Genomic DNA, 113,158 nt, shown 5'->3' with positions numbered 1-113,158 from the left:
GCCACCGGCTCGCCGGCGATCACCTCCAGGCGGACGCGGGCGGTGGAGTAGTCGTCGAAGCCCTCGGAGAAGCCGACGTTCTTGATGCCCACGGCGTAGCCGACACCGCGGACGACGCCCTCACCGTGGGTGGTGTTGGACAGCCCGCCGGGCAGCGCGCGGACGTCCACGGCGCCGCCGGCGCTCTCCCACTCCCGCTCGGGCGGCATCGGCATCGCCTTGACGCGGCGCAGCAGTTCGGCGACGGGCGCCGGGGAGTCGACGACCTGCCCGGTGGGCAGCGTGCCGCCCTGGGACATGGCGTTGAGCCGCCGGAACTCCACCGGGTCCATGTCGAGCGCGGCGGCGAGCTTGTCCATCTGCGCCTCGTAGGCGAAGCAGGCCTGGACCGCCCCGAAGCCGCGCATGGCGCCGCAGGGCGGGTTGTTGGTGTAGAGCGCGAGCGCCTCGATGTCGACGTCGTCGATGACGTACGGGCCGGCGCTGAGGGAGGAGGCGTTGCCGACGACCGCCGGGGAGGAGGAGGCGTAGGCGCCGCCGTCCAGCACGATGCGGCACCGCATGTGGGTGATCTTCCCGTCGCGGGTGGCGCCGTGCTCGTAGTGCAGCTTGGCGGGGTGCCGGTGGACGTGCCCGAAGAAGGACTCGAAGCGGTTGTAGACCATCTTGACGGGCCTGCCGGTGCGCAGCGCCAGCAGGCAGGCGTGGATCTGCATCGACAGGTCCTCGCGGCCGCCGAAGGCGCCGCCGACGCCGGAGAGCGTCATGCGGACCTTCTCCTCGGGCAGGCCCAGGACGGGGGCGATCTGGCGCAGGTCGGCGTGCAGCCACTGGGTGGCGATGTAGAGGTCGACGCCGCCGTCCTCGGCGGGGACGGCGAGGCCCGACTCGGGGCCGAGGAAGGCCTGGTCCTGCATGCCGACCTCGTAGTCGCCGGTGACGACCACGTCGGCCCGCCGGGCGGCCGCGTCGGCGTCGCCGCGGACGATCGGCTGGCGGTGCACGATGTTGGGGTGCGGGACGTGGCCGCTGTGGTGGTCGGTGCGGCCCTCGTGGAGCAGCGGCGCTTCCGGGGCGGTGGCGGTCGCCTCGTCGACGACGACGGGCAGTTCCCGGTACGTGACCCGGATCTTCGCGGCGGCACGGCGTGCGGTCTCCGGGTGGTCGGCGGCGACCAGCGCCACCGGTTCGCCGTGGTGGCGGACCCGGCCGTGGGCGAGGACGGGGGTGTCCTGGATCTCCAGCCCGTAGTGCCGCACGTCGGTCGGCAGGTCGTCGTAGGTGAGCACGGCGTGCACACCGGCCTGCGCCAGCGCCTGCGAGACGTCCAGGGAGACGATCTCGGCGTGGGCGTGCGGGCTGCGCAGCGTGTGGCCCCAGAGCATGTCCTCGTGCCACAGGTCGGAGGCGTAGGCGAACTCCCCGGTGGTCTTGAGGACGCCGTCGGGGCGCAGGGTGGACTCGCCGATGCCGCCGCGGGTCTCGCTGCCCTGGGTGGTGGGGGTGGGGGTGCGGGTCACGCCCATGGCGTCAGGCCTCCGTCCCCGTGCGGGCGGCCGCGAGGCGGACCGCGTCGAGGATCTTCTCGTAGCCGGTGCAGCGGCACAGGTTGCCGGAGAGCGCCTCGCGGATGTCGCCGTCGGTGGGCTGGGCGTTGCGCTCCAGCAGTTCGTCGGCGGCGACCAGCAGCCCGGGGGTGCAGAAGCCGCACTGGACGGCCCCTGCGTCGATGAAGGCCTGCTGGACCGGCGACAGCTGCGTGGCCGGGCCGGCGGGACGCGCCTGCCACTGCAGTGCGGCGCCCGGGTCGGTGCCGGGGCCCGCCCCGCCCGTGTCGCGCTCCTTGGCGAAGTCCGCCAGGCCCTCGACGGTCACGACCTCGCGGCCCTGCACCTGGCCGGCGGCGACCAGGCACGCGCACACCGGCACTCCGTCCAGCCGGACCGTGCAGGAGCCGCATTCGCCCTGCTCGCAGGCGTTCTTGGAGCCGGGCAGGCCCATGCGCTCGCGCAGGACGTACAGCAGGCTCTCGCCCTCCCACACGTCGTCGGCGTCCTGGCGCCGCCCGTTGACGGTGAAGGTCACGCGCATCGGGCGCTCCTCTCGTTGCCGCGGTACTCGTCCCAGGTCCAGCCGAGGGTGCGGCGGGCCATGACCTGCAGTGCGTGGCGACGGTAGGCGGCGCTGCCGCGTACGTCGTCGATGGGACTGGCGCAGGCCGCGACCAGCTCCGCGAACTGGCGGGCCACGGACGGCGGGACGGTCCCCGCGCTGTCCCACAGGCCCTCCTCCTCCAGCGCCGCGGTCAGGAACTGTTCGGCGGTGGTGGCGCGGACCGGCGTGGGCGCGGCCGAGCCGATGCCCGTGCGCACCGTGCGGGTGGCCGGGTGCAGGGCCAGGCCGAAGGCGCAGACCGCGATGACCATGGCGTTGCGGGTACCGACCTTGGAGAACTGCTGGGGGCCGTCGGCCTTGGCGATGTGCACGGCGCGGATCAGCTCGTCCGGGGCGAGGGCGTTGCGCTTCACCCCGGTGTAGAACTCCTCGACCGGGATGAGCCGGGTGCCGCGTACGGACACCGCCTCCACCTCGGCACCGGCGGCGAGCAGCGGAGGGTGCGCGTCCCCGGCCGGGGAGGCGGCGCCGAGGTTGCCGCCGACGCTGCCCCGGTTGCGGATCTGCGGCGAGCCCACGGTGCGGGCGGCGAGCGCGAGGCCGGGCAGTTCCCTGCCCAGGGCCTCGATGACGCGGGTGTAGGGGACCGCGGCGCCCAGCCGTACGGTCTCCTCCCCCACCTCCCACTCGTACAGGTCGCGGACGCAGGTGAGGTCCAGCAGGACATCGGGCCGGCGGTGGTCGAAGTTGATCTCGACCATCACGTCGGTGCCACCCGCGATGGGTACGGCCGTGGGGTGCTCCGCCTTGGCGGCGAGGGCCTCCTCCCAGGTCGCGGGACGCAGGAAGTCCATGAGCGCTCTCTTCTTCGTCGGGGGACGGGATGGCTTTTCATGTCCTGTTCACGCTGTGTGACCCAGTACACGTCCGGGCACCGTGCCGGGTGCAGTCACCGAACGCATGAAGCACTTCGCTGGTCGGTAAGCTGGTCTTGTAGATTCCTCCGAAAGACGCGGACCTGAAACCTGTCGGCATCGACACGGCAACACCGATGCAATCGAGTGGGCGCCACCCTGGTACCGCCTCAGAGACGGAAGCGTTCGAGACAAGGCGACGACGATGCGGCTGCGCGCACTGCTGGACACCGATGCCCTCGGCCTGCGGCTGCTCGGCGGTGAGGAGGAGCTGGACCGCACGGTCCGTGGCGTGATGACCACCGACCTGAAGGACCCCAGCCGCTACCTCTCCGGCGGCGAGCTGGTGCTGACCGGCCTGGCGTGGCGCCGCGCGCCGGACGACTCCGAGCGCTTCGTGCGGATCCTCGCCGCGGCCGGTGTCGCCGGTCTCGCGGCCGGCGAGGCCGAACTGGGCTCGGTCCCGGACGACCTGGTGCTGGCCTGCGCCCGGCACCGGCTGCCGCTGTTCGCGGTCGACGAGGACGTCGCCTTCGCCTCCATCACCGAGCACGTGGTGCGCCAGGTGTCCACCGAGCGGGCCGGGGACCTGGCCGCCGTGGTGGAACGGCACCGCCGGCTGATGACCTCCGGGCCCGAGGGCGGCGGGCCCGACGCCGTCCTGGACCTGCTCGGCAGCGACCTCGACCTGCGCGCCTGGGTGCTGTCCACGACCGGCCGCCAGATCGCCGGCTCCGACCACCCGCTGCCCGCCGGCGTACGGGCCGAACTCGCCGGCGAGCACCTGGCCGCCGCCCGGACGGACCGCCCCACGCCGCACCGCGCCTACACCGCGGGCCGCCACTACTCGCTCTTCCCCATCCGCAGCGGCGACCCGGCCGACGACATACGCGGCACCCTGCTCTCGGACTGGTTCCTGGCGGTCGACGCCGACACGGGCGACTGGCCGGCCGAACGCCTGGACCTGCTGGACGGCGTCACCCAGCTCATCGCCGTCGAGCGCGACCGGCGGGACGCCTCGCGCACCGTGCGCCGCCGCCTCGCCGCGGAGGTGATGGACCTGGTGCAGACCGGCGCGCCGCCGGGCGAGATCGCCGCGCGGCTGCGCGTGGCCGCGCCCGTACTGGTGCCGGGGCTCGGCACCGCGCCGCACTGGCAGGTCGTCGTCGCCCGCGTCGACTGGGCGGGTGGCGGGCCGGCCGCCGGTCCGGTCGCCCAGGCCCTGCTGGAGGAGGCCCTGGTCGACCCGGGCGCGGTGGGCCCCGACCCGGCCGACCGCATCGCCGTCGCCCACGCGGGCGAGGAGGCGATGGCCCTGGTCCCCCTGTCGTCGCTCGAGTCCGACGGCGCCGCCCCCGAACTGTCCGCCCAGGGGCTGCTCTCCGTTCTGCGCGGGCCCCTCACCCGGGGCCTCGACGGCGACGGACGGCTCACCATCGGCGTCAGCGCCACCGTCCACTCCGCCGACGGGCTGCGCGGCGCCCTGGAGGAGGCCCGCCACGCCCGCCGCGTCGCCGCGGCCCGCCCGGGCCGGGTCTGCGTCGCCGGCCACGAGGAGCTGGCCTCGCACGTCCTGCTGCTGCCCTTCGTCCCCGACGACGTCCGCCGTGCCTTCACCGCCCGGCTGCTCGACCCGCTGCGCGCCTACGACCGGCGGCACCGCGCGGAGCTCATCCCCACGCTCGAGGCCTTCCTCGAGTGCGACGGCTCCTGGACGCGCTGTGCGAACCGGCTGCATCTGCACGTCAACACTCTGCGCTACCGCATCGGCAGGATCGAGCAACTGACGGGGCGCGACCTGTCGCGTCTGGAGGACAAGCTCGACTTCTTCCTGGCCCTCCGGATGAGCTGACGGCGGCCTCCGGGGTGCGGTGAGGGCCGTGCGCCGCGGCGCCGGGCACCTCCCGGTCTCGCACCGGGGGTTCGGGATGGCGAGATCGAGCCAGGTGCAGCGCCCGACCTCGCCGTCCTCACCCCCGGTCGTGTCGTTGCGGTCCAGCGCCCGGCGGACCGCCACGTCGGTCGGGCACCGGGCGGCATCGGTCCTCCACTTGGCTGCGGGCGTCATGGGAGGAGTCCGCGTGCGCCGCGGTCGGTGCCACCGGCCCTCCCGGGCACAGCGCGGTGACAGCGGCACCGGCGGCGGCACGGGCATGGCTCGTCCGCACGATGCGTCCCTCCCGGACCTCATCGGACGTGCGCCCCTGCGGGGCCGGTGAACACCGTGCGCCCCACCGGATGCGGCGCGGATGCGCGGAAGTTGCGCCGCGGTTGCGGGCGAAGGGGGCGGAGCGGCGGGCAGGAAATCGATCACGCGGCGTCCGCCCTCTTGGCGTGGCACCCGGTGTCGTGCTGGACTTCGGCCCAACCGGCTCGATGACGCGCTTCGGGGAGGGCAAGTGGCGGACACCGCCATGTCGGACGCAGAGGTGGGACCGACGGGGCCGGGCGGCGGTGCGCCGCCCGACGTGTCGCGGCTGCGGGGCCGCGGGTGCTGGGCGGAGGCCGCACAGTTGCTCGCGCCCCATGCGGAGCGGTTGCCGGCGGCGGCGACACGGCGGGCGGCACTGCTGATCGAGCGCTGCATGTTCACCCTGGACGGCTGGGCGGAGGCCGAGGACGCCCTGCGCTCGGCGGAGGCCCTGGCCCGTACGGACGACGAGCGCGGCGAGGCCGCCTGCGAACGCGGCAACCTCGCGTATGTGGCGACGCTCTTCGGGATCCGCGACCGGGCCGACGAGGCGCGGGCCGCCCTGATGCGCAGCGCCGCGCTGCTGGCACCCGGTGCTGCGGGGCGGCCGCTGCTGGACTTCCGGCGCGGCCTGATCGCGGAGAACCTGGGCGACGACCCGGACGCGGCGAAGGCGGCGTACCGCCGGGCGCACGCGGGGGCGGTGGCCCACGACGACGTGCTGCTGACCTCGTACACCTGGCGGCACCTGGCCGGGCTGGCGGCCCGCGACGGCGACCTCGCCGAAGCGCGCCACGGCTTCACCGAGTCGCTGCGGATCCGTGTGGAGCTCGGCCACGCCGTCGGGGTCGCGCCGGCCCTGACCGCGCTGGCCGGGGTGGAGCCGGACCCCGAGGCGCGGCGGCTGCGCGCCGAGGCGGCGCGGCTGTTCCGGATGCTGGGCGGGGTGCCCGTGTGGCTGGCCGGGGAGCTGGACGTGGACGCCGGCTGAGCGTCACGCCCCGGAGAAGTGCGCGCGCACCAGTGACTCGACGGTGGTCAGGTCACCGGAGACCAGCGCCTCCAGCAGCGCCGCGTGCTGCGTGGCGTCGGCGATCAACCGGGCGCTGATGCCGCGCACGGGGGCGGCCCCGGGGCGGGCGTGGCCGTGGTCCTCGGTGACCGGCCACTGCGACCTGCGGTGCAGCTCGTCGGCGACGGCGACGAGCTGCCGATTGCCGGAGAGCTCCAGCAGGGCGCGGTGGAAGGCGCGGTCCGCCTCGGCGTAGGCGGCGCGGTCGCCCAGGGCCGCGGCGGCCACCGTGGCCTCGGCGAGCGGGCGCAGCTGCTCCCAGCGGGACGCGGGGAGCGTGCGGGCCAGCCGCAGCACGACGGGGACCTCCAGGAGCGCGCGCACCTCGGCGAGGTCGGCGAGGTCCCGGCTGCTGCGCTCGGCGACCCGGAAGCCCTTGTTCGGCATGGCCTCCACCGCGCCCTCGCGGGCCAGCAGCTGCATCGCCTCGCGCACCGGGGTGGCGGAGACCCCGAAGCGCTCGGCGAGCGCGGGCGCGGAGTACACGGCCCCCGGGCGCAGCTCGCCGGTGAGCAGGGCGCCGCGCAGGGCACGCAGGACCTGGTCCCGCACGGTGTGCCGCTCGGGCAGCCGGCGCGGCCGGGGGAGCCCTCCGGCGCGGTCCGGGACGGCCTCGGTGCCGGGCTCGGCGTGCGGGTGGGCACCCCGGACACGTTCGTCGTGGCCGGGCTGCAGCCCGGGGGCCGCCGCGGCGGGCGCCGCGGGGCGCCGCACGGCGCGGGGGGCGTACTCCACAGGGGCTCCTTAGGACAGTCGTGTGCGCTGGCGCACTCCCATGGGGAACGTGCGCCGCCGTCTATTGCAACACGCTCCGCGACCGGCTTCGAGCCCCCTGGGCGACGGCTCTCCCCGGCAAGATCGTCCGGGGCCTGCCACATCTCATGTGGATCTTTCGCCCATGTCATCCGATGACCCGTCAGGTCACAGGTTTCAACTCGATCAACTGAACCAAACCCGCTCCCCAGTTCGAGTATTCTGACGATCTCGTCCCACGCCACCCCTCCGTTGGCGTTCTCTTGCCCTGAAACCGCATCGCGCGCCCAAGGCGTTCGCCAGGATGGCGCGCGGACGCCGTCTCGCGCCCCGAGCGCGACGGTACTGCGACGCAAGGAATCGCTCGATGAGACTTACGGACACAACGCTGGACTGGGCGCTCCCGTGCGCCGTAGGTCTGGCGGTCCTCGCCGCCGCGGCGGTGTTCCTGCGCAACCGCAAGGCCCGCAAGGAGGAGACGGGTCAGGCCGATTCCTGGGAGCGCTCGGAGGAGCGGCGCCGCAAGAAGGAAGCCCTGTACGGCACGGCCTCCTACGTCCTGCTGTTCGGGTGCGCCTCGGTCGCAGCGGCGCTGTCCTTCCACGGCCTGGTCGGCTTCGGCCAGCAGAACCTCGGCCTCTCCGGCGGCTGGGAGTACCTGGTGCCCTTCGGGCTCGACGGCGCGGCCATGTTCTGCTCGGTGCTCGCCGTGCGGGAGGCGAGCCACGGTGACGCGGCGCTGGGCTCGCGCCTGCTGGTGTGGCTGTTCGCGGGTGCGGCGGCCTGGTTCAACTGGGTGCACGCGCCCCGCGGCGGCGGCCACGCCGGCGCCCCGGAGTTCTTCGCGGGCATGTCGCTCTCCGCGGCCGTGCTCTTCGACCGCGCCCTCAAGCAGACCCGCCGGGCCGCCCTGCGCGAGCAGGGGCTGATCCCGCGGCCGCTGCCGCAGATCCGCATGGTCCGCTGGCTGCGCGCGCCCCGCGAGACGTACGGCGCCTGGTCGCTGATGCTGCTCGAGAACGTCCGCACCCTGGACGAAGCCGTCGAGGAGGTCCGCGACGACCGCGCCCGCAAGGAGCAGGAGGCCCTGCGCCGCCGCGAGCACGAGCGTCTGGAGCGCGCCCGCATCAAGGCGATCAACCGGCAGCACCGGATCTGGAACCGCGGCGGCAGCAAGTACGAACTGCCCTCCTCGGCCGCGGCGGGTGCCCAGGCCGGCGCGGAGCCTGCCATAGAACCGGAGAAGGCCGAACTTCCCTCGCGCTCCCGGCCCGCCCTCTCGCCCGTCCGTGAGGAGGTCGCCAGTGCGACGATCGACCTCACCGCCGAGGACGACACCATGGCGCTCCCCAAGCTGGACTCGCTGGAGCGCAAGCTCGCCGACCTGGAGCGCCAGTACGGCTGATCCCACACATCTGTGACGTCTCATCAGTTCGCTGCCCCGGCCCGGACCTCCGGCCGGGGCAGCGGCGCGTCCGGGGGCATCGGCGCGGCCGGCTGCCGGTCAGCAGGCCCCGGCGTCGAGTTCGAACCAGACGATCTTCCCGGTGCCGTCCCCGTCGGGGCGCACCCCCCAGGCGTCGGCGAGCGACTGGACGAGCAGCAGTCCGCGGCCGGAGGTGCGACGGTCGGAGGGGGCGCGCAAGCGCGGGTGACGGGTCGTGAAGTCACGGACCTCGACGCGCAGGCGGTGGTCGGCCCCGGGCAGCAGCGTCACGGTGAGGACGGCGCCGCGGTCGGTGTGGCGGAGGGCGTTCGTGACGAGTTCGGTGGTGAGGAGTTCGGCGGTGTCGGCGAGGGCGGGCACGCCCCAGCTCCGTAACGCCTCACGCAGCAGCCTGCGGACGTCGGCGACGGCCGGCAGGTCGGCGTGCTGGACAGGCCGGTGCAGCCGGCGCGCCTCGACGGGCCCCCCGGCCTCCCTGCCGCCCGGCTGGACAGGCTGACGCTCCATCGGCTCCGCTCCGGCCGCTGACGCCCTTTCGGGTTCGAACATCTACGCGCAATGCATGCCCCGCCGTGACCACGTCCAGTCATGGTCCGAGGACGGAGCGCTCCTGTATCCACTGTATGCATTGCATGCAATGCATACAGTGGATACAGTGGTGGGGTGCAGCAGACGGACGCCGCGCGCACGCGGCTGCGGGAACTGATCCTGGACGGGGTGTACGCGCCCGGCCAGCGCCTGACCGAGCTCGAGGCCGCGGCGGTGCTGGCCATGAGCCGTACGCCGGTGCGGGAGGCGTTCCGGGCGCTGGTCGCCGACGGGCTGGTGCGCTCGGCGGGGCGCGGGGTGAGCGTGGTCGACATGGGGCCGGAGGCGCTGCGTCAGGCGTATCAGGTGCGGGGCGCGCTGGAAGGCCTGACGGCGGAGCTGGCCGCGGAGCGGCAGCGGCGCGGGGAGATAGCGCCCGCCGAACTGACCGCGCTGGAGCGGCTCGCGGCGGACGCGGAGGAGGCCACGGCCGCGGGCCGGCTGGTCGAGGCCGTCCGGTACAACCGGCGCTTCCACGCCCGGATCGCCGCCCTGTCGGCGAACCCGGTGGCCGCCGGGTCGCTGGAGCGGCTGTGGGACCAGATCCAGGTCTCCACACGACGGTCGCTGGCCGCACCGCAGCGCCCCGGTCAGGTCGCCGCGCAGCACCGCCGGCTGCTCGCCGCGATCGCCGCCGGCCACGCCGGGGAGGCCCACGCGGCCGCCCGTGAGCACGTCATGGACACCTGTGCCGCCTACGAGCGGGACGGGGCGGAGGAGGAGCGTTAGCCGTGCCCGACATCAGCAAGCGCCACACGTACACCACCGAGGTCGTCTGGACGGGGAACCGGGGCGCGGGCACCGGCACGTACCGCGGGTACGGCCGGGAGCACGAGATCGCCGCGCCCGGTCTGCCCGTACCGCCGATACCCGGCAGCTCCGACCCCGCCTTCCGCGGCGACCCGGCGCGCTGGAACCCCGAACAGCTGCTGCTGGCCGCGCTGTCGCAGTGCCACATGCTGTCGTACCTGCACGTGTGCACCGTCGCCGGAGTGGTGGTCACCTCCTACACCGACCGGGCGGAGGGCACGATGGAGGAGACCGCCGACGGCGGCGGCCACTTCACGCGGGCCCTGCTGCGGCCCCGGGTGGAAGTGGCCTCCGCCGCCATGGTGGACGCCGCCGTCACACTGCACGCGGACGCCCACCGGCTGTGCTTCATCGCCAACTCCGTGGCCTTCCCCGTGGACCACGAGGCGGAGGTGACGGTCACGGCGGGCGGCTGACCGCCCGCCGCCCCGTCCGGCGCCCGGGTCGGCCCAGTCAGCGCAGTCCGCGCAGGACGTTGCCCTCGGTGGTGAGGTAGTGGGAGCGGTAGTCGAAGCGGCGCGCCCGGGCGAACAGCAGGTAGTAGTACTTGGCGTTCTCGCTGAACCAGTAGGCCGGGGTCAGGTCGCCCAGCTTCATGGGGCGGGCGGTCACGTCACGTACCACGGTGTACCCGTTGGCCACCCTGCAGTACTGCCTCTGCCGCCGGAACATCTCGGCGGCCCGATGCCGGTAGAGCTCCTTGCCGGTGGCGAGCCACAGGAAGAGGCAGGAGTCCACGTACTCCGGACGCAGCGGGTAGGAGGCGTCCAGGGCGCTCATGCCGTGGTAGTCGAGGCTCTCGGGCGGCAGGCGGAAGGAGCGCAGGGTGGCGGCCCAGCTGTCGTGGTAGGCCTCGCCCTCCGCGACGCGGCCGCTCTGGGCGAGCAGTCCGGCGTAGAAGGCGGTCAGTTCGGACTGCGCGTGCCCGGTGCCGGCGCCCGTGCGCATGTCGGCCTGGCGGAACCAGAGCCGTCCCGAGCGGCGCTCGGTCAGGTGCTCGAGGACGGCAGCGGTGAGGGTGGTGTACCAGGTGCGCAGTTCCTCGTCGCGGTACAGCTCCCAGCCGTCCCAGAGGTACTCGTAGAAGGAGTCGACGGGCGGGTCGAGGGTGGCGGTGGTGCCGGTCCACGCGCCGGTCTCGACGTTCATGCCGGTGCCGAGCAGGTTCAGCCGTGAGCGGCGGTCGTAGACGGCGCGCAGGGCCTTCTTCGCGGCGTCGTAGTACTTCCGGTCGCCGGTGAGCCGGGACAGCTCGCCGAACTCGGTGATGCAGGTGCCGATCTCGGCGAGGTAGTTCTCCTTGCCGGAGACCGCACCGGTGGCCAGGTTCACATAGCGGTAGGGGGCCCCGGTGGGCGACCGGGTGAAGGCGGGCAGCAACCGGTCCGCGAGTTCCCGGGCCCGGTCGAGCAGGACCGGTTCCTTGGTGGCCAGGTGCCCCGAGAGCAGTCCGCCCACCAGGCGGATGATCGTCTCGAAGACCTGCACGGGGGCGTCCTGGCCGAGCGCGAGGTCGTCGCGCACCCACTGGACGCCGGCGTCCAGCTCCTCGTCCAGCTCCATCAGGTAGAGGGTGTCCAGCGCCTCGACGATCGTCAGGCCGAGGGTGCTGCCCGGGATGAAGAAGTCCGAGCCGGCGCCGGCGAGCGGCCGCAACTCGTCGCGTCCCCATGCGAGTCTGCGGTAGGCGTCCCAGGCGCTGCGGAACTCGGTGACGGACGCGCGGGCGAGCGCCGCGTACGGGTCGGTAGCGGCCGCCGCCGTCCCGGGCAGGGGCACGGAGGGGACGGCGGCGAGGGGGGCGAGCCGTGCGGCGGCACCGAGCAGTCTGCGCCGGGAGAGCCCGCCGGGACGCGCGATTTTTCTCATGCCCCGAAAACCCCGTCCGCCTTCCGGGCGTTACGGGACACCACCGCATTGACGGGGAATCCATCCGGTGAGCCGACCCGAGGAGCTGAGATGCACGACGACCGTCTGCTGGTCGAGGGCCGTCTGACCAGGGCCATGAACCAGTTCGTGCGGCCCGCCCGCTACGCCGACCGGGTGCCGCTGGGCATGTCGGTGTGGCATGTGGAGGACGGGACAGGAGGGCCCGTGCCGGTCGGTGAGGCGCTGAAGGCCTCGTCGGACGGGGCGTTCGAACCGTTCTCCGTGGGCACGCCCTGGGGGCCGCCGTGGTCGACCAGCTGGTTCCGGCTGGAGGGCACGGTGCCGGCGGCCTGGGCGGGCCGCCGGGTCGAGGCCGTGATCGACCCGGGGTTCGGGAACGACGGCCCGGGCTTCGTGGCAGAGGGGATGGTGTACGACGCCGAGGGGGTGCCGATCAAGGGCGTCCACCCGCTCAACCGCCATGTCCCGGTGGCCGCTCCGGCCGCCGGGGGCGAACGGGTGAGCCTGCTGCTGGAGGCCGCGGCCAACCCCGCCGTGCTCCGCGACTGGCGTCCGACCCCGCTCGGCGACGTGCTGACCGCGGGGTCCGAGCCGCTCTACCGCTTCGACACCGCCGAACTGGCCGTCCTGGACGAGGACGTCTGGCACCTCGTCCTGGACGTCGAGGTCCTCGAGGGACTGATGCACGAGCTGGACTTCCACGATCCGCGCCGCCACGAGATCCTGCGCTCGCTGGAGGACGCCCTGGACGCGCTCGACCTGCACGACGTGCACGGCACCGCCGCGGACGCCCGGCACGAACTGGCCGGGGCGCTGTCCCGGCCCGCGCACGCCAGCGCGCACCGCGTCTCGGCGACCGGCCACGCCCACATCGACTCGGCGTGGCTGTGGCCGCTGCGGGAGACCGTCCGCAAGGCCTCCCGCACCTTCGCCAACGTCACCGCGCTCGCCCGCGACTACCCCGAGCTGGTCTTCTCCTGCTCGCAGGCCCAGCAGTACGCCTGGGTGAAGGAGCACCAGCCGGTGGTGTGGCAGCGCATCCAGCAGGCCGTCGGGAACGGCAACTGGGCGCCCGTCGGCTCCATGTGGGTCGAGTCCGACGCCAACATGCCCGGCGGCGAGGCGCTGGCTCGGCAGCTCGTGCACGGCAAGCGCTTCTTCCTGGACGAACTGGGCGTGGAGACCGAGGAGATCTGGCTGCCGGACACCTTCGGCTACACCGCCGCCTTCCCGCAGCTCGCGAAGCTCGCGGGGGTCCGCTGGTTCCTCACCCAGAAGCTGTCCTGGAACCAGTCCAACAAGATGCCGCACCACACCTTCTGGTGGGAGGGCATCGACGGCACGCGCGTCTTCACCCACTTCCCGCCCGTCGACACCTACAACTCGCAGCTCGCGGGCCGCGAACTGGCCCACGCGGTGCGCAACTTCGCCGAGAAGGGGCGCGCCACCCGCTCCCTGGTGCCGTTCGGCTGGGGCGACGGCGGCGGCGGCCCCACCCGGGAGATGCTGGAGAAGGCGCGCCGGCTGCGTTCCCTGGAGGGGGCGCCCCGGGTCGAGATCGAGAAGCCCGCCGCCTTCTTCACGGCGGCCGAGGCCGAGTACGGCGACCTGGCCCCGGTGTGGTCCGGGGAGCTCTACCTGGAGCTGCACCGCGCGACGTACACCACGCAGGCCAGGACCAAGCAGGGCAACCGGCGCAGCGAGCACCTGCTGCGCGAGGCCGAGTTGTGGTGCACGGCGGCCGCGCTGGGCGCCCCGTCCTCGTACGCCTACCCGTACGAGGAGCTGGACCGGATCTGGAAGACGGTGCTGCTGCACCAGTTCCACGACATCCTGCCGGGCAGCTCCATCGCCTGGGTGCACCGCGAGGCGCGCGACACCTACGCGGCGGTGCGGCAGGAGCTGGAGGACCTGATCGCGGGGGCGGTGCGGGCGCTGGGCGGCGACGGGTCCCAGGGCTCCCCCGCCCTGCTCAACGCCTCGCCGTACGCGCGGGAGGAGGTCGTCGAGCTGGACGCCGCGGCGGTGGCCGCCCTGCCGGAGGGCAGCGGGGCGCAGCCCCTGGCGGACGGCGGGGCGGTGGTGGCCGCGAGCGTCCCGGCGCTGGGTACGGCGGCCGCCCTGGACCGCGCGGGCGCCGCTGCCGCGGACCCGGTGCGCGCGGTGCGGGAGGGCGGGCTGCTCGTGCTCGGCAACGGCCTGCTGCGGGTCGCCGTCGACGCGGACGGGCTGCTGGCCTCCGTCCGCGACCTGACCGCCGGCCGGGAGGTGCTGGCGCCGGGGGCGCGCGGCAACCTGCTGCAGCTGCACCCCGACCACCCCACCAAGTGGGACGCCTGGGACATCGACCGCCACTACCGGCGCAAGCACACCGACCTGACGTCGGCGGAGTCCGTCGAGCTCGTCGAGGAGGGCCCGCTGCGGGCCGCCGTCCGGGTCGTACGGGTCTTCGGCGGCAGCCGGGTCGTCCAGGAGCTGCGGCTGACCGCCGGCAGCCGCCGGCTGGACGTGCTCACCGAGGCCGACTGGCACGAGTCGGAGAAGGTGCTGAAGGCGTCCTTCCCGCTCGACGTGCTCGCCGAGCGCTCCACCGCCGAGATCCAGTTCGGGCACGTGCACCGCCCCACCCACGCCAACACCGGCTGGGACGCGGCCCGGTTCGAGATCTGCGCCCACCGCTGGCTGCACGTCGGCGAGCCCGGCTACGGGGTGGCGCTGCTCAACGACTCCACCTACGGCCACGACGCGGGCCGTTCCGGCACCGACACCACTGTCCGGCTCACCCTGCTGCGCGCCCCGCACAGCCCCGATCCGCACACCGACCAGGGCACGCACCGCTTCACCTACGCCCTGCTGCCCGGAGCGGCGGTGGGCGACGCGGTCGCGGCGGGGCTCGCGCTCAACCTGCCGCTGCGGCGGGCGGATTCACTGCCGCCGCTGCAGCCGCTGCTGCGGGTCGGTCACCCCGGCATCACCGTGGAGTCGGTCAAGCTCGCCGACGACCGCTCCGGCGACGTGGTGGTGCGCCTGTACGAGTCGCGGGGCGACCGCGCCTCGGGTGCGCTCACCACGGGCTTCCCGCTCGCGCGCGCCCGGGTCACCGACCTGCTGGAGCGGCCGCTGGAGGACGCCGAACGCGAGGGCGACGCGGTCGCCGTCGCGCTCCGCCCGTTCCAGATCCTGACGCTGCGGCTCACTCCGGGGCCGCGTCAGGCGTCCCAGACGGCGACCGCCGTACGGTCGTCCGTGTAGCCCTTGACCCGGGTCTGGGTGTCGCCGAGGAAGGCCGGCAGGCCGGGGGGCTCGGCGGCACCCCACCGCTGTGTCAGGCGGGCGACGAGGGCGGGCTCGCCGCGCAGCGGCCCGGCCAGTCCGCCACTGCACAGCAGCAGGGTGTCGCCGGAACGGGCCACGGAGGCGCGGAAGCGGAAGCGTACGGCCGGGCTGTCCTCGGTCTCGGCACGCTCGTCGGGCCGCCAGGGGTCGAGGTCCTGCCACTCCCCGCCGCGGATGCGGTAGAGCCCGCCGTCGCCGACGCCGAAGAAGAGGCGGATGCGGCAGTCGGGGTCGGCGGGCAGCAGCAGGCAGCGGAGGGTGGCGCTGTACTCGGCCGGGTCCAGGCCCAGGTCCTCGCCGCGGGCGCGCAGCCGTCCGTAGCAGCGGTCGGTGAGCCGGTGCAGGCCGGACTTCAGGGAGCCCCGGCGGGAGGCGCGGATGTCCTCGCCGAGCCGGGCCTGGCTGCGGCCCACCGCCGCCGCCATCCAGGTGCAGGCGTCGCGGGCCGCGCGGTGGGCGGTGTCCGAGGTACGCGGGCCGGTGGCGGCGGCGATCAGCAGCAGGGCGTCGTCGCCGCTGCCGAAGCGGGCGGTCAGGACCGCGTCGCGGCGCGGCTCGCCCCGGTAGCGCGCGGAGTCGCCGCGCACCGAGGCCGTACGGATCGTCAGCAGGCCGTAGCGGGCGCCGTCGAGCTCCGTGTCCGGGACGAGGTCGTCGAGGTCGTCCGGATCGGCCGCCGGCCAGGCGGTCGGCTCGGGGTCGTACGTGGGCGGGCCGTCGCCGACGTACGGCACCTGCGCGAGGGTGGGCTCCGGCAGGCCGGCCGGGGCGGTGGGTGCCGGGGGCGCCGCGGACCGCGCGGGATCCGGGGCGGGTTCGGCGGGGGCCCAGCCCGGGGGCAGTCCGGGCGGCTCCGGGGCCGGTTCGGGCAGCGCCTGGGGGTGGGGCGGGCCCTGGTACTGCCAGGGGCGCGGGGCGGCGGTGGCCGGGGGCGCGGCGGGGCGGCGCAGTCGCAGGGTGTCGGGCGGGCCGGCGTCGTCCGCGGCGCCGCCGCCGGTGTCTCCTGCCGCACCGCTGCCGGGGGCCGTGCCCGCATCGGTGCCCACGTACCAGGTGTCACCGGGCGCGGCCGGCGCGGCCGTGTCCTGCGGGGCGGTCCGCCACGGCGCCGTGCCGCCGCCGTCCGGTTCCTCCCCGTCCGCCTCCTCGCCGTCCGATTCCTCGCCGAGCGCGGAGAGCGCCGAGCTGTAGCGGTCGTCGAGCGTGTCGTCGGGCTCCCGGCCCGCGGGGTCGGGCTGCCCGTACAACTGCCGCCACCACTCGTCCTCTTGGCGGCGGTCCGTCTCCCCCTGCTGGCTCATGCCCCTATTGTCCACCGGCGGGCCCGCGGCGAAACAGGGTTCGGACACGCGAATGGTCCGACGGGCGGCCGGCTCCCTCCTCGGGCCGCACGTCGGACGATCCAGTAGGGACACCTTGCCAGGACAGGGGTTCGAGCAGGGATGATGGCGGGCGGCGGGATTACGCCATGGCTCATTTCCGCCATGCCCGCGTGTTGCGTTCCTCGGATCCGGAAGGGGTGCCCGTGCTCGGTGCCATAGGGCTGGACGATGCCCAGGAGGCGGCGTACCGCGCCCTCGTGGGGCTGGGAGCCGCCGAGGTCGTCGACCTCTCGCACCGGCTCGGCATGCCCGAGGACGAGGCGGCCAGGATACTGCGCCTGCTGGAGCGGCAGGGGCTGGTCGCACAATCCTCCGCCCGGCCCGGCCGCTGGGTGGCCGCCCCGCCCACGGTGGCGCTCGGCGCCCTGCTCACCCAGCAGCGGCACCATCTGGAACAGGCCGAGCTCACGGCCGCCGTGCTGGCACAGGAGTACCGGGGCGAGGCCGCGGAGCCGTCGGCGCACGACCTGGTGGAGGTGGTGACCGGGGCGAGCGCGGTGGCACACCGCTTCAACCAGCTCCAATTGGGCGCGGAGAAGGAGGTCTGCGCCCTGGTGACGGGCACCCCGATGGTGGTGTCGGGGATGGAGAACACCGCCGAGGAACGCGCCGTGGAACGCGGGGTGACCTTCCGCGTGGTCATCGAGCGCGAGGTCATCAGCGGTCCCAACGGCATCGCAGAACTGACGGCGGCGCTCGGCCGCGAGGAGCAGGTGCGGGTGGTGGACCGGGTCCCCACCAAGCTGGTGCTGGCCGACCGTTCGCTGGCGATGGTGCCCATGGCCCGGGACGCGGCCGGCCCGGCGGCGCTGGTCGTCCACGGCAGCGGGCTGCTGGACTCGCTGATGGCCCTCTTCGAGAACGTCTGGCGCGAGGCCCTGCCGATCCGCCTGGACACCGGCGGCGCCCTGCGGGAGGAGTCCCCGGACGCGCCCGACGCCGTCGACCTGCAGATCCTGTCGCTGCTGCTGGCCGGGCTCACCGACGCCAGCGTCGCCAAGCAGCTCGAACTGGGGCTGCGGACGGTGCAGCGCCGGGTGAAGCGGCTGATGGAACTCGCCGAGGTGTCGACCCGGCTGCAGCTGGGCTGGCACGCGTACGAGCGGGGCTGGGTGGAGCGCACCCCCGGCTGAGGCGCGGGGACTTGGGGCGCGCCGACGAGGCCGGAAAACCAGGGGGCGCCGGGGCCCGGCTTCGGGCACGCTGGGCCCATGGGGACCGGACAGCTGTGCCTGATCGGTGCCGTCATGCTGTCCGGACTGTGGGGCGTGCTCGTACCGGGCGCGCCGGGCCCGCTGATGTGCTGGGCCGCGGTCCTGTGGTGGGCGACCCATCTGCACACCACGGTGTCCTGGGGCGTCCTGGCGGCGGCCACCGGTGTGCTGCTGCTCAACCAGGCCGTCCAACTGCTGCTGCCCACCCGGTCGGTGCGGGACGCGGGGGTCCCCCGGCGGGCCTTCCTCGTCGCCGGGCTGTGGGCCGTCGCGGGCTTCTTCCTGCTGCCGGTGGTGGGGGCGCCGGCCGGTTTCACGCTGTCCCTCTACGGCGGCGAGCGGATGCGGCTCGGCAGCCACGGCGCAGCCTGGTCCTCCACCCGTACGGCCATGCGGGCCGCAGGAACGGCGCTGCTGGTCGAGCTCTTCGCGTGCCTGCTGGTCGCCGGGGCGTGGCTGGGGGCCGTCGTCACCTCGTAGGTCCCACGGTGCCCGCCGGTGCCCGGCCGCGCGCAAGCAGCGGGTGGGCGGCGGCCGTTCGGGCCGCTCCGTCGCCGTTCTCCGGCGGAATTGTCAGGGCTCCGTAACAGCCGGATCCCCCGGTGCCCCTCCCCCGTCCTCCCGTGTGCAGGTACGGGACACCGGACACGAGGAGCGGGGCGGACATGGGGTGGAGCGGGATGCGCGGGACGAACGGCCGGGTGCTGGCGGCGGCACTGGGCGTGGCGGGGGTGGCCGCGCTGGCGTCGGTGTGGACCGCCCAGGCCGGTACCCCCGACGGGCCGCAGGCGGCGGTACGTCCGGCGAAGCCCTCCGCCTCCGCCAAGCCCCGGCCCATACCCGGGCAGACCTCCGTGCCGGACGCCGAACTGCCCGTCCCCGTGGTGAACATGGACATCGCCCACGCCTCCGACAAGGGCGCCCGGGGTGTCAACATCACCATCGACGACGGGCCCGACCCGCAGTGGACCCCGCAGATCCTCCAGGTGCTGCAGGACAACGGCGTGAAGGCGACCTTCTGCATGGTGGGCCCGCAGGCCCGGGCCCACCCCGACCTGGTCAAGGCGGTGGTGGCCGCCGGGCACCGGCTGTGCGACCACTCCGTCACGCACGACACGACGATGAACGGCAAGCCGCGCGCGTACCAGGCGAAGGAGATCCTGGACGCCGAGCGCATGATCACCCAGGCCTCGGGGGGCGTCAGGCCGCTGTACTACCGGGCTCCGGGCGGCGCGTTCACCCCGTACAGCCGCCAGCTGGCGGCCTCCCGCGGCATGCGCCCGCTGGGCTGGAACGTCGACTCCGAGGACTTCAAGCAGCCGGGCACCGCCGCGCTGGTGTCCACCGTCAAGAACGAGATCTCCAACGGGCCGACGCTGCTGTTCCACGACGCGGGCGGGGACCGCGGCCAGACCGTCGAGGCGCTGCGGGAGATCCTGCCCTGGCTGAAGCAGCAGGGCCGCACCTTCGGCTTCCCGGTGCGCTGACCGCCGGGCGGGCGGCCGGGAACAGGCGAGAGAGCGCTCTCAGAAACGGCCCGCGAGCTGCGGGGAGAGCGCTCTCTCCGCGCTTCCTGGAGGGACTACGCTGTTCCCGTCCCGAGAGGAGCACCCCTTGTCCGACCAGATCTCCGGAGCGCGCCCGACGCTCGAAGCCGTCGCCGAACGGGCCGGGGTCTCCCGGGCCACCGCCTCCCGGGTCGTGAACGGCGGGACCGGCGTGCGCGAGGCACTGGTGGACAAGGTCCGCAAGGCCGTCGAGGAGCTGGGCTACGTGCCCAACCAGGCCGCCCGCTCGCTGGTCACCCGGCGCACCGGGGCGGTCGCCGTCATCGTCGCGGAGCCGGAGAGCCGGGTCTTCGCGGACCCCTTCTTCGCACAGCAGCTGCTCGGCATCAGCCGTGAGCTGGCGGTGCACGACTCGCAGCTCGTCCTGCTGCTGGTGGAGGGCACGGCCGACTACGACCGGGTGGGGCGCTACCTGGCCGGCGGGCACGTGGACGGCGCGCTGGTCTTCTCGCTGCACGCCGAGGACCCGCTGCCCGGCATCATCCGCCGGATCGCGCTGCCCACCGTCTTCGGCGGGCGCCCCGGCTGGCCGGGGGCGGAGGGGGACCGCAGCGTGCTCTACGTGGACTCGGACAACCGCGGCGGCGCCCGCGAGGCGGTGCGCCACCTGGTCTCGCTGGGGCGGGAACGCATCGCGACCGTCACCGGGCCGCTGGACCAGACCGCGTCGGTGGACCGGCTCGACGGCTACCACGACATCCTGATGGACGCCGACCCGCGGCTGATCGTGGAGGGTGACTTCTCCGAGGCGGGCGGGGCGCGTGCCATGGCCGTGCTGCTGGACCGGGCGCCGGACGTCGACGCCGTCTTCGTCGCCTCCGACCTGATGGCCTGCGGTGCGGTGCGGGTGCTGCGCGAGCGGGGCCGGCGGGTGCCGGAGGACGTCGCGGTGGTCGGCTTCGACGACATGGTCTCGGTGGCGGAGCTGGCCGACCCCCCGCTGACGACGGTCCGTCAGGAGATCGAGGAGATGGGCCGGTTGATGGTCAGGCTGCTCGTCCGGGGCCTGGAGCGGCGGACGGAGGAGGACAGCGGCGGCCGTCCGCTGTCCTCGCTCGTCACCCCGACCCGGCTGGTGCGGCGCGCCAGCGCCTGACCGGCCGGGCCTCAGAGTGTGCTGTGCTCCTTGACCACACGGCGGGCCTGGGCGAAGAGCATGCCCACGTTGACCGAACGGCGGCAGACGACCACGGCGACGACGTCCTCGTTCAGGTTGTTCCGCATGAACAGGTGGGTCAGGTTGTCGCTGTTGACGAGGATCTCCTGGAAGTAGTGCGCGTCACTGGTGACCCCGCGACGCTCCTTGAAGACGTCCTCGATCATCACCACCGTGCGCCCCTGGAAGAGGTCGAGGGTCGCCGCGGCGAGCAGGTCCAGGACCTCCGGCGGATGGCTGTCGACGGTGTCGACGGACAGCAGCATGCCGGTCGACATGTCGACCACACCGGCGGCGAGACAGTCGGGGACCTCCTGGCGCAGGTTCTTCACCAGGGCCATGACCTGGTCGGACAGGTTGCCGTGCGGGCGTTTTCCGGTGGTGCTCACAGCACTCCTTCTGCGGTCTTCACTGAGGCTTGGGTCGTCATCCGAGGACTCCCTCGGGGTCGTGCGCGGACGCCGGCGCGGGCACGGCGCCCGGTCCGGGACCGGGTGCCGGCAGGATCGCGCCGATGCGCTCGACGGCGGACCTGGCCTCGACGTGGAGCTGGGGGACGTTCATGCCCTCGTCGCCCACGACGACCAGGAGCGCGGTCTCGCCGACCGCGTAGACGGCGGTGTAGCCGCCGCTGCTGCAGGTCACGGTCCTGCGGAGCGGGCCGCGCAGGGCCGCCATGGCGATCCGCCGGGCGAGCCCGAGGCTGGCGGCGGCCAGCGCGGCGAGCCCGTTGGGGTCGATGGCGTCCTCGGTGTCGGCGGCGATCAGCAGGCCGTCGACGGCCGCCACGGCCGTGTCGGTGACGCCGACCACCTGGTCCCGCAAAGCGCGCATCTCGGCGACCAGGGCGTCATGATTCATGCACGTGCACCTCCTTGAATTCCCTTCGGTCGGTGTTCCGTTGGTCCCCGCGGATTTCGGTCACGGGGAATCGGTCCGGCTCCGTCCTCGCGGCCGGAGAAATCCTTTCCAGCCCGATTGCGGGCGGCTCGCGTCGAGTGCCTCGCGAATACCGCTGGCGCCCGGTTCACGGCGGGGCAGCCCCTCGGCGACGGGGGCCGCGACGGGGACGTCCCCCGGCTCCCACTCCGGTACGGGCGGGTACGGGCCCGGGTCCGCAGCGCCCTCCGGGAGGGCGACGGGAGGACTCGGCGCGGCGGGGCCCGCCGGCTCCGCCGGTGTCGTGGCGAACGGGTCGGGCAGCGGCGCCCGGGCGGGCGGCGGCAACGGGTGCGCCGGCGGGGCCGGAACGGTCTCGACGAGGCCCTCGGCGCACATCCGGGCGACCTCCACGGTGATCGTGTAGACCCCGCGGCCGATGAGGAACGCGATGTCCCGGGGGCTGCGCCGTCCGTTGGCGCAGCCGAGGATCTCGCGGCGCACCGGTGCCAGGGGCTCGTCCGCCCACGCGGGCGGCCCCACGGCGGCGACCCGGTCGCGGTCGGGCGAGACCGATCGCGGCAGGGTGGCCAGCGCGGCGAGCCGGCGACCCGCCTCCACCAGCAGTTCCTCCGGTTCCACCCCGCTGCCCAGGCCGGGCGGCGGCACGGTGCGCGGCGCTCCCGGCGGGGCGGGGTCGAAGGCGCAGTTGTCCAGACGTCCGGCCAGCACGGCGAAGACCGCGTCCTGGACGGCCATCATGTGCAGCACCTGGAACTCGGCCGTGCCCAGCCGCCCGCCGGCGGCGATCGGCGCGCCCGGCCACAGCCCCGTCCCGGCGGCGTCGTGGGCGGCGTTCCACTCGTCGGCGTCGATGCGCCCGGAGCGCACCAGCAAGGTGCCCACCCCCGGCGCCCCGGGGCTCTCCACGGCCACGACCGCGCCGTCGAGCAGATGGAAGGCCCCGCCGGGGCTGCCCTGCACGCGCAGCACCCCGGTCGCCCGTTCGTCGCGGCACCTGGACAGCGCGCGGCCGAGCAGACCGTGAGCGGCATTCCGGGCGGGCACGGAACCCGATGGTGCCGAGGTCATCGCTCCCCTTGCTGCGGTTATTCGGGCATACGGGCGGGCGGGCTCGCGGACATAGGGACGGGAGGCGCGGAAATGCCGTACTCATGCACGAACAATCACGCCGGCGGGTAATTTCTAGCAGCCCTCCGACACGCCCCTCCGGCCATCGCACGACATGGCCAAGGACGAGTATTTGAGCCCTACAGATGTCAATTCCGTGCCGTTCCACGACCGTTTCCGCGCCAACGAGCGGAGGCACCCGGAGGGGTTCGCGAAGGGTCACCACGCCGGCGATGCCGTCAGGACGTGGAGCCGCGCAGGGCCCGGGGGCGCCCCACCGGCCGTTATCCATTCGACTCTTGACGAATCACCGGGTGCGGCGGCACTCTCCTGGGCATCGCTTGAGAGCGCTCTCAAGAATCGCGAACAAGGGCCCTCTCACCCGTCCCGAAGCCATGGGAGGCTTCCATGCCCATCGCCCGAGCCGCCAGACGCGCCACCCTCCGACTCGGGGCGGTCGCGCTCGCCGGGGCGCTCCTCGCCGCCTGCGGATCCGGTTCGACCGGCACGTCCGCGGACAAGGACGGCAAGGTCACGATCACCGTCGACCTGTTCGGCACCTTCGGCTACAAGGAAGCCGGACTGTACGACGAGTACGAGAAGCTCCACCCCGGCGTCACCGTCAAGGAGAGCAGCACCGAGAACGAGGCCGACTACTGGAAGGCCCTGCAGACCCGGCTCGCGGGCGGCGGCGGCCTCGCCGACGTCCAGGGCATCGAGGTGGGCCGCATCGCGTCGGTCACCCAGCAGCAGGCCGACAAGTTCGAGGACCTGGGCGCCCTGGGTGCCAAGGACCTCAAGGACGACTTCTCCGCCGCCAAATGGGCCGCCGCCACCACCTCCGACGGCCGCACCCTGGGGCTCGGCACCGACGTCGGCCCCGAGGCGATCTGCTACCGCACCGACCTGTTCCGGCAGGCCGGCCTGCCCACCGACCGGGCCGAACTGGCGCAGAAGTGGTCCACGTGGGACGGCTACCTGGAGCTCGGCGAGCAGTACAAGGCCAAGGCCGGGGCCAAGAGCGCCTGGGTCGACAGCGTCGGCAGCCTCTACTCCGTCATCGTCGGCCAGGAGAAGGAACGTTACTACGACGCCTCCGGCAAGCTGATCTACGACGACAACACCGCCATCACCTCGGCCTGGGACCTGTCCGTGAAGGCCGCCCAGGACGGGCTGAGCGCCAAACTCGCCCAGTGGACCCCCGCCTGGAACCAGGCCTTCAGCAGCGGCTCCTTCGCCACCATCGGCTGCCCCGCCTGGATGCTGGGCTACATCAAGGGCCAGGCCGGGGACGCCGGCAAGGGCAAGTGGGACGTCGCCCCGCTCCCGGGCGGCGCCGCGGGCAACTGGGGCGGGTCGTACCTCGCCATCCCCAAGGGCTCCGCGCACGCCAAGGACGCCTTCGCGCTGGTCAAGTGGCTGACGGCCGCGGAACAGCAGGCCAAGCTCTTCAAGAAGCAGGGCAGCTTCCCCTCCAACGTCGGGGCGATCGAGTCCGTCAAGGACGTCACCGACCCGTACTTCAGCGATGCGCCCATCGGGCAGATCTTCGGCGCCGCCGCCGAGGCCTCCCCGGTGCAGGTGCTCGGCGTGCACGACGGCGACGTCAACCAGCAGATCACCAACGCGCTCGGCGAGGTCGAACGCAAGGGCACGGACTCGACGACGGCGTGGAGCCACGCCAGGAAGGGCGTCGAGAACGCCGTCGGCTGACGGCCCCGCCCCGCCGGCGCCGGGCGCGGCGGACCGATCCCCGGTCCTCCGCGCCCGGCCGCCCCGCCCCGGTACGCCCCCGACCCGAAGGTCCCGCCCCATGACCCTGACCGCCACCGCGCCGGTGCCCCCCGCCCGGCCCCCGGCAGCCCAGGCGCCCCCGCGGCGACTGCTCGCCCGGCTGTCGCCGTACGCCTACGTCGCGCCGTTCTTCGCGCTCTTCGCCGCGTTCGGGCTGTTCCCGCTGCTCTACACCGCGTACGTCTCCCTCTACCGCGTCGAGCTCCAGACCCCCGGCGCGATGGAATGGCGGGGCCTGGACAACTACACCGCGCTCCTGCGCGACGACTTCTTCTGGACCGCGCTGCGCAACACCTTCACCATCGGGGTCGTCTCCACCGTGCCGCAGCTGCTCATGGCGCTCGGCCTCGCCCACCTGCTCAACTACAAGTTGCGGGGCCGGACCTTCTTCCGGGTCACGATGCTCCTGCCGTACGCCACGTCCGTGGCCGCCGCGACCCTGGTCTTCGCCCAGCTCTTCGGCCGCGACTTCGGCCTGGTCAACTGGCTGCTCGCACGGGCCGGCATCGGGCCCGTCGACTGGCAGTCCGGGACCGTCGCCTCGCAGATCGCGGTGTCCACGATCGTCACCTGGCGGTGGACCGGGTACAACGCGCTCATCTACCTCGCCGGGATGCAGTCCATCCCCGGGGACCTGTACGAGGCCGCCGAACTCGACGGCGCCTCGCGGTGGCGGCAGTTCCTCCACGTCACCCTGCCCGGCCTGCGGCCCACGATCCTCTTCACCATCGTGGTCTCCACTATCGGCGCCACCCAGCTCTTCGGCGAGCCGCTGCTGTTCGAGGGGAGCATCTCGGGCGGCATCTCCCACCAGTACCAGACCCTCGGCCTCTACATGTACGAGCAGGGCTGGGGCTACTTCCACCTGGGCCGCGCCGCCGCCATCGCCTGGGTGATGTTCGTCCTCATCGTCCTGCTCGTGCTGCTGAACACCGCGCTGGCACGGCGCCGTTCACGGAAGGGGACCCGTCGATGAGCGCGCTCCTCACACGGCCGCGGCCCGGCCGCGACGCCGGGACCGCAGACCCCCTCCCCCGCCTGCGGTCCGCCCGGGCGGGCCGGCAGCACCACGGCGGCCGCCTCGCCTACGCCCTCCTGATCGTCGCGGCGGCGATCTCCGCCTTCCCCTTCTACTGGACGATCGTCGCCGCGACCCGGTCCAACGCGGAGCTGGCCGCGAGCCCGCCGTCGCTGCTGCCCGGCGGCAACCTCGTGCACAACTTCCGGCAGGTGCTGGAGCAGGCCGACATCGGCAAGGCCCTGCTCAACTCCCTGATCGTGTCCGGGTCGGTGACGGTCGGCACCGTCCTGTGCTCCACGCTCGCCGGGTTCGCCTTCGCGAAACTTCGCTTCCGGGGCCGCAACGCGCTGCTCACGCTCACGGTGGGGACGATGATGATCCCGCCCCAGCTGGGCGTCATCCCGCTCTTCATGCTCATCGCGGAGCTGCACTGGGTGAACCAGCTCCAGTCCGTCATCCTCCCCGGACTCGTCTCGGCGTTCGGGGTCTTCTTCATGCGGCAGTACCTCGCGCAGTCGCTGCCGGACGAGCTGATCGAGGCCGGCCGCGTCGACGGCGCCTCGACGGCGCGGATCTTCTGGAGCATCGTCGTCCCCATCGCCCGGCCGGGGATGGCGGTGCTGGGGATGCTCACGTTCATGGCGTCCTGGAACGACTTCTTCTGGCCGATCATCGCGCTCACGTCGCAGGAGCCCACGGTGCAGGTCGCCTTGCGGCAGCTGGGTGGGGGGTATGTGCACGACCAGTCGGTGATCATGGCGGGCACGCTGCTGGGGACGGTGCCGGTGCTGGTGGTTTTCGGGGTGCTGGGGCGGCAGATCGTGGGCGGGATCATGCAGGGGGCGGTGAAGGGTTAAGGGTGCCGCCCTCGTCTGCGGCGCCGTTGTGGTTGCGGTTGCGGTTTCTCCCCCGCCCGCCCGATTGCCCGGCGCGATTGGTGACCACCTCGCTGCGTACGTTGTGGGTCGGTGCCGCGCCGGGGTACGCCCCCAGCCTTCGGCCGGGGGGACCCCCACCTCGGCGCTCGCGGCGCTGCCCCACGTCATACGGCGCCGCGCGCACCGCTCGTCTCCCCCAGCCTTCGGCCGGGGGGACCCCCATGGGCGCACCCCGCCACACCCCCTCCGGTCGCGTAGGCGACTAACGGCCGTACGGGGTCAGAGAGCGGTCCGGGGTTGCCGCAAGTGCCTTACCTCACCCCCCACCGGCCGTCAGTCGCCCCAACCGAACGGGAGGGGGTGTGGCGGGGTGCGCCCGGAAGCGACGAGCGGCGGACCCGGGCGCCGAACGATGTGGACGTAAACCGCGAGCGCTGAGGACGTGCGCCGGCGCGGCCCCGACCCAGGCACACGGTGCGAGACCCGCACTGACCGCGCCGGGCAATCGGGAGGGCGGCGGGGAAACCGCCCGCCGCAGGCGCAAACAACCCGCACACAAACACCCGGGCCGCCCGGCGCAGCCGCCCGCAAGCGCAACGCACCCGCACACAGCAACCGGCCGCACAAACGACCCGCACACGAGGAGCCCCGATGACCACGACCGCAGCCCGGACCACCAACGCCCCGCACACGACACCGGCCTTCCCCGAAGGGTTCCGGTGGGGCGCCGCCACCGCGGCCTACCAGATGGAGGGCGCCGCCGCCGAGGACGGCCGCACCCCCTCGATCTGGGACACGTTCAGCCGCACGCCCGGCAAGGTGCGCAACGGCGACACCGGGGACATCGCCGCCGACCACTACCACCGCATGCGTGAGGACGTCGCGCTGATGGCGGAGCTGGGCCTCACGGACTACCGCTTCTCCGTGTCGTGGCCGCGCGTGCAGCCGACCGGCCGGGGCCCGGCCGTGCAGAAGGGGCTCGACTTCTACCGCGCCCTGGTCGACGAGCTGCTGGACCACCGCATCCGCCCCGTCCTGACGCTGTACCACTGGGACCTCCCGCAGGAGCTGGAGGACGCCGGCGGCTGGCCCGTGCGCGGCACCGCGGAGCGCTTCGCGGAGTACGCGGGGCTCGTCGCGGACGCGCTCGGCGACCGGGTGCCGTTGTGGACGACGCTGAACGAGCCGTGGTGCTCGGCGTTCCTGGGGTATGCGCAGGGCGTGCACGCGCCGGGCCGGACGGAGCCGGAGGCGGCGCTGCGGGCGGCGCACCACCTGCTGCTGGGGCACGGCCTCGCGGTCGGCGTGCTGCGTGAACGGCTCCCCGTGCCGGCCCAGGTGTCGCTGACCCTGAACCTCGCGGCGGTGCGCCCGCACACCGGGAGCGCCGCCGACCGGGACGCCGCCCGGCGGGTCGACGCGCTGGCCAACAGGATCTGGCTGGACCCGGTGTTCCGCGGCTCCTACCCGCGGGACCTGCTGCGGGACACGGCCGCGCTGGCGGACTGGTCGTTCGTGGAGGACGGCGACCTGGCGGTGATCTCCCGCCCGGTGGACGCGCTGGGCCTCAACTACTACGCCCCGACCGTGGTGGCCACGGGCGGCCATGCGGGGCCGTCGCCGTGGCCGGGGGCCGAGGGGCACGTGCGGTTCGTGCCGGCGCCGGGGCCGCGGACGGCGATGGACTGGCCGGTGGACGCCGACGGGCTGCACGAACTCCTGCTCCGTCTCCGGGACGAACTGCCGGACACGCCGCTGCTGGTCACCGAGAACGGCGCCGCGTACGACGACTACGCCGATCCCGAGGGCGAGGTCCACGACCCGGATCGGATCGCGTACCTGCGCGCGCACCTGGCCGCGGTGCACCGGGCGATCGCGGACGGTGCCGACGTCCAGGGCTACTTCCTGTGGTCGCTGCTGGACAACTTCGAATGGGCCTACGGCTACGGCAAGCGGTTCGGCGTGGTGCACGTGGACTTCGCGAGCCAGCGCCGTACCCCGAAGGACAGCGCCCGCTGGTACGCCGGGGTCGTCGCCCGGGGCGGCCTGCCGTCGACATGAGCCGCACATGCGGACAACTGGGGCTCTGTGAAGGTGAGTTGGGTCGCACCGCGTGTGAGACGGTACGGCCACGGGAAGGTCACGTTCGGACATCGAAGGTGAAGGTGCGGTAAAACGCGCCCCGAACGGGCTGGAGGAGCCATGGTCTACTCGATCGTCCTCGGCGTCGTCATCGTCACACTCGGCCTCGGCAGCATCGTCTACACCTTCTGGCACGAGGGCAGTCCGCTGACCTTGCGCCGCGGCGGCGAGCGCCACAACGGCGCCGGATGACCGCCGGCCCGGCTCCCCGACGGGGAGCCGGGCCGGGTCCGGTCAGTACACCTTGCGGTGGCCGCCGCCGCGCTTGCGCTCGTACATCTCGCGCCCCGCGGCGGAGCGCAGCTTCCACTCGCGGCGCATCTCGGAGCGCAGCCGCGCGTCGGTGCGGGAGGCGATCCACGCGTTCTCACGGAGCAGCTTGCGGTAGCTGTCCAGCCGGCGGTGGGTCAGGACGCCGTCCTCCAGTGCGGCGAGGACCGCACAGCCGGGCTCGGAGTCGTGCGAGCAGTCGGGGAAGCGGCATTCACCGGCCAGCGCCTCGATGTCGGAGAACGTCCGGGTGAGACCGGCGTCGGCGTCCCACAGCCCGACGCCGCGCAGTCCCGGGGTGTCGATGACCACCCCGCCGCCGGGCAGCGGCAGCAGGTCGCGGGTGGTCGTGGTGTGCCGGCCCTTGCCGTCACTGTCGCGGTTGGCCTGCACCTCCTGGACCTCGCGGCCCAGCAGGGCGTTGGTGAGCGTGGACTTGCCCGCGCCCGACTGCCCGAGCAGCACGGACGTGGTGCCGGCCAGCGCGTTCGCCACCTCCGGCACGCCCTGACCGGTGGCGGCGCTGACGACCAGGACCTCCACGCCGGGCGCCGCGCCGCGGGCGTCGTCCAGCAGGTGGCCGGGGTCGTCGACGAGGTCGGCCTTGGTGAGGACGACCAGCGGCTGCGCGCCGCTGGTCCACGCCAGGGACACGAAGCGTTCGAGCCGTCCGAGGTCGAGTTCGGCGGCGATCGACACGGCGATGACCGCCAGGTCGACGTTGGCCGCCAGGACCTGTCCCTCGGAGCGCTTGGAGGAGGTGGAGCGGACGAAGGTCGTGCGGCGCGGCAGCAGGGCGCGTACGGCGGGACCCGTGTCCGGGGTCTCGTCGACGGCGGCCCAGTCGCCGGTGCAGGCGATCCCCATGGGGTCGCGGGTGAAGACGTCCTCGGTGTCGGCGCGGACGGCCTTGAGGCCGCCGGAGCCGTCGGGGAGGACGACGTCGCACAGCCCGCGGTCGACGCGGACGATGCGGCCGGGTGTGAGTCCCCGCTCCGCGTGGACGGCGAAGTCGGAGTCGAGTGAGGAGTCCCAGCCGTAGGCGGTGAGCGCGATGGACGACTGCGGGACGGATCCGTTGGTCAACGGAGGAGAGCCCTTCGGGAGGGCGGTCGCGCGCGGCTGTGCCGTCGGGTGCTTCGCGACGGGCAGGGTCAGCCGGCGACCGCTGAGGTGGGGGTGATGATCTTCTGGATGCGGGCAGCGCCCAGTGCGACGGCAGTCATCGTTCCAACACCTCCCGGTTTGCTCGCGGTCCGACGGCGACACCTTAGCCGGTGCGCCGGGAGACCCCGCAACTGGTTTTCCGCGGACGGCTCACGCCGTCTCGGCGTAACGCTCCCCCGCGTACTCCCGTACCACCGGGACGACGGCCTCCGCGCCGCCGGGCAGCCGGTCGAGGCGCACCAGGGCGAAGGCCTTGTGGCCGTCGACCAGGTAGGAGGGGTTGCTGTGCGGACGGCTACCCGGCAGCGGCCACACCACCAGCCAGGGGCGGGTGTCGGTGGTGGTCGGCGGGCGGCCGACCGTGACGGCCGCGATGTCCTTCCAGGAGAAGAACGACTCCTCGCCGGTGACCTCGCGCATGCCGATCCCGGCGGGCCCGACGCGCAGCCGCAGCGGCTTGCGCCAGCGCCGGTACGAACGGCCCGTGAGGACCCAGCAGCCCATCGCGCCGAGCGGACCGAAGGCGCCGAAGGGCTCGGGGCCGGTGAAGCCGCCGTGGACGAGTTCCCAGAACGAGTAGCTGAAGACGACGGCGAGCGCCGCCCAGACCAGGGTCCAGGCGCCGGCCTGCCGGGCGTCGACGAACTGCCGCTCCCCGCCGGGTACGCGCAGTTCCGGGCCCGACACGGTCACCGGGATCGGCGGCCGCACGGCCCGTGGCGCGGTCTCGAAGGCGGCGCCGCCGTGCTCGGCGAGCGCGGCCGTCAGCTCCGGGACGCTCTGGTCGAGGTCCTCGCAGTCGACGAGCGTGTACCGCAGCCGGTCGTCCCAGGTGCGGTCGGGCTTGCGGGGGAACGTGACACCGGGTGCCGTCCAGAGCGTGAGCCGCGGCTTGGGCGGTGTGGTGGTCTCGCTGTCCTCACCGGTGTTGGGGAGGTGCCACAGGGAGACCGCCTCGATCTGCTCCCAGGCGAGTTCCGCGTCGTGCAGCGTGATGCCGAACGCGTCGACCCGCAGCCGGAACGGCTTCCGCGCCCTTCGCAGGTCCCTCGCCCCGCTCCAGGCCCCCGCGGCCGCCAGGAACCCCAGGAACAGGGGGCCCGTCGCGCTCCGCGAGGCGACCAGCCACACCAGCGCCACCGCGACCGTGGTCAGACCTCCGATCAGCCACCGCCGGCCTCGTCTCCTGAGCGTCCGCTCTACCGTGAACTCCACCGTTCCCCGCCCCCTTTGACGTCCCCACCCGGATCTCATGATGCGCTCGCCAGGGCCTGCGGCTACGGCCGTGAGCTGGGTGTTGCCCAACCGTGACGCCCGGCCGGACGGCGGCTCCGGCCGGTCGCCGCCGCGTCGCCCGCCGTTCACCGAGGGCCCCGCGAGGAGCCCCCGAGGACGACTTTGCCTGTTCTTTACAACCCGCCTCCGGGCCGCCTCGTCTCTCCGCGCGATCAGTTGCCACCACCCGCCCGTGCCCCACCGGGGGCAGGGCGGGGTGACGAAGGAGAGCGATACATGCGCAGCAGTGTTCTCACCGCCGCGGCCGTCGCGTGCGCCGCGGTGCTGGCGGGGACGGCGCCCGCGTTCGCCGACGGGCCGAGCGCCCAGCCCGCGCCGGCGCGCAGCGCCGCGCCGAGCGAGGCGCCGTCCGCGGTGCCGTCCCCGCGTCAGGTCGACCGGGTGCCGGCAGGCGCGCCCGACACCGGCGTGCAGTCCCCGGCCGGCGCGCACGGGCCGGACGGCACGGTGGTGGCTGCGGCCGGGGGCGGCCTGCTGCTCCTGGCCGGCGGCACGTTCGTGGTGACGCGGCGCAGGCGCACCACCGCCGGATGACCCCGGGCGCGAGGTGGGCCGCGGTCCTGGCGGCCCTGGTCGTGCTGCCCTGGGCGGGCGGGTGCGCGGACGACTCCGGTGACGGTGACGGTCCCGTCGCCGCGCCGCCCGTCGTCTCCGCGCCGCCCGCGGCCGCACCGACGCGCCCGTCCCCGCCGGCCCCGCTCGCCCGCTCGGTCCCGGTACGGCTGAGGATCCCGGCGATCGGGGTCGACACCCCGGTCATGGAACTGGGGCTGGCCCCGGACGGCACGGTGGAGGTCCCGCCGGTGGCGCGTCACTCGCCCGCCGGCTGGTACCGCCACTCCCCCACGCCGGGGCAGCTCGGCCCGTCCGTGCTCCTGGCCCACGTCACCGTGGGCCGGTTCGGCGACGGGGTCTTCCGTGACCTGGCACGGCTGCGCCCGGGCGACCGGGTCGTGGCGGGGCTCCGGGACGGCGCGTCGGCGGAGTTCACCGTGGACCGGGTGCGGACGGTGGCCAAGGCGCACTTCCCGGCCCAGGAGGTCTACGGCGACGTGGACCGCCCCGAGCTGCGCCTGATCACCTGCGGCGGCCCCCGCACCGCCGACGGGAGCGGATACCGCGACAACGTCGTGGTGTTCGCCTCCCTGACCTCGGGGGACCGCGGCTAGGGACTGCCCAGCGGGGCGGCCGCTGGCGCCCCCCCCCCGGCGCTGGGGTGCGTATCCCGCTAAATGGGGGGGGGTTCCCCCCCCGGCCCCGGGGGGCCCGGGGCCTGGGGCGGGCGGGGCCGGGTGGCGGTACGCCCCCCGGCCCGGCCGTCCGGTGGCACGCCTGCGGCATGATGAACGACGGAATGTGGAGAGTGTTGAAACGGTCTTCCCGGGACGAAGCGGCGTCCGAGCTGTTCGCCGCCCTCTACCCCCGCCTGGCCGGCTGGTGCCGGCGGCTGGTCGACGACGACGAGACGGCCCACGAGATCGCCTCGGAGGCCTTCGCCCGGCTGTGGGCGCGCTGGACGAGCGTGGACGAACCGCGCGGCTTCCTCTACGTCACGGCGGCCAACATCGTGCGCGACCACTGGCGGAAGCTGGAGCGCGAACGCCGGGCCATGCGGCGCGCCACCGCGGAGGTCCTCGTCGACGGGCAGGGCGAGGGGCGCGACGGGCAGACCGACCCTTCGGTGCGGATGCTCGTCCAGTCGCTGCCCGAGCGGCTGCGCGTGCCCATCCTGCTGTACTACTACGCCGACATGCCGGTCCGGGAGGTGGCGGCCGCGACGGGGCGGAAGGAAGGAACCGTGAAGGCCGACCTCCACGCGGCCAGGGAAATGCTGCGAGCCGGACTGAGGAGAAGCCTTGATCACACCCATTGAGGGCCCGGACGAGGAGCGGGACCCGGAGCTGAGCGCCCTGCTGCGGCCCGGCACGGTCCTGCTCGGGCCGCCGCCCGGCCGGTTCCGGGAGGTCCGCCGCGTGGCGGCGCGGCGCAAGCTGCTGCGGGCGGCCGCGGGAGCCGGGGTGTCCCTGGCGGTGGCGGCGGTCGTCGCCGTGCCGCTGCACCTGCTGTCCGCCCCGGGGCAGGGCCCCGCGGTCGGGCCGGCCGTGCCCGCGGTGTCCGTCCCCCCGGCGGCCGACCCCCCGCCCTCGCCGCGCCCGACCACGTCCCCCGTCCCGGAGCCGTCCGAGACCCCCGGCCCGGACCGCCGCACCGGCTCCCCCGCCGCCCCCGATCCGCGCCGCGCAGCCTCCTCCGCCCGCCAGACCGACGCCGTCTCGGCCACACCGCTCAGCCGTGCCACGGACGACCCCCCGGCCCGCCCCCGCGGCTGACCTGCTCCGCCGCGGAGGACGTGTGAGGCCGGGGCGGTGCGTGTCCGATTCGTTCAAGACGGGCCGGGCGGCGCGACCCTACGGTTGCGGCATGACTCTTCGTTTCGATGTCGTCGAGATCGTCGTGGCCGACATGGCCGCCTCGCTGGCCTTCTACCGCAGGCTGGGGCTGGAGATCCCCGCCGGGGTGGAGGCGGACCCGCACGTGGAGGTGGCGCTGCCCGGGGGGCTGCGGATGGCGTGGGACACGGTGGAGACCGTCCGGTCGTTCGACTCCTCCTGGGAGCCGCCGCAGGGTGGTCACCGGATGGCCCTGGCCTTCACCTGCGACGGGCCGAAGGAGGTGGACGCGACGTTCGCCGAGCTGACCGGGGCCGGGTACGCGGGGCACCTGAAGCCCTTCGACGCGCCCTGGGGGATGCGGTACGCCGTGGTCCTGGACCCGGACGGGAACCCGGTCGACCTCTTCGCGGCGCTGCCGCAGGGGTAGCCGGGGTCAGGAGAGCAGGTCGCCGAGCGGAACGCCGGCGAGGGCGCGGACGTCGCGGGCCAGATGGGCCTGGTCCGCGTAACCGGCGCCGGCGGCGACGTCGGCGAAGGGATGGCCGCGGCGTGCCAGTCCCAGTGCGCGCTGGAGGCGCAGGATGCGGGCGAGGGTCTTGGGCCCGTAGCCGAAGGCCTCCAGGCAGCGGCGGTGGAGCTGGCGTTCGCTCAGCCCGGTGTCCTCGGCGACGGTGCCGACGCGCGCGCCGGCCGCCAGGCTCGCGGCGATCCGCGGGCCCCACGGGGGCGCCGCGCGCCGCACGTCCCGTGCGAGCACCAGGGCCTCCAGGACGGCGCCGGGGTCGGCGGCCGCGGCGACGCGCTCGGCGGCCCGGCGTGCCTGCGCGCCGGGCCACAGCGCCTCCAGCGGAACACGGCGGTCGCGCAGTTCGTGCGCGGGCAGCCCGAACACGGCGGGCCCGACGCCGGGGGCGAAGCGCAGGCCCGCGTACCGCGTGCCGGGCGGGCTGCCGGAGAGGTGGGCGGCGGTGTCGGGGCCCGCCGCGAACAGACCGGTGTCCTCGCCCCAGATCAGGTCGATGCAGCCGTCGGGCAGCACGCGGGCCGCCCCGGCACCCGCTGTCCTCGTCCACAGCACGGCGCCGGGCACCGTCGAGGCCTGTTCCCGGTACACCGCTCCAGCATGGCACCGGCCACCGACAGCGCGCCGGTTGCGCCTCAGTCGCGCGGAGGCTTGCCGCCGCTCTTGCCCGAGGGCCGGCGCCCGCGCAGCCGGGACCGCACGTCCTCCGGCGGCAGGAAGCCGGCCCAGCGCTCGGGGAATTCGGCGGGCGGGTCCTCCGGACCGACCTCGTCGTCCGGGCCGGACTCGAACGCGGCGCGACGGGCGGCGGCCTCCGCGACGAGGTCGGCGGCGGCGCGTTCCCTGGCCCGGGCGTTCTCCTCGCGGGCGGCCGCGGTCTCGATCGACGGCCACACCCGGTCGATCGCCGCGTTGACGGCCGCTCCGACGAGCACCGCGAAGGCCGACACGAAGATCCACAGCAGGACGGCGACGGGCGCCGCCAGCGATCCGTAGATGGTCGGGCCCTCGACGGTGTGGGTGAGGTAGATGCGCAGCACGAAGCTGCCGAGGACCCACATCAGCAGGGCGACGGCCGCCCCGGGCATGTCCTCGTACCAGGGCGACCGCACCGGTACGGAGACGTGGTACAGCGTGGTGAGGAACGCGATCGACAGCACGCTGACGACCGGCCAGTACAGTATCCGGATCACGGCCTCGCTCCACGGCAGGAACGACACCACCGCGTCCGGACCGACGACCATCAGCGGCATGACGACCGCGCCGATCACCAGGGCGACGATGTAGAGCAGCAGCGCCAGCAGCCGCGTCCTGACGATGCCGCGCCTGCCCTCCAGCCCGTACATGATCGTGATCGTGTCGACGAAGACGTTGAGGGCCCGCGATCCGGACCACAGGGCGATGACGAAGCCGATGGAGATCACGTCGGGCCGTCCGCCGCCGAAGACGTCGTCGACGAGCGGCCGCATCAACTGGTCGACGCCCTTGTCCGACAGGACCGTCGCGGCGGCCGTGAGGATGTTGCCGCGGATGTTGTCGATCGTGTCGGTGCCGATGATCTCGTCGACGTAGCCGATGGCGCCGACGAGGCTCAGCAGCAGCGGCGGCAGGGAGAGCAGCACGAAGAAGGCGGCCTCGGCGGCGAGTCCGGTGACGCGGTACTCCATGCAGGAGTCGACCGTGTCCTTGAGCAGCAGCCAGCCCACCTTGCGCTTGGACACGTTCCTGTAGAGGGCCCGCGCCCGGTGGAGTCGGCCTCGCCTGGGCCGCTCGGGTGTTTCGTCTGCTGCCTGCACGCGCCTACCGTAACCGTCATGAGTCCCCCCACACACACCGTGACCAACCAGGCTCCGCCCCTGGTCGGGTATGACGTGTACGCCGCCGACACCGCCCTGGTGGAGGGGGTGGCACGGCACGTGGCGCCCGGGCTCCGGGAGGAGGTCCACCGGGAGCTCGGCGAGATCGGCCGGGGCGCCGGTTCCGCGCAGGCGCGGGGGTGGGCGGAGGCCGCCGACACCCATCCGCCGGTGCTGCGCACCCACGACCGCTACGGGCACCGGATCGACGAGGTGGAGTTCCACCCGGCCTGGCACCGGCTGCTGGGGCGGGCGGTCTCGTCGGGGCTCACCGACGCCTGGTCGCGCCCCGGCGGGCATCTGCGGCGCGCGGCGGGTTTCCTGGTGTGGTCCCAGGCGGAGGCCGGGCACGGCTGCCCGGTGTCGATGACGCACGCGGCGGTGCCGGCGCTGCGGGCCGACCCGGCGCTGGCCGCCGAGTGGGAGCCCCGGCTGGGGTCGCGGGTGTACGACCCGCGGCTGGTGGCGCCGGGAGGCAAGCCCGGGGCGCTGTTCGGCATGGGGATGACCGAGAAGCAGGGCGGCTCGGACCTGCGGGCCACCACCACGCGGGCGGAGCCGCTGGCGGAGGAGGGCACGTACCTGCTCACCGGCCACAAGTGGTTCTGCTCGGCGCCGATGTCGGACGCCTTCCTCGTGCTGGCGCAGGCGTCCCCCTCCTCGGGGAAGGGGGGCCTGACCTGCTTCCTGCTGCCCCGGGTGCTGCCGGACGGCTCCCGCAACGTCTTCCTGATCCAGCGGCTCAAGGACAAGCTGGGCAACCGCTCCAACGCCTCGGCGGAGGTGGAGTTCGACGGCACGTGGGCGCGCCGGGTCGGCGAGGAGGGGCGCGGGGTGGCGACCATCATCGAGATGGTGGCGGCCACCCGGCTGGACTGCGCGACCGGTTCCGCCGCGCTGATGCGGCAGGCGGTGGCGCAGGCGGTGCACCACGCCGCGCACCGCAGCGCGTTCGGCGGGCTTCTGGTCGACAAGCCGCTGATGCGGAACGTCCTGGCGGACCTGGCGCTGGAGTCGGAGGCGGCCACCACGACCGTGCTGCGGCTGGCGGCGGCGTACGACGCGGACGACGAGCAGGAGCGGCACTTCCGGCGGCTGGCGGTGGCGGTCTCCAAGTACTGGGTCACCAAGCGCTGCCCGCCGCTGGTGGCGGAGGCGCTGGAGTGCCTGGGCGGCAACGGCTACGTGGAGGAGTCGGGGCTGCCGCGGCTGTTCCGGGAGTCGCCGCTGAACTCGGTGTGGGAGGGCTCGGGCAATGTGCAGGCCCTGGACGTGCTGCGGGTGCTGCAGAGGGAGCCGCGCGCGCTGAACGCCTTCCTCGGCGAGATCGGCCTGGCGCGCGGCGCGGACCACCGGCTGGACGGCGCGATCACCTCGCTGCTGACCGAACTGGCCGATCTGGAGGGCGTCGAGGCCCGGGCGCGCCGGGTGGTGGAGCGCATGGCGCTGGTGCTGCAGGGCTCGTTGCTGGTGCGGTTCGCCCCGGTCGAGGTCTCGGACGCGTTCTGCGCCTCGCGGCTCGGCCGGGACTGGGGGGCGACCTTCGGCACGCTGCCGCGCGGGCTGGACCTGGCGGCGATCGTGGAGCGGGCGCGCCCCCAGGTGTGAGGGGCGGGTGCGGCGGCGGTCCGCCCGAGGTCCCGGCGGAAGGACCGGGACCTTCGGGGAAACGTTCCGCCGCCGCGCCGCACTGAGGGTGGTGCCGCGCCGACTCGGCACCACCCCCGGTCTCGCCTCACCGTCGTACGGAATCAGGGTTCCGTACGAATAGCGTGATGCGCCGTCACTGTCCGTCGAATGCGCGCATATTCGCAACCGTTGCAGACAGTTGCAAGGTATTGGCCGGATATCCCACCTGAGGGACCGGCCCGGCGGCACCATATGCACATGGTGTGGCAGCGGAGAACCGGCGCGGCCACTGCCCGAGCGCAGAAAGCGCTGCGCACACGGACGCGGGGAGCACCATGAGCCAGGTTCCGATCGACGCACGGTCGTTGTCGGTCCAGTCCGTCCAGGAACCGCGCCGTTCCGCACGGCTGCTGGGCGGCATGCGGGACGCCGCACTCGGCGGCGGATCGGGTGGCACGGTGCCCAGACCGGTCATCCAGGACTCCTGGCAGCGCGCCCTGGACCTCGGTGTCGACCCGGACAACGGCAGCCACGCCGGCATGCTGACCGCCGACGAGATCGAGGTGCGCAGGCGCCGCACCCCGCTGAACGACGTGATGTCCGCGCTGCGCGACGGCCTGGTCTCGGTCGCCGACGAGGCCCGGCACATCATGGTGGTCACCGACCCCGAGGGCCGGGTGCTGTGGCGGGACGGCAGCCTGGCCGTCCGCAGGAGCGCGGACCGGCTCGGCTTCGCCGAGGGCGCCTCGTGGTCGGAGGAGGCCGTCGGCACCAACGCGATCGGCACCGCCCTGGTCACCGGTCGGCCGGTGCAGGTGCACTCCTCGGAGCACTTCGTCCGGGTGCACCACCAGTGGACCTGTGCCGCGGCCCCGCTCATCGACCCGCGGGACGGCCGGCTGCTGGGCGCGGTGGACGTCAGCGGGCCCGCGGCCGGGATGCACCCCGCGATGCTGTCGCTGGTGACCGCGGTGACCAAGGTCGCCGAGGCCGAACTGCGCAGCCTGCACTGGGCGGCCGTGGACCGGCTGCGCTCGGTCTCCGCCCCGCTGCTCGCCCGGATGCCGGGCCGGGCGGCGGCCGTCGACCCCAACGGCTGGACGGCGGCGGTGACCGGGATGCCGCCGGTGGAGCGGATCACGCTGCCCGCCGCGCCGAGCGCCGGACGTACGTGGGTGCCCGCGCTGGGCACCTGCACCCTGGAGCCGCTGCCGGGCGGCTGGCTGGTGCGGGTCGCCACGCCGGAGGAGGAGGTGCCCGGGGCCGGGCACGTGGTGCTGGACCTCGGCCGTCCCCGCACGTGGACGGTGAACGTCTCCGGTGCGGCCGGCGGCTGGTCGCAGGAGCTCAGCCCGCGCCACGCCGAACTGCTCTTCGTGCTGGCCCTGCACCGGGACGGCCGCACCGCCGCGGAACTGGCCGGCGACCTGTTCGGCGACCCCTCCCGCACGGTGACGGTGCGCGCCGAGATGTCCCGCCTGCGCCGCACCCTGGCCGGGGTGCTCGACCACCGTCCCTACCGCTTCGCGGACGGCGTCGAGGTCGAGGTGGTCCGCCCCGCCCACCCCGCGGACCTGCTGCCGCACTCGACGGCGCCGGCGGTGCGCGGGGCGCGCTTCGGGGAGTGAGGGGGCGACCCGGACGGGCCGCGGCAGCGAGCCGGGAACCCGCCGGGCCCGCGAGGCCGCAGAATGTGGCGCATGAGCACTAGCGTCACGGTGACCACGTGGTCACTGGAGCAGACCTCCCACGCCGATCTGCGGCCCTCCCTGGAGCCGGACCCCGCGACGTCGGGCATCCGCATCGCGCGGGCCGAGGTGCCGTCCCCGGAGTTCAGCCGCTTCCTCTACACGTCGGTGGGCGCGGACTGCGCCTGGACGGACCGCCTGCCGTGGACGTACGAGCAGTGGCGGGCCTTCCTGGAGCGCCCGGGCGTGGAGACCTGGGTGGCGTACGACCGGGACACCCCGGCCGGCTACATCGAACTGGACCCGCAGGACGACGGCCAGGTCGAGATCGCGTACTTCGGGCTGCTGCCCGCCTTCCGGGGGCGGCGGATCGGCGGGCACCTGCTGTCCGTCGGCATCGCCCGCGCCTGGGACCTGGCGGAGCGCCGGCCGGACCGCACCCCGACGAAGCGGGTGTGGGTGCACACCTGCAGCCTGGACGGGCCGCACGCGCTGGCCAACTACGAGAACCGCGGCTTCCGCATCTTCCGCACCGAGACGGGGGAAGAGGAGGAGAGGCCCGTCACCGGGCCCTGGCCCGGAGCCCGGTAGGGACCGGCGGACGGGAAGGGGCGGGCATGGACGTCGTGGGGGTCGGGGCGCTCAACCTGGACCTCATCACGGGCGCGTCCGCCCTGAACGGCGGCCCCGTGCTGGCCCGGCTCGGCGCGCACATGCGGCTGCGCCCGCCGCCGGAGAGCGGCGGCGAACGCATGGTCGACGAGCCCGCCGTCCGCGCCGGCCTGGAGTGGCTGCGGGCCGAGGGGGTGCCGCTCACGCCGGAACCGGGCGGCTCGGCCTTCAACACCCTCCACGCGCTGGGCCGTCTGGGCCGCGGGCTGCGGCTCGGCTACGTGGGCGTGGCGGGCCGCGACCCGCTGGGCGCGGCCGGCCCCCTCGCCGTCCTGGACGGGCTCGGCATCGACCGGCGGCTGGTGGCCCGGGACCCGGACCGGCTGTGCGGGATCTGCCTGTCCGTGCACGACGGCGGGGAGCGCACGCTGCTGACCCACACCGGGGCGAACACGCGGATCGCCGCCCATGTGCGGGAGCGGTTCGAGGAGATCGCCGGCTACCTGGCTGCGGCGCGGGCGGTGCACGTCACCTCGTTCCTGGATCCGGACGGCGGCGCGGTGCTGCACCGGCTGCTGGTGGAGGTGCGGCGGCGTTCGCCGGGGACGCTGATCAGTTTCGACCCGGGGCACGTCTGGTCGGCGGAGCCGACCGCCGATGTGCTGGCCATGGCGGCGATGAGCGACTACCTGCTGGTCAACGGGCGGGAGTTCGAGCGGCTGGGCCGGGTGCGGACCCGGGCGGAGGGCGCGGCCGTGGTGAAGTACCCGGACCGGGTGGAGGTGCACCGGCCCGGCACCGTGGAGCGCTACGCGCACCGGCCGCTTCCCGACCGCGAGGTGGAGGACGCGACGGGGGCGGGCGACGTCTTCGCGGCGGGGCTGCTGGCGGCGCTGGTCGCGGACCGCGCCCCGCTCGGTGCGGGGGTGCGGCTCGGTTCGGCGCTGGCGGGCCACAAGCTGCGTCATGTGGGGACCCGCGGGCACGGTGGGTTCCGGGCCATCGCGGCCGATTTCCTGCGCCCGGCAAGTCCTGTCAGGTGACCGACAATCCGGGCATCTCGCCATGCGGGATGAAGGCGTCCACATGGTGGATAACGGTGGACTGGCCCGAGATCCGCGTGACACGCTTTCGACATGTCTCGCACTGGAATCGCCTTGGTAGGTCGGCTGCACGTCGACCTCGGACGCATGTCCAGCGCCATCTGTCAGGCGTGCTGAGCACTCGCCGCCGTCCCGTCCAGGACTGACCCGGCCGTCCCCGGCCTCGCGGGCGCAACGACGCGCCCACGCCCCGCACTGTTCGTAGTGCTGTGGCGTATCCGCAGGCCAAGGGGACTCTTCACGCTACGACCGACTCTGTCCAGCCTGCCAGAAGGACCGCATCGCCATGGCTTCCACCCCTGACCAGCCGAACGCCGCCGCGCCGCGCCGCAAGGTGAGCCGCCACCGCGGCGAGGGCCAGTGGGCGGCCGGCCACATGACGCCGCTCAACGCCAACGAGCAGTTCAAGCGGGACGACGACGGTCTCAACGTGCGGACACGCATTGAGACGATCTACCGGTACCGCGGCTTCGACGCGATCGACGGCGCGGACCTGCGCGGCCGCATGCGCTGGTGGGGTCTGTACACCCAGCGCAAGCCCGGGATCGACGGCGGCAAGACCGCGATCCTTGAGCCGGAGGAGCTGGACGACAAGTACTTCATGCTCCGCGTCCGCATCGACGGCGGCCGGCTCACCACCGAGCAGCTGCGCGTCATCGGCGAGGTCTCCCAGGAGTTCGCCCGCGGCACCGCCGACATCACCGACCGGCAGAACATCCAGCTGCACTGGATCCGCATCGAGGACGTCGCCGAGATCTGGCAGCGCCTGGAGGCCGTGGGCCTGTCCACCACCGAGGCGTGCGGCGACACCCCGCGCGTCATCCTCGGCTCCCCCGTCGCCGGGATCGCCGAGGACGAGATCCTCGACGGCACCTGGGCCGTGGACGAGGCCCACCGCCGCATCGTCGGCAACAAGGAGTTCTCCAACCTCCCCCGCAAGTTCAAGTCGGCGATCTCCGGCTCCCCGCTGCTGGACGTGGCCCACGAGATCAACGACGTCGCCTTCGTCGGCGTCCGCCACCCCGAGCACGGGCCGGGCTTCGACGTGTGGGTCGGCGGCGGTCTGTCCACCAACCCCAAGATCGGCGTCCGGCTGGGCGCGTGGGTCCCGCTGGAGGAGGTCCCGGACGTCTTCGAGGGCGTCATCTCGATCTTCCGCGACTACGGCTACCGGCGGCTGCGCACCCGCGCCCGGCTGAAGTTCCTGGTCGCCGACTGGGGCGCGGAGAAGTTCCGCCAGGTGCTGGAGGACGAGTACCTGGGGCGCGAGCTGGCCGACGGCCCCGCCCCCGACCAGCCGGTCCAGCAGTGGCGGGACCACGTGGGCGTGCACCGCCAGAAGGACGGCCGCTACTACGTCGGCTTCGCGCCGCGCGTCGGCCGGGTGGACGGCACCACGCTCAGCAAGATCGCCGAGCTGGCGGAGGCGCACGGCTCCGGCCGGCTGCGGACCACCGTCGAGCAGAAGATGATCGTGCTGGACGTCGAGCAGGACCGGGTCGACTCCCTCGTCTCGGGTCTGGAGGCGCTGGACCTGCAGGTGAGGCCCTCCCCGTTCCGGCGCGGCACGATGGCCTGCACCGGCATCGAGTTCTGCAAGCTGGCCATCGTCGAGACCAAGGCGCGCGGCTCCTCACTGATCGACGAACTCGAGCGCCGGCTCCCGGAGTTCGAGGAGCCGATCACGATCAACATCAACGGCTGCCCGAACGCCTGCGCCCGGATCCAGGTCGCCGACATCGGCCTCAAGGGCCAGCTCGTGCTGGACGACGAGGGCAACCAGGTGGAGGGCTACCAGGTGCACCTGGGCGGCGCGCTGGGCCTGGAGGCCGGTTTCGGCCGCAAGGTCCGCGGGCTGAAGGTCACCGCGGACGAGCTGCCCGACTACGTCGAGCGCGTCCTGAAGCGCTTCCAGGCCGAGCGTACGGACGGCGAGCGCTTCGCGCAGTGGGTGACGCGGGCGAGCGAGGAGGCCCTGTCGTGAGCGAACGCGCCGCACCGTTCTACTGCCCCTACTGCGGGGACGAGGACCTGCACCCCGCGGAGCAGGGGCACGGCGCCTGGGAGTGCCGGTCGTGCAACCGCGCGTTCCAGCTGAAGTTCCTGGGCCTGCTGGCCCGGGGGCTGCGTACCGAGACCGGTGAGGGAGGCCCTTCGTGACCACCGCGCAGCAGCACACCGCGGACGAACTGCGGGCGCTGGCCGAGCAGGCGGGCCGCGACCTGGAGGACGCCCCCGCGCTCGACATCCTGCGCTGGGCCACCGGCACCTTCGGGTCCCGGTTCTGCGTCACCTCCTCGATGGAGGACGCGGTCGTGGCGCACCTGGCCTCGCGCGTCGCCCCGGGCGTCGACGTCGTCTTCCTCGACACCGGCTACCACTTCCCGGAGACCATCGGCACCCGTGACGCGGTCGCCGCCGTCATGGACGTGGAGGTCATCACGCTGACCCCGCGTCAGAGCGTGGCCGAGCAGGACGCCGAGTACGGGCCGAGGCTGCACGACCGCGACCCCGACCTGTGCTGCGCGCTGCGCAAGGTCACGCCGCTGGAGGAGGGCCTGACCGGCTACGACGCCTGGGCGACCGGCCTGCGCCGCGACGAGTCCCCCACCCGCGCGAACACCCCGGTCGTGGGCTGGGACGCGCGGCGCGGGAAGGTCAAGGTCTCCCCCATCGCCCGCTGGACGCAGGACGACGTGGACTCCTACGTCACGGAGCACGGGGTGCTCACCAATCCGCTGCTCACGGACGGTTACGCCTCGGTCGGCTGCGCCCCCTGCACCCGCCGGGTGCTGGAGGGCGAGGACGCCCGGGCCGGCCGCTGGGCGGGACGGGCCAAGACCGAGTGCGGGCTGCACGGCTGATGACGACGGAACGGATCTCCCGGGAGGGGCGGATGGGCGTGACGGGCACAGGGGCCACGGTGTGGCTCACGGGTCTGCCGAGCGCGGGCAAGACCACGATCGCCCGGGCGCTGGCCGGGCGGCTGCGCGGCGACGGGCACCGGGTGGAGGTCCTGGACGGCGACGAGATCCGCGAGTTCCTCTCCGCGGGCCTCGGCTTCGGCCGCGAGGACCGGCACACCAATGTGCAGCGGATCGGTTTCGTCGCCGAACTCCTCGCCGCCAACGGGGTCAAGGTGCTGGTCCCGGTCATCGCGCCGTACGCCGACAGCCGGGAGGCCGTCCGCAAGCGCCACGAGGCGCGGGGCACGACGTACCTGGAGGTGCACGTCGCCACCCCGGTGGAGGTCTGCACCGTGCGTGACGTGAAGGGCCTGTACGCCAAGCAGGCCGCGGGCGAGATATCCGGGCTGACCGGCGTCGACGACCCGTACGAGGCACCCGAGACCCCCGATCTGCGGATCGAGACCCAGGACCACACCGTCGAGGACTCGGCGGCGCTGCTCACGGCGTTGCTGGTGGAGAGGGGACTGGCGTGACCACCGTAGTCGCGGTCGACGAGAGCACCGGCAATCCTTTCGCGCTGTCGCACCTGGACGTTCTGGAGTCCGAGGCGGTGCACATCTTCCGTGAGGTGGCGGGGGAGTTGGAGCGGCCGGTGATCCTCTTCTCCGGCGGCAAGGACTCCATCGTCATGCTCCACCTGGCGCTGAAGGCCTTCGCCCCCGCGGCGGTCCCCTTCTCGCTGCTGCACGTCGACACGGGTCACAACTTCCCCGAGGTGCTGGAGTACCGGGACCGCACCGTGGCGGAGCACTCCCTGCGGCTGCACGTCGCCTCGGTGCAGGACTACATCGACGACGGCCGGCTGCGCGAGCGCCCCGACGGCACCCGCAACCCGCTGCAGACCGTGCCGCTGACCGAGGCCATCCAGGAGCTGCGCTTCGACGCGGTCTTCGGCGGCGGCCGCCGTGACGAGGAGAAGGCCCGCGCCAAGGAGCGGGTGTTCTCGCTGCGCGACGAGTTCTCCCAGTGGGACCCGCGCCGCCAGCGCCCCGAGCTGTGGCAGCTCTACAACGGCCGGCACGCCCCCGGCGAGCACGTGCGCGTCTTCCCGCTGTCCAACTGGACCGAGCTGGACGTGTGGCAGTACATCGCCCGCGAGGGCATCGAGCTGCCGGAGATCTACTACGCCCACGAGCGCGAGGTGTTCCGGCGCGGCGGCATGTGGCTGACCGCGGGCGACTGGGGCGGGCCGAAGGACGGCGAGTCGGTGGAGACCCGGCTGATCCGCTACCGCACGGTGGGCGACATGTCCTGCACCGGCGCGGTGGACTCCGACGCCGCCACCATCGACGCGGTCATCGCCGAGATCGCCGCGTCCCGGCTCACCGAGCGGGGCGCCACCCGGGCCGACGACAAGCTCTCCGAGGCCGCGATGGAAGACCGCAAGCGCGAGGGGTACTTCTAGCCATGACCACCGGCACCACCGCCGAGCAGCTCTCGGCCACCTCCCTGCTGCGCTTCGCCACCGCGGGTTCCGTCGACGACGGCAAGTCCACGCTGGTCGGCCGGCTGCTGCACGACTCCAAGTCGGTGCTCGCCGACCAGCTGGAGGCCGTCGAGCTGGCCTCCGCCCGCCGCGGGCAGGAGGCGCCGGACCTGGCGCTGCTCACCGACGGCCTGCGCGCCGAACGCGAGCAGGGCATCACCATCGACGTGGCGTACCGCTACTTCGCCACGCCGCGGCGGCGGTTCATCCTGGCGGACACGCCGGGGCACGTGCAGTACACGCGGAACATGGTGACCGGCGCCTCGACCGCCGAGCTGACCGTGATCCTGGTGGACGCCCGCAACGGCGTCGTGGAGCAGACCCGCCGGCACGCGGCGCTGGCGGCGCTGCTGCGGGTGCCGCACGTGGTGCTCGCGGTCAACAAGATGGACCTGGCCGACTGGTCGGAGCCGGTCTTCGCGGCCATCGCCGAGGAGTTCACCGCCTACGCGGCCTCCATCGGCGTCCCGGAGATCACCACGATCCCCATCTCGGCCCTGGCCGGCGACAACGTCGTGTCCCCGTCGGCGAACATGGACTGGTACGGCGGCCCGACGATCCTGGAGCACCTGGAGACCGTTGCCGTCGGCAGCGACCCCGGCGGGCACCCGGCGCGCTTCCCCGTGCAGTACGTCATCCGCCCGCAGACCGCGGAGCACCCCGACTACCGCGGCTACGCGGGGCAGATCGCCTCGGGCGTGCTGCGCGTCGGCGACCCGGTGACGGTCCTGCCGTCCGGGCTGACCAGCACGATCAGCGGTATCGACGTGCTCGGCACCCCGGTCGACGTGGCGTGGGCGCCGCAGTCGGTGACGCTGCTGCTCGGCGACGACCTGGACATCTCGCGCGGCGACCTGATCGCGCCGTCCGACGCCGCCCCGGCGACCACCCAGGACGTCGAGGCGACCGTGTGCCACCTGCACGAGCGGCCGCTGAAGGTGGGCGCACGCGTGCTGCTGAAGCACAGCACGCGCACGGTCAAGGCGGTCGTGAAGCGGCTGCCGTACCGGATCGACCTGACCCGGGGGCTGGAGCACGAGGACGAGCCGGGCGAGCTGCGCGTCAACGACATCGGCACGGTGGTGCTGCGCACCTCGGAGCCGCTGCCGCTGGACGCGTACGCCGACTCCCGGCTCACCGGCTCCTTCCTGCTGATCGACCCGGCGGACGGCACCACGCTGACCGCCGGCATGGCGGGAGAGGCCTTCGCCGCCCGCACCGCCACGGCCGCGGGCGACGCGGCCGGTGACGACGAGGGGTGGGATTTCTGATGGCGTTCGACGACGCCTTCGCCGGATTCGCCAAGGAGGGCGGTCGCGTCGGCAGCGGCTGTCTGGGCAGCGGCACGGGCGGTGTCACGCGATGTGCGCGCTGACCCCGTCCGAGCACCGCACCCGCGCCGCGCACGCGGCACCGCACCACCGACCACCAGACAGCCACCACCCCGGCGCGCCGTAGAGAGCGCGAGCCGGGGCCATCGAGAGGACCGCCTCCCGTGACTGCCGATCGCACCACCGCCCCGAGAACGTCCGCCCGTCGCCGCCTCATAGCCGGCGCCGCCCTTCTGCCGCTGCTGGCCCTGGCCGCCTGCGGCTACGGCTCCGACAAGAAGGACGACACCACCAACGCGGCCGCGAGCAGCGGCACCAGCAAGAAGCTGTCCGCCTCGACGGTGAAGATCGGCTACTTCGCGAACCTCACCCACGCCACCCCGCTGGTGGGCCTGAGGGAGGGCTTCTTCGCCGACGAGCTGGGCTCGGGCACCACGATCAAGGAGTCGGTGTTCAACGCCGGGCCCGCCGAGATCGAGGCCCTCAACGCCGGTTCCATCGACATCGGCTGGATCGGCCCCTCCCCCGCGGTCAACGGCTGGACGAAGTCCGGCGGCAAGAGCCTGAAGATCATCTCCGGTTCGGCCTCCGGCGGCGTCAAGCTGGTCGTCAACCCGGACAAGATCAAGACCCTGAAGGACGTCAAGGGCAAGAAGATCGCCACCCCGCAGCTCGGCAACACCCAGGACGTGGCGTTCCTCAACTGGATCGCCGAGCAGGGCTGGAAGGTCGACGCGACCAGCGGCAAGGGCGACGTCTCCGTGGTCCGCACGGACAACAAGGTCACCCCCGACGCCTACAAGACCGGCTCCATCGACGGCGCATGGGTGCCCGAGCCCACCGCGTCCAAGCTGGTCGCCGAGGGCGCGAAGGTGCTCCTGGACGAGCGTGACCTGTGGCCGGACAAGAAGTTCGTCATCACGAACGTGATCGTCTCCCAGGCGTTCCTCAAGGACCACCCGGACGTCGTCGAGGCCGTCCTGCGCGGCTCGGTGAAGACCAACGCCTGGATCAGCGCCAACCCCGACAAGGCCAAGGCCGACGCCAACGCGCAGTTGGAGAAGCTCTCCGGCAAGCCGCTGCCCGCCGATGTCATCGACCCGGCGTGGGAGAGCATCCAGGTCATCGACGACCCGCTGGCGTCCACCCTGCAGACCGAGGCCGACCACGCCGTCACCGCCGGCCTGCTGGAGAAGCCCTCGCTCAAGGGCATCTACGACCTGACGATCCTCAACAAGATCCTCAAGGGCGAGGGCAAGGCCGGGATCGACGACGCCGGTCTCGGCGGCTGAGGCCCGGCAGCACCGATGAAGACCGCAGCCCCAGCCCTCAGGAGGTGACGCCATGGCCACCGCACTCACCAAGCAGCCCGCCGTGACGGTCGACGCGGCCCCGTACGCCGCACGGCTCGAGCACGTCTCGAAGTCCTTCGGCCGTCCCGGCGCGGAGACGCACGTGCTGGACGACATCAGCATCGATGTCGCCCCGGGCGAGTTCGTCTGCCTCCTGGGGGCCTCGGGCTGCGGCAAGTCCACACTGCTCAACCTGGTCGCGGGACTCGACCGGCCGTCCGCCGGGGGCATCGAGACCCCCGGCGGCCGCCCGGCCCTGATGTTCCAGGACCACGCCCTGTTCCCGTGGCTCACCGCGGGCAGGAACATCGAACTCGCCCTGCGCATGCGCGGCGTGCCGCGCGCCGAGCGGCGCCCGGAGGCCGAGCGGCTGCTGGAGCTCGTCCGTCTGAAGGGCGCGTACGGCAAGCGGGTGCACGAACTGTCCGGCGGCATGCGGCAGCGCGTCGCGCTGGCCCGGGCGCTGGCGCAGGACAGCCAGTTGCTGCTGATGGACGAGCCGTTCGCGGCACTCGACGCCATCACCCGTGACGTCCTGCACGAGGAGATCACCCGCATCTGGGCCGAGACCCGCCTGTCGGTGCTCTTCGTGACCCACAACGTCCGCGAGGCGGTGCGGCTCGCGCAGCGGGTCGTGCTGCTCTCCTCGCGGCCGGGACGGATCGCCCGGGAGTGGACGGTCGGCATCCCGCAGCCGCGCCGCATCGAGGACTCGGCGGTCGCCGAGCTCTCCGTGGAGATCACCGAACACCTCCGGGGGGAGATCCGGCGCCATGGCCAGCACTGAGACGAAGGCGGACGTCAGGCCGGGCGGCGACCTCGCGGGGCTGGAGGCCGGGCTCGACGCCCTGGAGACCCGGTCCGCCACCCGCGTGCCGCTGGCCCGCGTACTGCTGCAGAAGGCCGTTCCCCCGCTCGTCGCCATCGCGCTGGTGCTGGTGGTGTGGCAGCTCGCGTACCACTTCGAGCTCAAGCCGCACTACCAGCTGCCCAGTCCGGCGGAGGTCGGGCGCGCCCTGCAGGACAAGTGGCTCGACGGCACCCTGCTCGGCTACGTCTGGACGAGCCTGTCGCGCGGCGCGCTGGGCTTCGTGGCCTCCGTCGCGATCGGCACGCCGCTCGGCCTGCTCGTGGCGCGGGTCCGGGTGGTGCGGGCCGCGATCGGGCCGATCCTGTCGGGCCTGCAGTCCCTGCCGTCGGTGGCGTGGGTGCCCGCGTCGATCATCTGGTTCGGGCTCTCGGACGCCACGATCTACTGCGTGGTGCTGCTGGGCGCGGTGCCCTCGATCGCCAACGGCCTGGTCGCGGGCGTCGACCAGATCCCGCCGCTGTTCCTGCGGGCCGGCCGCACCATCGGCGCCACCGGCATCCACGCGGTGCGGCACGTGCTGCTGCCGGCCGCCCTGCCGGGTTACCTCGCCGGCCTCAAGCAGGGCTGGGCCTTCTCCTGGCGCTCCCTGATGGCCGCCGAGCTCATCGCCACCTCTCCCGACCTCGGCGTGGGCCTGGGCCAGCTGCTGGAGCAGGGGCGCGAACTGTCCGACATGCCGAGCGTGCTGGCGGCGATCCTGCTGATCCTGATCGTCGGCATCGGCATCGAACTGCTGGTGTTCGCGCCGCTGGAGCGTTCGGTGCTGCGCAGCCGCGGCCTGTTCGCACGGGGCTGACCATGACCGCGCATCCCGTCCTCCTCGTCATCGCCCACGGCAGCCGCGACCCGCGGCACGCCGCGACCGTCCACGCGCTGACCGAGCGGGTCCGGGCGGCCCGTCCCGGGCTGCGCGTGGAGACGGCCTTCCTCGACCACTGCGCGCCGAACGTGCCGCGGGTCCTGGACCGGCTGGCCGCGGAGGGCGTGCGCGAGGTGGTGGCGCTGCCGCTGCTGCTCACCCGGGCCTTCCACGCCAAGGCCGACATCCCGGCGGTGCTGCGCGAGTCCGCGGCACGGCACGCCCGGATGCGCGTGCACCGGGCCGACGTGCTCGGCCCCTCACCACTGCTTCTGGCCGCGCTGGAGCGGCGGCTGCGCGATGCCGGGCTCGGCCCCGGCGACCGCCCCTCGACCGGGATCGTCCTGGCGTCGGCGGGCTCCTCGGACCCGGAGGCGATCGCAGTGATCGCAGAAATCGCGCGGGAGTGGCGGCGTACCGGTTGGTGCGCCGTGCGGCCTGCGTTCGCCTCCGCATCCCTTCCCACCACGGACGAGGCGGTGCGCGCACTGCGCGCCGAGGGCGTACGGCACGTCGCCGTCGCGCCGTACGTCATCGCGCCGGGCTTCCTGCCCGACCGCATCGCCCGTGGCGCCCTGGCCTCCGGGGCGGACGTCCTCGCCGACGTCCTCGGCGACGCCCCGGAGGTCGCCCGGCTGCTGCTGCGCCGCTTCGACGAGGCGCTGCGACCCAGGGTCGCGCTGGCGCTGGCCTGAGGCGCGGCGCGCCGCGGGCGGCGTGTCGTCAGGACACGGCGTCCGCAAGGCGTTCGACCTGGGCGGGGTCCGACGACCAGCAGTAGAGCATCACTTCGTCGGCACCGATGCCGGCGTACCCGGCGACCGCGTCGCGGATCTGCTCCGGAGTGGCCAGGAGGCCCTCCGCCACACGGTCGGCGAAGTCGGTGAAGGCGTAGTAGGCGCGGATGTTGCCGCGGGCGGCGGTGACCACCGCGTCCGGACCGAGCGCGACGTTGGCCTGGGCGACCAGGCGGGGCCAGCCGGGCCGTGCGTGCCGTTCCCAGCTCCGTTCCGCCTCCCGGAAGAGCCGGTCCATCGCCTTGGGCGGCAGTCCGGCGCCGAGGAAGCCGTCGCCGTGGCGGCCGACCCGGTCGACCGCCGCCGGGGCGAAGCCGCCGAAGAGCACCTCGGGCCCGCCCGGGGTCGCGGGGGCGGGGCCGATCGGCCCGGCCCCGTCGCCGTACGGGTCACCCGCCCACAGGCGGCGCAGCACGGTCATCTGCTCGTCGAGCAGGCGGCCGCGCCGGCGGAAGTCGGCTCCCGCCGCGCGGAAGTCGTCCTCGCGGGCGCCCACGCCGATGCCGAGGGTGAAGCGGCCTGCCGACAGCCGGTCCAGCGTCGCGGCCTGCTTGGCCAGGACGGCGCCGTCACGGAACGGGGTGATGAGGACCTCGGTCTGCAGCCGGATCCGGCGGGTCGCCCCGGCGAGCACGGCGAGGGTGACCAGCGGTTCGGGGTTGTCGTACACGAGGCGGTCGAGCAGGCCGAGGGTGCTGAACGGACCGTCGTCGGCGCGGCGGGCCCAGGTCGTCAGCACGGCGGGGTCGTCGACGGGAAGGCCGAGACCGATCTTCATGGGGAACTCCTCCGGAAGGGCAGGGACAAGTGGTGCCGCCCCTCCGTGACCGCACGGCCGACCGTGCGGGCCGCTCCCGTTCTGCGGCGTCCTTCAGGGAGCGTGTGCGTCGAGTGCTGCCACCGTAACCCGGCGCCCCCCGCCCCGCTTCTTCATTTCTCCCGTGTCGGACCGGCCGAGGGCCTGTCGCCAAAGTCCCTCCCCCAGCCTTCGGCCGGGTGTGCCCCCACCCCGCGCCGCTCCCCCAGCGGAGCTGGGGGAGCCGCTGGGCCCGCCCTCCGGGCGGTGGGGGCACCTCCCAGCGGTAGCTGGGGGAGCTACTTTGACGACAGGCCCTAGTAGTAGTGGCGCAGCGACGGCCACAGCCGTGACCACGGTTCGTCCGGGCCGGTGCACAGGACGATCGCGGCGTGCTGCTCCTCGTTGTCGACGTGCTGCCCGTTGTCGACGCGGCCGACCTGGCGGCACCCGGTGAAGTGGCGTTCGACGCCGTCGGCGTCCTCCTGACGCACCAGCAGCACCGGGCCGGTGGCGGAGTCCGGTGGCGGGCCCCAGTCGGCGAAGCTCATGTGGGCGGAGTAGGGGGCGGGCAGGCCCCGGGCGGGGCCGTAATGGGCGAGGGCACCCGCCTCGCCGTAGTTCTGCGCCAGGACGACGGCGCGGGAGCGGTCCTCGGCGGGCACGTCCGACCAGACGCCGGCGACGGCGTCGGCGAGTTGCGGCCAGCCGATCTGCTCGCCCTGCTCCTTGTTGACGGCGTTCACGACGGCCACGCCGCGCGGCGGGAGCACCGGCAGCGAGATCAGGGCGCTGATGACCGCCGTCACCGCGACGGCCGGCCACATGGCGCGCGGCCGGGAGACGGACGTGACGCAGCCCGCGGCGAGCAGGACGAGCAGCAACGGCAGGCAGTAGTACGGCTTCCCGCCGGAAGCGACGACCAGGACGGCGAGCAGGACGTAGGCCGGGGCGAAGGCACGGGCCCACCGCAGCGCGGGATCGCGCCACAGCCGCAGCCCGCCCGCGATCCACACCGGGACGAACACCGGTGAGAGGAAGAGGATCTGCTGGGGCACGAACAGGACGCGGTTCTCGGCGCCGTCGTCCGCGCTGATGCCGCCCGCGACGGTCAGCTGGGGCCAGCCGTGCGCCGCCTGCCACCACAGGCCGGGCAGGGCCACCGCGAGCGCGACGGCGGCTCCGGCGACCGGCCACCAACCGCGCAGCACGTCCTGGGGGCCGGTGGCGAGCAGCGCCGCGAGGAGGGCGACGGCCAGCAGGGCGACCAGGTACTTGTTCTCCAGGCCGACGCCCAGGGCCGCGCCCACCGCGAGCCACAGCCGGCCGTCCCCGGTGCGCAGCAGCCTCAGCAGGATCCAGCAGACGACCACCCACGCGAGCACGTCGAAGGTGGCGGTGGAGACCAGGTGGCCGACGGCGAGGACGAAGCCGGAGACCGCCGTGCACACCGCCGCGAGCACCTGCGCCGGACGCCCGCCGCCCAGTTCCCTGGCGACGAGGGCGACGATCACGACCGTCGCGGCGCAGGCGAGCGTGGCCACCACCCGCAGCCCGGCGGGCGTCTCGCCGAAGACCGCGGTGGACAGGCGGGCGGCGAGCGGGGTCAGCGGGGGCTGGTCGACGTAACCCCAGGCGAGGTGGTCGCCGGCGACGAGGAAGTACAACTCGTCACGGTGGAAGCCGTAACGGCCGGACAGCGCGGTCAGCACGGCGGCGACCGCGGCCGCGACCGCCAGGACGGGCACCGCGGCGAAGGACGCCACCTGCGCGCGGACGTGCGTAGCGGACATCCCCCACCCCCCGGTGCTCCCGGACGACGGTACCGGGGCGGTGCCCGGGGGGCCACGGTTCCGGCCGGACGGCGGTCGTCTAGTGTGCCGTGCACGGATTCGGGAGGGGTCATGGCAGAGGCGGCAGGAAGACGACGGCGCATCGCGGCGTGGGTGCTCGGACCGGTGGGGCTGCTGCTCGCGGTCGGTGCGGTGGTGACGGCCCGGACCGGCTACACGACGGGCACCGTCTCGAGCGCGGCCATGGAGCCGACCTACTCCCCCGGTGAACGGCTCCTGTTCGAGCGGGTGGGCGGGGACGAGGTACGGCGCGGCGACGTGGTGCTGATCGACGGGCAGAACCGGTACGGCGGGCTGGTGCTGGAGCGCGTGATCGGCACGGGCGGCGACCGCGTCGCCGAGCGGAGCGGCGGGCCGGTGACGGTGAACGGCAAGGAGCTGTCCGAGCCGTACGTGAAGGGCGGGGATCCGTCGGGCGGCGCGCCCGCGTTCGACGTCACGGTGCCCGAGGGGCGGCTCTTCCTGCTCGGCGACCATCGCGCGGACTCCAGGGACTCCCGCTGGTTCCTCCGCGAGCAGTCGGGCACCCTCCCCGCCGCAGGGGTGCGGGCCCGGGTTCTGGATGACCGCGGCCGCGCGCTGCTGCCGGCCCTGGCGGCGCTGCTCGGCCTCACGCTGGCGATCACGGGCCTCGTCCTGGGGATCACCGCCCGGGTCGCCCGGCTCCGCGAACGGCGCCCGGCCGCACCGCCGGTCTGGGGCAGCGCTCCGCCGGTGTCCTAGACCTCGACGTCGAAGCGGTTCAGCCGGGAGCCCCCGGCGCGCGAGGCGCGGTCGAGCAGTGCGCTCAGGACGCGGCGGCCCGGGGTGAGCCGGGCGCGGGCCTGCGGCGGGAGGTCCCACAGCGTGCGGGAGTCCCGCAACCGCAGGCCCCACGCGGCCAGTTCACGGGGGTCGTCGCAGCTCCAGCCGACGTTGACGGCGCGCGGGCGGCGCGCCTCGGCGGAGCCGACGGTGTCCATCAGGAGGACCGATCCGGGGAACCGGTCGCGGATGACGTCCACCGCGGAACGGGCCCCGGCCTCGGTGAGGTAGATGAGCACGGCCTCGGAGACGAAGAGGTAGGGGCCGGGCGCCGCCGCGACGGCGGCCGCCCAGTCCGCTTCCGCGGCCGAACCGGCGACCATGCGGCGGCGCGCGTGCTCGGTGAAGAGCTCGCGGCGCAGCGCGATGACGTCCGGCAGGTCGACCTCGACCCAGGTGGCGGTGCCGTTGTCGACCCGCTCGTAACGGGTGTTCAGGCCGGCGCCGATCTCGACGACGGTGCCGGACGGGTGCTCGTCCAGGAACTCGCGCACCCAGCCGTCGAGGACGACGCCCCGGAAGACCGGGCCGAGCAGCCTCAGCCCGCCGCCGATGCGCGAGACGTCGTAGTCGAGGGCGCCGGCCAGTTCGACCGACCGCGGGTCGCGGGTCAGCGGCCGCCTGCGTCGCGTCTCGGCCGCCCTCGCGTGCAGCGGTATGAGCAGGGTCTCCTGCACCGGGCCGAGTTCGACGCGCCGACGTTCCATGCCCGCACCGTACAGCGGTCAGGCGCCGCGCAGGGCGTCGGCGAGGGGGCCGTCGCCGGTGACCTCGGCGGCGCCGTCGCGCAGGGACTCCGCGATGCCGCGGACGGCGCCCGCGGGCACGGCGAGCACCGCGTCGGGGCGCTTGGCGGGGCCGTCGGCGTACGAGGGGGTCTCACCGCCGAGTTCGATGTGGAAGGCGCCCTCGTCGAGGCGGACCTCGACCACTCCCGCGGGGACCCCGGGGAGCGCGGCGAGGTGCCGCATGAGGGGTACGGCCGCCCAGTGCGCGCGGACGGCGTCGGTGGGCCGGGGGTCCTGCAGTTCCGGCGCGCCCCATTCGGCGAGGGCGCCGAGCACGGGGAGCAGTTCACCTCCGCGCCGGGTGAGTTCGTAGACGTACGCGGCACCGGGCGGCGCGAGGCGGCGGCGGGTGACCAGGCCGTCGCGCTCCATCTCCTTGAGCCGGGAGGCGAGGACGTCGGTGCTGACGCCGGGCAGGTCGGCGTGGAGGTCGGTGTACCGGCGGGGACCCGCCAGCAGCTCCCGGACGATCAGGAGCGTCCAGCGCTCCCCGACGGTGTCCAGGGCGCGGGCGACGGCGCAGTACTGGTCGTAACTTCGGCGCGGCATGATCCCCAGTGTAGACAAGTGGTTGGACTTTCCAAGCGCGCACTTGGTAAAACCAAGCAGAGCAGCGTACCGAGCAGGATCGCGGGACCGGGTCGGGAGGCCGTCGCATGGAGTACAAGCAGTCGGGCAAGCTGGCGGACGTCTGCTACGAGATCCGCGGGCCGGTGATCGAGCACGCCAACGCGCTGGAGGAGGCCGGGCACAGCGTCCTGCGCCTCAACACGGGCAATCCTGCGCTGTTCGGGTTCGAGGCGCCCGAGGAGATCCTGCAGGACATCATCCGCACGCTCCCCGCGTCGCACGGCTACAGCGACTCGCGCGGCATCCTGTCGGCCCGCCGGGCGGTGGCCCAGCACTACCAGGAGCGCGGGCTCGCCGACGTCGGCGTGGACGACGTCTTCCTCGGCAACGGGGTGTCCGAGCTGGTGCAGATGGCCGTCCAGGCCCTCGTCGACGACGGCGACGAGGTGCTGATCCCGGCCCCCGACTTCCCGCTGTGGACGGCCGTGACGAACCTGGCGGGCGGCAAGGCGGTGCACTACCTCTGCGACGAGCAGGCGGACTGGTTCCCCGACCTCGACGACATCGCCTCCAAGATCACCAGCCGTACGCGGGCGCTGGTCATCATCAACCCCAACAACCCCACGGGCGCGGTCTACCCGCGCGAACTGCTCGAGGGCATGCTCGACCTGGCACGGCGGCACCACCTGGTCGTCTTCGCCGACGAGGTCTACGACAAGATCCTCTACGACGACTCCGTCCACCACTCGGCGGCGCAGCTCGCCCCCGACGTGCTGTGCCTGACCTTCAGCGGGCTGTCCAAGGCCTACCGCGTGGCGGGCTTCCGCTCCGGCTGGCTGGTCGTCACCGGGCCCCGGCAGCACGCCAGGAGCTACCTGGAGGGCCTGACGATGCTGGCCTCGATGCGGCTGTGCCCCAACGTCCCGGCCCAGCAGGCGATCCAGGCCGCGCTCGGCGGCCGGCAGAGCATCAAGGACCTGATCCTGCCCGGCGGACGGCTGCACGAGCAGCGCGACAAGGCCTGGGAGAAGCTGAACGAGATCCCCGGCGTCAGCTGCGTCAAGCCCAAGGGCGCGCTCTACGCCTTCCCACGGCTGGACCCGAAGGTGCACCGGATCCACGACGACGAGAAGTTCGTGCTCGACCTGCTGCTCCGCGAGAAGATCCAGGTCGTCCAGGGCACCGGCTTCAACTGGCCGCGCCCGGACCACTTCCGCATCCTGACCCTCCCCCGCGCCGACGACCTGGACGCCGCCATCAGCCGCATCGGCCGCTTCCTCGCGGGCTACCGGCAGTAGCCCGGGGCCGGGGGAAACGTCCCGGAAGGGAAGCGGGGGCGGGAAGTGGGTGCGCTGGGATTCCTTTTGCAGAGGAGCGGAGAGAAGGAAGCGCCCCGCGGAGCCCCCGCGCGCCGCTCACCCTAGCGAGGAGGCACCGGGCCGGCGCATCCCGTTTTCGTGCGGCCGGGCACCGCGACGGCGGTCGTTGTAGGGGGCAACACTCCCGTGGGCGGGGGTTTTCCCCACTCCCTGGGGAGGAGAAACCCTCCGCCGGTTCACCTGTCAGCCGGATGGGGCGGTGTCCCGCGGACCCATAGCGTCGAGGGCGAGGCGGTGGTGAGGTTCCACCGCCCGGCTTCGAGGGGGTTCGCAACCGTGGCAAGCGCACACGGCAGGGCACGTACCGCGGGGACGGTACGCGGGCAGGGCATCGCCGCCGCCATGGGCGGCTGGAGCGCCCGGCACCGCTGGACGGCGGTCGGGAGCTGGCTGCTCTTCGTCGTACTCGCGCTGGTCATCGGCTCGATGGCCGGGCGGGTCGACCTGACGGACCGGGAGGAGGTGCCCGGGGAGTTCGGGCAGGCGGTGGCCATCCTGGACGACGCCGGGCTGAACGACGGACCGGCCGGTGAGATGGTGCTGGTCCAGGCGGCCGGGGGCTCCCTGAAGGCCACCGACCCGGCGTTCCGGGCCGTGGTCGGGGAGGTCGTCGCCGCGGTGAAGGGCACCGGCGAGGTCGCCTCCGTCCAGTCGCCGTACGACGTCGGAGCGGTCTCCGAGGACGGCCGGTCCGCACTGGTGAGGTTCGACCTGCGCGGCGACCCGCAGACTGCGCCCGACCGGGTCGAGCCGGTCGTCGACGCCGTACAGGGCGTCCAGGACCGGCACCGCGATCTGAAGGTCGAGCAGTTCGGCGAGGCCAGCTCGGAGAAGGTCTTCAACGACGCCTTCGGCAGCGACTTCCAGCGCGCCGAGTACTCGGCGCTGCCGGTCGCGCTCGGCATCCTGCTGATCGCCTTCGGCGCGCTGGTGGCGGCACTGCTGCCGGTGGCGCTGGCGATGACGGCCTTCCTCGCGACGACCGGCCTGGTGGCCGTCGTCAGCCACGGGGTGCACATGAGCGACACCGCCAACTCCGTGATGCTGCTGGTCGGGCTGGCGGTCGGCGTCGACTACTGCCTGTTCTACCTGCGGCGTGAGCGCGAGGAGCGGGAGGCGGGACACGACGCGCAGACCGCGCTGCGGATCGCGGCGGCCACCAGCGGCCGGGCGGTGCTGGTCTCCGGCGTGACGGTGATCGTGGCGATGGCGGGCATGCTCTTCACCGGCATCGGCGACTTCAAGGCGATGGGCCTGGCCACGATGATGGTGGTGGCCGTGGCGATGTTCGGCTCGGTGACGGTGCTGCCCGCGCTGCTGTCCCTGCTGGGCGAGCGGGTCGAGAAGGGCCGGATCCCCTTCCTGCGCCGCCGGGGCAAGGGGGCGAGCGGGGAGTCCCGCATCTGGCGGGCGGTCCTCGCGGGCGTGCTGCGCCGCCCGGTGGTGGCGGCGGCGGTCGCCGGCGGGGCACTGGTCGCGCTGGCCGTCCCGGCGGTCGGCCTGAACACCGCGAACCTGACGCTGAGCCAGGAACTTGGCGACGGCCTGCCGGTCGTGCGGGCGTACGAGGACATCAACAAGGCGTTCCCGGGCGGCCCGGAGCCGGCCCAGGTGGTCGTCAAGGCCGCGGACATCACCTCGCCCGAGGTCCGTCGGGCCATCGACGCCTTCTCCCGGGAGGCCGTGGCCAAGGGCGCCTCCCCCGGGCCGGTGGAGACGGAGCTCCACGAGAAGGCGGGCGTCGCCGTCCTCAAGGTGCCGCTGACGGGCGGCACGGACGAGGAGAGGGCCGAGGCCTCACTTAAGGTCCTGCGCGACGAGGTGCGCCCGGACACCCTGGGCGAGGTGGCCGGCCTCACGGCGCCGATCGGCGGCTCGACCGCTGCCTCGATGGACTTCACCGACAAGATCGGCGACGCGGTTCCCCCGGTCTTCGCCTTCGTCGTGGCCTTCGCCTTCCTGCTGATGCTGCTCTCCTTCCGGTCGCTGACCATCGCGGTCACCTCGATCGTGCTCAACCTGCTGTCGGTGGGCGCCGCCTACGGCATCCTCACCATCGTCTTCCAGCACGGCTGGGGCGCCGGTCTGGTGGGCGCCGAGGGCGTGGGCGCGATCGTGGCATGGCTGCCGCTGTTCCTGTTCGTGATCCTCTTCGGGCTGAGCATGGACTACCACGTCTTCGTGGTCTCCCGGATCCGGGAAGCGCGGATGCGGGGGCTGACCACGCAGGGCGCGATCCGGCACGGCATCACGACGACGGCCGGTGTGGTGACCAGCGCCGCGGTCATCATGGTGGCGGTCTTCGCGATCTTCGGCACGCTGTCCATGCAGAGCATGAAGCAGATGGGCGTGGGCCTGGCCGCGGCGGTGCTCATCGACGCCACCGTCATCCGCGGTGTGCTGCTCCCTGCGGTGATGGCCCTGCTGGGCGAGCGCAACTGGTACCTGCCCAAGTGGCTCGGCTGGCTGCCGGACATGACCCACGACGAGGCCGGCGTCGAGCCCGCCCCGGTGCGGCCGGTCACCGCCCCGGCACCGGTCGAACCCTCGGGTGTGGGCCGCTGAACCGGCGGACGCCACGCGGACGCTCCGGCCCGGCCCCCGTCGCCACGGGGGCCGGGCCCCGGCGTACCGCCACCCGGCTCAGGGCCCGCCGGCGCCGAACATCCCCATGAGGGCCTCGACGATGAGCGTGCTCGCGGCAGCCGTGCCGAAGGCGGTCGCCGGCAGGTAGCCCACGGCGGCGTCCTGCGGCGACGGGGAGCTCTCCTCGGGCCGCCAGGCCGCCGACAGTTCGTCCTCGCCGCTCACGAACGCGGCCACCTGCTGCCCGTCGCGCCACAGCACACTGCTGTGGGAACTGACGGGTTCGAAACGGTAGGCCCGGCCTGGAAGCTCGGCACGGATGCCGAACGAGGAGCGGGTCAGCCGCCCCGGCCGAGGTGCAGCCCGGCCGCGTCGCCGCCGACCGTCATGGTCAGCCGGCCCGCCTCGCGGGTGCCCACCGGGGGCTGGGCGCGGTCCCGCGCCTCCCCTCCACGGACGATCGTCGCGGTCGGCAGCCCCGGGCCCTCCACCCGGGCCAGGGCCACGTCATCGCCCGGCAGGGTGATGGTCAGCGAGCCGAACACCTCGTCCCGCACCGCGCGCCGCGGCGCCGGGCCGGCGGCCGGTGCCTCGCCCAGGTTCCTCACCGTCCCGTCGCAGGCGGCGTGACCGGGCGGCCACTCCCCCACCGCAAGCCCGCGCAAGCCCGCCCGGCGGGGTCCCGGCCTAGCTCTCGGCGCCGGGGCGCGGGGTTATGGCCCCGCGCCCCGGGCCGTCCACCGCGCGCGCGGCCGGGGCCGTGGACGCGCCCGCGGAGCCAGGGGTACGGAACGGGTCGAGGGCGGGTGCCGGACCGCGCGCCGTGAGGGGCGCGGTCCGGTCGGGATCCGAGAAGAGGTCTCGCTCATCACCTGAAGTCGACATGCCCGCAGCGTATCCCGTGTTCGAATATTTGTGCGATCCCCCGGAAGAGTTAACGCTCCGGCGGCCCGAACCGCCGCACCGAGGCGGCCCTCACCGGCTCGTACGGCCGCCACGGCCCTCGCCCCTCCCCGCCGTCCCCGTCCCCACCCCCGTCCTCCGCGCCGTCCGGGCGGCCGGTGGCCACGAACGCGGCGAGCGCCCCGCCGAAGGCCCGGGCGAGGGCGCGGTCGGCGTCGTCCACCGGTCCCAGCATCGGGGCGTCCGCGTACGCGGCGAAATCGCCGAAGAGGAAGGGGAGTTCGGCGCAGTGCGTGGCGCCCAGGGTGCCGTCGTCGCCGGGCGGGCGCCGCGTGAAGCGGTAGGCGTACGCGGGCCGGCCCTTCTCGGCGCAGCGGGCCGCGATCGCGGTGACCCCGGCCCCGAAGACCCGCTCGGTCCCGGCCGCGTCGGGGAAGTCGGCGGGCGCGGCGGCACGGAAGGCGGTCATCTCGTCCTGCGTGCTGCCCAGCAGGACGTCCGTACCGTCCAGGCCGCCCGCGGCCACCGCCGCCATCGGGGCGCGGGGCAGGCCCGCCCCGCCGAGGACCGGGTACATCGGCGGGGCGACGTCGCCGGGCCGGGCGCGCTCGGCCGACAGCCGCCCGTACGCCGACACGAGCCGCTCCGCGGGCAGTTCCCGCAGTTCCGGCGGGTGCGTGACGCCCAGGACCCGCAGATAGGCGGCGGTGACCTCGGCCGCCTCGGCGGGCTCCCGAGGTGCGAGCCCCCACGGCCCGCTCTCGGCGAGCACCCGCCGGCCGAGTCCGTGCGTGCCCGGGTCGACGGCGAGGCAGAGCGCGCAGTACGCGCCGGCCGACTGCCCTCCCACCGTGACCAGCGCGGGGTCACCGCCGAAGGACGCGATGTTGTCGCGCACCCAGCGCAGCACCGCGGCCTGGTCCCGGCTGCCGAGGTTGTCCGCGCCGAGTTCCGGCAGGTACAGCCAGCCCAGCGGGCCGACACGGTAGTTGGCGGTGACGACGACGATGCCGCCGAGGGCGGCGAGCCGCGTGCCGTCGTACCAGTCCCAGCCGCCCGAGCCGGTGGTGAAGCCGCCGCCGTGGAACCACACCAGCACCGCCCGGGGACCGGCACCGGCCTCGAGCGCCCCCTCGGGCGCCCACACGTTGAGGGTGAGGCAGCCGTCCTCGTCCCCGTGCGGCTCGCGCGGACCCATGACGACCGCCAGCCGGGACGGCGCCTGCGGCACCTCGGGGCCGGCGTGGGCCGCGTCGCGCACGCCGGACCAGCCGGAGTGCGGTGCGGGCGGGGCGAACCTCAACGCGTCCACCGGCGACGCCGCGTAGGGGATCCCGCGGAAGGCCGCCACGCCCCGCTCCCCGGTCACCCCGCGCACGGAGCCCCGCTCCGTGGCCACCACAGGCCGCCGCTGTCCTTCGGTCTCACTGTCCATGGCAGCCGGTCTACCGGCAACGACCGGCCGGCGGCCACGACCTGCCCGGCCGACGCGGCGGCGAATACCCCCGATGCCGCCCGGACCGCCGGGCGCGCGCGATGCGCGCGATGCGCGGCGGTTCCCGTCAGACCCCGGGCGTCCCTGCCACCTCGCCGGCCCCGGCCCGGGCGGCCGCCGCCTCTGCCTCCGCAGCCTGCCGTTCCCGCTCCTTGCCGCGGGCGGCGGCGCGCCGGCCGTAGAGGATCGTCCACGCGATGAGGACACCGGTGACGGCGTACGCCATCACCGAGTTGACCGTCACCATGGTGGCGGTCGACAGCTTGTACGAAAGGCCGATCCTGGCGAGTGCCTCGAGGATGTAGCCGACCCCCCACGCGACGGTCATGGTGCGGATGACGTGGCGGAAGCCCTCGTACTGCCACAGGCCGTCGAACCGCTCGGCGTCCTCCTTGGTGCCGTTGGTGCCGAACTTGCGCCCGAAGTAGAACATCAGCGGCCGCGGCGCGAGCAGGCTGGCCAGGCAGACCACCCCGAACAGGCCGGTGACCGCGGAGTCCTTGACCAGCAGCAGGCGCGTGGAGTGCGGGCCCACCACGGTGACGACCACGGTGATCACCAGGAACACGAGGGTGATGACGGCGAACTCGTCCACCTTGCGGCGCCAGGCGAGCGTGATGGCGGTGTCGAGCACCGGCCACACACCGGAGACGAGCAGGGCGGAGAACTCGCTCCAGCCGGCGTCGGTGAGCCGCCCGTAGGTGAGGATGGGCAGGACGATGTTGAAGGTGATGGTGAGCGCCCAGCCGAGCGCGGACGACGTGCCGGAACGTGCGGACACGGCTTTCCCCCCGTAGTAGTTGCCGAAGCCGCAGGGGAACATACGCCCGGCGCCGCCGCCCCGGCCGGGCTCTTTGCCCAGGCTTTAGGACGGCGGCGCCGCATGTGCCACCGGGCCCCGGAGCGGGGCCCGGCACCGGTTCAGTCCTCCGGGGGCAGTTCCCCGGCGAAGGCCGCGGCGAGCCGCAGCCAGGGCGCGGCCTCGGCCTCGCGCCCCTGCCGCTGGAGGGTCCGGCCCAGCATCAGGTGCGCGTAGTGCTCGACCGGGTCGCGCTCGACGACCACGCGCAGCTGCTCCTCGGCACGGCCGAGCTGGGCGGAGTGGTAGTAGGAGCGGGCGAGCAGGAGGCGCGGGGCGACCTGCTCGGGCACCTCGTCGACGACGGCCGTGAGCAGCCGGGCCGCCTCGGTGTACTCCTTGGCCTCGAAGTAGAGCCCGGCGCGCGCCCAGCGCTCCGCCGTGGTCTCCTCGTAGGCGGCGTAGGACCCTTGGTTGGTGGTGGTGTTCACGCGAGCTCCTCTCCGGGTGCGGTGTGCGGCATGCGGCCGGCCGGCTCCCGTCCGAACCGGCCCCGCTCGAAGTCCTCGACGGCCTGCATGACCTCGGCCTTGGTGTTCATGACGAACGGGCCGAAGTGCGCGACCGGTTCGCGGATCGGGCGGCCGCCCAGGATCAGGACGTCCAGGGCGGGGGTGCGGCTGTCGGGGTGGTCGGTGGCCTCCAGGGTCAGGGTGTCGCCGCTGCCGAACACGGCCAGCTGGTGCGCGTCCAGCGGGCGCCGTTCGGCTCCGGCGGTACCGCGCCCGGACAGCACGTAGGCCAGGGCGTTGAAGTCCGGCCGCCAGGGCAGGACCAGGCGCGCGCCGGGACTGACGGTGGCGTGGGCCAGCGTGATCGGGGTGAAGGTGCTCCCCGGTCCCGCGTGGCCCGCGACCTCGCCGGCGATGACGCGGACCAGCGCGCCTCCGTCGGGCGAGGACAGCAGCGCCGCCTCCGGGCCCTCGATGCTCTGGTAGCGGGGCGCGTTCCACTTGTTCGCCCGCGGCAGGTTCACCCACAGCTGGACGCCGTGGAACAGCCCGCCGGAGACGACCAGTTCCTCCGGCGGCGCCTCGATGTGGAGGATGCCGCTGCCGGCCGTCATCCACTGCGTGGCGCCGTCGGTGATCGTGCCTCCGCCGCCGTGCGAGTCCTGGTGCTCCATGCGGCCGTCGATCATGTACGTGACGGTCTCGAAGCCGCGGTGGGGGTGCCACGACGTGCCCTTGGGCTCGCCCGGCGCGTACTCGACCTCACCCATCTGGTCCATGTGGATGAAGGGGTCGAGCTCCCGCGTCGGCACGCCCGCGAAGGCGCGGTACACCGGGAAGCCCTCACCCTCGAAGCCCTGCGGGGCGGCGGTCACCCTGCGCACCGGGCGATGCTCCGCGGTCAGCGGGTCGGGCTCGGTGACACGGGGCAGCAGCAGGGTGTTCTCCACGGTCACGGCAGGCATGACGCCCTCCTCGGCAGTCCCGGCGGGCCCGGTCCGGGCTCCGCACGGTCGGTTTAACATTCAACCAACCGAATCCATTCCGGCCCTCCGTCCGCCGCGGAGGTCCCGGGCCCCGGCCGGCCTCAGAAGCCGAAGCGCGGGCGCTCGCCCTCCGGCACCAGGTCCACGTACTCGGGGTGCTTGCCGATCCACGCGCGGATGAACGGGCAGAAGGGCAGCACCGCGAGCTCCCGCTCCCGGGCCGCGTCCAGCGCGGCCCGGGCGAGGGCGCCGCCGAGCCCGCGACCGCCGAAACGGGGGTCCACCTCGGTGTGGATGAACGCGATCTGGTCCCGGTACAGGTGGTACTCGGCGAAGCCGGCCACCTCCTCGGCACCGCCCTCCTCCGCCGCGTCGAAGACCTCGAAACGGGACTTGCCGGGGTTGTCGGCGACGCGCAGTGCCATCGTCTCTCCTACTCGGGCCGCAGGGCGGCCAGTTGCTGTGCGAACGGAACGACCGTATCGGCCGCGGTCACAGGAGCCGGGGGCCGCGTCACCAGCAGCGCCGCCAACTCGCCCGCGGCGCGGACGATACGGGTCGGCAGGGTGTCGGTGAGCGCGTCGCCGCTGCCGCCCCAGTCCTCCGACGCCGCGTACACGGCGGTCGGGACGACCACGGCCCGCAGGTAGGCGAAGAGCGGCCGCAGGGCGTGCTCCAGCGCCAGCGAGTGCCGGGCCGTACCGCCGGTGGCGGCGATCAGCACGGGCTTGCCGGCCAGCGCGTCGTTGTCGATCACGTCGAAGAACGACTTGAACAGCCCGCTGTACGAGGCGGAGAAGACCGGCGTCACCGCGATCAGGCCGTCCGCCTCCGTGACGGCGGCGACGGCGTCCGCCAGGGTGCGACCGGGGAAACCGGTGACCATGTTGTGGGCGATGTCCACGGCCAGGTCGCGCAGTTCGACCACCCGCACGTCGACCGTGCGGCCGCCGTCCGCGACGGCCCGCCGTACGGCCTCGGCGAGCCGGTCGCCGAGCAGCCGCGTGGACGACGGCGTGCTCAGGCCCGCCGAGACGACCACGAGCTTGAGGGGTGCGACGGTCACTTCGCGGCCTCCTTCTCCTTCTCCTCCACGGCCCGCGCGTCACGGCGGGCGACCAGCGACGCGTGCGTCGGGGCCTCCGGCACGTCCGCGGGACGGCCCTTGGCGAACTCCTCCCGCAGCACCGGCACGACCTCCTCGCCGAGCATGTCGAGCTGCTCCAGCACGGTCTTCAGCGGCAGTCCCGCGTGGTCCATCAGGAACAGCTGGCGCTGGTAGTCGCCCGCGTACTCGCGGAAGCCCAGCGTCCGCTCGATGACCTGCTGCGGCGAACCGACGGTCAGCGGGGTCTGCTCGGTGAAGTCCTCCAGCGACGGGCCGTGCCCGTACACCGGCGCGTTGTCGAAGTACGGCCGGAACTCGCGGACGGCGTCCTGCGAGTTCCTCCGCATGAACACCTGGCCGCCGAGGCCGACGATGGCCTGCTCGGGGGTGCCGTGGCCGTAGTGCGCGTAGCGCGCGCGGTACAGCTCGACCATCCGCTTGGTGTGGTCGGCCGGCCAGAAGATGTTGTTGTGGAAGAAGCCGTCGCCGTAGTACGCGGCCTGCTCGGCGATCTCCGGCGAGCGGATGGAACCGTGCCAGACGAAGGGGGCCACGTCGTCCAGCGGGCGGGGCGTCGAGGTGAAGCCCTGCAGGGGGCTGCGGAAGCGGCCGGCCCAGTCGACGACGTCCTCCCGCCACAGCTTGTGCAGCAGGGCGTAGTTCTCGACCGCCAGCGGGATGCCCTGCCGGATGTCCTGCCCGAACCAGGGGTAGACCGGTCCGGTGTTGCCGCGGCCCATCATCAGGTCGACGCGGCCGTCGGCCAGGTGCTGCAGCATCGCGAAGTCCTCGGCGATCTTCACCGGGTCGTTCGTGGTGATCAGCGTGGTCGAGGTGGAGAGGATCAGCCTCTCCGTGCGGGCGGCTATCCAGCCGAGCATGGTCGTCGGGGACGAGGGCACGAACGGCGGGTTGTGGTGCTCACCGGTCGCGAAGACGTCGAGCCCCACCTCCTCGGCCTTGAGCGCGATCGCCGTCATGGCCTTGATCCGCTCGTGCTCGGTCGGCGCCCTGCCGGTCGTGGGGTCCATGGTCACGTCACCCACAGTGAAGATCCCGAACTGCACCGGCTTCACCCTCCTCGGTCGTCTCGCATATGTTGTTGATTATTCAACCACCCCCATCAACGAGATGCCCCACCGGGCTATTCCTCCCACGGGGGCGCCATAGACGGCGCTGACGGAAGGCAGGGTTCACGAACCACGGGGCCGGGCCGCTTCGCCCCAGGACAGGCACCCACCGCGAGGCCCCCGCGCACACATCAGCGGCCACCGTGCAGGCGGTCCGCGGACCCGGCTCCGGCCGGCTCGCCGCGGGCGAGGGCACCGCCGACGACCCCGGCGACAGGCGCTCCGTACACGCACCACGCGTCCATGGGCCCATGGGCCCATGGCACCTGCGGGGGGCGCGGGGCGGTTGGGACACGGACGGCCGACCGTAGCGGACCGTGAAGGGGAAAGGCGAATTACGTTCACGAGTGGGTGAAAAGTGCCCATGTGACTGGATCGGAACACCTTCGGCAGAGCACTCTCAGGGGCGCCAGCCCGGCGTACGCCGCCTCGTGCGCCCTGCGACGCTCCCCCCTCCTGCCTCCGAGCCGAAGTCCGTTTCCTGACACATGAGCCACGTGATGCTGTCCCCGAAGCCCACCGCCCTTGACGCGCGTTCCACGGCGGGCCTCGTCCGGCAGTGGCGCAGAGCCGTGGAGCCGCAGGCGCTCGCCGCGGCGTACGACGCACTCGCCGCGGCAGGGCCGCTCGTGCCGACGCCGTGGGGCGCGCTCCTGGTCACGGGGTACGAGGAGTGCCGGCAGGTGCTGACCGGGCGGGAATGGCTCACCCTCGGGGCCCGGTGGCGCGACGCCCACCGCCCCGGATGGCGGCAGAGCGCGAGCACGGTCGGGCTGTGCGAGACGCCCCTGCAGCAGGATCCGCCGGAGCACACCGCGCGCCGGCGTCCGCTCAACGCGGTGCTGGCCCCGCGGGTCGTGCGGGAGGCGGCGGAGCGGCTCGTGGAGCCGCTCACCGACCGCCATGTGCGGGAGTTCGCCGCGGTCGTGCGCCGTGACGGCGCCGCCGACGTCGTCTCCCGGGTCTGCCGGCCGCTGCCCACCGCGGTCCTGGCGGAGATGGCCGGGCTGCCGGAGTGGATCGACCGCGGGTGGCTCGCCGCCGAGAGCGCCGCCATGGTGCGCGTGGAGGAGCTCGCCGCGCCGCCCAGCGTCGTACGGCGGGCGGACGCCGCCGCCCTGTCCCTGCTCGACGCGTACGACCGCGCGCTGGCCGAACGCCGCCGGCACCCCACGGGGGACCTGCTGTCCCGGTGGGCCGCCGAGGACCCGGCGGGGGCCCGCTATCTGCTGCTGACGCTGTTCTCCGCAGGGGTGCCCACCACGGCCGCCCTGCTGGCCGGCACGGCGCTGACGCTGGTCACCGACCCCGCGTCTGCCGAAAGGATCCGCCAGGAGCCGGGGTTCACGGGGCCGCTCACGGACGAGCTGCTGCGCTGGGACCCGCCGGGACGCGTGGTGACCCGCGTGGCGGACGCGGACACCGAACTGGGCGGCCGCCCGGTGCCCGCCGGACGGGTCGTCCACGCGCTGATCGGCGCGGCGCACCGCGACCCGGCGCGCTTCCCCGCCCCGCACGTCTTCGACCCGGACCGGCCGGCGCAGCGGCTGCTCGCCTTCGGCGGCGGCCTGCACTACTGCCTCGGGTCCCATCTGGCCCGCGTGCAGGCACTCGCGTTCGCCCGGGCCTTCGCCCGCGAGCTGCCCGGCGCCCGGGCCGCCGCCCCGCCGGTGCGGCACGCCGGGCCGAGCATGGCCGACATCGCCCGGCTCACCATCCACTCGCCCCTCACCTAAGGGAGACCGAAGGCAAGTGACCGAAATCCAGGACGCCACCGACGCGTTCCGCAAGGACCTGTCGTCGTCGACCTTCGTGCGGGCCATGGTGGAGACGGGCGTCCGGCCCTTCTACCGCTCCCTGCACATGACGGGCGACGGGGAGGCCGCCGTCGAGGGGCGGGACGTCGTCATGGCGGGCTGCAACGACTACCTGGGCCTGTCCACCGACCCCCGGGTGACGGCGGCCGCGGCCGAGGCGCTGACCCGCTACGGCGCCTCCTGCTCCGGTGCGCGCACCCTCAACGGCACCCTCCCCCTCCACGGCGAACTGGAGGAGCGGATCGCGGACTTCCTGGGCACCGAGGCGGCCGCCGTGGTCACCACCGGCTTCCAGGCGAACCTCGCCGTGGCCGCCCTGCTCGGCCGCGGCGACATCGCCTTCAGCGACATGTCCAACCACGCCTCGCTGGTCGACGGCATCCGGCTCGGCGCGGCCCGCCGCGTCCTGTACCCGCACGCGGACACCGTGCGGCTGGACACGCTCCTGGAGCAGGCCACGGCCGCGGAACCGGCCGCGGGCAAGGTCGTCCTCACCGACGGGATGTTCTCCATGGACGGCGACCTGTGCCGGCTCCCCGCGCTGACGGAGCTCGCCGCCCGGCACGGCGCCCGCCTCGTCGTGGACGGCGCCCACGACATCGGGCTGCTCGGCCCGGCCGGACGCGGTGTCGCGGACCACTTCGGCCTCATGGACCGGGTCGACCTGTTCACCGGGACCCTGTCCAAGTGCTTCGGCTCCACCGGGGGGTTCCTCGCCGGTCCCGCGCACGTCATCGACTACCTGCGCTACAGCGCGCGCTCCATCCTCTTCTCCGCCTCGATGCCGCCGGCCGCCCTCGCCGCCGGGATCGCCGCGCTCGGCATCGCCGCGGCCGAGCCCTGGCGGCGCCGGCGCGTGCTCGCCCTCGCGGAGGCGCTGCGGGCGGGGCTGCGCGCCCTCGGCTACGACACCGGTGACTCGGTCACCCCGGTCGTGCCCGTCCTCATCGGGGACGCGACCGTGTGCGCCCGGATGTGGCAGGCCCTGCTCGACGAGGGCGTGTTCACCAACGCGGTCGGTGCCCCCGCCGTCCCCGAGGGCCGCTGCGTGATCCGGGTGACCGTGCAGGCCACGCACTCCGACGCCCACCTGGAGCGGATCCTGGGCGCCTTCGCGGCCGCCGGCCGCCGGGTCGGCGTGCTCCCGGACCTGCCCGCCCAGGCGGTGGGCCGGTGAACGCCGTCACCGTCACCCCCGTCGAGGACCGCGCCGCCACGACGGCCTTCATCAGGCTGCCGTACGCGCTCTACCGCGACGAACCGCACTGGGTCGCGCCGCTGGAGCGCGAGGTGCGCGCCTTCCTCGACCCGCGCCGCAACCCCTTCTTCGAGACGGCCGAGGCGCGGCTCTTCCTCGCCCGCCGGGGGCGCCGCACCGTCGGCCGGATCGCGGCCGTCACCGACCCGCGCTTCCACGAGCGGCACGACTACAAGTGCGGTCACTTCGGGCTCTTCGAGTGCGCCGACGACCTGGAGGCCGCCGGGGCCCTCTTCGACGCGGCGGCCGACTGGCTGGCCGGGCGCGGGCTGACCCGGATGCTGGGCCCGCTCAGCTTCTCCGTCAACGACGAGTGCGGGCTGCTCGTGGACGGCTTCGACGGGCCGCCGAGCGTGGGCATCCCGTACAACCCGCCCTACTACGCGGACCTGCTGACCGGCTGCGGCTTCGGCAAGGCCAAGGACCTGCTGTCCTGGCTGGTGCCGATGCCCCCGGACGGCGAGCCGCCCGCCGCGATCGCCCGGGTCGCCGCGCGCACCCTGGCCGACCCGGCCGTGCGGGTGCGGCCGCTCGACCGGGACCGCTACGAGGCCGACATGGCCGTCATCAAGGACATCTACAACGACGCCTGGGCCGAGAACTACGCCTCCGTGCCGCTGACCGACGGCGAGTTCCTGCACATGGCCGCGCAGTTGAAGTCGGTCGTCCACCCGGAGCTGGTGCGGATCGCCGAGGTGGACGGCGAGCCGGCCGCCTTCACGCTGTGGGTGCCGGACGTGAACCAGGCGCTGCGCACCGCGCGGGGCAGGCTCACCACCTGGGGGCTTCCTGTCGGCATGCTGCGGATCAGCCGGGCCATGGGGCGCATCACCCGTGTCAGGGGCGGCACCTCGGGCGTGCGGAAGGAGCACCGCAGCCGCGGGCTGGTGGCGGTGCTGCTCGCCGACGCGCAGCGCGCCGCGTTCCGGCTCGGCTACACCGAGACCGACCTGTCCTGGATCCTGGAGGACAACCGCGGCTCCAACCGGCACGCGCAGGCCATGGGCGGGGTGCACTTCAGGACGCACCGGCTGTACGAGCGCGACGGCGGGGGCCTGCGGTGAGGTACCTCGTGACCGGCGCCACCGGCTTCATCGGCGGCCACCTCGTACGCCACCTCACCGCCCGCGGCCACGAGGTGACCGCGCTGGTGCGCGGCGGCCGCGACGTGCCCGGCGCCCGCAGCGTGCCCGGTGACCTGGCCACCGGGGAGGGGCTGGCCGTCGCGCTGCGGGGCGTGGACCGGGTCGTCCACCTGGCAGGGGTCACCAAGGCCGGGGACCCCCGCGCCTACGCCGCCGTCAACGCCGCCGGCACACGGCGGCTGTGCGAGGCCGCCGCGGCGGCCGCCGTGCCGCCGCGCCTGGTGTACTGCTCGTCGCTGGCCGCCTCCGGCCCCGGGCGGCGGCGTCACGAGGACGCGCCGCCGGAGCCGGTCTCCGCGTACGGGCGCAGCAAGCTCGGCGGCGAGTGGGCGGTGCGGGACGCGGCGGACCGGCTGCCGGCCGTCGTGGTCCGGCCGCCGATCGTCTACGGCCCCGGCGACCCCGAGTTCCTGCCGCGGCTGGTGGCGGCGGTGCGTACGGGCCTGCTGCCCGCGGTCGGCCGGCCCGGGCCGCGGCACTACTCGCTGATCCACGTCGACGACCTGTGCAGGGCGCTGATCACCGCCGCCGACCCCGGCACGACGGACGTGGGCACCTACCACGTCTGCGACGGCACCGAGCACCGCTGGGAGGACATCGGCGCCGCCGTGGCGGCCGCGCTCGGACGCCGGGCGCCGCGGGTGGTGCACATCCCCGGGCCGCTGGCGATGGCCGCGGCCCGGCTGTTCGGCAGCTCGTCGGCGCTCAACCCGGACAAGGTCGCCGAGGCGCTGCATCCCGCGTGGACCTGCGCCCCCGGCGGCCGCCTCCCGTACCGGCCCGCCGTCACGCTGCCCGAGGGGCTGCGCGGCGCCCTGAAGCGCTGACCGCCCCGACAGGAACCCCGCCGGTAACCCCGTCAGGAAGGGGGAGCACCCCCATGCGCCGCCGACTGTCCCCGTACGAACGCGTCATCTGGGCCGCGGGCGAGCGGCTCCCCGTCAACATCGCCGCCGTGGCCCGGGTCGAGGGCCGCACCACGCCCGGGCGCGTGCGCGCGGCCGTGGAGTCCGTGCGCCGCCGCCACCCCCTGCTCGGCGTCCGCATCGCCGACCCGGGGCCGTGGCAGGGGCGCCTCACCACGGCCGGGGTACCGGACCCGGGGGTGCGGGTGGTCCCGGACGCCGGTGCGGGCGCCTGGTCCCGCGTGGTGGAGGAGGAGCTCCAGCGGCCCTTCGACACCCGTACGGGTCCCCTCGCCCGCTTCGTGCTCCTCGACGCGGGCGAGGCCTTCGACCTCGTCACCGTCTACCACCACCTGGTGGCCGACGCCGTCTCCGCGGGCGTCGTCATGCGCGACCTGCTGACCCACCTCGGGGGGCCGGATCCGGCGGGCACTCCCCTGCCCGGCCCGGCGCGGCCGCCCGGCACACACCGGGGGGCCGCAGCGGACGCAGCGGACGCGTCGGGCGCGGGCCCGGTGCCGGGCCCGGTGCCGGTGCCGGTGCTGGCGGCACCCGCGGACGAGCTGATCCCCGGCCCCCGCGCCCACCCCGGGGACCTGCTGAGGACCGCCCGCGCCGTGGGCGGGCCCGTCCGGCCGCCGTACCCCCCGGACGGGCGGCTCGCCTACCGCGCGTGGTCACTGGAACGCGAGGAGACGGAGCTGCTGCTCAAGCGGTGCCGGGCGCAGGGCGCGACGCTGCAGGCCGCCCTGTGCGCGGCCTTCGCCCGGGCCGCCGCGCCCGGCCGCCCGGCGCGCATCGCGGTGGCGGCGGACCTGCGCCGGGTGCTCGAACCGTCGCCCGGGGAGGCCATGGGCCTGTACGCGGCGAGCTTCGTCGTCCCCGTGGACGGCGGCACCGACGACCTGTGGGCGGCCGCGCGCGACGCGCGGGCCGGGATCCACGCCCGGCTCACCCCGGAGGAGCTGCGGCCGCTCGTGCGCGTCTTCCGGCTGACCTCGTTCCTGCCGCACCGCGCCGTCGGCGCCCTCCTGCGGCGCGGCGAGACCCGCGGCCCCCGGTTCGACGTGTCGGTGAGCAACACGCGCCTCGACCTTCCCGGGACGTACGGGCCGCTGCGGCTGGCCGCCGTCCACGGGGCCGCGCACACCAGCCTGTCCGGGGCGCCGCTGGTGATCGTGGTGGGGCTGGGCGGGCGGCTGTTCCTCAGCGTGACGTCCACGGCGGGCGAGGAGGCCGCCGACCTGTGCCGGCGCGCCATGGAGCACCTCCTGTCCGCCGAGTGAGGCCCGCTGACGGATAGCGGCGGGCTCAGCGGGTATCGGAAGGACGTGGCACGCACCGTGGGAGTGGAAGAAGAGCTTCTCCTGGTGGACGCGCGGTCCGGGGAACCGCGCGCGGTGGCCGACGCGGTGCTGGACGGCGGCCCCTGGCCCCGGGAACTGGTGGCCGAGCTGCAGCAACAGCAGCTCGAACTGAACAGCTCCCCCTGCGTCACCCTGGACCAGCTGCGGGAGGAGCTGCGCGCCTGGCGCTGCCGGGCGGCCGGGCTCGCCCGCTCGGAGGGCGTCGCGGTGGCGGCGCTGGGGACCTCCCCGATGGCGGTGCCGCCCCGGCTCACCCCCAGGGGCCGCTACCGCAGGATGGCCCAGTCCTTCGGCCTCACCGCGCAGGAGACCCTGACCTGCGGCTGCCACGTCCACGTGGGGGTGGAGTCGGACGAGGAGGGCGTGGCCGTCGTCGACCGCATCCGCCCCTGGCTGCCGCCTTTGCTGGCGCTCAGCTCCAATTCGCCGCTCTGGCAGGGCGCCGACACGGGGTACGCGAGCTACCGCTACCAGGTCTTCGGCCGCTGGCCCACCGCCGGGCCGACCCGCGGCTTCGGCTCCGCCGAGGGGTACCGCGCCGCGGTGTCGCGCCTGCTGGCCACGGGGATCCTGATCGACCAGGGCATGCTCTACTTCGACGCCCGGCTGTCGGCGAAGTTCCCCACGGTGGAGGTGCGCGTCTGCGACGTGTGCCCGGAGTACCAGGACGCGGTGGTGCTGGCCGCACTGGTGCGCGGCCTGGTCGAGACCGCCGCGCGCGAGTGGGCCGACGGGTGCCCCGCGCCCGGCGACGACGTGTCCCTGCTCCGGCTCGCCTCATGGCGGGCCAGCCGCTCCGGGCTGGACGGCGCCCTGCTCGATCCGCGCACCTTCCGTCCGGCGAGCGCGCACGACGTCGTCGAGTCCCTGGTCGCCCACGTCGAGGGCGCGCTGAAGGACGCGGGCGACTTGTACACCGTCCGGGCCGGCGTGGACCGCCTGACCACCCAGGGCTCCGGCGCCCGCCGGCAGCGCCAGGTGTACGCGCGCGGCGGCCCCGCCGCGGTCCTGCGGGACGCGGTGCGCCGCACCGCGGCGTGACGGGGGCGCGGCGCGGCCCTCGCGTCGAGGCGGATCCGCGTGCACCGCGGCCTGCTGCGGCGGCGCCTCGGCCCTGCTCCCGTCCCCGGTGAGCTGCGGCACGGCGGACGGCGGCGCGAGCCCGTCCCCCACAGCCCCGTCGACGAGCCCCGACTCGCGGTACCGGGCCTCCGGGCTCCCGGGCCTGGAGGGCGACTCCTGGCGCTCCGGGCTGCGAGGGCGCCTCAGGGTTCCCACGAAGTCCGGCACGGGCGTCGGGCACCTCCAACTCGTGCTCCTGCGGAGGCCGCGTCCCCCCGTACCGCGGCATGATCGCGCCGGACGGGCCGCCGTCGCCGTCACACCGCGGAACCGCGCAGCGCGGCGTCACCCGCCCCGGCGGCAGCCGCCCGGGGAAACAGCCGTGCGCGACGAGCGGGTATCAGCCGCGCCGGCCATCCCGGGTCCGGGCGACCGGGCAGTGCCGCTCGACCGCCGGGTACCTCGTGCCGGGGACCGGCTCGGCAGGGCTGCGACCGCCGCTGCGGGTGGCCGTGGTGTTGATGCGGCCGGACCGGCCGTCACCCTTACAAGCGCCGCCATAGCCGCCCCGCGGCCGGCGGCGCCGCATCGCGGAGTGAGCGGTCGGTCACGGGTGGCGCGCTATCCTGCCGCGACGCCGGCAACGGGGATCGGGGGCGGCTGATGACGGACGCGCGCGCGGCCGTGGACCGCATGCTGAGGCGCTTCGCGCTGGCGGAGCCGCCGGGCACCGGCCGCCTCGTCGACGGCGCCGGATCGACGCCCGGAAGCCTGCTGCGGGCGGCTGCGGACCTGTTGCGGGAGTCCTGGCGGGACGAGGACGGGCGGGCCCCGGCCGCCGCCGCCCTCGCGCTGATCGTGCTGGGCCTGGACACGGCGCCCCGCGACCATCCGCTGCGCGCCCGGCTCGTCCTGCACCTGCAACTGGCCGACCGCACCCTGGCGCACCTGCACGGCGACTTCCGCACCGCGCCCGAGGTCCGCCACCACCTGGGGGCGCAGACCCAGCACCGCTCGCAGGGCGACCTCGTGGCCGTCGCCGCCCGCTACCCGTCCGGCCCCGCCCAGCAGCCGTTCCGGCCCGCGGACCCCATGGAGGGCGGGGCGGCCGCGCTGCTGGCCACGCTGCCTCCGGACGACCTGTGCCGCCCCGGGCTGCTCGCCCGGCTCGCGCACTCCGCGCTGATCCGCTACGAGTGCGGGGCCACGGACGAGTTGCCGGCGCTGTGGGCGCGTGCCCGGGAGGCCTTCGCCGCGGTCACCCCCGGGCACGTCGACGCCCCGGACGCGGGCCGGGTGGCGGTGCTCGCCGGGATCGCCTGGGTCCGGGCCCACCCGCGGGACCGGGAGGCGGTGGACGTCGCCGTGCGGGGCGGGCGGCTGGCGCTGGCCGCGGCGAGCGGGCGCACCATGGGCGGGCTCCGGGACCGGCACGAGATGCGCAGCGTCCACTTCGCGCTGGCGGCGGCGCTGATGTGCACCCTGCCCTGGGCGCCGGCCCGCGCGACGATCGACGAGGCGATGGGCCACCTGGAGGCGTACCGGGCCGAGGGCCTGCCGGACGACAACGGGACCTACGAGGTGAACCTGGCCTCGCTGCTGGCCGCCCGCGCGGTCGTCGACTGGGAGGCCGCGGACGCCGCCGAGGCCGAGCGGATGCTGCGCGCGCTCGTGGAGCGGCTGCCACCGGGCCATCCGCTGCTGCCGCACGTCGCCGAGAAGGCCGCCGCGGTGGGCGAACTCCGCGGCAGGATGCGGCTCGTACCGCGGGCCCTCGGCTCGGTGGCGACCCGGTTCCTGCCGATGATGGTGCGGTTCGCGCCCGCGCTGCCGCCGGTGCAGCTGCGGTCGGCCCTGCCGCCGGACGGCTTCCGCACCGACCCCGTCACACCCGCCCCCGCCCCGGAGCCCGGACCGGAGCCGGGCGTGGGTGGGGGCGGGTGTGACGGGGTCGGCGAGGGCGAGGGCGCAGCCGACGACCTGTACGCGCGCTTCACCTCCGCCTTCCCCGTCCCGCCCGACATGCGGCCCCTGCTGGACGCCCTGGCCAAGGGCCCCGGCACTCCCCAGGGCATGGATCCCGCCTTCGTCGCCGACTCCGAGCGGCGGTTGCGCGAGGCGCTGGAGCGGACGGAGGCCGGCAGCACCGAACGCGCGCGGACGGCGAGCCTGTTGATGGCGGTCATCGGGATGCGCTACATGGCAGACCAGGACGCCGCCGTGATCGAGGAGGCGGCCGCGCTCGGCGACCGCGTCCTGGCCGAACTCCCCCACGGCTCCGGGGAGCACGCCCGCCTGGTCCTCGCCTCGGCGCCGTGGCAGCACATGCGGGCGGTGCTCGCCATGGACACCGGCGCCCTGCGCGCCTGCTGCCGGGAGCTGCGCGCGGCGCTCGACCTGCTGCCCGGGGACGCGCCCGAACGCGCCGCCGGGGAGGTCGAGTACGCCAACGCGCTCACCAACCTCGCCGGGCTCACCCAGGACCCCGTCCTGGCCGCCGAGGCGCGCCGCAGGATCGCCGACGCCTCACGGCGCGTGGAACGGACCCCGGGCCTGACGGACCTGCTGGGCGGGATGGTGACCTCGTACGGCCACTGGGCGGACTACACCGACGCCACGGTCCGCGGGGACCAGCGGGCGGCGCGGGCGGCCGAGGTCGCGTTCGTGGCGGAGCCCGCGGGCGAGATGCCGGCTCTGCGGTTCGAGGTGGCGCGCATCGCGATGGCCGACGCCCTGGAGCACCACGACTGGGCGGCCGCGGCCGACGCGGCGGCACGGGCCCTGGAGACCCTGCCGTCGTTGGCTTCGCGGGCCCTGGCGCGGGAGGACCGCCGGGCCTTCGTCGGCGGGGCGCTGCTCGGCCGCCGCTACCCCATGGCGCACCTGGGGGTGGACGGCGCCGACCCGTCGGGGGCGGGCCGGCCCGATCCCCTGACCGGTACGAGCCTCGGCCGCACCGGCTGCGCCGCGGCGCTCGCCGCCGGGCGCCCCGCGCAGGCGCTGGCGCTGCTGGAGCAGGGCCGGGCGGTCCTGATGGGCCAGGACCTGGAGGCCCGCGCCGATCTGACCGCCCTGTCCGCGGCGCACCCCTTGCTGGCCCGGGAGTTCTCCACGCTCGGGGGACGCCTGCGGCGGGCCGAGGCGGGCGAGGACTTCATGGAGCGGCACGTCGCGGCCGCCGAGTGGGAGGCCCTGCTGATGCGCGTCCGGGGCAAGCCGGGATTCGAGCGGTTCCTGATGCCGCCCACGGAATCGGAGATGCGCGCCGTGGCGGCGCAGGGACCGGTCGTCGCGGTCAACGTGGACCGGCTCCGGTGCGACGCGCTCGTCGTCACGCAGGAGCGCGTCTTCTCCGTGCCGCTGCGCGAACTGACGGAAGGGCAGCTGGCCCTGCGGGTACAGGAGTTCCTCGGTGTGGTGAGCCTGCCGCGGACCGCGCCCGACGAGGAGCACGACCGCGCCCGCGAATTCGTCCTGGACACCCTCGCCTGGCTCTGGCGCACGGTGGCCGAGCCGGTGCTCACCGCCCTCGGCCTCACCCGGCCGCTCCCCGCGGACGCCCCCGCGTCGGCCGCGCCCCGGCTGTGGTGGTCGGCCTCGGGGCCGCTGGCGTACCTGCCGCTGCACGCAGCCGGACTGCAGCGGGCGCACCAACTGCGGGACGGACGAACCGTCCTGGACCGGGTGGCCTCCTCCTACACCCCCACCCTGCGCGCCCTGCGGCACGCCCGGCAGGTCTCCTCCGGCCGCACCGGCGGACGGCTGCTCGCCGTCGGCCGGCCCACCGGCGCGGCGGGCTCGGCGGGCGCCTCGGCCCGTGAGGTCGCCGCGATCGCGGACGCGCTGGGCGGCGTACGCGCCGTCGAGGGCGAGGCGGCCACGCCGGAACGGGTCCTGTCGGCCCTGCGCACGGCCCGCTGGGTGCACTTCGCCTGCCACGGCGTCAGCGACCCGCAGGACCCGTCCGCCAGTCACCTGCTCCTGCACGGCGGGCCGCTCAGCGCCGCGGACGTCTCCCGGCAGGAACTGCTCTACGCCGAGCTGGCGGTGCTGCTCGCCTGCCACACCGCGCACACCGGGCAGCTGCCGGACGAGGCCGTCCACCTCGCCTCCGCCTTCCAGACCGCCGGCTACCCCCAGGTCGTCGGCGCCCTCTGGGAGGCCGACGACGCGGTCTGCGCGCTCCTGGCCGCCCGCCTGTACGCCGCCCTCCGCGGCCCGGCGCCCGGCGCCGTCGCCCCCGCGGACGCGGGCCGCGCCCTCAACCACGTCATCCGCGCCCTGCGCACCCGCTACGCCCGCTCCCCGGCGGCCTGGGCGCCCTTCGTCCACATCGGCCGCTGAGCCCCCGCGACGGGACGTCAGGCGCCGCCGAGCAGTCCGGCCAGGTCCGGGTGCACGCGGGCCGGGTCGACGGTGGTGACGGTGTACGCGGCGACCCCCGAGGTCACCAGGGGGTCCTCCGCCGCGATCCGCTCGATCGTCCGGCGGTCCGTCCCCCGGGCGACGATCACGCCGCCCTCGGACGAGGGCACCGTCTGCCCGGAGAGCAGGAACGTGCCGGCGCGGTGGTGGTGTTCCAGGAACGCGACGTGGGCGGCGACGAAAGGCCCGGCGTCCGCTTCCGATCCGGTGTACGTCAGGAACAGCAGGTGCAGCATGCCCGTCCGATCTCGTGGCGGGCCGGGGCGGCCCGCCACATCATGGCAGCGGCCGCTCCCGCGGGGTCACCTGCGGCGGCGCAGCACCAGGTCGAGCTCCCGCCAGGTCGCCGGGGCTACGGGCCCCGGCGGGACGGGGATCCCCACCGCGCGGGCGACGGAGCGCAGGCGCAGGTCCACGACGGCGTCGGCGAGGTCCGCCAGGGCGAAGAGCCGTTCGCGGCCGAGCCACCAGGCGGCGGACACGAGCACGGCGCCGACGACGAGCGCGGGCCACCACGCGGTGACGCAGGCCAGCGCCGCGTACAGCAGGCCCCACCCGCACAGCCGGGTGGACGCCTCGAAGGCACCGGCCGCCGTGCGGATCTCCCCGCGGTCGGCCTCCGTGGCCGCCAGCCACAGGCGCGGCCAGACCGCCGTGAAGGGCACCGCGTAATACGCGCCGACGCGGTGCTCCAGGGCGTGCATCCGGTCGCCCATGCGGGTGGGCCGGGCCGGGGGCAGGGGCGCGATCCGGTCGCGGCGTGCCTCGGCCGCGCGGGCGGCGGCCAGTTCGGCCTCGTCGCCGTCGCGTTCGTGGTTCCGCAGGTGGGCCGCGACGTCCGCGTCGGCGCGTTCTCGGCGGGCGCGGCGCCGGCGCACGAGCCATTCACCCGTTCCTCCCGGCCAGGGCCCGAGCCAGAGCACCTGGACGGCGCGGGCCAGGAGTTGCACCGCCAGGCCCGGTACGACGGCGAGCAGCAGCACGGCCACCAGGGCCAGGAAGAGCGCGGCGCCACCGTGGGCGTCGGTCCAGTCCGCGTAGCGCTCGACCTCGCGCAGCAGGCTGCCCGCGTCGAACGGCCCTCGTCCGCCCAGCACATGGGCGGCCCAGGCGGTGCCCAGGAAGAGCGATCCGGGCAGCGCGAGCAGGGACACCCAGCGCTCGGCGAGCTTCCCGCCGATCTCGTCCAGCAGACCCGCCACCGCGCTACTACCCGCCTTCCGGGCCGCCGCGGCCCCGCGCCGTCCGGTGGGCGCATCCGCCGCGTCGCCCGCACGGACCGGCCACCCGTGCCGGACGCTTCCTCCACCGTGGGGCTGCGCGCACCGGACGTTCCTCCTTCACCCGCAGGGACCGGGACAACAGGCTAGGCCGTGTCGTCAAAGTAGCTCCCCCAGCTCCGCTGGGAGGTGCCCCCAGGTGCGGTGCATCGCAAGGCGGAGAGTCGTCCTCGTAGTGGGCTACTCGGACGATTCGACAACTTCCCCGGACCGAAGGCTGGGGAAGTGCCGTGCCTGGGGGCACCTCCCAGCGCCAGCTGGTGGAGCGGCGCGGGGTGGGGGCACCCCCGGCCGAAGGCTGGGGGAGGGCATTTGACGACACGGCCTAGTACCAGACGGGCCGCAGTTCGGCGTCGAACATCGCGCAGCGCGGGGCGGTGACGGACGCCGTCGGGTCCTCGCTTCGGGCGCAGACGCCGCGCGGGCAGCGGTGGCGCAGGAGCCCGCCGCCCCCGCCGGTCATGCCGGGCACCTGGGCGTAACCGCCCGCGACTTTGCGGGAGTCGAAGACCCGTACGCCGAGCCGGTGCCCGAGGTCGGTGACCACCTCCATGTCGCCGGCGCCCTGCCGTACGGTCTCGGCGACGGCCTCGAGCTCGGCCGCGTCGGCCGGGTCGCCACTGGCGGCGCGCCGCAGCCGCGGCAGCATCTCGCAGAAGGCCATGACGTCGTCCTCGGTCACCGGCCCAGCCTACTGATCTGCGATCATCGCCGTATGGCGTTCACCGAAGAGCTCGCCCGGGCCGTGCTCGCGGCGGACGGGCAGGACGGCGCGAAGCTGATCGCGCTCGGCGAGAACGCGGTGTTCGAACTCGCCGACGGCGTGACCGTCGCGAAGGTCGGCCGCGGTCCCGAACTGCTGGACCGGGCCGCCCGCGAGGTGCGCACGGCGTCCTGGCTGGCCGCGCACGGCGTTCCCGCGGTACGGGCGGCGGCGCCGGAGGCCCGGCTGGTCGAGGGGCACCCGGTCACGTACTGGGAGCGGCTGCCGGACACCGTACGGCCCGCGGGACCCGCCGACCTCGCCGCGCTGCTGCGGCTCGTGCACGCCCTGCCCGAGCCGGACTTCGCCCTGCCGCGCCGTGACCTGCTGGACGGGGTGGAGCGGTGGCTGCGGCTGGCCGGGCCGGCGGTCGACCCCGCGGACGCGGCGTACCTGCGCGAGCGCCGGGACGGTTTCGCCGCCGCGGCGGCCGCGCTGACCCCGCACCTGCCCCCGGGGCCGATCCACGGCGACGCGCTGCCGCGCAACGTGCACGTCGGCCCGGACGGTCCGGTCCTGGTGGACCTGGAGACCTTCTCCGCCGATCTGCGCGAGCACGACCTGGTCGTCATGGCGCTCAGCCGGGACCGCTACGGCCTCGGTACGGACTCCTACGACGCCTTCACGGCCGCCTACGGCTGGGACGTGCGCGAGTGGGACGGCTGCGCGGTGCTGCGCGGGGCGCGGGAGACGGCGAGCTGTGCCTGGGTGGCGCAGCACGCGCCGGGCAACCCGGCGGCGCTCGCCGAGTTCCGCCGGCGGGTGGCCTCGTTGCGGGACGGCGATCCGGCCGTGCGCTGGTACCCCTTCTGACCCTTCCCGCCTCACCGTCCGGCTCGGGCTGCGAGGATGGGCACCCCTCCGGCCTGGGCGGTGTCCATGTCAGATTCCTCGATCGTCCGTCGTGTCCTCGCCGACCGTCCCTTCGCGGAGGTCGGTGAACCGCGGGTCGCGGTCGCGGACGAGCGGCTGGGGCGCCTGGTCGTGGGCGGCGACATGGGGTGGATCGCCTGGCCGCAGTCGGGGCGGGCGGGGATCGACCGCTGGCCCCGGTACCGCGTCGGCGTCTACGACGCGCGGGACCTGCGCTGCCGGCACGTGCACGACTGCCCGTGGCCGGTGAACTCCGTCGCCTTCCATCCGCTCCTGCCGCTGGTGGCCGTGGGCGTGGGCCGCTACGACGGCAGCTGGGACTTCGAGGGCCAGCTGCTGCTGATGGACCTGGAATCGGGCGACGTGCGGCCGGTCCTGGACGGCGGCCGCGAGGTGACCTCCGTCCGGTGGCTGGACGGGCGGCGGCTGCGGCTGGTCGTCACCCCCGAGGACAAGGACCACGAGTACGCCTTCAGCCACGGCTTCGAGTCCGTCCTGGAACGCGAGGACTGGCGGGCGGTGCCCGCCCGCTCCGTCGGGTACCGCGAGGTGATGGGCCCTCGGGTGCCGTACGCGTACCCCGCGGGCGGCGACGCCCGCGACCTGCTGACGGAGCGCGGCACCGCCCTGGGGACGGCGTGGGAGCCGCGCCGTCAGGTGCGGGCCGTCGAGGTGCTCGCCGACGGCCGGGTGCTGGCGACGGCCGAGGGCGCGCTGCTGGAGTGCCGGCTGCCGTCGGGGGAACTCCAGTGGTCGGTGCCCGACCCGGACGGCGGGCAGCAGATCCACGTGACCGCCGACCAGCGGTCGGCCTGGGTCAACGTCCGGCACACCCTGCGCCCGTCGGGGCAGGGGTGGCAGCGGTCCGGCACGCTGGTGCAGCGGGTGTCCCTGGCGGACGGGCGGTTGCTGGAGGCCTTCGAGCCCGGTCACGCCGTGACGTTCACCGGCAGCCGTGACGGCCGGCTCGCCGTCCGGCAGGGAGGGCCGGATCAGGGGGGCGGCGAGACCCGGCTCCTCGCCCCCGACGGCACCGAGGCGGCGCGCTTCACGCTGACGGCGAGCGACTTCCGTCTGCGGCGCGGCGCCGAACTGCTCTTCGTGCGGGACCTCCACGGTGTGCCGCGGGGCCGGGCGTGGGTCGGCGCGCTCGACGGCGGGGCAGCGGACGGCGAGCCGGAGCTGCGCAGGCTCTTCCCCCTCGACTGGGAACCCCGGCGCGGCTCCCACCTCTTCCTCGGACCGGCCGTCCGGCTGGACGGCGACGCGCTGGTCCAGACCACCGTGGTCCGCGACGCAGGGGCGGCCCCGGCACGGAACGCCTTCGTGGTGCGGCGCCGGCTCCCGGACGGCGCGCCGGAGTGGGTGTTCGCCGCCGACGAGCCGGTCACGGCCCTGGACGCCGACGAGGACACCGTCTACGCCGCGCACCGGTCCGGGGAGGTCGTGGCGCTCGACGCGCGCACCGGCATCCCGCGCCGGCGGCACCGGCTGCGCGTCGACGGTCAGGTGGTCGTGCCCCTGTCCCTCGCGGCGGCCGGTGCCGGCAGGTTCCTGGTCGGCACCCTGGACGGGCGGATCCTCGACTGCGCCCCGGCCGCGCCGGGCCCCGAGGTCACCTCGGCCGGGGGATGACCGGCCAGGCCTGCTCGACGACGGCCGCCGGGTCGGCGGTGCGCCGCAGGTACGCCTGGAGGGAGGCCGACTGCTCGGCCGCCGCCCGGACCTGAAGGGCGTGCAGGTCCGCCAGCGGCATCAGGCCGACGGGCTCGTGCCGCTCCCCCATGCGGCGCACCACGCGGGCCGCGGCCACCGCGTCGGCCCGCGCGTCGTGGGCCCCCTCCAGTTGCACGCCGTAGTGGGCGCACAGCGCCTGCAGCGCCCGCCTGCCCTTGCGGTACTTGTCGACGTGCTTGTCGATGACCAGCGGGTCGATGACCGGCGAGGGCACGCTGCCCAGCCGTTCACTCACCGACGCGACGCCGTGCCGCCGGCACTCGCGGTCCAGCAAGGACAGGTCGTAGCGCGCGTTCATCACCACCAGCGGTGTGCCCGAGCGCAGCACCTCGGCCACGGTGCGGGCGATCTCCTCCACCGCCGCACCGGCCGGGGCGCCGTGCGCGCGGGCGTGGGCGGTCGAGATGCCGTGGATCGCGGAGGCCTGCTCGGGTATGGCCACACCCGGGTCGAGCAGCCAGGTCCACTCCCGCGAGACGGCCCCGTCGGCCTCCAGCCGTACGACGGCGGCGGTGACGATGTGGTCGGTCTCGACGTCGGTGCCGGTGGTCTCCAGGTCGAACGCGACCAGCGCGTCGCTGATCCAGCTCATCGCGCGCCCCCCGTGACCACGGCGCTCACCGCGCCGCGCGGGCGGTCGCCCGCGGTCCTCCCCCGTCCGGAGCCGGCCCGCCATGCCCGGCGTCGTCCCATGCCCATGTGGCGTACGTCCTTCCCGCAGTTCCCCCGTGTGCCGCTCCATCATCCCGCGCGCCACTGACACTCCTGCGGCCGGGCTGCGGGGGAGGTCCGGCCGCGGCGGTCCGCCGGGCCCTCAGGAGACCGGACGGGAGTCGGCCCAGACGCCCTCGAACTCCTCGCGGTAGATCTCGAACAGCCCGTGCTCGGCCTCGGGGGCCTCGCCGGCCCTGATCTGCACGAGTTCCCGCGGCCCGCCGCGCAGGATGAGGACCGGCGCCTCCATGCCGCGGGCCTTGCGCAGGTAGGGCTGGACGACCGCGATGCCGTCCGAGGTGTCGCCGTCCACGAGGTAGGCGGTGAAGCGCGGGGTCTCGTCGAAGACCCGGATCTCGAACGCGGCGGTGTCCCGCAGCCGGGCCCGCACCCGCCGCATGTGCATGATGTTCATCTCCACGGAGCGGCTGAGCTCGCCGCGGCCGAGGCCGAGTTCGCGCTCACGGCGGCGGACGGCGCTGCTCGCCGGGTTGAGGAACAGCAGCCGCACCCGGCAGCCGGACTCCGCCAGCCGCACCAGCCGCTTGCCCGAGTAGTTCTGCACGAGCAGGTTGAGGCCGATGCCCACGGCGTCGAGGCGTCGCGCGCCCCCGAACAGGTCCTCGGCGGGCAGCTGGCGCTGCAGCCGCACCCGGTCGGGGTAGACGCCGACGACGTCGGCGTAGCGGTCGGCGACGAGCTCTTCGACGGCGTCCACGGGCAGCCGCTCGGCGGAGGGGTAGCCGGGTCCGGAGCCGAGCATGTCCAGCAGCCGGGCGGCGGCCCGCTCGGCCTGGTCCAGCACGGTGCGGGACAGGGCACGGTTGCGGGAGACGACGTGCCGGGCCACCTCCAGCTCGTCCAGGGCGAGTTCGAGTTCCCGGCGGTCGTCCAGGTACGGCTCGAAGCACGGCCAGTGCTGGACGACGAGTTCGCGCAGCTGAGGCAGCGTCAGGAAGCTGAGGATGTTGTCGTCGGCCGGGTCGAGCAGGAACCCCTTGCGGCGGCTGACCTCGCGTACCGCGGCGGCCCGCTGCACCCACTCGTGGCCGGCCGGGCCGGCGGCCGCGACCACCCACTCGTCGCCGTGCACGGGTTCGTAGATCGGGCGCAGCACGGCGTTGACGACGGCGCGCAGGCGCTGTTCGACGAGGTTGAGCCACACGTACGCCCGTCCGGCGCGCCGGGCGCGGGTACGCACCTCGGACCACTCGTCGGCGCCCCAGTCCAGTTCCGCTCCGATCTCCAACGGCAGTGCGAGGGAGGCGGTGCCGGTGGTTCCCTCGCCGATGCCGCCGCCCGGGTCCCCCTGATCACCACCACCGGGGAGCACCAGACCTCCCGACATCACGACTGCACCCGCCTTCCCGCCCCCGTCCACGATCAAGGAAGGGTACTGCGGGGCGGGAGGCGGTGCAGCCGTAACGACGCTACTTCACCACATGCTTACCGGGTCCGGCGCGCGGCGGGACGCTCAGTGCCCCTGCCCGTTGTGGCCCGAGAGCTCGTCCGGTGTGAGCGGGCTCATGGCCGTCACGTCGCGCGGCGCGAGCTGGAACCCCTGCCAGTGGATCGGCATGGGGCTCTGGTCCTCGTCGCGCGGGATGTGGTGGAACCCGACGTTGACCCACACGACCGGGTGCTTGAGGGCCTCCCCGTCCGCCCACTTGTCCACCGAGGTCCCCCGCCCGTTGCAGGCCGGGTCGCTGTTCCCGCTGGCCAGCTGCTCGCAGGCGCGGTACTGGGTGAAGTACACGTCCTTCGAGGTGTAGGCGTGGGCGTCGTAGTGGTCGGAGTGCTGCTGGACCAGCTCCCAGGAACGCGGGTGCTGGTCGGCGTTCTTGCCGGCCGTGGAGACCACGCGCCACCAGCGGCGCAGCGCGGAGGAGGCGGCCAGCTCCTTGGTGACCGGGGTCCTGGTGGTCTTCAGGACGGCGGAGCCGGAGCCCCGGCCGGCCTTCTTGGTGTCGAACTGCTCGACCTTGGCCTGCGTGGAGCCGTCCAGGCCGAAGTTCAGCCGCCAGAAGACCGAGTGGTAGTGGCTGGTGGAGTGGTCGTGGTCGCCCCGGCCGATGGGCCAGCCGGTGCCCTCTCCGCTGTAGTCGCCGGGCGACAGGTCGCCGGTGGCGCCCATCTTGGCGGTGATGGTGCCGTCGTCGGAGAAGTTCCACTGGGTGACGTACTCGTACCAGCCGAGCTGGGAGACGGAGAAGACCACCAGGTCGCTGCCCTGCTTGGTGTACTTCTTGGAGTTGCCCTGGTCGTCGTACACGTCGCTGCGGTAGGCGTAGCCGTGCGGGGCGGTGGTGGTGCACAGCGCCTTGACGTTCCGCTGCTGCTGCGGGACGTAGGCGGAGCTGATCGTCCCGCCGGGGCACTCCTCGGGGCCGATGTCGACCGCGGTGTTGCCGAAGCCGATGTCGGACAGGTCGTTGTACTCGGTCAGCCCCGAGTCGTACGGGACGTTGACCTGTGCGAGCGTGGCCGAGGTCAGCACCTTGAGCGGCTGCGGTTCCTTCTTCGGCTTGTACGCGATCTTCTCCAGGACCAGGCCCTTGGTTCCGCTGATGCGCCAGCACATGCTCCAGCCGGTGCCGTTCGGCAGGGTCTTGGTGATGGCGGTGGCGGTGCCGCAGTCCACCGCGGCCGCGGTGCCGGCCCGGGGGGCCGCGCCGGCCTCGCCGGCCGTGGAGCCCGCGAAGAGCGCGGGCAGGAGCAGGAGCGCCGAGGCCGTACCGACGGCCCGGCGCACGTTGGTGGTGCGCATGGTTGCTGGGTCTCCGCTCTTAGTGGATTCGGCCGACGGTGCGATCGCTGAGGTCGACGACCAGATGGGTCGTATCGATCCACGGCCCGTCCTTCACCTGCGTGAACAGCCGTACGCACCGGTGTTGACCGCACTTGGCCAAACCGGCCGGGGCGGACTGCTCGGCGGTGTTGAACGAGATGCCGCGCAGCCGCAGCTGGTCGGGCGAGGTGAGCTCCCGGCCCTTGGTGGCGGCCGTGAAGTCGGCGCGGAGGCCCTTGCCGAGGGCGTCCCTGATGAGCAGTTCCGCGGCCTCCCGGGTCTCGTCGTTCGAGGGCGGCGGCTGCATGCCGGTGGCGGTGTCGGTGTGCTCGACGGTGCTGGCGGTGAGGTTGACGGTCTTCTTCACGAGCCGGTCGTGCCCGTAGTCGTAGAAGAGCACCTCGACCCGGCGGGCCTCGTCCGCGGACGCCTCCGTGGCGTCGGCCGGTTCGGCGAGGTCGGTGTCGAGGTACTCCGGTCCGCGCTCCCCGTCCACGTCCTCCGCGCTGCGCAGCGCGTCGCGCCGCAGGGCTATGGACTTCGCCCGGTCGACCTCGGCCTTGGTCAGAGGCCCGCGACCGGTCTGCTGTCCGCCCTGGGGCGCGTCGTCCTCGATCACGCCACCGCTGCCCGCGTCCTGCTGCCCCGGCGCTCCCGACGCGGCGGCGGGGCCGCCCGTCGTGGAGTGGTCGTCGCCGGCGGCGTCACGCGGCAGGGTGACGGCGATCATCACCGTGGTGGCGGCGACGGCGACGCCGCCACCCCACAGGGCGCGCCTGAGACCGCGCCCGACCCCTCCCCTTCGCGGTAAGGAGCGGCTTTCCCCCTGATCTGTCACTTAAGTCTCCCCTGTGTCGTACTGTCACTTGTTCTGACGGGACCTCGACGGCACAGGTTGCCCCGGGACGGTGGATTCTTGCGGCAGGCAGGGGAATTGGGACACCCGTAACGGGGAAGATCTTGGCGATTCCATGCCCGGAGGGACCCAATTGCGTGACGATGCCCTTTCGGCACCGAAGTGGCCGGGGTGCGGCCTACCGGCGCCCGGCGGACAAGTGGAAGAGTCGACGACATGCAGGTCTGGCCGGGTCAGGCATATCCCCTCGGCGCCACGTACGACGGCGCCGGCACCAACTTCGCGGTCTTCTCGGAGACCGCGGAACGGATCGAGCTGTGTCTGCTGCACGACGACGGCTCGGAGACCGCCGTCGAGCTGCGGGAGGCGGACGCCTTCGTCCGCCACGCGTACCTCCCGGGCATCATGCCCGGTCAGCGCTACGGCTTCCGGGTCCACGGCCCCCACGAACCGACCCGGGGCCACCGCTGCAACTCCGCGAAGCTGCTTCTGGACCCGTACGCGAAGGCGATAAGCGGGACGATCGACTGGGACGAGGCGGTGTACGGCTACCGCTTCGGGGAGCCCGAGTCCCGCAACGACCTGGACTCGGCGCCCCACACCATGACCTCGGTGGTGGTGAACCCGTACTTCGACTGGGCGGAGGACCGCAGCCCCCGCATCGACTACCACCGCACGGTCATCTACGAGGCGCACGCCAGGGGCCTGACGATGCTCCACCCGGAGCTCCCGGAGGAGATCCGCGGCACCTACGCCGCGCTCGCCCACCCCGCGGTGATCTCGCACCTGACGGAGCTGGGCGTCACGACGCTGGAGCTGATGCCGGTCCACCAGTTCGTCCACGACCACCGGCTGGTGGACGCGGGGATGCGCAACTACTGGGGCTACAACACGATCGGCTTCTTCGCCCCGCACAACGCCTACGCCTCGATGGGCGACCGCGGCCAGCAGGTGCTGGAGTTCAAGACGGCGGTGCGCGAGCTGCACCGGGCGGGCATCGAGGTGATCCTCGACGTGGTCTACAACCACACCGCCGAGGGCAGCCACCTGGGGCCGACGCTGTGCTTCCGGGGCATCGACAACGCCTCGTACTACCGGCTGGCCGACGACCCGCGTTACTACACGGACACCACCGGCACCGGGAACTCGCTGCTGATGCGCAGCCCCCACGTCCTGCAGATGATCATGGATTCGCTGCGCTACTGGGTCACCGAGATGCACGTCGACGGCTTCCGCTTCGACCTCGCGGCGACCCTGGCCCGGCAGTTCCACGAGGTGGACCGGCTGTCCTCGTTCTTCGACCTCGTGCAGCAGGACCCGGTGGTCAGCCAGGTGAAGCTGATCGCCGAGCCCTGGGACGTCGGTGAGGGCGGCTACCAGGTGGGCAACTTCCCGCCGCTGTGGACGGAGTGGAACGGCAAGTTCCGCGACACGGTGCGCGACCTGTGGCGCGGCGAACCGGCCACGCTGGCCGAGTTCGGCTCCCGGCTGACCGGTTCCTCCGACCTCTACCAGGACGACGGCCGCCGGCCGCTCGCCTCCATCAACTTCGTGACCTGCCACGACGGCTTCACCCTGCGCGACCTGGTGTCGTACAACGACAAGCACAACGAGGCCAACGGCGAGAACAACCGGGACGGCGAGAGCCACAACCGCTCGTGGAACTGCGGCGCCGAGGGCGAGACCGAGGACGAGGACGTGCTCGCCCTGCGCGAGCGCCAGATGCGCAACTTCATCGCCACCCTGCTGCTCTCCCAGGGCGTGCCGATGCTCGCCCACGGCGACGAGTTCGGCCGCACCCAGCAGGGCAACAACAACGCCTACTGCCAGGACAACGAGCTGGCCTGGGTGCCGTGGCCCAAGGAGGGCGAGTCGGACACCGAGCGGCTGCACGACTTCACCCGCCAGATGGTGTGGCTCCGCCGCGACCACCCCGTCTTCCGCCGCCGCCGCTTCTTCCACGGCCGGCCGGTCGAGGGCACGCACGACGAACTCTCGGACATCGCCTGGTTCACCCCTGAGGGTGAGGAGATGGCCCAGGACGACTGGCAGGAGGCCCAGGCCAACGCCCTGGTGGTCTTCCTCAACGGCAGCGCGATCTCCGAGCCCGGCGACCGCGGGGAGCGGATCTGCGACGACTCGTTCCTGCTGATGTTCAACGCCTGGTACGAGCCGCTGGACTTCGTGGTCCCGGTGAACCACGGCAAGGAGTGGCAGGTGGTCGTGGACACCCAGCGGCCGGAGGGCGTGGCCCCCGGCTCGGGGCGCAAGGTGACCCAGGGGGACCGGCTGCGGCTGGCCGACCGCAGCATGGTGGTCCTGCAGCGCCCGGCGTAACCGTGCCGCCCGATGTGATGGGCGTACCGGTCGGCGGGGTAGTCAGTCCTCCATGACAGAAAGCGCCGCGATCCCGCCGACCGCTGTCGTCCCCTCCGTGCCGAGCGCCACCTACCGGCTCCAGCTCCAGCCCGACTTCCCGTTCGCCGCGGCCGAGGCCGTCGTCCCCCATCTGGCGGCGCTCGGCGTCTCCCACCTGCACCTCTCGCCCGTGCTGCAGGCCGTGCCCGGCTCCACGCACGGCTACGACGTCGTCGACCACACCCGGGTGCGCGAGGAGCTCGGCGGCGAGAAGGGGCTGCGCGCGCTGGCGCGCACCGCCCGGGCGCACGGTCTCGGGCTCGTCCTGGACGTGGTGCCCAACCACATGGCCGTGCCGGCGCCCGAGCATCTGGCCCGGCCGCTGTGGGAGGTGCTGCGGGACGGTCCGCGGTCCCCGTACGCGCGCTGGTTCGACGTCGACTGGGCGGCGCAGGGCGACCGGCTGCTGCTGCCGGTGCTGGGCGGCCCGCTGGAGGAGGTGCTGCCCGACCTGCGCGTCGAGCGCGACCGCGCCGCCGGGGAGCGGGTGCTGCGCTACCACGACCACGCCTTCCCGCTGCGCCCCGGCACCGAGGAACTGCCACTGCGCGCGCTGGTCGACGCCCAGTGGTACCGGCTCGCCTGGTGGCGGCAGGCCCGCACCGAGCTGAACTACCGGCGCTTCTTCACCATCTCCGAGCTCATCGCGGTCCGCGTCGAGGACGACGAGGTCTTCGCCGCCACCCACGCCACCTTGCTGCGCCTGCTGGACGAGGGTGTCGCCGACGGCCTGCGCATCGACCACCCGGACGGCCTCGCCGACCCCGCCGGCTACCTGCGGCGGCTCGCGGACGCCTCCGGCGGCCGCTGGACGGTCGTGGAGAAGATCCTCACCGGCGACGAACGGCTGCCGGCCGGCTGGGCCTGCTCCGGCACGACCGGCTACGACGCCCTGGACCGCCTCGACGGGCTGTTCACCGACCCGGCGGGCGTCGAGGAGATCACCCGCTTCTACCGCGGGTTCACCGCCGCCCCCGCCGACGCGGGCGGCGAGTGGCAACCGACCGTGCAGGCCGCCGCCGAACGCATCGTCACGCACGACCTGGCCGCGGAGGTGGACCGGCTGACCCGCTCCGCGGTCCGCGCCACCGGGCTGGAGTCCGCCGCACTGCGCGAGGCGATCGAGGCGACGCTCGTCCGGCTGCCGCGCTACCGCCCGTACGTCGTCCCCGGCGAGCCGGCGGACGCGGAGGACACCGCCCTGCTGGAGGCCGCGGCCGGTGCCGCCGGGCACCCGGCGGCCGGGACGGTGTGCGACCTGGCCCTGGGCCGGCACCCGGGCGGCGGCGAGGCCGCCGCGGACTTCGTGGTGCGCTTCGCCCAGGTCTCCTCGGCGCTGCGCGCCAAGTCCGCCGAGGACACGGCCTTCTACCGCTACCACCCCCTGCTCAGCCTCAACGAGGTCGGCCGCGAGCCGGACCGTCCCGCCACCTCGCCCGAGGACTTCCACGCCTTCTGCGAGCGGCTGCGGCGCGACTGGCCGCTGACGGGGACGGTGCGCTCCACCCACGACACCAAACGCAGCGCCGACGTCCGCGCCCGGCTCGCCGCGCTGAGCGAGTTGCCCGGCGAGTGGGCCGGCTGGCTGGGCGAGGTCTCGGCGGACCTGCGGGAGTACCTGGAGCACCGCGGGGTCCCGCTCCCGGCGCGTCATGCGGAGTACCAGGCCTGGCAGTACGCGGCGGTCTTCTGCGACCCCGGTGCCGCGGAGCCGGTGACCGCCACCATGCTCAAGTCGGAGCGCGAGGCGGGCCTGCGCACCTCGTGGACCGACCAGCGTCCGGAGTACGAGCAGGAGCTGACCGGCTTCGTCCGTGAACTGGTCGGCGGGCCGGCCGCCTTCGCCACCGGGCGCATCGACCGCGCCCTGCGCGGGCCCGAACGCGTCAACGTCCTCGGCGCGCACCTGGCGCACCTGACGATGCCGGGCGTGCCCGACGTCTACCAGGGCGACGAGGAACGGCAGTTGCTGCTCGTCGACCCCGCCAACCGCCGCCCGTACGACCCGGGCACCGCGGAGGGCGACCCGAGCGAGAAGCGGCGGGTGACCGAGTTCGCGCTGCGCCTGCGCCGGGCCCGCCCGCAGTGGTTCACCGGCCCGGAGGCCTCGTACGAGCCGCTGTACGCGCGCGGCCCGTCCGGGGAGCACTGCGTGGCCTTCGTCCGCGGCGGGCGGGCGCTCACGGTCGTCACCCGGCTGTCCCGGCGCCTCGCGGACGCCGGGGGCTGGCGCGGCACGGAGCTGGTGCTGCCGGAGGGGGTCTGGACCGAGGTGCTGACGGGCCGTCCGTTCCAGGCCGTGGTGCCGCTGGCGCAGCTGCTGGACCTGCTGCCCGTGGGCCTGCTGGTGCGCGACGTGGACGAGTGAGGTCCCGGTGGGCGGGAGAAATCCGGTACGGACGGATACAGGGCACGAAAGCCGGTAATGTCCCGCCCGTTGAGCGCCGCCCTGGCACCCCCCGGGCGGCGCGGGGGGAGGGACGTCCATGCTCCGGAAGTGGGTGCCGGCACTCGCCGCCGTAATGCTTGCCAGTGGCTGCGGCGGCGGGTCCGCCCCCGCCCGCACGGCTGCCGCGGAATCACCGTCGACGGGATCCTCCGTGACCGCTCCGGACAGCACCTCGCCCGTCCCGGAGAGCACCGCGCCGTCGCCGTCCGCCGTGGAGCCGTCCGAGGCGGTGGTCACCGAGGACGGCACGCCGGCCGGCGCCCCCTCCGACGGCGCCGGTCCGTCCGGCGAACCGGACGGGGCGCCGGCGGGCGGCCCCCGGACGACGAGCTGCGGCGCCCTGCCCGGCAGCGGCACCTTCACCGACCCGCTGCAGCTCGGCGTCGTCGACGGTCCCGTGGTCGCGGATGGCTGCGCGCCGCTGACCCCGGGCTCGCCCTTCAACGTCCGGTACTTCTCGTTCACCCTGCCCACCGCGCCCGGCGCGGACGCGCACGCCGGACCGTCGTTCACCCTCACCCGGGACGCGCTGGGGCCGGTGTACCCGGCCGTCGTCCTGCCCGGCGGGTGGGTCCTCAAGCACAGCCTGGGGTCCGGCTACTGGACGGGGACGGAGCCCTGGTTCACCGGCCGGTACCAGCCGATCGCCGACCTGGCGCCGGGCACCTACATCCTGCGCACGGAGAAGCTCGACTCGCCCCTGCACTCGCTGACCACGCCGGCCTACGACGTCGTCGTCGATCCCGGCGGCACGGCCGGCTAGCCACTGACGGACCGTCAACCACCGTGCGGCACGCCGTTGCTGCCCCCGCGGCGCGCGACCGGGCGCACTGTACGGTATGCGGCATGTATACCGATATTCCCTTCATCCCGCGTCTCGCCGGGGTGCACCACGTCACGCTGCCCGTCGGCGATCCGGCCCGGTCGGAGGCGTGGTACGAGCGGGTGCTGGGCCACCACCGGATCGCGGAGTTCACCGAGGGCGGCGCCTTCGCCGGCATCGCCATGGCCCACCCCGGCGGCGGACCCGTGCTGTGCCTGCGCCACGACCCCGCCCTCGCCGCCGCCTCCGCGGGCTTCGCGTGGTTCTCGCTGGGCGTCCCCGACCTCCCCGCGCTGGAGGCGCTGGCCGCCCGTCTGGACGCGCTCGGCGAACCGCGCGGCGCCGTCGTCCGCACCGCCCGCGGCTGGCTCCTCGCGCAGCTGCGCGACCCGGACGGCCACGAGTTGCGCTTCGCGACCGCCGACGAGGGGCCGCCGCCGTGCCGCGGGCAGGTCCTGCGCCTCGCGGGCGGCCGCGAGCCGGTGCTCCGGTCCCGCACCGCCTGAGCGACGCGGGCCGGACTGTCGGACCCCGCTGTTAACGTCCTGCCATGGACGCCTCGGAAGCCCTGCTCACCCTCATCGAGAACGACCCGGTCGCGGCACAGCACCTCGCCTGGCCCGGTGACTTCGACATCACCCGCCGCGACCCGGTCGAGGACGTGCGCCTGCCCTCGGGCCTGGTGATGCGCCCCATAGCCGGCGACGGCGCCGGCGGCACGTTCTTCCTCTGCGGTGAGCCCGGCGACGCCGAGCGGCCCGTGGTGTACGCGGACTCCGAGGGGCAGGCGGCGCTGATCGGCGCGGACCTGGCGGAGGCGGTCGAGGTGATCGTGTCCTGCCCGATGTGGTGGCGGGACGCGGACTCGGGACTCCCCCTGGAGGAGCTGGAGGCCGAGGTGCGCGAGGACCACCCGGACCTGGACCGGCAGCGCGAAGAGGTGGCCGCGGCCCTCGGGCTGACGCTCCCTCCGGTCGAGGAGGTCGTCGCCCGGCTGCGGGCGACGGCTGCGCGCACGGCGCCGGACTTCCTGCCGTATGTGGACGACGACGGTCACGAGCCGTACGAGCCGCTGTTCCGGCCCTGAGGCCCAAAGGCCCGGCGTGCGCGGCCTCAGGCGGTGGTGAGGCGGAAGCTCATCGCGCCGAAGGTGACCTGGTCGCCCGGGCGGACGGCGGCGGCACCCATGACGCGGTGGCCGTTGACCCAGGTGCCGTTCATCGAACCGAGGTCGCGCAGGACCCACAGCCCGCCCTCGTGGCTGAGCTCGGCGTGGAAACGGGACGTCGAGGAGTGGCTGAGCCGGAAGGTGCACGAAAGGTCCCGGCCGATCCGCACCGGGAAGGGGCCGGGGGCGGGCAGCAGCAGGGGCGGCAGCTGCTGGACGGCCCAGGCCTGCCGCATGCGGGCGCGGAAGGCCGACGTCTTGGTGACGGCGCGGACGATCGAACCGGTCAGCCGGGCCCAACGTCCCTGCGCGGGCGGCAGGTCGGCGACGAGGGCGGCCAACTCGTCGGAGTGGCGGGCCTTGAGCGCGAGTCCCATGCGGCGCACGAAGGTGTCGTGCGACAGCCGCCCTTCGACGGCCCCCTCGCGGAGTACCTCGATGGCGCGCTCGCGTTCGGCGTCCGTGGGACGCGCCGGGTGCGTCGGGAACTCATAGCTCACCTGCGTGATTGTCGGGCCGCGGAGGCCGGGGTGTCCAGAAGGTGCGGCCCGTGCGGCGCCGCCGTTAATTGCGTGGACGCCGCGGAGGCCGGACGGCTACGGTGGGCGCACGCCCTTGACCGAGGAAGGAGGCGGAAGCCATGTGCCTGTTCACCGTTCCGCGCTCCCGCCCCGTTGTCCGCAGGGCGTACTCCGTCTGACCGGGAGCGCACCGCTCTTCCGTGAGGACTTCCCCTTCATGACCGATCTGGTCTTCCGCCCGCTCGTCGCGGGTGAATCGCATCTCTTCCACTCCCTGACCCCCGAGGACCACGGCCTGGTCGGCCGGTCCCTGATGGGTCACTCCTACGCCATGACCGACGAGGGCGGCGAGTACCGCCCCGACTGGACGTGGGTGGCCCTGCGCGACGGCGTCGTGGTCGCCCGCGCGGCCTGGTGGGCCGCTCCGGCCGACGACAAGCCGATAGCGCTCGACTGGTTCGACTTCACCGACGCCGACGCGGCCGTGCGGCTGCTGCGGACGGCGCCGCTCAAGGCCGAGTACGAGCTGGTGCTGCCGCCCGGCTGGCGGGAGCGGCGCGAGGTCCGCGAGGCCGCCCAGTCCCGCATCGACGCGGCGATCGTCTCCGGCATGGAGCTGCTCGTCGAACGCTACCGCTACGTCTGGACCCCCGAGTGCGGGCTGCCCGAGCGCACCGGACGGCTCGAGTACCGGCCGGAGCCGGACGACGCCGTGATCCTGGACGTACTGAGGCGCATCGGGGTCGGCAGCCTCGACGCGCACACCCGCCGCATGGTGCGGCTGCACGGCCCGGACGCGGCCGCCCGCGAGGAGCTGGAGTTCCTCAACTGGCTGCAGTCGCCCCGCGAGTGGTGGCGCCTTGCGTACACCCCGGAGGGCGAGCTCGCCGGCATCCAGGTGCCGGGGCGCAACCCGGGTGGGTTCTGCGTCGGCTTCATCGGTGTCCTGCCGGAGCAGCGCGGCCACGGCTACGCCTACGACCTGCTGGTCGAGTGCACGCACGACCTGGCCGGACACGGCGCCGAGCGGATCGCCGCCGCCACCGACCAGGGCAACGCGCCGATGGCGGCGCACTTCGCCAAGGCGGGTTATCCGGTCGCCGGGGAGCGCGTCAACCTGGTGTGACCCCCGGACGGCGGGCAGCATGGTGCCCATGCGCTTCGACGTGTGGGCACCGGACGCCGGTGAGGTGGAGGTACGGGTCGACGGCCGGGCTCACGACATGGAGCGCGACCCCGAACGCCAGGGCTGGTGGTACGCGGACGTGCCCGCCGGGCACGGTGCGCGCTACGCCTTCGCGCTGGACGGGGGCCCGCCGCGGCCCGACCCCCGCTCCCGGCGGCAGCCGGACGGGCCGGAGGGCCCGAGCGCGGTCGTCCACCACGACCGCTTCGCCTGGGCCCACGAGTGGGCGGGCCGCCCGCTGCCCGGCGCGGTCCTCTACGAGCTGCACGTCGGCACCTTCACCACCGACGGCACCTTCGACGCGGCGGTCGAACACCTGCCGTACCTGGCCGGGTTGGGGATCACCCACATCGAGCTGATGCCGCTCTGCCCGTTCCCCGGCACGCACGGCTGGGGGTACGAGGGCGTGTCGCTGTGGGCCGTGCACGAGCCCTACGGCGGCCCCGAGGGGCTCAAGCGCTTCGTGGACGCCGCGCACGGCCACGGGCTCGGGGTGGTGCTGGACGTCGTCCACAACCACCTCGGCCCCTCGGGCAACCACCTGCCCGCCTTCGGCCCGTACTTCACCGACCGCCACCACACCCCGTGGGGCGACGCCGTCAACCTCGACGCCCCCGGCTCCGACGAGGTGCGCGACTTCCTGGTCGGCAGCGCCCTGTCCTGGCTGCGCGACTACCGCCTCGACGGACTGCGGCTCGACGCCGTCCACGCCCTCGTCGACACCCGCGCGGTGCACCTGCTCGAGGAGCTCTCCACCGCCGTCGACGCCCTGTCGGCCGCGGTCGGCCGCCCGCTCTTCCTGATCGCCGAGTCCGACCGCAACGACCCGCGCACCACCGACCCGCGCGAGGCCGGCGGCCTGGGTGTGCACGCCCAGTGGAACGACGACTTCCACCACGCCCTGCACACCGCCGTCACCGGCGAGGCCCAGGCGTACTACGCGGACTTCGCCGTCTCCCCGGTGACCGCCGTGGCCAAGGCACTGCGCCGGGTCTTCTTCCACGACGGCACCCATTCGAACTTCCGCGGCCGCGCCCACGGCCGCCCCGTCGACCTGACGACCACCCCGGGCCACCGCTTCCTCGCCTACACCCAGACCCACGACCAGATCGGCAACCGCGCCACCGGTGACCGCCTCGGCGCGAGCGTCCCCGCGGGGCTGCTCGCCGCGGCCGCCGCGCTCGTCCTCACCTCCCCGTACACGCCGATGCTCTTCATGGGCGAGGAGTGGGGCGCCCGCACGCCCTGGCAGTTCTTCACCGACCACGACGACCCCGAGCTCGCCGCCGCCATCACCCGGGGCCGCCGCCGCGAGTTCGCGGAGCACGGCTGGAAGGCCGAGGACATCCCCGACCCCCAGGACCCGGCGACCCGGCTGCGCTCCTGCCTGGACTGGTCCGAACCCGCCCGGGAGCCGCACGCGGAACTGCTGGCCTGGTACCGGCGGCTCATCGCGCTGCGCCACGCCGAGCCCGAGCTGACCGACCCGGCCCTGGACGCCGTCCACGTCACCGTGGGCGAGCACACCCTGCGACTGGACCGCGGACGCTTCCGGATCGCCGTCAACTTCTCCCCCGAGGAGGCGCTGGTCCCCCTCCACCACCCCGGCCGCGCCGACCCGCCGGGCTACGTCCCGGTCGCCGCCTGGCGTCCCGGACCACCGCCCGCCGACACCGGTTGCCTCCACCTGCCCGGCCACTCGGTCGCCGTGCTCCGTGAGCGCTGATTACCCTGATCGGGTGACGACCGACGACGAGCCCCGCGCGATCTGCGTCCACTGCGGCGACCCGACCGAGTACCCCGACTCTCAGCCGGGCCCGACCCTCTGCCCGGTCTGCGCCTGGCACGAGGCCCAGCGCACGGCCTGCAGCGGCTGAGCCGCGCGGCCCGGTGGGGTCAGTCCTCCAGCAGCAGCTTGCGGGCGACCTCGACGTCGAAGGACGCGGGCGGGCACACCGGGTCTATCAGGTCGAGGTGCTCCATCAGCAGCCGCCCGACGGCCCAGTTCCGGTACCACTTGCGGTCGGCGGGGACGACGTACCAGGGCGCGGCCTCCGTGGAGCAGCGGCCGAGCACGTCCTCGTACGCCTCCTGGTACGAGGGCCACATCGCCCGGTCCTCCAGGTCGCCGGGGCGGAACTTCCAGTGCTTGCAGGGGTTGTCCAGCCGGTCCAGCAGGCGGGTGCGCTGCTCGTCGCGGCTGATGTGCAGGAAGACCTTGACGACGCTGACGCCGTCGTCGGCGAGCGAGGCCTCGAAGGAGTTGATGGTCTCGCAGCGCTCCTCCCACAGCGAGCGCGGTGCCCGGCCCCTGACCCGCGGCACGAGGACGTCCTCGTAGTGGGAGCGGTCGAAGACCCCTATCCGCCCGCGACCGGGCAGGGCCCGCTCGACGCGCCACAGGAAGTGGTGGGCCTGTTCCTCCGCCGTCGGGGCCTTGAAGGCGGTGATGCGGCACCCCGCGGGGTCGAGCAGGCTCGCGAGGTGCCGCACCGAGCCGCCCTTGCCCGAGGTGTCCATGCCCTGGAGGACGACGAGGACCGAACGCGGGTCACCCGCCGTGCTCTGCGCGAAGAGCCGCTCCTGCAGCGCCGTGATCCGGTCCCGTGCGTACGGCACGCACGCCAGCGCCTCGGCCTTGCCCGCCGGACCGCCCGGCGTGGCGCGCGGGTCGTACGACCGCAGCCGCACGGGGCCGCCGCCCGACGGGACCCGCAGCTTCGCGCGCAGCCCGGGCCTGGTTCCGGATGCGGTGTCCGGGCTCCTCTTCGTCACCGCGCCTCCCTCCGGGGGACCCTCCCCGCTCCCCACGGGCTCCGGTCCGGTGATCCGATGGTGCGCCGGATCCCCCGGCGCCGCCAACGCGGCCGGGGGCCACGGGTGTCACGGCCCGGGCGCCGCGCGCCCCGCAGGGGGCTCAGGCGTCCGGGGTGGCGAGGCGCTTGGCGTCGCGGGCGAGGGCGGTGAGGCGGGAGATGGCCCGGAAGTACTTCTTGCGGTAGCCGCCGGCGAGCATCTCCTCGCTGAAGATGCCGTCGAAGGGCCGCCCGGAGGCCATGACGGGGACCTCGCGGTCGTAGAGCCGGTCGGCCAGGACGACCAGGCGCAGCGCGGTGGCCTGGTCCTCCACGGGGCGGACGCCGCGCAGGAAGACCGCCTCGACGCCGTCGCAGAGCGCGCCGTAGCGGCTGGGGTGGACCCGGGCGAGATGGGCGAGGAGGGCGGCGAAGTCGTCCAGGGAGGCGCCCGGGGTGCGGTCCGCGGCGGCGGTGACCTGCTCGTCGGTGTACGGCGCGGGGGCCTGCGGGAGGCCCCGGTGGCGGTAGTCCTCGCCGTCGATGCGCAGCGACCGGAAGCGGGCGGACAGCCCCTGGATCTCGCGCATGAAGTCGGCGGCCGCGAACCGGCCCTCGCCGAGCTTGCCGGGCAGGGTGTTGGAGGTCGCGGCCAGCTTCACCCCGGCGTCGGCCAGCTTGCCCAGCAGGGTCGAGACGAGCACGGTGTCGCCGGGGTCGTCGAGTTCGAACTCGTCGATGCAGACCACCCGGTGCCCGCTGAGCGCCTGCACGGCCTGCTGGAAGCCGAGGGCGCCGACGAGGTTGGTCAGCTCCACGAAGGTGCCGAAGGCCTTCTGCTCGCGCGGCGCGGGCGTGGCGTGCCACAGCGAGGCGAGCAGGTGGGTCTTGCCCACGCCGTAGCCCCCGTCGAGGTAGACCCCGCCGGGGCCGGCCGGGGCGGCGGGGACGGCCTGACGCCGGAACCAGCGCTTGCGCCCGCCGTCGGCGGGGGCGCCCAGCCCTTCCGCGAAGGCCCGCAGCGTGCCGACGGCCTCGGCCTGGCTCGGCTGCTTCGGGTCCGGGAGGTAGGTGTCGAACCGTACGGAGTCGAAGCGCGGCGGCGGCACCATCTCGGCCACCAGCCGGTCCGCCGGGACGTGCGGCTCGCGTCCGCTCAGCGAGACGGGCGGCGTCCCGCCGGGTATCGGGCTGGTTTCTTGCGCGGCGGCGAAGGACGAGGACACAGCACTCCAGCCTAGTGCCTCGCCGGTGGTCCCCTCGCCGCCGTGTGGCCGACCCCACTGCGTGGGGGCGTGGAAGACTGCAGCCATGCGCCGCCTCTTCCCCGCCCCCGCGACCACTGCCGCACCGGCACCCGCCGAGACCCTGGACACGCCGGAGGCGCTGGCCGACGCCTACGCGTACCCGGAAACCGCGGGCGGGGCGCCCTGGCTGCGCGCGAACATGGTGTCGTCGCTGGACGGCGCGGCCCGGCACGACGGTCGCTCCCAGCCGCTGTCCTCGGACGCCGACATGCGGGTGTTCGGGGTGCTGCGGGCCCTGGCCGACGTGGTGGTCGTCGGCGCGGAGACGGTGCGGCAGGAGGGCTACCGCCCGGCCCGCGCCCGGGAGGCCTTCGCGGACCGCAGGGCCGCGGCGGGACAGGGGCCGGCCGCCGCGATCGCCGTGGTGAGCGCCCGGCTCGACCTGGACTTCTCGCTGCCCCTGTTCACCGAGCCGCTGGTGCCGACCCTCCTGCTGACCGGCGAGGACGCCCCGGCCGACCGGGTCGCGGCGGCCGAGAAGGCGGGGGCGCGGGTCGTCCGGGCAGGCTCCGGCACGGGCGTGGAGCCGGCGCGCGTGGTGCGCGAACTGGCCGCGCTGGGGCTGCGCAGGATGCTGACCGAGGGCGGGCCGCGGCTGCTCGCCCAGTTCGCCGCGGCCGGGGTGGTCGACGAGCTGTGCCTGACGATCGCCCCGCTGCTGACCGCCGGTGACGCCATGCGCATCATGAACGGGCCCGGCATCACCGACCCCGTCCGTTACACCCTGGTGTCGATCCTGGAGGAGGACGGCTTCCTGTTCACCCGCTACGTACGCGGCTGACCGGCCCCCCGGTGCGACCGGGACCGGCCACCGGCCGCCCGCGCCACCGGCCTCACCCGGATGGCGCCGATTGCCCGCCCCGCACTTGTCCGCGTGCCACGGCCCGGGAACGGATGTCCCCGCGTGCCCCGCGCCCGGACGGGGCAGGATGGTTTCCGTGGCAGGCCCGACGGCCCGCGAGAGAGAAGGACGCGTCCGTGTTCACGACCGTACTCATGATCGAGCAGCCGCTCGTCCCCGCCGATGTGGAACTGGTCACCACGCTCCACGGTGACGAGCCCGTCTCCTTCGTCGTCCTGATGCAGCCACGGGGCGACCAGGACCGGCTGCTGCGGGCCATCGACGACGTCGCCCTCGGCGAACTCGACAAGGCCGTCCACGAGCGCGAACGCCCGGAGGGCGACAAGGCCCTGATGCCCGCCGAGCGCGCGCTGAGCCACAGCCTGACCGCCCTGCGCGAGGCGGGCTGCGAGGCGGTGGGCGAGGTGGTCGAGCGGCACCCCATCGAGCTGATGAGGTCGGTGGTCGAGCAGACCCACGCCGACGAGGTGATCGTGCTGACCGCCCCGCACCTGGTGGAGGAGTTCTTCCACCGGGACTGGACCTCCCGGGCCCGGCACAAGGTCGGCGTGCCGGTGCTGAAGCTGTTCGCCCACAACGCTGAGGACTGAGCGGACGCCGTGTCCCCGACTGGTGGAAGAATCGGGGACGGCCGACGACCGACCTCGTGAGTTCCAGGGAGCACCTCGCATGAGCCCCACCCTTCCCCCCGGTATGGACCGACCGCACTTCATCGGGATCGGCGGGGCCGGGATGTCGGGCATCGCGAAGATCCTGACCCAGCGCGGCGCCGCCGTCGCGGGCAGCGACGCGAAGGACTCCGACACGGCCGTTGCGCTGCGCGAGCTGGGCGCGACCGTCCACATCGGTCACTCGGCCGCGCACCTCGCGCAGGACGCGACCTGCGTGGTCGTCTCCAGCGCCATCCGTGAGGACAACCCGGAGCTGGTGGCGGCCCGCGAGCGCGGCATCCCGGTGGTGCACCGCTCGGACGCGCTGGCGGCGCTGATGGGGGGCTCGCGCCCGATCGCGGTGGCCGGCACGCACGGCAAGACGACCACCACCTCCATGCTCGCGGTGAGCCTGTCCGCGCTGGGCCTGGACCCGTCGTACGCCATCGGTGGCGACCTGGACGCCCCGGGCTCCAACGCCCACCACGGCACCGGCGAGATCTTCGTGGCGGAGGCGGACGAGAGCGACCGCAGCTTCCAGAAGTACGACCCCGAGGTGGCGATCGTGCTCAACGTGGAGCTCGACCACCACGCGAACTACGCGTCGATGGACGAGATCCACGAGTCGTTCGAGGTCTTCGTCGGCAAGATCGTCCCCGGTGGCACCCTGGTCGTCGGCGAGCACTCCGGCGCGCGGGAGCTGGCCGCCCGGGTGGCGGGCCGCGAGGGGCTGACCGTCGTGCGCGTCGGCGAGGACGAGCAGGCCGACGTGCGGATCCTGCGGGTCACCCCGCACGGGATGTCCAGCGAGGTCACCGTCCGCCTGGGCGGCGAGGAGCACACCTTCACCGTCTCCGTGCCCGGCCGGCACTACGCCCACAACGCGGTCGCCGCCCTCGCCGCGGGCGTCGCGCTGGGCGTCCCGGCGGAGGACCTGGCCAAGGCGCTCGGCACCTACACCGGGGTGAAGCGCCGGCTGCAGCTGAAGGGCACCGCCGCGGGCGTCCAGGTCATCGACTCCTACGCGCACCACCCGACCGAGATGACCGCGGACCTGCAGGCCCTGCGCGAGGCGGCGGACGACCGGCGCATCGTCGTGGTCTTCCAGCCGCACCTGTTCAGCCGCACCCAGGAGCTGGGCCGCGAGATGGGCCAGGCCCTCGCGCTCGCCGACGCCTCCGTGGTGCTGGACATCTACCCGGCCCGCGAGGACCCGATCCCCGGCATCACCAGCGACCTGATCATCGACGCGGCCGTCGCTGCGGGCGCCGACGTCACCGCGGAACACGACAAGGACGCGGTCCCCGAGGTCGTCGCCGGAATGGCCAAGCCCGGTGACCTTGTTCTCACCATGGGCGCGGGCGACGTGACCGATCTCGGTCCGCGCATCCTCGCGCGCCTGGAGAACTGAGGAGAGGGAGGACCATGGCGTACGAAGTCGACAAGTCCGAGGAGCAGTGGCGTCAGGAGCTGACGCCGCAGGAGTACGCGGTCCTGCGCCAGGCGGGCACGGAGCGTCCCTTCGTGGGTGAGTACACCGACACCAAGACCCGCGGCGTCTACTCGTGCCGCGCCTGCGGCGCCGAACTGTTCACCTCGGACACCAAGTTCGAGTCGCACTGCGGCTGGCCGTCCTTCTACGACCCGAAGGACAGCAAGGCCGTCGAGCTGATCGAGGACCGCTCGATGGGCATGGTCCGCACCGAGGTCCGCTGCACCCGCTGCGGCTCGCACCTGGGCCACGTCTTCGAGGGCGAGGGCTACGACACCCCGACGGACCAGCGGTACTGCATCAACTCGATCTCGCTGCGGCTGGCCCCCGTGGAGGACTGATCACGAAATCCGACGGCTAGGCCCCTCGCGTGGGGCCGACGCGCCACGCGGGGCGCGTCCGTCGACTCCCCGCCCACCGGGTGGCAACGTGGCCCGGCATGGAACACCACGTACGGGCCAGGTTGCTGCTGGCCAGCGCCACCATGCTCTTCGTCGAACTGGCGCTGATCCGGTGGGCGGGCGCGAACGTCGTCCATCTGAGCTACTTCTCCAACTTCATCCTGCTCGGCTCGTTCCTGGGGATCGGGCTGGGCTTCCTGATCGCGGCGGAACGCGGCCAGTGGCTCAAGCGGTGGGCGCCGCTGCCGCTGGCCGTGCTCGTGGTGCTGGTGCGGGAGTTCCCGGTCCAGGTGCGGCAGAGCAGCGGCGACATCATCTACTTCACGGCGGTGAAGACCACCGGGCTGCCGCAGTGGGTGACGCTGCCGGTGCTCTTCCTGCTGGTGGCGTTCGCGATGATGGCGATCGGCAAGATCACCGCCGATCTGTTCCGGCAGCTGCCGTCGCTGGAGGCGTACCGGTGGGACCTGCTCGGTTCGCTGACCGGTTCGGTGGCCTTCGCGGGGGTGTCCTGGCTGCGCGCGCCCTCCCTGGTGTGGGGGCTGATCGCCGCTGCGGCGCTGCTGGTCCTCGGCGGCCGGCGGAACACGCTGCGGTACGCGCTGCCGCTGGCGGCGATGGTGCTGGCGCTGCTCTTCGAGTCGCTGGCGCCGGGGGTGTCCTGGTCGCCGTACTACAAGATCGAGCTGACCCGCCCGGAGCCGGGCACCAGTTCGCGGACGTACAAGATCGCCGCCAACGGCGTGCCGCACCAGAGCATCGCGCCGCTGAAGGTGCTGCAGCAGCCCAACTCCCCGTACGAGCAGGCCTACCGGGAGACCCCGGGCAATCCGCACCGCAAGGTGCTGGTGATCGGCGCGGGCAACGGCAACGACGTCGCCGTCGCGCTGGCCAACGGCGCGCAGTACGTGGACGCCGTCGAGATCGACCCGCGGCTGCAGGAGATCGGGGCGCAGCTGCACCCCGCGCGGCCGTACCAGAATCCGCGGGTGCACGTCCACATCAACGACGGGCGGGCCTTCCTGGAGCGCACGAAGACGAAGTACGACCTCGTCGTGCTGGCTCTGCCCGACTCGCTGACGCTGGTGTCGGGGGCGAGCAACCTGCGGCTGGAGAGCTACCTCTTCACCAGGCAGGCCTTCGAGTCGGCCCGTGACCACCTCGCGCCCGGCGGCGCGTTCGCGATGTACAACTACTACCGGCAGAACTGGCTGATCGACCGCTTCGCGGGCAGCCTGGACCAGGTCTTCGGGCACGCCCCGTGCATGACGGAGTACAGCAAGCGCGCCGCGGTCCTCGTGGCCGGGCTGACGCCGGCCGACCAGACCTGCGGGACGGTCTGGCGGGCCGGCGGGGCGGTGCCGCCGCCCGCGGACGACGACCACCCGTTCCCCTACCTCCTGCACCGCACGGTGCCGAGCCTCTACCTCGGCGCGCTCGGCCTGATCCTGCTGGTCACCGTGATCTCGGTGCGGCTGGCCGGGGTGCGGCTGCGCGGGACGCTCCGCTACGCCGACATGTTCCTGATGGGCGCGGCCTTCCTGCTGCTGGAGACGAAGAACGTCATCGGCTTCGCCCTGTACTTCGGCACCACCTGGCTGGTGAACGCGCTGGTCTTCATCGGGGTGCTGCTGGCGGTGCTGGCCGCCGTCGAGGTGCGGCGCCGCATGCGCCGGCTCAACCAGACGACACTGCAGATCCTGCTCTTCGTCACGCTCGCCGTCGGCTGGCTGGTCCCGGCGCAGGCCGTGCTGTCGCTGCCCTTCGCGGCACGGCTGGCGGCGGCCGTCGCGCTCGCCTTCGCGCCGATCTTCTGCGCCAACCTGATCTTCTCCGACCGCCTCGCCCAGGCACCGGACCCGACCGCCGCCTTCGGCGCCAACCTCCTGGGCGCGCTGACCGGCGGCACCCTGGAGTACCTGGCGCTGCTCACCGGCTACCGCGCGCTGCTGATCCTGGTGGCCGTGCTGTACGCCGGGGCCTGCGTCGCGATGCGGCTGTCCGGCGGCGGTGGCCCCGCCGGCGGCGACGGCGCGGGGCAGGGCCGGCAGGACGCCACGGCGCACGGAAACCGGCTGGTGCGCGAGGGGCCCGCTGCAGCACCATGACGGGATGCTGAGCGTCCTGCTGCCCTTCCTCGGTGCCTGCACCCTGATCGCCGCGGCCCCCGGGCCGAGCACGGTGCTGATCATCAGGCACTCCCTGCGCAGCCGCCGGGCCGGCTTCGCGACCGTCCTCGGCAACGAGACCGGTGTGTTCGTCTGGGGGCTGTGCGCCGCCTTCGGTCTCACCGCGCTCCTCGCGGCCTCACAGCTCGCCTACGACGTCGTGCGGATCGTCGGCGCCGCCGTCCTGATCTGGTTCGGCGTCCAGGCGTTGCGTGCCGCCCGCCGCGGCCCGGACCCCGAGCGGGCCGCGGCGAGTGAGGACGCGACGGTGACCCCGTGGGCGGCCTACCGCGCCGGGCTCGGCATGAACCTGGCCAATCCCAAGGCGGCGGTCTTCGCGATGTCGTTCCTGCCGCAGTTCGTGCCCTCCGGCGCGCCCCAACTCCCCGCGATGGTCGGGCTCGCGGCGCTGTGGGCGGTCTACGAGGTCGGCTACTACGGGGCGTACGTATGGTTCGTCGACCGCCTGAAGTCCGTGTTCAGCCGTGCATGGGTGCGCCGCCGCCTGGAGATGGTCTCCGGCGCAGTGCTCGTGGCGCTCGGCGTGCGGATGGCGCTGGAGGGCTAGGCGCAATGCCGGCCGATGACCCTCCCATGTGCGGTTCGCGCGTCATGACCGAGATTCCAAGATCATTCCGTTGGGCGCCCCCGGCCAAGACGAATACCACACGGTTTCAGGAGAGCAGCGAGTCCAGCCGCCTGAGCCGCTCGGCGGTTTCGGAGCCGGGGGCGGCGCCGTAGAAGATGATGCGCTGGCCGGAGGAACCGGAAAAGCGCACGACCTCCTTGCTGAGAGTGAGGTGTCCGACGAGTGGGTGATTGAACTCCCGGACTGCGTGCGCGCACTCAGCCACCGGATGGGTGTCCCACAACTCCACGAACTCCGGGCTTTTGAGCCTCAGTTCGTTGATCAGCTCGCTTATGATCAGATCACTGGGGTATTCCGTCGAGGTCATCCGCAGAAAGCCGGCCATATTGCGCGCCCAGTTATCCCAGTCGACAATCAGGTCGCGCATCGCCGGCTCGAGGAAAGTTTGCCTTGCCAGGTTCGGCCGCTGGTCCGCGTTCAGACCGAACAGCGCGAATCCCAGTCGGTTGCCGCCGAGCACGTCCGTGCGCCTGCCCATGATGCACACCCCCTGCTGGGTGACGCTCTCGGCTAGTGCGATCACCGAGCCCCGCACCCTTTCAGGCCCGACCCGATGACTCACGACCGGTGGAGGCCATGCCAGGCGCAACAGGTGGAGCCGATCGATCTCGTTCAGGTGCAGCGCGCCCGCGATCGCCTCCATCACCGAACCGGACAAGTGGTGACCCTCCCCCTGCTCGACGCGGGTGTAGTAGTTCACGCTCACCCCGGCGAGCCGCGCGACCTCTTCACGCCGCAGACCCGGTACTCGGCGCGGCGAACCATGTGTGGCGATCCCGGCGTCCGCGGGCGAGAGCTCCGCCCGTCGGGCGCGGAGAAAGTCTCCGAGTTCCGCGTTCCGCATTCTGCTCACATTAGGAGCTTATGCTCCTAACTGTCCGACGGCAAGAGCGTCCCCGAGCCGGAGTTCCCGCCCCCCAAGCCCGGCGAGGACGGAAGGACCCCACGGAAGCCCCCCGAGGGCACCTCGGCGCCCTTCGAACACAGCCCGACGGCCCCGTGACGGTACACACACGACGTACGAGGGCCCTCGGGCGGCGTCGAGCCCTTGAATCCGCGTTCGCGCTATTCAGCAGCCTGGAGCACCGAGTCCGGGGTCCGGAGCGGACGGACATGCGTGTGGCGACCCTGGAGGGCGTTTCCCATGGCGGTGAAGTTCCGACTCGTCGGCGGGGCGCTGACTGAAGGTCGATGACGCCTTTTTCTTCGCATTATGGGTTCCCACAGCGTGGGTACCCACAGCGCGGTAAGGCACCTGTTGGGCGGAATGTACTGATATAAGTATGTTTTTGGCGACAGTAGCGCTCTGGCTGCCGTCGTTGCGCTGCATACGATTCTCAGCACGTCGGCCCTCCGGGAACCCTTCCGGAAGATCGTCGCCGCCCTGTTGCACGCTCGACGCGAAACCCGCTTCGAGGTCACGTACGGGCTCGTCGCCCTCTCTGACGAAACGGTCCTGCGGAACGTCGAGATTGCGTGCGACTCAAGAAGTCTTCGGCGGGAGGGGAAAACTCAGACGAGGGGATCGCCGCGGTCGTCGGCGCCACCGGTTCGCAAGGCGGTAGTCGTGCAGGGCGACCCTGCTTTCGCTGCGCGGGCCGACTTACGTTGCCGACTCACCCAATACGCAGCAGGGTTGAGGCGCTGCCGGACGAGGAGCCGTTCTGCGCCGGCGGGTGCGGCTTGAACCACGGGTTCGACATCGAGAGCGGTCGGGAGTAACGCGCCGACGACCTCATGCGGCTCCCCGGGCGGGAGCCGGCGGCACGGTGAGAACCGATGCGAGTGAAGCTGGGGGTTCCTGTACAGGGACCAAGTCCCGTTTTTGCACGGGTCATACCGCAAGGCGGCTGGGACCGCCTCCTTCAGGCGGGTCCGGGAAATTCCTGCTGAGGCGGACAACCGCCTGATCCCGTGTTGCACCGCAACTCAGTGCTGACAGCGATCTCAAGTACACGGCGACCTCACACGGCCGAACGCCCTGTCACATCGCCGAAGTCACCGGGCCATCGGACTGCAGCTCCCTTCAATCGGTGCCCAAGAAGGGCACCCGGAACACAACCTTTAATACAGGAAGCCAACCAAAATGAAGCACAATCGACGGACTTTCCTCGGCATGGCCGGCGGCACCGCGGTCGCTGCCGCCGTGGCCGGCACGGCCGTCTACAGCGCTACCGGCCTGTTCCAGGGAAGCGCACAAGCCAGCCAGACGCTCGCCGGCGGCAGCGCGCCGCTTGACGGCGTGAGCTCCCCGGAGTTCACCGAACTGACTCCGTTCAGGGACCCGCTGCGCATCCCTCCGACGCTGCGCCCCGGCGACGAGGCGATCACGAAGGTCGACCTGGTGGAGTCCCGGATCCGTCTGCACTCCCAGATGCCGGCCACCCGCCTGTGGACCTACATGGGTCACTTCCCCGGTCCGACCATCGAGGTGCGGAGGGGGCAGCGGGCCCGCATCGCGTGGCAGAACAACCTGAAGGGCACCATCCCCATCAAGGCCGTCTTCGTGGCTCCGGACGGCCCCGGGCCCGGCCTGCTGCCCTACAACAAGCCGGGATCCGCCGGTGCGATCGCGCGCTCCGAGGTCGACAAGCTGACTGCCTGGACCACGGTCCACCTGCACGGCGGCCACAGCCACGCCCTGAACGACGGCGGGGCGGACCTCGCGGTCACGCCCGGCAGCGCGCAGTTGGCCGAATACGGCAACGACCAGGCCGCGACGCGCCTCTTCTACCATGACCACGCCATGGCGATCACTGCGCTGAACGTGCAGTCCGGACTGATGGGCAACTACATCATCCGCGACGACGTGGAGGACAAGCTCGGTCTGCCCAGCGGCGCGTACGAAATCCCGCTGACGATCCAGGACGTCAACTTCGACACCGACGACCAGGGGCGGCTGACCGGGCAGGTTCTCAGCAAGAAGGTCTATCTCGCGATGCCGATGCCGGGGATGATCCCGCCGTCCATCGCGACCCTCAGCCCGTTCACCATGGTGAACGGTGTGGTGTGGCCTCACCTGAACGTGGAGGCCCGTGCCTACCGGTTCCGTCTGCTGAACATGTCGCCGGCCCGCGTCTACCGGATGGCCGTGATCGACGAGTCGACCGGCAAGGTGGTGAAGGGAGCCATGAAGGTCGTCGCCACCGACCTGGGCCTGCTCGGCGCTCCCCAGACCGTCGACGAGACGCTGTCGCTCTCCCCGGCGGAGCGCGCCGACGTCGTCATCGACTTCGCCGCCTTCCCGGGCAAGAAGCTCAAGCTCGTCAACACCATTCCCGGTGTGGACGCCGGCACCGCCGTGCCTGACGCCCTCTTGCCCTACCCCCAGATCATGCAGTTCCACGTCGGGCGGGAGGGGAACAAGGCATACACCGTTCCGGCGGCTCTGTCTCCCCGCTTCAAGAAGGTCACCCTCGACGATGTCTCCGGGGGTGTGGAGCGGTTCGTCGTGCTCACCCTCAGCAAGGCCGGCATGCCGGTGATCTGGGAGATGAAGGAGGTCTCCGACGACGCATCCGGCGAGGGCGTCGTGAAGGTCACCGTGTCTGGTGAGACGAAGACCCTCCGTCGTATGGCCTCGATCTTCGAGGACTCCACCAACTTCTTCGCGTCGAGCAGCACGTGGGAGAAGTGGAACATCATCAGCATCGCACCGCCCAACCTGCCGATCTACCATCCGCTCCACATTCACCTGATGGACTTCCAGGTGGTGGACCGGCGTACGGTCGACGTCAGCGGATTCGACTTCGCCAACGGCACCACGACGTCTCCCATAACCCTCGGCGACCGGGTGCCCGTTGCCCCTGAGGAGTCCGGCTGGAAGGACACCATCACCGTCAACGCGAACACCATGGTCACGATCGGCGGCAAGCTCGCCGAGCAGACCGGCCGGGTCATGTACCACTGCCACCTCTTCGACCACGAGGACGAGGGCATGATGCGGCCCTTCGTGGTCATGCCGCCGGCCGTGCACGAGATCCACAGCGGCCTGATGGGGATGAACCGCGGTGAGCGCCACGCGATGTAACCCGGTCACGGACTCCCCGCTCGTGAAGGCTGCGCGCTGATCGTCGATCGTGCCCGGTGGCGGGTGAACCGGCCGAGTGGGGGATTCGGAAAGTCGGCCTCGCGGCACGGTACCGAGATGACCCCGGGATGACACAGTGCCTGGCGACTGTCTGAGGCTGGACGGGAAGTCCGTCTCCGGGCCGGGCCCCGTGGCTCGGATCCACGAGTGTGGGTCCGAGTCACCGGGGCTCCGCGCCGACACGAGCCGAAGCACCTGTCCGCCGCCCCGAGGTCGGAGAAGCCTGACGGCCGCACGCCGCACGGGCGGAACCGGACGACGCCGCCGACGAACGAGGATTGTCCGACCTGAAATCCACCTGGCCCGGTGCTGCGCCCGCCGCCGTGTCACACAGTTCCGCCGCTCCGGCGACCGACTCACTGGCTTTGTTCGCACTCATTGCTCGAGCGTGGGTGCCGATTGATGGGACCCACGTGTCTTCGACACAAGAGCAAACACCGCAGAACGGCCTCGATGGGGCCGCGGTGGCCGTATCAGAGGCCGCCGACCGCACCTCGCCGCCAGCCGTGCCGATACCCGGGGCCGGCACCACGGAGTCGGGTCGTTCATGGCGGGGGGTTCGGGGGCTGCTTGTCCGTCTGCATTTCTATGCGGGGGTGTTCGTCGCTCCTTTCCTGCTGGTGGCGGCGCTGACGGGGCTGGCCTACACCTTCACGCCCCAGCTCGACCAGCTGGTCTACGGCGACCGGTTGCGCGTCGAGCAGCCGGGTGGTGAGCCGCGTCCACTCGTTCAGCAGATCGCGGCGGCCCGGGCCGTCCACCCGGAGGGGACGCTGGCCTCGGTGGTCACCCCGTCCGGACCGGAGGCCACCACGCGGGTGGTGCTGTCCGTCCCGGAGTTGGGCGACAGGCAGCGGACGGTGTTCGTCGACCCCTACACCGCCGAGGTGCGCGGCGAGCTGACCACGTGGTACGGCTCGACGCCACTGACCACGTGGCTGGACGACCTGCACCGCAATCTGCACCTGGGCGAGACCGGCCGGCTCTACTCGGAGGTCGCCGCGAGCTGGCTGTGGGTGATCGTCGCGGGCGGACTGGTGCTCTGGCTCGGACGCGCCCGCGGGCAGCGCGCACCGTCGGCCCGGGGTGTCCTGCTGCCCGACCGCTCCGCCCGGGGCGTGCGGCGGACCCGGAGCCTGCACGCCGTCACGGGTGTGTGGCTCGCGGTCGGTCTGCTCTTCCTCAGCGCGACCGGTCTGACCTGGTCGCACTACGCGGGTGACCGGTTCGGCCAGGCTCTGGACGCGGCCAGGGGCCATGCGCCGGAACTTGACACCGCGCTGCCCGGCGCGGCGGCGGCGAGCGGGGACGGCCATGAGGGACACGCGGGGCACGGCACCGGCGGGGCCACGGGATCGTCGGACCCGGCCGCCTTCGATTCGGTCCTGGCGGTGGCCCGGGACGCCGGGCTGCGTGGCACGGTGGAGCTCACGCCGCCCGCGGACACGGCGGGCGCCTGGACGGTGGCCCAGGACGACGACCGGTGGCCGGTGCACTACGACCAGGTCGCCGTCGACGCGGCGAAGGGCGAGGTCACCTCGGAGAGCCGGTGGGCCGATTACCCGGTCCTGGCGAAGCTCAGCAAACTCGGCGTGCAAGCGCACATGGGCCTGCTGTTCGGTGTCGCCAACCGGATCGTGCTGGCGGTCGTCGCGCTCGGCCTGGTCCTGGTCGTCCTGTGGGGCTACCGGATGTGGTGGCAGCGCCGCCCGACACGTGACGGCCGCGCGAAGCCGTTCGGCAGGGCCCCCGCGCGCGGCACGTGGCGGCGGCTTCCCCTGCCCGTGCTGGTCCTCGGCATCCCGGCCGTCGCCGCCGTCGGCTGGGCACTGCCCGTCCTCGGGATCACCCTGGCCGGATTCCTCGCCGTGGACGTCGCAACGGAAGTCATCCGGCGGGCCCGCGCCGCCTGACGGAAGAAGGCGGGCTTTCCGCACGGCGCCGTCATCGCGCGTGCGGGAGACCCGGCGTCGGCCACTGGGTCGCCGAGCAGGCCCCCAGCTGATGTTCGCGACGCTGACCGAGTTACCGGCCCGCTACCGCGCCGCCGTCGCGTACCGCTCGATTCGCTGGAGGGGTCTGCCCGGACCTCCGGGCAGACCCCTGGACGGGACGGGAACGGTCCCGACCGGTGTGGCCATGACTCTTCACCGGAGCCCTCGACGTCGTCCTGCTTGCCGGAGTCCCGGCGGACAGGATCGGGGCGTACGCCACCTCATGTCGCAGTAGCGATCCGGGCAGGCGGCACAGGGGGCCGCTTCACACCGTTCTGCGTCCGGCTCCCCCTTCGGGCCTTCAGGCGCCTGCCGTTGTCCGTACACCTGGCCCCACAGGCTTCGCCGCCTGTCCGCGAGCCGCCGAGCCTTCACCACCCCAGACGGGAGTCATGGATGTTTGCCGACATCGGTCCGCTCGAAGTAGCCACCCTGATCGTGCTCGCCGTCGTTCTCGTCGGTCCCGACAAGCTCCCCAAAATGGTGTCCGACGCCATGCGGACCCTGCGCAAGATCCGCGAGCTCTCACAGAACGCTCAGGCGAGCATCCGCAAAGAACTCCCCCCTGAACTCAAGGACCTGAACCTCGAGGACCTCAACCCGAAGGCACTCGTGGCCAGAAGCCTGGGTGCCGAGAACCTGTACCTCACCGAGCTGGCCACCGGCCTCGAAGGGGAACCGCACGGCGGCACAGCGGCGGAGACCTCGACGAACTCCGGGAAGTCCGCCGGACCCGGACCGACGTCCACGACCGCAGACCGCCGGTCTTGAGGAAATCACCGGCGCAGGGAAGGCCGGTACGGCCACGGCAAGGCCACCTCGTGACACGGGAAGTCGCGCGCCGCCCTGACGCATCACCCTGTCCGCCGACCGCTGTGGCCGCCGTCGGCCCGGTGCGTCAACGCACCGATTCCCGTACAGGGCAAGGCTCCGGCGTCCGTCGGCAGCCGGCCCAACATCGCTGGGGCGCCGTTCGGGTGCCTCAGTCCCTCAGAAAGGAAAC

102 protein-coding genes (1 of these 102 running past the window's edge) are annotated in these 113,158 nt (G+C 73.7%); 64 read left to right on the top strand and 38 right to left on the bottom strand.

Features of this window, described 5'->3' with window-relative positions; genetic code table 11:
* The 3 genes in view from pucD to ACFV3E_RS11350 are tightly spaced (at most 4 nt apart) and all read right to left on the bottom strand, a layout consistent with a single transcriptional unit that may run on beyond the window.
* Window positions 1-1,526 carry the 5' portion of a xanthine dehydrogenase subunit D gene (pucD, locus tag ACFV3E_RS11360; protein WP_500534442.1) on the bottom strand. It extends 856 nt beyond the left edge of the window, so 1,526 of the gene's 2,382 nt are visible here — the first part of the coding sequence; it begins with the start codon at window positions 1,524-1,526; its stop codon lies off the left edge, out of view.
* Between the two features lie 4 nt (window positions 1,527-1,530).
* Window positions 1,531-2,091, bottom strand: coding sequence for a (2Fe-2S)-binding protein (locus tag ACFV3E_RS11355; RefSeq protein WP_500534441.1), 561 nt, complete (start codon window positions 2,089-2,091; stop codon window positions 1,531-1,533).
* Window positions 2,082-2,969 carry an FAD binding domain-containing protein gene (locus ACFV3E_RS11350; protein ID WP_500534440.1) on the bottom strand — a complete coding sequence of 296 codons (888 nt, stop codon included), beginning with the start codon at window positions 2,967-2,969 and terminating at the stop codon, window positions 2,082-2,084. Before ACFV3E_RS11350 ends, ACFV3E_RS11355 begins: the two co-directional genes overlap by 10 nt.
* Before the next feature lie 265 nt (window positions 2,970-3,234).
* Between ACFV3E_RS11350 and ACFV3E_RS11345 the strand changes: the two genes are divergently transcribed.
* Entirely contained in the window at window positions 3,235-4,881 is a 1,647-nt protein-coding gene (locus ACFV3E_RS11345; RefSeq protein WP_500534439.1) for a PucR family transcriptional regulator, read from the top strand.
* 562 nt (window positions 4,882-5,443) lie between these two features.
* The gene (locus ACFV3E_RS11340; RefSeq protein WP_500534457.1) at window positions 5,444-6,211 is read left to right on the top strand and encodes a hypothetical protein; all 768 of its coding nucleotides are present in this window, start codon (window positions 5,444-5,446) and stop codon (window positions 6,209-6,211) included.
* Window positions 6,212-6,214: 3 nt separating this feature from the next.
* On the opposite strand, the gene ACFV3E_RS11335 is transcribed toward ACFV3E_RS11340, so the two are convergent.
* On the bottom strand, window positions 6,215-7,027 hold the full coding sequence (locus ACFV3E_RS11335) for a GntR family transcriptional regulator (protein WP_500534438.1): 813 nt from the start codon (window positions 7,025-7,027) through the stop codon (window positions 6,215-6,217).
* A gap of 385 nt (window positions 7,028-7,412) precedes the next feature.
* Here ACFV3E_RS11335 and ACFV3E_RS11330 point away from each other — a divergent pair, with 385 nt between their 5' ends.
* On the top strand, window positions 7,413-8,450 hold the full coding sequence (locus ACFV3E_RS11330) for a DUF2637 domain-containing protein (protein WP_500534437.1): 1,038 nt from the start codon (window positions 7,413-7,415) through the stop codon (window positions 8,448-8,450).
* A 99-nt stretch (window positions 8,451-8,549) separates the two neighbouring features.
* On the opposite strand, the gene ACFV3E_RS11325 is transcribed toward ACFV3E_RS11330, so the two are convergent.
* Window positions 8,550-8,999, bottom strand: coding sequence for an ATP-binding protein (locus ACFV3E_RS11325; protein WP_500365323.1), 450 nt, complete (start codon window positions 8,997-8,999; stop codon window positions 8,550-8,552).
* 156 nt (window positions 9,000-9,155) lie between these two features.
* Between ACFV3E_RS11325 and ACFV3E_RS11320 the strand changes: the two genes are divergently transcribed.
* The gene (locus ACFV3E_RS11320) at window positions 9,156-9,809 is read left to right on the top strand and encodes a GntR family transcriptional regulator (RefSeq protein ID WP_500534436.1); all 654 of its coding nucleotides are present in this window, start codon (window positions 9,156-9,158) and stop codon (window positions 9,807-9,809) included.
* 2 nt (window positions 9,810-9,811) lie between these two features.
* Window positions 9,812-10,306 (top strand): OsmC family protein, encoded by a 495-nt coding sequence (locus ACFV3E_RS11315; RefSeq protein WP_500534435.1) that lies wholly within the window; start codon window positions 9,812-9,814, stop codon window positions 10,304-10,306.
* A 37-nt stretch (window positions 10,307-10,343) separates the two neighbouring features.
* Here the strand turns inward: ACFV3E_RS11315 and ACFV3E_RS11310 are convergent, their stop codons facing one another.
* On the bottom strand, window positions 10,344-11,759 hold the full coding sequence (locus tag ACFV3E_RS11310; protein ID WP_500534434.1) for a glycoside hydrolase family 47 protein: 1,416 nt from the start codon (window positions 11,757-11,759) through the stop codon (window positions 10,344-10,346).
* Between the two features lie 90 nt (window positions 11,760-11,849).
* Between ACFV3E_RS11310 and ACFV3E_RS11305 the strand changes: the two genes are divergently transcribed.
* Entirely contained in the window at window positions 11,850-15,032 is a 3,183-nt protein-coding gene (locus ACFV3E_RS11305) for an alpha-mannosidase (RefSeq protein ID WP_500534433.1), read from the top strand.
* On the opposite strand, the gene ACFV3E_RS11300 is transcribed toward ACFV3E_RS11305, so the two are convergent.
* Window positions 14,990-16,417, bottom strand: a complete 1,428-nt coding sequence (locus ACFV3E_RS11300) for a protein phosphatase 2C domain-containing protein (RefSeq protein ID WP_500534432.1) — start codon at window positions 16,415-16,417, stop codon at window positions 14,990-14,992. The genes ACFV3E_RS11305 and ACFV3E_RS11300 overlap by 43 nt on opposite strands.
* Window positions 16,418-16,641: 224 nt before the next feature.
* Here ACFV3E_RS11300 and ACFV3E_RS11295 point away from each other — a divergent pair, with 224 nt between their 5' ends.
* The 4 genes from ACFV3E_RS11295 to ACFV3E_RS11280 all read left to right on the top strand — a co-directional run bounded on the left by ACFV3E_RS11295 (window position 16,642) and on the right by ACFV3E_RS11280 (window position 20,376).
* Window positions 16,642-17,631, top strand: coding sequence for a helix-turn-helix domain-containing protein (locus tag ACFV3E_RS11295; protein ID WP_500534431.1), 990 nt, complete (start codon window positions 16,642-16,644; stop codon window positions 17,629-17,631).
* Between the two features lie 78 nt (window positions 17,632-17,709).
* On the top strand, window positions 17,710-18,192 hold the full coding sequence (locus ACFV3E_RS11290) for a DUF456 domain-containing protein (RefSeq protein WP_499514684.1): 483 nt from the start codon (window positions 17,710-17,712) through the stop codon (window positions 18,190-18,192).
* Between the two features lie 185 nt (window positions 18,193-18,377).
* Window positions 18,378-19,199, top strand: coding sequence for a polysaccharide deacetylase family protein (locus tag ACFV3E_RS11285; RefSeq protein WP_500534430.1), 822 nt, complete (start codon window positions 18,378-18,380; stop codon window positions 19,197-19,199).
* Between the two features lie 127 nt (window positions 19,200-19,326).
* On the top strand, window positions 19,327-20,376 hold the full coding sequence (locus tag ACFV3E_RS11280; RefSeq protein ID WP_500534429.1) for a LacI family DNA-binding transcriptional regulator: 1,050 nt from the start codon (window positions 19,327-19,329) through the stop codon (window positions 20,374-20,376).
* An 11-nt stretch (window positions 20,377-20,387) separates the two neighbouring features.
* Here the strand turns inward: ACFV3E_RS11280 and ACFV3E_RS11275 are convergent, their stop codons facing one another.
* The 3 genes from ACFV3E_RS11275 to ACFV3E_RS11265 form a co-directional block, all read right to left on the bottom strand.
* Window positions 20,388-20,777 carry a hypothetical protein gene (locus tag ACFV3E_RS11275; RefSeq protein WP_500372619.1) on the bottom strand — a complete coding sequence of 130 codons (390 nt, stop codon included), beginning with the start codon at window positions 20,775-20,777 and terminating at the stop codon, window positions 20,388-20,390.
* 85 nt (window positions 20,778-20,862) lie between these two features.
* Window positions 20,863-21,297 carry a roadblock/LC7 domain-containing protein gene (locus tag ACFV3E_RS11270; protein WP_500534428.1) on the bottom strand — a complete coding sequence of 145 codons (435 nt, stop codon included), beginning with the start codon at window positions 21,295-21,297 and terminating at the stop codon, window positions 20,863-20,865.
* Window positions 21,298-21,357: 60 nt separating this feature from the next.
* Window positions 21,358-22,383, bottom strand: a complete 1,026-nt coding sequence (locus ACFV3E_RS11265; RefSeq protein ID WP_500534427.1) for a MarR family transcriptional regulator — start codon at window positions 22,381-22,383, stop codon at window positions 21,358-21,360.
* A 471-nt stretch (window positions 22,384-22,854) separates the two neighbouring features.
* On the opposite strand from ACFV3E_RS11265, the gene ACFV3E_RS11260 reads away from it, so the two are divergent.
* The 5 genes from ACFV3E_RS11260 (at window position 22,855) to ACFV3E_RS11240 (ending at window position 28,473) form a co-directional block, all read left to right on the top strand.
* Window positions 22,855-24,159, top strand: a complete 1,305-nt coding sequence (locus ACFV3E_RS11260) for an ABC transporter substrate-binding protein (RefSeq protein ID WP_500534426.1) — start codon at window positions 22,855-22,857, stop codon at window positions 24,157-24,159.
* A gap of 100 nt (window positions 24,160-24,259) precedes the next feature.
* Entirely contained in the window at window positions 24,260-25,216 is a 957-nt protein-coding gene (locus ACFV3E_RS11255) for a carbohydrate ABC transporter permease (RefSeq protein ID WP_500534425.1), read from the top strand.
* Window positions 25,213-26,118, top strand: a complete 906-nt coding sequence (locus tag ACFV3E_RS11250; RefSeq protein WP_500534424.1) for a carbohydrate ABC transporter permease — start codon at window positions 25,213-25,215, stop codon at window positions 26,116-26,118. Before ACFV3E_RS11255 ends, ACFV3E_RS11250 begins: the two co-directional genes overlap by 4 nt.
* A gap of 672 nt (window positions 26,119-26,790) precedes the next feature.
* Window positions 26,791-28,200: a GH1 family beta-glucosidase gene (locus tag ACFV3E_RS11245; protein ID WP_500534423.1), complete on the top strand. Its 1,410-nt coding sequence runs from the start codon at window positions 26,791-26,793 to the stop codon at window positions 28,198-28,200.
* 141 nt (window positions 28,201-28,341) lie between these two features.
* Window positions 28,342-28,473, top strand: a complete 132-nt coding sequence (locus ACFV3E_RS11240; RefSeq protein WP_500534422.1) for a hypothetical protein — start codon at window positions 28,342-28,344, stop codon at window positions 28,471-28,473.
* Between the two features lie 42 nt (window positions 28,474-28,515).
* Here ACFV3E_RS11240 and rsgA read toward each other — a convergent pair whose 3' ends face one another.
* Window positions 28,516-29,637 (bottom strand): ribosome small subunit-dependent GTPase A, encoded by a 1,122-nt coding sequence (gene rsgA / locus ACFV3E_RS11235; protein WP_500534421.1) that lies wholly within the window; start codon window positions 29,635-29,637, stop codon window positions 28,516-28,518.
* Between the two features lie 231 nt (window positions 29,638-29,868).
* Window positions 29,869-30,933, bottom strand: a complete 1,065-nt coding sequence (locus ACFV3E_RS11230; RefSeq protein WP_500534420.1) for a hypothetical protein — start codon at window positions 30,931-30,933, stop codon at window positions 29,869-29,871.
* Between the two features lie 297 nt (window positions 30,934-31,230).
* On the opposite strand from ACFV3E_RS11230, the gene ACFV3E_RS11225 reads away from it, so the two are divergent.
* The 5 genes from ACFV3E_RS11225 (at window position 31,231) to ACFV3E_RS11205 (ending at window position 33,834) form a co-directional block, all read left to right on the top strand.
* The gene (locus tag ACFV3E_RS11225; protein ID WP_500534419.1) at window positions 31,231-31,548 is read left to right on the top strand and encodes an LPXTG cell wall anchor domain-containing protein; all 318 of its coding nucleotides are present in this window, start codon (window positions 31,231-31,233) and stop codon (window positions 31,546-31,548) included.
* Window positions 31,545-32,183 (top strand): class F sortase, encoded by a 639-nt coding sequence (locus ACFV3E_RS11220; RefSeq protein ID WP_500534418.1) that lies wholly within the window; start codon window positions 31,545-31,547, stop codon window positions 32,181-32,183. Before ACFV3E_RS11225 ends, ACFV3E_RS11220 begins: the two co-directional genes overlap by 4 nt.
* A gap of 185 nt (window positions 32,184-32,368) precedes the next feature.
* Window positions 32,369-32,887 carry an RNA polymerase sigma factor gene (locus ACFV3E_RS11215; protein WP_500534417.1) on the top strand — a complete coding sequence of 173 codons (519 nt, stop codon included), beginning with the start codon at window positions 32,369-32,371 and terminating at the stop codon, window positions 32,885-32,887.
* Entirely contained in the window at window positions 32,871-33,344 is a 474-nt protein-coding gene (locus tag ACFV3E_RS11210) for a hypothetical protein (RefSeq protein ID WP_500534416.1), read from the top strand. Before ACFV3E_RS11215 ends, ACFV3E_RS11210 begins: the two co-directional genes overlap by 17 nt.
* Before the next feature lie 91 nt (window positions 33,345-33,435).
* Window positions 33,436-33,834: a VOC family protein gene (locus ACFV3E_RS11205; protein ID WP_500534415.1), complete on the top strand. Its 399-nt coding sequence runs from the start codon at window positions 33,436-33,438 to the stop codon at window positions 33,832-33,834.
* A 6-nt stretch (window positions 33,835-33,840) separates the two neighbouring features.
* Here the strand turns inward: ACFV3E_RS11205 and ACFV3E_RS11200 are convergent, their stop codons facing one another.
* Both ACFV3E_RS11200 and ACFV3E_RS11195 read right to left on the bottom strand, forming a co-directional pair.
* Complete coding sequence (locus ACFV3E_RS11200; RefSeq protein WP_500534414.1) at window positions 33,841-34,521, bottom strand: helix-turn-helix transcriptional regulator; 681 nt, start codon at window positions 34,519-34,521, stop codon at window positions 33,841-33,843.
* Between the two features lie 44 nt (window positions 34,522-34,565).
* Window positions 34,566-35,726: a YihY/virulence factor BrkB family protein gene (locus tag ACFV3E_RS11195; protein ID WP_500534413.1), complete on the bottom strand. Its 1,161-nt coding sequence runs from the start codon at window positions 35,724-35,726 to the stop codon at window positions 34,566-34,568.
* Between the two features lie 18 nt (window positions 35,727-35,744).
* Here ACFV3E_RS11195 and ACFV3E_RS11190 point away from each other — a divergent pair, with 18 nt between their 5' ends.
* The 15 genes from ACFV3E_RS11190 to ACFV3E_RS11120 all read left to right on the top strand — a co-directional run bounded on the left by ACFV3E_RS11190 (window position 35,745) and on the right by ACFV3E_RS11120 (window position 50,381).
* Window positions 35,745-37,394: an acyl-CoA dehydrogenase family protein gene (locus tag ACFV3E_RS11190; RefSeq protein WP_500534412.1), complete on the top strand. Its 1,650-nt coding sequence runs from the start codon at window positions 35,745-35,747 to the stop codon at window positions 37,392-37,394.
* A gap of 356 nt (window positions 37,395-37,750) precedes the next feature.
* Entirely contained in the window at window positions 37,751-39,043 is a 1,293-nt protein-coding gene (locus ACFV3E_RS11185; protein ID WP_500534411.1) for a helix-turn-helix domain-containing protein, read from the top strand.
* Window positions 39,044-39,115: 72 nt separating this feature from the next.
* The gene (locus ACFV3E_RS11180; protein ID WP_500534410.1) at window positions 39,116-39,694 is read left to right on the top strand and encodes a GNAT family N-acetyltransferase; all 579 of its coding nucleotides are present in this window, start codon (window positions 39,116-39,118) and stop codon (window positions 39,692-39,694) included.
* Between the two features lie 26 nt (window positions 39,695-39,720).
* Window positions 39,721-40,758 carry a carbohydrate kinase family protein gene (locus tag ACFV3E_RS11175; protein ID WP_500365375.1) on the top strand — a complete coding sequence of 346 codons (1,038 nt, stop codon included), beginning with the start codon at window positions 39,721-39,723 and terminating at the stop codon, window positions 40,756-40,758.
* Window positions 40,759-40,851: 93 nt separating this feature from the next.
* On the top strand, window positions 40,852-40,935 hold the full coding sequence (locus tag ACFV3E_RS11170) for a putative leader peptide (RefSeq protein WP_322975673.1): 84 nt from the start codon (window positions 40,852-40,854) through the stop codon (window positions 40,933-40,935).
* Window positions 40,936-41,104: 169 nt separating this feature from the next.
* Entirely contained in the window at window positions 41,105-42,802 is a 1,698-nt protein-coding gene (locus ACFV3E_RS11165) for a nitrite/sulfite reductase (RefSeq protein ID WP_500534409.1), read from the top strand.
* Window positions 42,799-42,978 (top strand): hypothetical protein, encoded by a 180-nt coding sequence (locus ACFV3E_RS11160; protein ID WP_500534408.1) that lies wholly within the window; start codon window positions 42,799-42,801, stop codon window positions 42,976-42,978. The genes ACFV3E_RS11165 and ACFV3E_RS11160 overlap by 4 nt, the downstream gene beginning before the upstream one ends.
* Window positions 42,975-43,682, top strand: a complete 708-nt coding sequence (locus ACFV3E_RS11155) for a phosphoadenylyl-sulfate reductase (RefSeq protein WP_500534407.1) — start codon at window positions 42,975-42,977, stop codon at window positions 43,680-43,682. Before ACFV3E_RS11160 ends, ACFV3E_RS11155 begins: the two co-directional genes overlap by 4 nt.
* A 32-nt stretch (window positions 43,683-43,714) precedes the next feature.
* On the top strand, window positions 43,715-44,260 hold the full coding sequence (gene cysC / locus ACFV3E_RS11150) for an adenylyl-sulfate kinase (RefSeq protein WP_500534456.1): 546 nt from the start codon (window positions 43,715-43,717) through the stop codon (window positions 44,258-44,260).
* Window positions 44,257-45,192 carry a sulfate adenylyltransferase subunit CysD gene (cysD, locus tag ACFV3E_RS11145; protein ID WP_500534406.1) on the top strand — a complete coding sequence of 312 codons (936 nt, stop codon included), beginning with the start codon at window positions 44,257-44,259 and terminating at the stop codon, window positions 45,190-45,192. The genes cysC and cysD overlap by 4 nt, the downstream gene beginning before the upstream one ends.
* Before the next feature lie 2 nt (window positions 45,193-45,194).
* Entirely contained in the window at window positions 45,195-46,544 is a 1,350-nt protein-coding gene (locus tag ACFV3E_RS11140; protein ID WP_500534405.1) for a sulfate adenylyltransferase subunit 1, read from the top strand.
* 224 nt (window positions 46,545-46,768) lie between these two features.
* Window positions 46,769-47,896: an ABC transporter substrate-binding protein gene (locus ACFV3E_RS11135; protein WP_500534404.1), complete on the top strand. Its 1,128-nt coding sequence runs from the start codon at window positions 46,769-46,771 to the stop codon at window positions 47,894-47,896.
* Window positions 47,897-47,948: 52 nt separating this feature from the next.
* Window positions 47,949-48,743 carry an ABC transporter ATP-binding protein gene (locus tag ACFV3E_RS11130; protein ID WP_500534403.1) on the top strand — a complete coding sequence of 265 codons (795 nt, stop codon included), beginning with the start codon at window positions 47,949-47,951 and terminating at the stop codon, window positions 48,741-48,743.
* Window positions 48,730-49,623 carry an ABC transporter permease gene (locus ACFV3E_RS11125; RefSeq protein ID WP_499514653.1) on the top strand — a complete coding sequence of 298 codons (894 nt, stop codon included), beginning with the start codon at window positions 48,730-48,732 and terminating at the stop codon, window positions 49,621-49,623. The genes ACFV3E_RS11130 and ACFV3E_RS11125 overlap by 14 nt, the downstream gene beginning before the upstream one ends.
* Before the next feature lie 2 nt (window positions 49,624-49,625).
* Window positions 49,626-50,381: a sirohydrochlorin chelatase gene (locus ACFV3E_RS11120; protein ID WP_500534402.1), complete on the top strand. Its 756-nt coding sequence runs from the start codon at window positions 49,626-49,628 to the stop codon at window positions 50,379-50,381.
* A gap of 28 nt (window positions 50,382-50,409) precedes the next feature.
* On the opposite strand, the gene ACFV3E_RS11115 is transcribed toward ACFV3E_RS11120, so the two are convergent.
* Together ACFV3E_RS11115 and ACFV3E_RS11110 are read right to left on the bottom strand one after the other, a co-directional pair.
* Window positions 50,410-51,261 carry an LLM class flavin-dependent oxidoreductase gene (locus ACFV3E_RS11115; protein WP_500534401.1) on the bottom strand — a complete coding sequence of 284 codons (852 nt, stop codon included), beginning with the start codon at window positions 51,259-51,261 and terminating at the stop codon, window positions 50,410-50,412.
* Window positions 51,262-51,596: 335 nt separating this feature from the next.
* Window positions 51,597-53,072 carry a glycosyltransferase family 39 protein gene (locus ACFV3E_RS11110; protein ID WP_500534400.1) on the bottom strand — a complete coding sequence of 492 codons (1,476 nt, stop codon included), beginning with the start codon at window positions 53,070-53,072 and terminating at the stop codon, window positions 51,597-51,599.
* A 111-nt stretch (window positions 53,073-53,183) separates the two neighbouring features.
* Between ACFV3E_RS11110 and lepB the strand changes: the two genes are divergently transcribed.
* The gene (gene lepB, locus ACFV3E_RS11105) at window positions 53,184-53,855 is read left to right on the top strand and encodes a signal peptidase I (RefSeq protein WP_500534399.1); all 672 of its coding nucleotides are present in this window, start codon (window positions 53,184-53,186) and stop codon (window positions 53,853-53,855) included.
* Here the strand turns inward: lepB and ACFV3E_RS11100 are convergent.
* The gene (locus ACFV3E_RS11100; protein ID WP_500534398.1) at window positions 53,852-54,643 is read right to left on the bottom strand and encodes a class I SAM-dependent methyltransferase; all 792 of its coding nucleotides are present in this window, start codon (window positions 54,641-54,643) and stop codon (window positions 53,852-53,854) included. The two genes, lepB and ACFV3E_RS11100, sit on opposite strands and share 4 nt — an antisense overlap.
* An 18-nt stretch (window positions 54,644-54,661) precedes the next feature.
* Window positions 54,662-55,276, bottom strand: a complete 615-nt coding sequence (locus ACFV3E_RS11095) for a winged helix-turn-helix transcriptional regulator (protein WP_500534455.1) — start codon at window positions 55,274-55,276, stop codon at window positions 54,662-54,664.
* Between the two features lie 104 nt (window positions 55,277-55,380).
* Here ACFV3E_RS11095 and ACFV3E_RS11090 point away from each other — a divergent pair, with 104 nt between their 5' ends.
* Both ACFV3E_RS11090 and ACFV3E_RS11085 read left to right on the top strand, forming a co-directional pair.
* Window positions 55,381-56,592 (top strand): pyridoxal phosphate-dependent aminotransferase, encoded by a 1,212-nt coding sequence (locus tag ACFV3E_RS11090; RefSeq protein WP_500534397.1) that lies wholly within the window; start codon window positions 55,381-55,383, stop codon window positions 56,590-56,592.
* Between the two features lie 423 nt (window positions 56,593-57,015).
* Complete coding sequence (locus tag ACFV3E_RS11085; protein WP_500534454.1) at window positions 57,016-59,238, top strand: MMPL family transporter; 2,223 nt, start codon at window positions 57,016-57,018, stop codon at window positions 59,236-59,238.
* Window positions 59,239-59,316: 78 nt separating this feature from the next.
* On the opposite strand, the gene ACFV3E_RS11080 is transcribed toward ACFV3E_RS11085, so the two are convergent.
* The 9 genes from ACFV3E_RS11080 to ACFV3E_RS11040 form a co-directional block, all read right to left on the bottom strand.
* Window positions 59,317-59,520, bottom strand: coding sequence for a hypothetical protein (locus ACFV3E_RS11080; RefSeq protein ID WP_500534396.1), 204 nt, complete (start codon window positions 59,518-59,520; stop codon window positions 59,317-59,319).
* A 77-nt stretch (window positions 59,521-59,597) separates the two neighbouring features.
* Window positions 59,598-59,867 (bottom strand): hypothetical protein, encoded by a 270-nt coding sequence (locus ACFV3E_RS11075; RefSeq protein ID WP_500534395.1) that lies wholly within the window; start codon window positions 59,865-59,867, stop codon window positions 59,598-59,600.
* A gap of 326 nt (window positions 59,868-60,193) precedes the next feature.
* Complete coding sequence (locus ACFV3E_RS11070) at window positions 60,194-61,597, bottom strand: carboxylesterase family protein (RefSeq protein ID WP_500534394.1); 1,404 nt, start codon at window positions 61,595-61,597, stop codon at window positions 60,194-60,196.
* Window positions 61,598-61,724: 127 nt separating this feature from the next.
* Window positions 61,725-62,438, bottom strand: a complete 714-nt coding sequence (locus ACFV3E_RS11065) for a VC0807 family protein (protein ID WP_500534393.1) — start codon at window positions 62,436-62,438, stop codon at window positions 61,725-61,727.
* A 140-nt stretch (window positions 62,439-62,578) separates the two neighbouring features.
* Window positions 62,579-62,947 (bottom strand): tetratricopeptide repeat protein, encoded by a 369-nt coding sequence (locus ACFV3E_RS11060; RefSeq protein ID WP_500534392.1) that lies wholly within the window; start codon window positions 62,945-62,947, stop codon window positions 62,579-62,581.
* Window positions 62,944-63,933, bottom strand: a complete 990-nt coding sequence (locus ACFV3E_RS11055; protein ID WP_500534391.1) for a pirin family protein — start codon at window positions 63,931-63,933, stop codon at window positions 62,944-62,946. Before ACFV3E_RS11055 ends, ACFV3E_RS11060 begins: the two co-directional genes overlap by 4 nt.
* A gap of 122 nt (window positions 63,934-64,055) precedes the next feature.
* Window positions 64,056-64,379, bottom strand: a complete 324-nt coding sequence (locus ACFV3E_RS11050; protein ID WP_500534390.1) for a GNAT family N-acetyltransferase — start codon at window positions 64,377-64,379, stop codon at window positions 64,056-64,058.
* Window positions 64,380-64,387: 8 nt separating this feature from the next.
* Window positions 64,388-65,020 (bottom strand): FMN reductase, encoded by a 633-nt coding sequence (locus tag ACFV3E_RS11045; RefSeq protein ID WP_500534389.1) that lies wholly within the window; start codon window positions 65,018-65,020, stop codon window positions 64,388-64,390.
* Entirely contained in the window at window positions 65,017-66,129 is a 1,113-nt protein-coding gene (locus tag ACFV3E_RS11040) for an LLM class flavin-dependent oxidoreductase (protein WP_500534388.1), read from the bottom strand. The genes ACFV3E_RS11045 and ACFV3E_RS11040 overlap by 4 nt, the downstream gene beginning before the upstream one ends.
* Before the next feature lie 563 nt (window positions 66,130-66,692).
* Between ACFV3E_RS11040 and ACFV3E_RS11035 the strand changes: the two genes are divergently transcribed.
* From ACFV3E_RS11035 to ACFV3E_RS11005, 7 genes are all read left to right on the top strand, one after another.
* Window positions 66,693-67,928, top strand: coding sequence for a cytochrome P450 (locus ACFV3E_RS11035; RefSeq protein WP_500534387.1), 1,236 nt, complete (start codon window positions 66,693-66,695; stop codon window positions 67,926-67,928).
* Between the two features lie 16 nt (window positions 67,929-67,944).
* Window positions 67,945-69,186: an aminotransferase class I/II-fold pyridoxal phosphate-dependent enzyme gene (locus tag ACFV3E_RS11030; protein WP_500534386.1), complete on the top strand. Its 1,242-nt coding sequence runs from the start codon at window positions 67,945-67,947 to the stop codon at window positions 69,184-69,186.
* Window positions 69,183-70,331 carry a GNAT family N-acetyltransferase gene (locus tag ACFV3E_RS11025; RefSeq protein WP_500534385.1) on the top strand — a complete coding sequence of 383 codons (1,149 nt, stop codon included), beginning with the start codon at window positions 69,183-69,185 and terminating at the stop codon, window positions 70,329-70,331. The genes ACFV3E_RS11030 and ACFV3E_RS11025 overlap by 4 nt, the downstream gene beginning before the upstream one ends.
* A complete protein-coding gene (locus ACFV3E_RS11020; RefSeq protein WP_499514635.1) occupies window positions 70,328-71,239 on the top strand; it encodes an NAD-dependent epimerase/dehydratase family protein in 912 nt (303 codons plus the stop codon). Before ACFV3E_RS11025 ends, ACFV3E_RS11020 begins: the two co-directional genes overlap by 4 nt.
* A gap of 53 nt (window positions 71,240-71,292) precedes the next feature.
* Window positions 71,293-72,603, top strand: a complete 1,311-nt coding sequence (locus tag ACFV3E_RS11015) for a condensation domain-containing protein (RefSeq protein ID WP_500534384.1) — start codon at window positions 71,293-71,295, stop codon at window positions 72,601-72,603.
* Between the two features lie 45 nt (window positions 72,604-72,648).
* On the top strand, window positions 72,649-73,725 hold the full coding sequence (locus ACFV3E_RS11010) for a carboxylate-amine ligase (RefSeq protein ID WP_500534383.1): 1,077 nt from the start codon (window positions 72,649-72,651) through the stop codon (window positions 73,723-73,725).
* Window positions 73,726-74,409: 684 nt separating this feature from the next.
* Window positions 74,410-78,090: a CHAT domain-containing protein gene (locus ACFV3E_RS11005; protein ID WP_500534382.1), complete on the top strand. Its 3,681-nt coding sequence runs from the start codon at window positions 74,410-74,412 to the stop codon at window positions 78,088-78,090.
* Window positions 78,091-78,107: 17 nt separating this feature from the next.
* Here the strand turns inward: ACFV3E_RS11005 and ACFV3E_RS11000 are convergent, their stop codons facing one another.
* The 3 genes from ACFV3E_RS11000 to ACFV3E_RS10990 all read right to left on the bottom strand — a co-directional run bounded on the left by ACFV3E_RS11000 (window position 78,108) and on the right by ACFV3E_RS10990 (window position 80,133).
* Entirely contained in the window at window positions 78,108-78,407 is a 300-nt protein-coding gene (locus ACFV3E_RS11000; RefSeq protein WP_500534381.1) for a YciI family protein, read from the bottom strand.
* 66 nt (window positions 78,408-78,473) lie between these two features.
* Window positions 78,474-79,373, bottom strand: coding sequence for a hypothetical protein (locus ACFV3E_RS10995; protein ID WP_500534380.1), 900 nt, complete (start codon window positions 79,371-79,373; stop codon window positions 78,474-78,476).
* A 403-nt stretch (window positions 79,374-79,776) separates the two neighbouring features.
* Window positions 79,777-80,133: a hypothetical protein gene (locus ACFV3E_RS10990; protein ID WP_500365426.1), complete on the bottom strand. Its 357-nt coding sequence runs from the start codon at window positions 80,131-80,133 to the stop codon at window positions 79,777-79,779.
* A 33-nt stretch (window positions 80,134-80,166) separates the two neighbouring features.
* On the opposite strand from ACFV3E_RS10990, the gene ACFV3E_RS10985 reads away from it, so the two are divergent.
* Together ACFV3E_RS10985 and ACFV3E_RS10980 are read left to right on the top strand one after the other, a co-directional pair.
* Entirely contained in the window at window positions 80,167-81,027 is an 861-nt protein-coding gene (locus ACFV3E_RS10985; RefSeq protein WP_500534379.1) for a phosphotransferase enzyme family protein, read from the top strand.
* Window positions 81,028-81,093: 66 nt separating this feature from the next.
* Entirely contained in the window at window positions 81,094-82,722 is a 1,629-nt protein-coding gene (locus ACFV3E_RS10980; RefSeq protein ID WP_500534378.1) for a PQQ-binding-like beta-propeller repeat protein, read from the top strand.
* Here ACFV3E_RS10980 and ACFV3E_RS10975 read toward each other — a convergent pair.
* The 4 genes from ACFV3E_RS10975 to ACFV3E_RS10960 form a co-directional block, all read right to left on the bottom strand.
* Window positions 82,703-83,416, bottom strand: a complete 714-nt coding sequence (locus tag ACFV3E_RS10975) for a 3'-5' exonuclease (RefSeq protein ID WP_500534377.1) — start codon at window positions 83,414-83,416, stop codon at window positions 82,703-82,705. The genes ACFV3E_RS10980 and ACFV3E_RS10975 overlap by 20 nt on opposite strands.
* A 222-nt stretch (window positions 83,417-83,638) precedes the next feature.
* On the bottom strand, window positions 83,639-84,886 hold the full coding sequence (locus tag ACFV3E_RS10970) for an SAV2148 family HEPN domain-containing protein (protein ID WP_500365434.1): 1,248 nt from the start codon (window positions 84,884-84,886) through the stop codon (window positions 83,639-83,641).
* A 126-nt stretch (window positions 84,887-85,012) separates the two neighbouring features.
* The gene (locus ACFV3E_RS10965; protein WP_500534376.1) at window positions 85,013-86,305 is read right to left on the bottom strand and encodes a copper amine oxidase; all 1,293 of its coding nucleotides are present in this window, start codon (window positions 86,303-86,305) and stop codon (window positions 85,013-85,015) included.
* A 19-nt stretch (window positions 86,306-86,324) separates the two neighbouring features.
* A complete protein-coding gene (locus ACFV3E_RS10960) occupies window positions 86,325-87,164 on the bottom strand; it encodes a Tat pathway signal sequence domain protein (protein WP_500534375.1) in 840 nt (279 codons plus the stop codon).
* 234 nt (window positions 87,165-87,398) lie between these two features.
* On the opposite strand from ACFV3E_RS10960, the gene glgX reads away from it, so the two are divergent.
* From glgX to ACFV3E_RS10935, 5 genes are all read left to right on the top strand, one after another.
* The gene (gene glgX, locus ACFV3E_RS10955; protein ID WP_500534374.1) at window positions 87,399-89,519 is read left to right on the top strand and encodes a glycogen debranching protein GlgX; all 2,121 of its coding nucleotides are present in this window, start codon (window positions 87,399-87,401) and stop codon (window positions 89,517-89,519) included.
* A 52-nt stretch (window positions 89,520-89,571) separates the two neighbouring features.
* Window positions 89,572-91,968, top strand: a complete 2,397-nt coding sequence (gene treY / locus ACFV3E_RS10950; RefSeq protein ID WP_500534373.1) for a malto-oligosyltrehalose synthase — start codon at window positions 89,572-89,574, stop codon at window positions 91,966-91,968.
* Between the two features lie 232 nt (window positions 91,969-92,200).
* Entirely contained in the window at window positions 92,201-92,812 is a 612-nt protein-coding gene (locus tag ACFV3E_RS10945) for a hypothetical protein (protein ID WP_500534372.1), read from the top strand.
* Between the two features lie 83 nt (window positions 92,813-92,895).
* Entirely contained in the window at window positions 92,896-93,378 is a 483-nt protein-coding gene (locus ACFV3E_RS10940) for a VOC family protein (protein WP_500365445.1), read from the top strand.
* A gap of 44 nt (window positions 93,379-93,422) precedes the next feature.
* The gene (locus ACFV3E_RS10935; protein WP_500534371.1) at window positions 93,423-93,959 is read left to right on the top strand and encodes a hypothetical protein; all 537 of its coding nucleotides are present in this window, start codon (window positions 93,423-93,425) and stop codon (window positions 93,957-93,959) included.
* 26 nt (window positions 93,960-93,985) lie between these two features.
* On the opposite strand, the gene ACFV3E_RS10930 is transcribed toward ACFV3E_RS10935, so the two are convergent.
* Window positions 93,986-94,540 (bottom strand): FHA domain-containing protein, encoded by a 555-nt coding sequence (locus ACFV3E_RS10930; protein WP_500534370.1) that lies wholly within the window; start codon window positions 94,538-94,540, stop codon window positions 93,986-93,988.
* A gap of 238 nt (window positions 94,541-94,778) precedes the next feature.
* On the opposite strand from ACFV3E_RS10930, the gene ACFV3E_RS10925 reads away from it, so the two are divergent.
* The 3 genes from ACFV3E_RS10925 to ACFV3E_RS10915 are packed head-to-tail and all read left to right on the top strand — an operon-like array spanning window position 94,779 to window position 97,624.
* Window positions 94,779-95,687: a GNAT family N-acetyltransferase gene (locus tag ACFV3E_RS10925; RefSeq protein ID WP_500534369.1), complete on the top strand. Its 909-nt coding sequence runs from the start codon at window positions 94,779-94,781 to the stop codon at window positions 95,685-95,687.
* A gap of 28 nt (window positions 95,688-95,715) precedes the next feature.
* Entirely contained in the window at window positions 95,716-97,473 is a 1,758-nt protein-coding gene (treZ, locus tag ACFV3E_RS10920; RefSeq protein WP_500534368.1) for a malto-oligosyltrehalose trehalohydrolase, read from the top strand.
* 13 nt (window positions 97,474-97,486) lie between these two features.
* A complete protein-coding gene (locus ACFV3E_RS10915) occupies window positions 97,487-97,624 on the top strand; it encodes a hypothetical protein (protein WP_500372894.1) in 138 nt (45 codons plus the stop codon).
* 19 nt (window positions 97,625-97,643) lie between these two features.
* Here the strand turns inward: ACFV3E_RS10915 and ACFV3E_RS10910 are convergent, their stop codons facing one another.
* The gene (locus tag ACFV3E_RS10910; protein WP_500534367.1) at window positions 97,644-98,522 is read right to left on the bottom strand and encodes a PPK2 family polyphosphate kinase; all 879 of its coding nucleotides are present in this window, start codon (window positions 98,520-98,522) and stop codon (window positions 97,644-97,646) included.
* Window positions 98,523-98,664: 142 nt separating this feature from the next.
* Window positions 98,665-99,855, bottom strand: coding sequence for a cell division protein ZapE (gene zapE, locus ACFV3E_RS10905; protein ID WP_500534366.1), 1,191 nt, complete (start codon window positions 99,853-99,855; stop codon window positions 98,665-98,667).
* On the opposite strand from zapE, the gene ACFV3E_RS10900 reads away from it, so the two are divergent.
* The 6 genes from ACFV3E_RS10900 to ACFV3E_RS10875 all read left to right on the top strand — a co-directional run bounded on the left by ACFV3E_RS10900 (window position 99,854) and on the right by ACFV3E_RS10875 (window position 105,990).
* A complete protein-coding gene (locus ACFV3E_RS10900) occupies window positions 99,854-100,630 on the top strand; it encodes a pyrimidine reductase family protein (protein ID WP_500534365.1) in 777 nt (258 codons plus the stop codon). The two genes, zapE and ACFV3E_RS10900, sit on opposite strands and share 2 nt — an antisense overlap.
* 197 nt (window positions 100,631-100,827) lie before the next feature.
* Complete coding sequence (locus tag ACFV3E_RS10895) at window positions 100,828-101,301, top strand: indole-3-glycerol phosphate synthase (RefSeq protein WP_500534364.1); 474 nt, start codon at window positions 100,828-100,830, stop codon at window positions 101,299-101,301.
* Window positions 101,302-101,380: 79 nt separating this feature from the next.
* Window positions 101,381-102,772 (top strand): UDP-N-acetylmuramate--L-alanine ligase, encoded by a 1,392-nt coding sequence (gene murC / locus ACFV3E_RS10890; RefSeq protein WP_500534363.1) that lies wholly within the window; start codon window positions 101,381-101,383, stop codon window positions 102,770-102,772.
* Between the two features lie 14 nt (window positions 102,773-102,786).
* Window positions 102,787-103,194 (top strand): peptide-methionine (R)-S-oxide reductase, encoded by a 408-nt coding sequence (gene msrB / locus ACFV3E_RS10885; protein WP_499514609.1) that lies wholly within the window; start codon window positions 102,787-102,789, stop codon window positions 103,192-103,194.
* 98 nt (window positions 103,195-103,292) lie between these two features.
* A complete protein-coding gene (locus ACFV3E_RS10880) occupies window positions 103,293-105,362 on the top strand; it encodes a spermine/spermidine synthase domain-containing protein (RefSeq protein WP_500534362.1) in 2,070 nt (689 codons plus the stop codon).
* 4 nt (window positions 105,363-105,366) lie between these two features.
* Window positions 105,367-105,990, top strand: coding sequence for a LysE family translocator (locus ACFV3E_RS10875; protein WP_500534361.1), 624 nt, complete (start codon window positions 105,367-105,369; stop codon window positions 105,988-105,990).
* 106 nt (window positions 105,991-106,096) lie between these two features.
* Here ACFV3E_RS10875 and ACFV3E_RS10870 read toward each other — a convergent pair whose 3' ends face one another.
* Complete coding sequence (locus ACFV3E_RS10870) at window positions 106,097-106,915, bottom strand: helix-turn-helix transcriptional regulator (RefSeq protein WP_500534360.1); 819 nt, start codon at window positions 106,913-106,915, stop codon at window positions 106,097-106,099.
* 1,242 nt (window positions 106,916-108,157) lie between these two features.
* On the opposite strand from ACFV3E_RS10870, the gene ACFV3E_RS10865 reads away from it, so the two are divergent.
* From ACFV3E_RS10865 to ACFV3E_RS10855, 3 genes are all read left to right on the top strand, one after another.
* Window positions 108,158-110,101 carry a multicopper oxidase family protein gene (locus ACFV3E_RS10865; protein WP_500534359.1) on the top strand — a complete coding sequence of 648 codons (1,944 nt, stop codon included), beginning with the start codon at window positions 108,158-108,160 and terminating at the stop codon, window positions 110,099-110,101.
* 524 nt (window positions 110,102-110,625) lie between these two features.
* Complete coding sequence (locus ACFV3E_RS10860; RefSeq protein WP_500534358.1) at window positions 110,626-112,074, top strand: PepSY-associated TM helix domain-containing protein; 1,449 nt, start codon at window positions 110,626-110,628, stop codon at window positions 112,072-112,074.
* A 477-nt stretch (window positions 112,075-112,551) separates the two neighbouring features.
* Window positions 112,552-112,926 (top strand): twin-arginine translocase TatA/TatE family subunit, encoded by a 375-nt coding sequence (locus tag ACFV3E_RS10855; protein WP_500534357.1) that lies wholly within the window; start codon window positions 112,552-112,554, stop codon window positions 112,924-112,926.
* Window positions 112,927-113,158: the final 232 nt, after the last annotated feature.

Origin of the sequence: Streptomyces sp. NPDC059718, from assembly GCF_042733315.1 — a bacterium.
GTDB lineage: Bacteria > Actinomycetota > Actinomycetes > Streptomycetales > Streptomycetaceae > Actinacidiphila.
The sequence above is the reverse complement of the archived record's forward strand: the minus strand, read 5'-3'. Positions and strand labels throughout refer to the sequence as shown.

What these genes read in the sequence shown, in the direction of transcription:
- ACFV3E_RS11355 (WP_500534441.1), bottom strand. Translation starts at nt 2,091, where the DNA reads ATGCGCGTGACCTTCACCGTCAACGGGCGGCGCCAGGACGCCGACGAC.
- ACFV3E_RS11350 (WP_500534440.1), bottom strand. Translation starts at nt 2,969, where the DNA reads ATGGACTTCCTGCGTCCCGCGACCTGGGAGGAGGCCCTCGCCGCCAAG.
- ACFV3E_RS11345 (WP_500534439.1), top strand. Translation starts at nt 3,235, where the DNA reads ATGCGGCTGCGCGCACTGCTGGACACCGATGCCCTCGGCCTGCGGCTG.
- ACFV3E_RS11340 (WP_500534457.1), top strand. Translation starts at nt 5,444, where the DNA reads ATGTCGGACGCAGAGGTGGGACCGACGGGGCCGGGCGGCGGTGCGCCG.
- ACFV3E_RS11330 (WP_500534437.1), top strand. Translation starts at nt 7,413, where the DNA reads ATGAGACTTACGGACACAACGCTGGACTGGGCGCTCCCGTGCGCCGTA.
- ACFV3E_RS11325 (WP_500365323.1), bottom strand. Translation starts at nt 8,999, where the DNA reads ATGGAGCGTCAGCCTGTCCAGCCGGGCGGCAGGGAGGCCGGGGGGCCC.
- ACFV3E_RS11310 (WP_500534434.1), bottom strand. Translation starts at nt 11,759, where the DNA reads ATGAGAAAAATCGCGCGTCCCGGCGGGCTCTCCCGGCGCAGACTGCTC.
- ACFV3E_RS11305 (WP_500534433.1), top strand. Translation starts at nt 11,850, where the DNA reads ATGCACGACGACCGTCTGCTGGTCGAGGGCCGTCTGACCAGGGCCATG.
- ACFV3E_RS11300 (WP_500534432.1), bottom strand. Translation starts at nt 16,417, where the DNA reads ATGAGCCAGCAGGGGGAGACGGACCGCCGCCAAGAGGACGAGTGGTGG.
- ACFV3E_RS11290 (WP_499514684.1), top strand. Translation starts at nt 17,710, where the DNA reads ATGGGGACCGGACAGCTGTGCCTGATCGGTGCCGTCATGCTGTCCGGA.
- ACFV3E_RS11285 (WP_500534430.1), top strand. Translation starts at nt 18,378, where the DNA reads ATGGGGTGGAGCGGGATGCGCGGGACGAACGGCCGGGTGCTGGCGGCG.
- ACFV3E_RS11275 (WP_500372619.1), bottom strand. Translation starts at nt 20,777, where the DNA reads ATGGCCCTGGTGAAGAACCTGCGCCAGGAGGTCCCCGACTGTCTCGCC.
- ACFV3E_RS11270 (WP_500534428.1), bottom strand. Translation starts at nt 21,297, where the DNA reads ATGAATCATGACGCCCTGGTCGCCGAGATGCGCGCTTTGCGGGACCAG.
- ACFV3E_RS11260 (WP_500534426.1), top strand. Translation starts at nt 22,855, where the DNA reads ATGCCCATCGCCCGAGCCGCCAGACGCGCCACCCTCCGACTCGGGGCG.
- ACFV3E_RS11255 (WP_500534425.1), top strand. Translation starts at nt 24,260, where the DNA reads ATGACCCTGACCGCCACCGCGCCGGTGCCCCCCGCCCGGCCCCCGGCA.
- ACFV3E_RS11250 (WP_500534424.1), top strand. Translation starts at nt 25,213, where the DNA reads ATGAGCGCGCTCCTCACACGGCCGCGGCCCGGCCGCGACGCCGGGACC.
- ACFV3E_RS11245 (WP_500534423.1), top strand. Translation starts at nt 26,791, where the DNA reads ATGACCACGACCGCAGCCCGGACCACCAACGCCCCGCACACGACACCG.
- ACFV3E_RS11240 (WP_500534422.1), top strand. Translation starts at nt 28,342, where the DNA reads ATGGTCTACTCGATCGTCCTCGGCGTCGTCATCGTCACACTCGGCCTC.
- ACFV3E_RS11225 (WP_500534419.1), top strand. Translation starts at nt 31,231, where the DNA reads ATGCGCAGCAGTGTTCTCACCGCCGCGGCCGTCGCGTGCGCCGCGGTG.
- ACFV3E_RS11220 (WP_500534418.1), top strand. Translation starts at nt 31,545, where the DNA reads ATGACCCCGGGCGCGAGGTGGGCCGCGGTCCTGGCGGCCCTGGTCGTG.
- ACFV3E_RS11215 (WP_500534417.1), top strand. Translation starts at nt 32,369, where the DNA reads ATGTGGAGAGTGTTGAAACGGTCTTCCCGGGACGAAGCGGCGTCCGAG.
- ACFV3E_RS11205 (WP_500534415.1), top strand. Translation starts at nt 33,436, where the DNA reads ATGACTCTTCGTTTCGATGTCGTCGAGATCGTCGTGGCCGACATGGCC.
- ACFV3E_RS11190 (WP_500534412.1), top strand. Translation starts at nt 35,745, where the DNA reads ATGAGTCCCCCCACACACACCGTGACCAACCAGGCTCCGCCCCTGGTC.
- ACFV3E_RS11185 (WP_500534411.1), top strand. Translation starts at nt 37,751, where the DNA reads ATGAGCCAGGTTCCGATCGACGCACGGTCGTTGTCGGTCCAGTCCGTC.
- ACFV3E_RS11180 (WP_500534410.1), top strand. Translation starts at nt 39,116, where the DNA reads ATGAGCACTAGCGTCACGGTGACCACGTGGTCACTGGAGCAGACCTCC.
- ACFV3E_RS11175 (WP_500365375.1), top strand. Translation starts at nt 39,721, where the DNA reads ATGGACGTCGTGGGGGTCGGGGCGCTCAACCTGGACCTCATCACGGGC.
- ACFV3E_RS11170 (WP_322975673.1), top strand. Translation starts at nt 40,852, where the DNA reads ATGTCTCGCACTGGAATCGCCTTGGTAGGTCGGCTGCACGTCGACCTC.
- ACFV3E_RS11165 (WP_500534409.1), top strand. Translation starts at nt 41,105, where the DNA reads ATGGCTTCCACCCCTGACCAGCCGAACGCCGCCGCGCCGCGCCGCAAG.
- cysC (WP_500534456.1), top strand. Translation starts at nt 43,715, where the DNA reads ATGGGCGTGACGGGCACAGGGGCCACGGTGTGGCTCACGGGTCTGCCG.
- ACFV3E_RS11140 (WP_500534405.1), top strand. Translation starts at nt 45,195, where the DNA reads ATGACCACCGGCACCACCGCCGAGCAGCTCTCGGCCACCTCCCTGCTG.
- ACFV3E_RS11130 (WP_500534403.1), top strand. Translation starts at nt 47,949, where the DNA reads ATGGCCACCGCACTCACCAAGCAGCCCGCCGTGACGGTCGACGCGGCC.
- ACFV3E_RS11125 (WP_499514653.1), top strand. Translation starts at nt 48,730, where the DNA reads ATGGCCAGCACTGAGACGAAGGCGGACGTCAGGCCGGGCGGCGACCTC.
- ACFV3E_RS11120 (WP_500534402.1), top strand. Translation starts at nt 49,626, where the DNA reads ATGACCGCGCATCCCGTCCTCCTCGTCATCGCCCACGGCAGCCGCGAC.
- ACFV3E_RS11115 (WP_500534401.1), bottom strand. Translation starts at nt 51,261, where the DNA reads ATGAAGATCGGTCTCGGCCTTCCCGTCGACGACCCCGCCGTGCTGACG.
- ACFV3E_RS11110 (WP_500534400.1), bottom strand. Translation starts at nt 53,072, where the DNA reads ATGTCCGCTACGCACGTCCGCGCGCAGGTGGCGTCCTTCGCCGCGGTG.
- lepB (WP_500534399.1), top strand. Translation starts at nt 53,184, where the DNA reads ATGGCAGAGGCGGCAGGAAGACGACGGCGCATCGCGGCGTGGGTGCTC.
- ACFV3E_RS11100 (WP_500534398.1), bottom strand. Translation starts at nt 54,643, where the DNA reads ATGGAACGTCGGCGCGTCGAACTCGGCCCGGTGCAGGAGACCCTGCTC.
- ACFV3E_RS11090 (WP_500534397.1), top strand. Translation starts at nt 55,381, where the DNA reads ATGGAGTACAAGCAGTCGGGCAAGCTGGCGGACGTCTGCTACGAGATC.
- ACFV3E_RS11085 (WP_500534454.1), top strand. Translation starts at nt 57,016, where the DNA reads ATGGGCGGCTGGAGCGCCCGGCACCGCTGGACGGCGGTCGGGAGCTGG.
- ACFV3E_RS11070 (WP_500534394.1), bottom strand. Translation starts at nt 61,597, where the DNA reads ATGGACAGTGAGACCGAAGGACAGCGGCGGCCTGTGGTGGCCACGGAG.
- ACFV3E_RS11055 (WP_500534391.1), bottom strand. Translation starts at nt 63,933, where the DNA reads ATGCCTGCCGTGACCGTGGAGAACACCCTGCTGCTGCCCCGTGTCACC.
- ACFV3E_RS11050 (WP_500534390.1), bottom strand. Translation starts at nt 64,379, where the DNA reads ATGGCACTGCGCGTCGCCGACAACCCCGGCAAGTCCCGTTTCGAGGTC.
- ACFV3E_RS11035 (WP_500534387.1), top strand. Translation starts at nt 66,693, where the DNA reads ATGCTGTCCCCGAAGCCCACCGCCCTTGACGCGCGTTCCACGGCGGGC.
- ACFV3E_RS11015 (WP_500534384.1), top strand. Translation starts at nt 71,293, where the DNA reads ATGCGCCGCCGACTGTCCCCGTACGAACGCGTCATCTGGGCCGCGGGC.
- ACFV3E_RS11005 (WP_500534382.1), top strand. Translation starts at nt 74,410, where the DNA reads ATGACGGACGCGCGCGCGGCCGTGGACCGCATGCTGAGGCGCTTCGCG.
- ACFV3E_RS11000 (WP_500534381.1), bottom strand. Translation starts at nt 78,407, where the DNA reads ATGCTGCACCTGCTGTTCCTGACGTACACCGGATCGGAAGCGGACGCC.
- ACFV3E_RS10985 (WP_500534379.1), top strand. Translation starts at nt 80,167, where the DNA reads ATGGCGTTCACCGAAGAGCTCGCCCGGGCCGTGCTCGCGGCGGACGGG.
- ACFV3E_RS10980 (WP_500534378.1), top strand. Translation starts at nt 81,094, where the DNA reads ATGTCAGATTCCTCGATCGTCCGTCGTGTCCTCGCCGACCGTCCCTTC.
- ACFV3E_RS10975 (WP_500534377.1), bottom strand. Translation starts at nt 83,416, where the DNA reads ATGAGCTGGATCAGCGACGCGCTGGTCGCGTTCGACCTGGAGACCACC.
- ACFV3E_RS10970 (WP_500365434.1), bottom strand. Translation starts at nt 84,886, where the DNA reads ATGTCGGGAGGTCTGGTGCTCCCCGGTGGTGGTGATCAGGGGGACCCG.
- ACFV3E_RS10965 (WP_500534376.1), bottom strand. Translation starts at nt 86,305, where the DNA reads ATGCGCACCACCAACGTGCGCCGGGCCGTCGGTACGGCCTCGGCGCTC.
- glgX (WP_500534374.1), top strand. Translation starts at nt 87,399, where the DNA reads ATGCAGGTCTGGCCGGGTCAGGCATATCCCCTCGGCGCCACGTACGAC.
- treY (WP_500534373.1), top strand. Translation starts at nt 89,572, where the DNA reads ATGACAGAAAGCGCCGCGATCCCGCCGACCGCTGTCGTCCCCTCCGTG.
- ACFV3E_RS10940 (WP_500365445.1), top strand. Translation starts at nt 92,896, where the DNA reads ATGTATACCGATATTCCCTTCATCCCGCGTCTCGCCGGGGTGCACCAC.
- ACFV3E_RS10935 (WP_500534371.1), top strand. Translation starts at nt 93,423, where the DNA reads ATGGACGCCTCGGAAGCCCTGCTCACCCTCATCGAGAACGACCCGGTC.
- ACFV3E_RS10925 (WP_500534369.1), top strand. Translation starts at nt 94,779, where the DNA reads ATGACCGATCTGGTCTTCCGCCCGCTCGTCGCGGGTGAATCGCATCTC.
- treZ (WP_500534368.1), top strand. Translation starts at nt 95,716, where the DNA reads ATGCGCTTCGACGTGTGGGCACCGGACGCCGGTGAGGTGGAGGTACGG.
- ACFV3E_RS10900 (WP_500534365.1), top strand. Translation starts at nt 99,854, where the DNA reads ATGCGCCGCCTCTTCCCCGCCCCCGCGACCACTGCCGCACCGGCACCC.
- zapE (WP_500534366.1), bottom strand. Translation starts at nt 99,855, where the DNA reads ATGGCTGCAGTCTTCCACGCCCCCACGCAGTGGGGTCGGCCACACGGC.
- murC (WP_500534363.1), top strand. Translation starts at nt 101,381, where the DNA reads ATGAGCCCCACCCTTCCCCCCGGTATGGACCGACCGCACTTCATCGGG.
- msrB (WP_499514609.1), top strand. Translation starts at nt 102,787, where the DNA reads ATGGCGTACGAAGTCGACAAGTCCGAGGAGCAGTGGCGTCAGGAGCTG.
- ACFV3E_RS10880 (WP_500534362.1), top strand. Translation starts at nt 103,293, where the DNA reads ATGGAACACCACGTACGGGCCAGGTTGCTGCTGGCCAGCGCCACCATG.
- ACFV3E_RS10875 (WP_500534361.1), top strand. Translation starts at nt 105,367, where the DNA reads ATGCTGAGCGTCCTGCTGCCCTTCCTCGGTGCCTGCACCCTGATCGCC.
- ACFV3E_RS10870 (WP_500534360.1), bottom strand. Translation starts at nt 106,915, where the DNA reads ATGCGGAACGCGGAACTCGGAGACTTTCTCCGCGCCCGACGGGCGGAG.
- ACFV3E_RS10865 (WP_500534359.1), top strand. Translation starts at nt 108,158, where the DNA reads ATGAAGCACAATCGACGGACTTTCCTCGGCATGGCCGGCGGCACCGCG.
- ACFV3E_RS10855 (WP_500534357.1), top strand. Translation starts at nt 112,552, where the DNA reads ATGTTTGCCGACATCGGTCCGCTCGAAGTAGCCACCCTGATCGTGCTC.